Origin of the sequence: Pseudoalteromonas sp. Of7M-16 (assembly GCF_022347805.1) — a bacterium.
In the GTDB taxonomy this organism is placed as follows: domain Bacteria; phylum Pseudomonadota; class Gammaproteobacteria; order Enterobacterales; family Alteromonadaceae; genus Pseudoalteromonas; species Pseudoalteromonas luteoviolacea_F.
In genome coordinates, this window is sequence record NZ_JAKRFY010000029.1 from 1 (window position 1) to 83,423 (window position 83,423).

Here is an 83,423-nt window from a genome sequence, read left to right on the forward strand (position 1 = left end):
GATTATATGGTGCCAGCGCTGATAGTGGTGCTGGATACAATGCCACACAATAGCAATGGTAAAATTGATAGAAAAGCCCTACCTAAACCACAGTGGCAGACGGCCAAAGCATTTGAAATACCCACAACAGAGACTGAGATCAGCCTCGCGAGCATTTGGCAGTCTGTGTTGGATGTAGAGCAAGTAGGTCGTGGTGATAACTTCTTTGCGCTTGGTGGCGATTCAATCAAGGCACTGAGTGTGATCAGTCAAGCACATAAAGCTGGCCTGAATATTGAGATCCCGGCGCTATTTAGGACCGCAAACCTTGGAGAGCTTGCGACGCTGATTGATAGCCATGAAGGCTGTGAAAAATTACCACTGGTACGTCAATCGGATATCTATTCGGGCTTGTCATTTGCTGAGCAGCGTCAATGGTTTTTGTGGAAATTAGCACCGCAAAGCAGCGCCTATCATATTAAAGGCGCGATGATCCTCGAAGGCCAATTGCATCTACATGCCCTGCAGTCTGCACTTGATTACGTGCACAATAATCATGCGGCGCTGCGAACCATTTACAGTGAAGATGCAGATGCACAAGTGACACAGCACATTGCACCTATGGGTCAATGCAAGTACCGTTATTTTGATGCTTCACAGACTTCAGACGACACAACCTGGCGTGATGCATTTGTGGCTGAACCTTTTGTCTTAACACAAGGTGACTTATTCCGTGTCGCCCTTATTAAGCATAGCGAAGGTCGCCATGAATTGGTGGTGGTCATGCATCACATCATTTCCGATGCATGGTCATTGCAGCTGATCATTAATGATTTTGCTAAAGCTTACCAAGGTGCGGTAATGGATCAGCCATTGTCGGTATCCGATCAAGGACTACGTTACAGCGATTATGCAAAGTGGCAACGAGATTGGTTCAGTGAAGATATCAAGGCGCAGCAATTGGCGTATTGGCACAATGCCCTTGGAGATGATTTATCGCCACTGCGCCTGCCCAGTGATTTAGAGTCACAACAAGACACTTATCAGGCAGTTACCGAGCAGGTGCAATTAGATGACACCTTAAAGCAGGCGCTCCTCGCCTATGCTAAAGCCAATAATACCAGCTTATTCAGTATCTTGATGTTGGCACTAAAAGTACTGCTGCACCGTTACAGCGGTCAATCTTCAGTGCGTGTTGGGATGCCAATAGCCAATCGCCATAATGTGGGTACAGAGTCTCTGGTTGGCTTTTTTGTCAATACGCAAGTGATCACCACAGAGCTGGCTGGTGATGTGCCATTAAGTGATGCTTTGAAGCAGGTGAAAACCCAGTTGCAAGGGGCCCAGGCACATCAGGATTTACCATTTGAGCAGCTATTGGATAGTCTAGATTTAGACAGAGATCTTCAGCAGCCGTTGTTCCAAGTCATGATCAATCACCAGCGTATGGATGGCGATGCCTTATTTAATTTACCTCAGCTAGAGATGAGCCCGGTGACCGTCAATGCCAGTGAAGCACAATTTGAGTTGGTATTGAATTGCTATGAAAATAGCGATGGCTTGAGCAATGTTGAGTTTGAATTTGCCAAGGAACGATTCAGCCAAAGCCGCCGCAGTGAATTGGCTTTTGCACTGAGAAGCGTATTGGCAGCGATAGTTAATGACAGCGACATGCAAGTTGCGCAGCTGTCACTGATCCCTGATGAACAACAAGCGCAGTTACATGCATTAGCAAAAGGCCAAGCGCATGCTAGTACGCCATTGGTGATAGAGCAATTGCATGAAATTGCCAAGCAACATAAAGCACTACCTGCGGTGAAGTTCGCCGATACTGCGCTTAACTACCAGCAAGTTGCAGATAAAAGTGATCAATTGTCTCACTACCTTAATGAGGTATTGTCTTCACAGGCACAAAAAGTGGTGGCAGTACGCTTTGCCCGTGGTATTGAGATGGTGATAGCTGCGCTAGCGGTATTTAAAGCTGGTGCAATCTATGTGCCGATAGACCCGAGTTTGCCAGCTGAACGTCAGCAGTACATAGCACAGCAAAGTAACGCGAATTTGATGCTCAGTGACGACACGACAACCTCTTTGGATAACATCAGTATTTATACTATTGACGATGCCAAATTAAGTGCTTATCCGGCAACACCATTACCATGCTGCGTGCAGCCTCAGCAGGTGGCATATATGATCTTCACCTCGGGTTCAACGGGTTTACCAAAGGGGGTGGCTGTCTCTCATCAAGCACTCGCAGATCATTGTTATGCGATGCAGCAATACTATGCTTATCAGCCTCAAGATCACGCCTTGTTATTTGCGTCAATGGGCTTTGATGCCGCACTTGAGCAACTGTTGATGCCGTTACTCTATGGTGCGCAATTAAGTGTGGTAGATGCAAAATCGATGAGTCCAGATACATTGGTTGACTACGTTGCCAAAGAGACTGTCACAGTGGTTGATTTGCCACCTGCGTATTTGCGTCATGTATCGGCACTTCAGTCAGTGCGCTTGTGTATCGTCGGTGGTGAAGGTTGGCATCAAGGTGATTTCAAACTTGCCCAAAACAGCTTGGTGCAGGCACAGTTTGTTAATGCTTATGGCCCAACAGAAGCGGTGGTCACTCCAACGCTTTGGATTGGGGATAGCCAATCTCACGTCGATAGCCGCTATGTGCCAATTGGCCAGCCAGTGGGCAATCGTCAGGTGTATGTGTTAGATAGTGCCTTGAATTTATTGCCAAAAGGCGCTATCGGTGAGCTGTATATTGGCGGTAGTTGTTTGGCGGAAGGTTATATTGACCAGCCAGAATTAACGGCAGAACGTTTTATTGCTGACCCGTTTAGCGAACAGGGCGGACGACTTTATCGCACAGGTGATTTAGTGCGTTGGGATGAAAATAATCAGTTGCAATACTTGGGTCGAGTGGATGATCAGGTGAAAATTCGCGGCCACCGTATTGAACTGGGTGAAATTGAGGCACAACTTAGTGCAGTGGACGGCGTAGAGCAAGCCATAGTGATGGTGCAAAACGCCGCTGAGCAGCCGGTACTGGTTGCTTATGCTGCAACGCAAAGTCGTACAGCGAGTGAGTTGCAAGCGCAGCTTTGCGATACATTACCTGACTATATGATACCGCAAGCCATTGAAATCATGGTGCAGTTCCCCCTTAACCAAAATGGCAAAGTCGATCGTAAGAACTTGCCTCAGATCAGCGTGGAGCAACATCAAGGTGAATTTGTTGCACCACAAAGTGGCCTTGAACAGCATATTGCAAAGGTGTGGCAGACTTTGTTGAAGGTGGAAAAAGTGAGCCGTCACGACAACTTCTTTGCTCTTGGTGGGGATTCGATCACGGCGCTGCGTTTAGTGCCGCGGATCAATGAACTCGGAGACTATGGCATTGAGGTGAAAGATATCTTCAACAGCCAAGATCTAGCGGCCTTGGCACAGTGTGTGTTAGCGTCCAAGCAGCTCGTTAAGCGCATCGCTTTAGCGCCAGCATCGCGTGCTGAGCAGATGCCGGTGTCACCAGCTCAGCAGAGCTTATGGCTGACAGACAGGTTGAGCAGCGAGGCTGACAAGGCTGCATACAATATTGCTGGTGCGGTGGCCTTAAGCGGCGCGCTGGATGTGGGGGCTCTTGAACAGGCGTTCAATGCTTTGGCTGTGCGTCATGAAATATTGCGCTCGCAGTTTGTTGATGTAGACGGAGAGCCGCGTGTAACAGTGTTGGAACGCTTAGACTTTAGATTGGCTGTCGAGCAGGTTGACAGTGAGCTGTCGGCACAACAGTTACGCAGTGAGTTTGAACAGCAAAGCTTTGATTTAAGCACAGCGCCGCTGATGCGTGCCAAAGTATTGCAACTGGCAGAGCAGCGCTACCAGTTGCTGGTGAGCATGCACCATATCATCAGTGATGGGTGGTCGATTGCAAACTTGGTTCAAGAACTCGGGGTGTTTTACGCAGAGCAACTCGGCGACAGTCGCTTAGTTGCCGAGCTAGCCCCACTGGAGGTGCAATATGCTGATTACGCAAGCTGGCAAAATACCCGCTTGGCGACAGAAGAAGGTGCACAGAACAAAGCGTTTTGGCAACAACAGCTCAAAGCCGCGCCACCGGTGAGCAATTTACCTCTGCATTTACCGCGTCCAGACAAACCGAGCAGCCAAGGCGATCAGGTGTTATTCAATATCGCCCCTGAATTGAGCGCGCAATTACAAGCCCTCAGTGAAGTGCACCAGTTGTCACTGTTTGCGTTATTGAAAGCCAGTTATATGACGTTTTTAAGCCAGCAAACGGGCCAACAAGATCTCGTGGTAGGAACTGACTTAGCGGGCCGTGAAGATGCTGCGCTGGAACCACTGATTGGCTTCTTTATTAAGGTTTTACCGGTGCGCATTAGCTTAAAAACTGACGACAGTTTCATCAGTCTAGCTAAGCAAGTGCAGCAACAATTGTTGGCGGTACAAGATCACCAATTACTGACGCTTGAGAATATTGCCCAAGTGGCCGATGTACCTCGTCAAAGCGGTGTATCGCCAATATTCCAGCAGTTATTTGTGATGCAAAATACACCGCAACCGCGCTGGCCTGTTGAGGGGGTTGAGATCAGTGAGATCCCAAGCGAAGGCGTGACCAGTAAGTTTGACTCCGCGATCTTTATTGAGACAACGGATCAGGGTTTAAATGGCAACTTGGTATTTAAACGTGATTTATATCTCAAAGATAAAATGCAAGGGATGATCACTGATTGGTTAGGGTTGTTAGCAACACTGGTATTACAGCCGGAGCAATTGCTGCCAAAGCCAAAACGTAGCGGGGCGATGAAAAAACGCAAAATGGCGAAATTCGGTAAATTGAAAAAATAGCCATTTACCATTTTCCTCCCAGTCAAAAGCCAAGCAGGTTTAATCCGCTTGGCTTTTGTTTTTTAGCGGGCTTTGATTTTGATCAACAAAATACTGCCATTGCTGAGTATTCACAGAAACTTGCGGGTTTTCCTTAAAAAAAATAGGGCTTTGCTCGTCATTAAGACACATCCCTAGGTTGCGGGCAAAATCGCCTCATTTAATGCATTATACAGGACGTCTTGTACGTGATTGTTCATAGCACCAAACCTTCAGGGAAAGGCACATTATTGGTTATTTCATAATGGGCTATTTGGAGACAACCCAGTGTGCCAAATGGCTCTAAATTTACTGCAAGAGACATTTGGCATGATCCAAGAATATATCGATGCGTATCCGCAGGGCCTTGGCCTGAGTGTTCAACAAAAACAACATCTATCAAAGCACGAGAGTGCCGCCGTTGCCGTGCACAGTGTTTTGGTACCAATCGAACAAAACCTGACAGAGGTTGAGCTGAGACAGCGCGCCGAGGCGATTGCTCAGCAGCAGCTCATATTGCAGTTCGCGTTTACTCAAGTTGAAGGTTTTAGAGGTACCCGCCAAGTACCCACGGCACAACATAAGTTGGTTTGTGAAGATGTCACAAGCCAAGCAGATTTGGTGGCAACAGAACAGGCTAAGTTAATCCCTATTAGCTTGGACACAACGCATGGACAAAACATTCAAATTAGTCGTTTTGTCTGTCAGCAGCAGGCCTATATTCTGATCCATGCCAATGCCTTAGCGTTAGATATCGCCAGCGTTTATGACTATATTGGTCAATTACTTAACGGCGAGAATAATGAGGCTGAAGCGATACAATACCCTGATTTTTTAGCTTGGCTTGAAGAGGTGAATGAAGCCCCAGAAGCTGCGCAAGGTGCTGCGTATTGGCAGCAATTCAGTGCCAAACTACAGCCGCTAGACAACCGTTTTCAATTGCCTTATCACAAAGCTCCTTCGACCACAGATTTGCGCACACAACAAAGTCATAGCGTTGAGTTGAGCGACGCAGTATTGCAAAACATTGACAGTCTGGCCGAGCAGCTTGAACTAGATAGTGAAGTTATTTTGCACGCAACTTGGTGGCTGTTGCTTGCTCGGATCAGTAAAAACAGCGGATTTAGTGCGGCACTTGGTTACGACCCAAGGCAGATGAGCGAAGAGCTAGAGGGCGCGCTTGGTGTGTATCAATTACATTTACCAATTGCCGTTGAAGTGGATCCAGCGCAATCACTGAGTGCGTGGTTTAGCCAGTTTGCTTTCCAGTGTGAGCAGCACCTTGAATGGGCTGAGGCATATCAAGGCACTGAAAAATATGAGCTCAACTGGTCTCCAAGTTGTGTGATGCAAGTGTGGCACGGTGAGTCTCATGGACAGTTATTGCGCTTGGATGACAGCAGTGAATTGCACTTAAATTGTGTGCTACAAGACTCAGGTGCACGTTTGACACTGCGTTATGACAGTCAAGCATATAGTGACGCAGCGGCGCAAACATTGCTGGCGCAATACCAACAACTCTTAGCACAGTTAACTACTCAGTTGAACACTGTAGTGGGCGAAATAAACATTGCCACAGAGCAAGAGCAGCAACGCCATCTGGGGTTGAACCGAGCTGTTGCACAAGTACCGCTACTATTTGATAAAATCGCACACTTTGCCGCGACTCAGCCAACGCAGTTGGCGCTGAGTGATGGTCAACAAAGCCTCGATTACAGCTCGTTGGAGGCGCGTTTGCTCAGCATTGCCAACGTCCTGCAAGATAAAGGGGTGGCTAGCAATGATATTGTCACCGTGGCTCTACCACGCAGTTTTGAGCAAGTACTGGTGATATTGGCGATTCAACGTCTTGGTGCAGCTTATTGCCCAGTCGACCCAGTTTGGCCGATAACCCGACAACAGCAGATTATGACTGCGGCGGGAGCAACACGTCACATCGCCATTGAAAACTCTCAAGACACCATTGGATTGGCACAAGTGTTAACCGAAGCGACACAGTCGCAAACATCAAAAGCAATAGCGCTGCCAAATGCACAACAAGCGGCGTATGTGTTATTCACATCCGGGTCTACCGGCACACCAAAAGGGGTGGTGATTGAACATGCACAATTAGCCCACTACTGTTTTGGTTCAAGTGAAGCACTCAAGCTTGGACAGCAGCGCTATGGTTTAACCTCAACGGTAGCCGCAGATATTGGTAACACATGTTTATTTAATGCTTTCTACAATGGAGGCACTCTAGTGGTTGCGCCTGAACAGGCGGTGTTAGAAGGACAAGCGTTTGCTCAGTTTGTCAATGCACAGCAAGTAGAGGTGGTGAAAATCGTCCCTTCACACCTACAAGCACTATTAGAGAGCGAGCCAAAAGTACTACCAAATAAGCTGATCCTAGGTGGTGAAGCCAGTGCGCCAACATTACTGCAAAAAATCCATCGTTTAAGTCCGAATACGGAAGTATTTAATCACTACGGCCCAACTGAAACGACTGTGGGTGTGTTGTCTCATCAATATCATGACCTATCGAGTTTCGCGGGCACAGTTGCCAAATTAAGTCACGTCTTTGCTGGCACGTCTATTTATATTCTCAATGAGTACGGCTCGTTGTGTGCAGTAGGTGAGCAAGGCGAGCTACACATTGCGGGTACACAACTGGCGCGGGGTTATTTAGGCAAAGATGAAAACGATGGGTTTGTGACTAAAAGCCCGTGGGCATCGAGACTTTACCCTACAGGAGATGTCGCGCGCTATATGCCTGACGGCACGATTAGTTTGTCTGGCCGAAAAGACGATCAAGTACAAATTCGCGGCTTCCGTGTAGAGCCAAATGAAGTGGCCGCCAGTGTGAGCCGCTGTCTTGAGTCCGTAGGCTGTTATGTGATGGCACAAAACCTCGGCGGTCAAACGGCATTAGTGGCTTACTTAACTGGTTTTGAATATCAAGGTGCGACTGTATCAGGGCTGTTAGATGGCGATGTGAACCAGTATTTGCAAACACATTTACGAGATCACCTTGCCGAAGCCATGGTGCCACAGTTTTTTGTTGCGCTAGAGCAATTACCACTGCTGGCCAATGGCAAAGTTGATCGCGCCAAGTTGCCAAAAGCCAATGAGTTGCAAAATGTGGCCTATGTCGCGCCGAGCTCACAGCTTGAAAAGTGGCTCGCAGACTCTTTGGCAGACATTTTAGAAGTTGACAAAGTCAGCTGTGATACCAGTTTCTTCGATCTAGGTGGCCACTCATTGGCGGCCATTAAGTGGGTGACCAGAATTAAAAAGCAGCTGCTGATGGATGTTGAACCCGGCATTATTTTTGACAATGCCACCATCATGAAGTTGGCAACAGCACTGAGAGCAAAACATCCAGATGCACAAAAGTTAGAAAAAATTGCCATGACACAGTTAAAACTGGCCACGCTCTCGCCTGAGCAGCGCGAGGCGCTGCAACAAAAGCTGGGTTTAGGTAGCTAATCGCCTAATCAAATCAATCTTTACATTAGGGAGTCAGTGACTCCCTTTTCCCTTTTTTAGAGATACACATGAACAACGACGATATTCTTGACGCACTGGCCGATGAATTAGACTTAGATCTGCTTGGTGAGCTGTTTGCTGAGCAACCAGAAACACACACTGAGATCCCCCGTCATTCAGATAATTTCGGTAGTTTATCTTTTCAGCAGCAGCGACTGTGGTTGCAACAACAGCTGACCCCAGAGTCCATTTCGTATAACGTACCTCGTGCATACTACATTGAAACTGCGTTAGATTTAGCAAAGCTGCAACAGGCATTAAACACCCTGGTAAATACCCATCAGGCACTTGCGACACGCTTTAGTGATGACAATACACCGATACAGCACCTAGTTGATAATGCGCAAGTGCCTTTGTCACAATTGGCCTTACCAGAGTCGCAGCAGGACTGGCCTGCAATTGAAGTATTATCGTCAGAAGTGGTGACTGGCTGGTTTGCCAAACCATTTGATTTATCCGTTGCCCCTTTGTTTCGTGCTGCATGGATTGATTATGGTAAAGGGGGAATTTTACTCCTAGATAACCACCATATTGCCAGTGATGGATGGTCGGCAAATCTTATTTTACGTGATTTAGCGCGTGCTTATTTTGGCGAGCAAATTGTACCGACGAGACTGCGTTATTTGGATTACGCCCAGTGGCAGCGCGATGCGCTTGAGTCTGAAATGGGTCAACAAGCGTGTGATTATTGGCGCAACTATGTCGATTTTGTACCTCAGCAATTAAATGTTCCCAAAGCGCATAGTAGCGAAGCTAGTCGTTATGCGCGTCTGGCAAAAACACATCTATCAGCGCAATTGACCCAAGGGTTGCGCAGTCTGTGCCAGCACTACAATTTAACCCTGTCATCCTTGTCCATGGCGCTTTATCAAGTTGTCTTGTCGCGCTTTAGTGATGCACAGCAATTTTTATTAGGGGTTCCTACAGCAGCGAGGAATCACCCAGATATTAGCGACATAGTCGGGTTTTTTGTTAACACTCAGCTGTATAAAAATGAGGCGCAACCTGCGCGCTCACTGATTGATGTTGCGCGCGCCGTCCAGCAGCATACGCTGGCTGTAATTGAGCATCAATTGATCCCCTACGAGTGGTTGGCGAGAGAGTTAGACTGGCAGCAAACGGGCGAACAAAGTCACTTTCAAGCCATGTATAACTTTTCTGAGTATCAGCCCAGCAATGATGGTCCGATGCCATTGCCACTCACGCCAATTGTTGTCGATCAGTTTGAAGCTAAGTTTCCGCTATCCCTCGAAGTTGTTGAGCTCGCAGACACCTTATTGATCCAATTTGAAGGGGAGCCAAAGCACTATGATGAAGAGGTCTTAACACGCCTGTTAGAGAGTTTCTTAACGTTGACCAAACAGCTGGTTGCTGCCCCAGAGCAAGCCCTTGGTAACGTATCTTTGGCAGTGCAACAACCTCAGGCATCGAAGCAACAGGTTACGCCAATAAGTGGCTATCTATCTGTTCTAACCGAGGCGTTTTCGTCGCATCCTGAGCGCATTGCTGCGACTGATGGACAAGGCCGCGAGCTGAGCTATGGGGCGCTTGACAAGCGCAGTGCTCAGCTGGCCAATTTTCTATTCGCTGAGGGGTTGCAAGCTGAGCAAACTGTGGCATTGATGTTTGAACGTGGCTTAGACATGTTGGTTGCCATGTTGGCGGTGATGCGTGCCGGTGGCACCTATGTCCCAGTGGACCCCAAACTCCCACAATCGCGCATTGATTATATTTTACAGCACAGTGAAACTCAGTGGGTTCTGCACAATACCGAGGTGCTTTTACCTGGCGATATCCGCGGTATTGATATAACCCAGTTATCCCTTGATCGCCAGATGGATAGTGCGCCGAGCAGGGAGATTCACCCGGCCCAGTTAGCCTATGTGATATACACATCGGGTTCAACAGGTAAACCAAAAGGGGTGGCAGTCAGCCATCACAATCTCGATAATTTTTTAGCTGCTATGCAGGAAAAGTTTGCACTACAAAGCGCTGACACTGTCTTGGCACTTACCTCATTGTCATTTGATATTTCAGGTCTTGAATTGCACCTGCCGTTGTACGCTGGTGCACAGGTATGTATTGCACAGCAACAAAGTGAATTGGATGAATCCATTTTAAATGAGGTTTCTGTCATTCAGGCAACCCCTGCTGGGTGGCGCGCGCTGCTGGCCGATAACCTGTTAAAGCGCCCTGTGTTAGGACTGTGCGGTGGAGAAGCCTTGCCTGCCGAGCTTGCCCAAACACTGCTTGAACACCAAGTGACATTGTGGAACATGTACGGGCCAACGGAGACCACCATTTGGTCATCATGCCAACGGGTTGAAAAGGCGAAAATTCATCTCGGTGATACAGTCCGCGCAACGCAGTTTTATGTTTTAGATGATGCGTTAAACCCTGTGCCAAATGAAGTGGCAGGTGAGTTGTATATTGCAGGAGAAGGCTTGGCCCGAGGATATTTAAATCGCCCAGAGCTGAGTGCCGAGCGTTTTGTCGCCAACCCATTTTGCCAGCAAGGCAGCCGACTTTATCGCACAGGTGATTTGGTCAAGTACAATCAATCAGGCCTGCTGGAATATTTAGGGCGTACCGACCATCAGGTGAAAATTCGTGGATTCAGGATCGAGTTGGGTGAAATAGAAGCGCACCTATATCAACAGTCAGGTGTTGAGGAAGCCGTTGTGATAGCCGAGGAGTTACCCACAGGAACTCGCTTGGTGGCATACGTTGCTGGTAATAACTTGGAAGGCGCGGCTTTACAGTCTTTGCTACTGCAAGGCTTACCAAATTATATGGTACCCAGTGTAATTGTGGTGCTCGACACATTACCCCTGAACAATTCCGGAAAGATTGACCGTCACGCGTTACCCAAAGTACAAGACAATCAGCGTGGCGAATTTGTTGCCCCGGCTAGTCAGCTAGAGCAACAGCTCGCGGATATTTGGCAATCTGTGCTTAAGTATTCGCCCATAGGCCGCGGTGATGATTTCTTCACGCTTGGCGGAGATTCTATTGTCGCGTTGCAATTGGCCAGTCGTATCAGTGAAGCACTGCAACTTAATTGCTCCGTTAAAGATATTTTTGATGCGCCTAATGTCGAGGCGCTCGCAGTATTATTGAATACAGCTTCTAAGACGCAGTTACCAGAGCTTATTAAGGTCTCTGCGCAATCAAATTATGATTTGGCCCCAGCGCAGATGAGTTTGTGGCTGTCGGACCAAATGGTGGCAGAGCAGGACAAACATGCTTTTAATATTTCCGGGGCCGTGACATTACGTGGCGCTTTGAATATTGACCTGTTGCAACGTGCATTTGAGTTAGTAATAGCGAGACATGCCTCATTGCGGATGCGTTTTGTTGAGCAATTGGGCGAAGCTAGCATGGTTGTGGACGAGCATGCGGCATTTACGCTTATCAGCCACAACCTCTCGGATCTCTCGCAGCAGCAGCGCATTGTACAAAGCCAGTCGTTGCAACGTGCCTTTGAAAATCAAGCATTTGATTTAGCCTCCGCGCCGCTATTACGTGCCATGCTGGTGCAGCAGCAAGACGGAGAGTATCAGCTTTCGGTCAGTATGCACCACATCATTTCAGATGGTTGGTCGACAGGAGTGTTGATTGATGATCTAGGTAAAGCTTACCAAGCACTGGTTACCCAGCAATCACCACATTGGCAGCCATTGAATATCGATTATGTAGATTATGCTCAGTGGCAACATGCGCTGCAAAGCGGTGAAGCAGGACAGCAGCTGCGCGATTATTGGCGCGAACACTTAGACGATGCCCCGGCAAATAGTGCATTACCGAATCATTACCCGCGCCCAGTACAATTAAACAATGAAGGCGGATTGGTGGTTGGTTCATTTGATGCAGATCAAACCAAACGCTTAAAAGCATTTGCGAGCGAGCAGCGCATATCCCTGAATGCGTTGTTGTTATCTGGTTATTTCTTATTCTTACACGCCATCAATGACAAGCCTGATGTGATTGTCGGCAGTGACTTTGCCGGTCGTGAAAACCCAGCTTTGGAAGCTTTAATTGGCTTTTTTGTACGTGTTTTGCCACAGCGTAGTATGTTGAATGAGGAATCTTTAGTTATTGATTTTATTAAGCAAACTCAGGGCGTTTCGCTTCAGGTTATGGCTCATCAAGCACTGGGCTTGGAGTCTCTGACCGAGCTGATTGACACCCCGAGGGTGAATAATATTCAGCCATTGGTACAACAGTTATTTGTGATGCAAAACACGCCGCAACAACAGTGGCCGATGACTGAGATCAGCCTTGAACCCTTGGATAGTTTAAGTGCGATCAGCAGTAAATTTGACAGTGCGCTCTTCGTCATTGAGGCGGATGAGTTGCAATGCCAGTGGGTATTTAGAAAACAGCTTTATAACCCAGAGATTATGCAGCAATGGTTGGGGCGTTGGCAGCAATGCGTGTTGCAACTCATAGAGATGAGCGAACAGCCTGTTCGCAATGTAATTTCGCCAATGATTCAGGAATTTAAAACTATGCAAAAAGCCGCCCGAGGAAATTCATTTTCAGGATTAAAAAAAGGTCTTAAAAAACGTGCAAAGGCACCTGCTGCACCAATAAAAACGTATTTTTTACCAGAGACCGAACAGTTTCCAATTCTCGTAGAGCCGACGTCCCCCGATCTTGACCCAATTAATTGGGCAAGCAATAACCGTGATGTGATTGACGGCTATTTACAGCAGTACGGTGGGATAATTTTTAGGAACTTTGCTTTGCAATCACCGCAAGAGTTTGAGTCTTTCGCCGACGCAATTCAACCGGGCTTGTATGGTCAATATGGTGATTTGCCGAAAAAAGAAGGCGGTAAAAAGACCTATAAGTCGACGCCGTACCCAGAGCGTCAAATGATCCTTTACCACAACGAAAGTTCTCATTTAGGCAAGTGGCCTCGTAAACAGTGGTTCTATTGTGAACTGCCTTCAAAAGTGGGTGGCGCCACGCCGATTGTAGATTGTCGTCGTATGCTCAAAGAGCTGCCTGAAGCACTGGTAGCCAAAATCAAAGAAAAAGAGCTGTTATACGTACGTAACTTTATTCCAAACCTCGATGTCGCTTGGCAAGACTTCTATAAAACCGATGACAAGGCGGAAGTAGAGGCGCGCTTGACGGCGAGTAATACCGAGTTTCGCTGGTTAGACAATGGCGGTTTGCAAACCCGTACTAAAACACATGGGGTGATCAAACACCATTTGAGCGGCGAGGAGTCGTTCTTCAATCAAGTTCAACTTCACCATGAGTCGTGTTTAGAAGAAAGTGTGCGCAGTGATCTGATTGAGATGGTTGGTCATGAGTATTTGCCGCGCAACGTTTTCTTTGGTGATGGCACGCCGATTAGTTACGAAGAAATGACAATTATTGGTGAAGCTTATGAGCGCTGTGCGGTGAGGTTTGACTGGCAAAAAGGTGACGTAGTGATGCTGGACAACATGCTCGCTGCCCACGCACGTGATCCGTATGAAGAGCCGCGTAAAATCGTGGTTGCAATGGGGGATATGGTATCTCAGCAGCAACTTACTGAAGCCAACGCAGAGCAAGCCAAAGCGGAGCAGGAGTGTTTGGCATGATCGCTGACTATATTGAAGAATATCAGCAAGGAGTTGTACTGACGGCGAATCAGCAGTGTTTCACTGCTGATGCCGCGCAAACAGTCCCACTTGTCCAGTTGCTGGTGCCTTGCTCGGCGAGCTTGCAAAGTATACAAGGCCATTGTGAGGCGTTGATTCAATCACATATTAGTTTGGCGTCTAATTATCAGCAAGTAGCAGGTTTTAAAGGCTTAAGAGCACTGCCCAGCGAAAGTGCAAAAATAGTTGTTGATAGCATTGAATGGCGCCAAGCAGGCGTGCCAAGCCTAGCGCAGTTGGCGCTGTCGTCTCCGGTGGATATAGCACCACAGAGTGGTCGCAATTTACAATTGACTTTGGTGCAAACAAACGAACAGAATTTCATTGCACTTCGTGGCTTTGCTGGGGCGGTGGACTTAGCTTCACTAGAGATCATTGCCGGGATTGTCAACGGTCAACCAGATGATGAAGAAGCGCTTCAATTCCCTGACTTTGTTGCTTGGCAACAAGAAATGCAGAGTGAGGACGAAGGTTTAGCGGGGCAGGCATTTTGGCAAAATTACCTAGCTGGTGATTTACCGTCTGCGCTTCAATTACCTTATACAATGGGCTCTGTCAGTGAAGCACAGCGCAGCTACACGCCAGTGCAGTATGCGGTTAATAGCAGTGTGTGGCAGGGTATCAGTAACTATGCGACGACACTGGGCGTATCAAGTCAGCATATTGCACAATATGCTTGGTGGTGGTTGATGGCGCGTTTGGCAACAACTCCGCGTTTTTTAACGGCTTTGCATTACGATCCACGCCAAGAAGATGAAGCATTTGAAGGGGCGATTGGTCGCTACGCAAAAGCGTTGCCCTTGATTGTTGAGTATCAACCAGAGCAATCTCTTGAAAGTTGGTTGTCCGCGCTAAACGAGCAATGTGAAAATCATCGCCACTATGCATTGAGTATTTCAGAAGCGCAGTTAAAAACGGCGAGACATGCCACTGACTATGTATTTTCACAGCAAGCACATCAACCTGATTGGCAAACAAGCCTGTGCCATGATTTAAACATGGCCATTGCGGCCAATGGTGTGCTGACGCTAAATTACTGCCAAAATAGCTATTCTGCCGCGGCGGTAGCGAGTTTGTTGGCGCAGCTTGAGCATGTTCTCAGTGTTATCGCCTCGGGTGATGTCCATCAAAACTGTGCACAAATCAGCATACTGAGTGAGGCTCACTCAGCACAATTGCTTGCGATCAACGGCTTGGGGGCGCTACCTTCAGTAGAGACGGTTGTGCAGCGTGTACATGATTTTGCTAAGTCTCAACCCCAAGAAATTGCACTGATAGATGACACCGGATCACTTAGCTATGGAGAACTTTGGCAACAGGCTGAGTCAGTAGCAAAAGGTTTATGTCAAAGCCAAACGCAGCTTGAGCAGCCAGTATTGCTACTTTTGCCACGCAGCACCGACCTGATTGTAGCAATGCTTGCGAGCATGCGCGCGGGCTTTGGCTTTGTGCCCCTCGACCCGAGTTGGCCACAAGCACGTATCGATAAAGTACTGGCGCAGTTTGACAATGCTGTGGTGATTAGCGCATCGTCTGAGCAGGGTATACGCTTGGACTCACTTAAGGTGAATAAAGAGGTCGCATTGCCAACCTTGGATGATGTGGCAAATAAACTGGCCTATACCATCTTTACCTCTGGTTCAACAGGGACCCCAAAAGGTGTGTGTATTGGTCAGCAGCAGTTGAGTGCTTATTGTTATGGTTCTAGCGAGGCACTAGGTCTAGCTGAGCAGCAAAACTTTGCACTGACGGCAACTGTGGCCGCTGATTTGGGTTATACCTGCCTATTTAATGCGCTGTATTTAGGTAAAAAGCTGTGTATCGCAAATGAGCAGCAAAGCATGGATAGCGCAGCATTCAGTGCGTTTTTACAACAGCACCAAGTCGACTGTATTAAAATTGTTCCATCGCATTTGCAGGCGCTGTGTGACTTGAAAGCACTGCCTTATTTCCCACAAAAAATCATCTTAGGGGGAGAGGCTTGTCCTAATACCTTCCTGCGTTCGATACAGCAATGGGCTCCTGAGGTGGAAGTATACAACCACTACGGACCAAGCGAAGCGACTATAGGGGTTATGAGTCATCGTTATCAAGCTGGAGACGGTGGTGTGGCAAAACTGAGCAAGGTGTTTGCAGGCACGCAAACCTATGTTTTGAATAGCGCAGGTCAGCTATGTAGTTATGGTGAAGTGGGCGAGCTGTATATTGCCGGTGCACAACTCAGTGAAGGTTACCTTGGTCAGCCAACACATACAGCATTTTCAAGCCATGAGGAATTTAACCAACGTGTTTATGCAACTGGCGATTTAGCACGTTATATGCCCGACAATTCAATCATGATCCTAGGCCGAAAAGACGATCAAGTAAAAGTCCGAGGGTTTAGAATTGAGTTAGGGGAAGTGGCCAATAGCATTGAACAGGTCGATGGTATTGAACATTGCCTAGTGATTGCAGACAAGGTCGATACCCAGGTAACTTTACATGCTTATATCGTTGCCAATCAGTATGCAGAGGGCGCGTTAGACAGTGATGCGACCGCGGCGCTACAAATACAATTGTCGCACAGTTTGCCTGAAGCCATGGTGCCATCGGCGTTTATGGTGCTGGCTCAGTGGCCGCGTCTAGGTAATGGCAAGGTAGATCGCAAAGCACTGCCTTCTTTTGAAACTCAGACAACTGTTTACGAAGCACCGCAGGGCGCGTTAGAAACACGTTTGGCGGCAATGTTTGGCGAAGTGCTCGAGCTTGATAAAGTGAGTCGCAATGTGTCTTTCTTCCAGTTGGGTGGCCATTCAATTTCGGCAATTAAATTGGTAAAGCGCTGGGCTGACAGAGAAGATGCTGAGTTACATTTTGACTTAGGCGCGCTCTTCCAAGCGCCTAGTGTAGCCCAATTGGCAGAGGTGCTAAGCGGTGGTGAAGCGCAAGCGATTGCGGTACTCAATAAGCATAAAGCGGGCAACCGTCAGGTGATCTGTTTCCATGATGGACTGGGCTTAACTTTGGCCTATCGTGAGCTGGCGCAACAGCTAGATGAACAGGTGAATTTGTTTGCATTGGTGCCAAACGAAGCGGATCTTGAAGTGACCGATTTTGATCAACTTGCCAAGCGCTATGCGGATAAAATTACCGCGCAGTTTGGCGCTGAACCTGTTGAATTACTTGGTTGGTCTATGGGTGGTTTGCTTGCGGCCAAGGTGGCTGCCATTCTTGAAAAATCATCGTCACAAGTGAACACGTTGTACTTAGCGGATTCATGGATCCCGACAGCGCAACCACGTACATTGACTCAACTGCAAGCAGTCACCGAGTTTTTAACCTTGGTTGTAGATAATGGGGGCAAAGCTTGGTCTGAGCGTGTTGAGACACACTTTACACCTTTATTGGCCGAGTCTATTGTGGATGCGGATACACTCAAAGGATACCTAAGTGCATTTTGGCAATCGCACAGCGAGCAGCTGCCCATGCCTTACAGTGCGATAGATGCAGCGCAGTTGGCCCAGACATTTACGATGAGTGAAAGGTTAAATAGTCAGCGTGAAAATGGCTGTACATTGCCAAGTTTACCTGCCGGGCTTACTACGCATGTGCTTTGGTCTGAAGTGCGCTCAGATAGCGATATTGATTCTTATCGCGCTCATTTGTCTGCACATGGCGCGACCTTCACGGAGCAAAAACTTGCATGTAGTCATCAGCAAGTGGTGAGTCATGCGCAATTGCTAAAAGCTGTGAAGCTGTAACGTTTGAGTTAGGGCCGCTGTCAGGCCTAAAGCGATCTGTTTAGGGGCGTTGGGAAACTAACGCCCCATTTTCCGTTGTTTGTCGTAATTATTTAAATTTCTCTCAACTTCTTTCGTCGTTGCCAAAGTGGTGCATTTTTGGCGGCTTTTTATTTTGTTTTAGGGCGTGGCCGCAAAATAAACAGGAAGGAGTTTATGGATAAAAAAATCCTGACCAGATTAACCAAACAGCATTCAGTTTTAGGCGCAGTCAGTGCCTGCATTCTTACCATTGTTTTCGTTTGTGGCAGTCTGTTATTTTTTCGCGGTCAATTACTCAATTGGCAGTTTGCATGGCAACAGGATAGTCAATTAGAGCGCTCGATGTCTTGGCAAACTGCGGTAACAGATCTGACAGAAAAAGTTCCTGATTTTGTTAATCAACGTATTACCTTAACGACAGATCCTGATCACAATCACCTGTTTCAAATCTATGTCGGCCACGATGACCGCTTGTTATACAACAATCAGACACAACAATTATTTGGCCAAGATACGGCACAGCAGGCCGCATCTGATTTTCTGTACTTCTGGCACATCAATTTTACCACGCATATTGGCACAGATATCATCGCGATAGCTTGCATTTTATTGATGATGGTGACCATCAGCGGCATTTGGATCCGTTGGAAAGATTTGGTAAAAAAATTCCACCAATATCGTGCCAAAGGCAAGTCTCGTGATGTATTCAAAGACAGCCATGTATTGCTGGGGCTGGGTGTTTTGTTGTTTATGCTGATGTATGGTTGGAGCAGCGCTTACTTTAATGTCGGGTACGAAATCAATGAGCCTGTGTACCACAAATACGCAGATAAAAGTGGCAAGAGCTATTTTGAGGAACTTGGCTTTCCGCGCAAGCCCGAGAATTATGATATGGAAGCGGTGTTAACAGCTGAGCGGCTGAATCAAGTGATCACTGATTTTCAACAAGCCTACCCAATAATGCGTATCGCGCGATTTGATATTTATCCGAGACCTTGGAAACGATTGAGAGTCTCAGGTGAATCTGACCGTAGTTTTGAGTTTGTCACGGCATTTTATGATGTGCATGGCAACTTGTTATATGAGCCAAAACGCAAGCCGATTAATGATGTATACAACATCATGATCCAGCTGCACGAAGGTCATTTACTCGGCAAGTCGTCACATCTACTGTATTTTGTTTTGTCTATGATGGCCATCGCCGCAATGTTAATCGGCAACTTATACTGGCTAGCTATTCGAGAACCAAAGCGTGCAGGGCAGGCTCTGTTTAAACTACAACGCGCATGTTTAGAGGCAAGTACGTGCGGTGCACTGCTGAGTGTTGCATTGCTATTGGTATGTACACGGTTATTCAGTCAAGGTGAGCCTTTGACGATGCTGACCAATCAATTGATAGTGGTTGGCGGTTTACTGTGTTGTGGATTGCTGACTTGTTACTTTAAACAGGTGAAAGATTCAGCCCACGCGATGTTACAAGGGGCCGGTGTGCTGTTTTTATTGCTGCCGTGTATAGATGTGATCCGATTGGTGCTTGGCCATGAGCTCTATAGCTTTGTCGCTCGGGACCTAATCACGGTGCACATTGCTTTTGTCGCTCTTGCAGGTTTGAGCTTTGGCATGGCAACGGTTGTGGTAAGAGTGACCGACAAAGTGAAAAAACGCACAATTGAATTGGAGCCAGTAAATGATCGCCTTGCTTAGTTTTACCCTGATAGGGTTTGCGTTATTTGCCCACTCTAAATATTGGCCGTTTGGCAAAGTAGAGGGTCTAGCCCGATTGTTTAATGTTATCTCGGCAAAACAGATACTGCTGTCGAGTATTCTCGCTTTGAGCGTTCTGTATTACTTTCAGATGGGCCTGATAGCTGCGGTGTTTTTAGTGTTGTTCGCTGTGAGCATTGGTTTGCCCCTAGTGGTGATGATGGGCCATCACCGAGGCACAGCACCCGTATTGATCTTGTTGACTTTGGCTGCGGTTGGAGGGGTATTGTAATGCGGGTTATCAACTTCGGGGTGATCCTTGGCTTTGTGGTGGGATTTTTGTTAGTGCGTGGCGGCATTTGGTTAAGCTTGGATCTGTTTGGCTTTGACTTTCATGGCGTATTAACCGTCTCCGAGTTACTCAGTATCTTGGTAATCGCGGGCGTCGCTTTTCACTTCACCATGCTTGGCGATTATAAATCTCAAATGATTCTAGCAGCAAAGTATTTAGCGCCGATGGCGGCGTTGTTTATTTTGTTATTTGGTATAAATCAACTTTCGTAAACCTGTTAAATATCAGTAATATGAATATAGTCATAAATATTTTTTATGGATAAATCGTTGATATTGTTGTAGTTATTTTTACAGTGGTATTTTTGTCTCTGCAAAAGATACGAAGACGCTAAATTTTTAAAGTATTGCTTCGTCTGCCCTTGAGTAAATCAGAATTTTTATCTCGACTAGGATAAGGGAGTCAAGCGGCGTATGAAGCAATATTCTGCGATTGCAAAAGCGGTGTGTATTGGACTACTTGCAAGTAGTTCTTCAGTAGTTTTAGCGGACGATGCTAAAGTAAATATGGAACATATTGAGGTGGTAGGTAAACACCATAGAGATGTAGGCGCAACAGGGTTGCCGCTTGCGATTGGTGACACGCCACAATCTATTTCTATCGTCGACAGTGAATTCATGGATTTCCATGATGTTAATTCAGCGGGTGAAGCGCTAGTACACAGCGCAGGTGTTTACTCTGAGACATCTCTAGGCAATCGCGAACGTTTTGTTTTTTCTCGCGGCTTTGAAATGAACCGTTTCTTAATTGACGGTATGGGCGCAGCAGGCCGTCCTAGCCAAACCACATTATTAGACACGAGCATGTTTGAAAGTGTTGAAGTGATCCGTGGTTCGACGGGTATGCTGCAAGAGGTTGGTCAGCCTTCAGGAACCGTAAACCTAGTGCAAAAACGTGCATACAATGGCACAGGTGGCGCAGTATCAGCGGAAGTGGGTTCGTGGAACAGACTTCGCGCGGAAGCAGACTTCAATACCACACTCAATGACAGCGGTACGATGCGAGCGCGTTTCGTTACAGCGGTAGAAGATGCGGATTCATTTGTAGACCGTGCAAATACCGATCGCACCATGTTCTATACAACGTTTTCTGCAGATATCACTGATGCACTGCAGGTGTCTTTATTTGCCAGTTACCAAGATGACGGCCAAGGCGCGCTTTCTGACGGCCTACCGTATCAATTTACAACAGGTGAGCGTGTAGACATAGGCATTGAAGCAAATATCTACCCAGATTGGGCAACGCAAGATACCCAACAAGATAGCCTATTGGGTGAAGCTCGTTATCAAATCAATGATGATTGGAATGTGGTGGCAAGGTTCCACACTTCGAACCTAGATGATGATAAAGTCTACGCTGGCCTATGGTGGCATGTGGAACCAAATGGTGATTACGCACTATTTGCCAATGAAAAGCACGTAGAATATCAATCAGATCGTGCAGAAATTGGCGTGAATGGTCAATTTAGCTTCTTAGGTCGTGAGCACAGCATTAACTTTACGCTGGCAAATAGCGAGTTTGACGAGTATCAGACAACTTACCGACCGCTGGCAAGACCTGCTGGTAATTTAATCGCTGAACACACCGGTGAATCACCGCAAGCAAAACCGGCTAACCCGGGATTTAACTATGGTGCTCCAGCTGTGCGCGAAGCGAACATCGAGTCTCAAAGTGCACGCGTTGCCTTCAACTTACAGGTATTAGATAACTTGAATGTGTTGTTGGGTGCCAACCACAAAGACATCACTTCAAGCAGCACAAACCGCAATATTACCAGTGAATTTGATTTTAAAGACACCAGCTTATACTACGGCGGTGTATATAAATTTACTGAACAGTTTTTGATGTACGCAAGTTACACGGATATTTTTGACCAGCGACAAACGTATGATAAATCTGGCAAGTTACTAGATCCGGTATCTGGTGAAAACAAAGAGCTAGGCTTCAGATATTCAAACCAAGAAGATTCGCTCAGTGTTGATATTGCTTACTTCCAGATAGATCAGGAAAACTACCCAGTAGAAGCGGGTAAACATGAAGACACATCTTTGATTTACTATGAAGCGCAAAGTGGTATCGAGTCTGAAGGCTATGAAGTTGAAATTTCTGGCTATGTGACTGAGCAGTGGTATGCCGCGGTATCATTTTCAGACATTGACATGACAAACCCAAATTATATTTCAGGTCGTGTTTCACGTGTTGTACCTGACAAAATTGCGAGTTTTAACACTTTCTATGACTTCGAAGATTTCAGGATCGGTGGTTACCTCACTTATACCGGTGAGCGAGAAGGCTTTATTGGGGAGCGTAATGCTGAATACGTACCAGTAGACTCGCATGTATTAGGTGGTTTCTCGGCGCAGTACGAGATTAATGATGACTTAAGTGTGAAGCTAAACATTCACAACTTATTTGATAAAGAATATGACTCTAAAGTGGCGTTTTACACGGTTCGTCCAGGTACACCAAGAAACTATGCACTAGAGTTAAATTATAACTTCTAATTACATGGCATCTGTGCGCTGACATGGGCACAGAGCAATATGTATATTCGCAGCACAAAGCCTCACCCATGTGGGGCTTTTTTGTGGGCGCTTTGCGGGGATCCAGCGCAATAAAGTCAGTTGTGAAATTAAAGAGGAGACGTGACTCGAGTAAGAGGAGATAAAAGCCACCCGCTAAGGGGAGGTGGCTTTGGTTTGTGTGGTCAAAACGTGGCGCCACCATCAATGGTGAGAACTTGCATTGTGGTGTGCGAAGATAAGTTAGAGGCGAGAAATACGACACTGCTGGCGATCTCTTCTGGAGTGGCAATCTTTCTCAGCGGAATACCCAATTTATACTGCTCTGAAAATCCGTCTATCACGCGCTGTGCACCTTGATCATCTTGCCACATGCCTGTTTGCATCGGGGTCAAAGTAGAGCCGGGCGCGATGACGTTACAGCGGATACCGTAATTTGCCCACTCAATTCCTGCGGTAAGCGTAAGCTGCGTTGCAGCAGCTTTAGAAGCGCAGTAGGCGGCCATTTGTTGACGTGGTGTACTGGCTGCATTGGAGCCGACCGTTACTAGGCTGCCGCGACCAACTTGCTTGAAGTGTGCACCGCACTGCTGAATAAATACAAATAGGCTGGCCGCATTGACGTTGTGGCAATGTTGCCACTGCTGGAGGTCGAGTGTATCTAGTTCCCCCATTTCCAATACGCCGGCGACGTAGATTAGGTTATAGGGTGCAAGCCCATGTTGGATCAGCTCGTTCAGTACTGGCATGAGTTGCTCAGGGTGTGATAAATCACACACGACGTGCTTATAGAGCATGCTGGTATCGGTAAATTGGCGGTCAAAGCCAATCACTTTTGCTCCCAAGGCTGCAAATTGTTCTGCGACTGCCAATCCAATGCCTTGCCCTGCACCGGTTACCCAGACGATTTGCTGATCATATTCACGGGATAATGACTGTTGATAATCCATAAATAGCGCCTTATACCGTGTTCTGACAAAGCTGCTCGCAGAGCGATTTTAGAGATAATTTAGGCTGCGTTGCCCACAATTGTGCGGCACTAAAAATGCGCCCTTGAATTGAGTCCACTGCCGCTTTGTCATAACGCGCGGTATTGCTGTCAAAGTCTATGGTAGCGGGCGCATCGCCGAGGAGGTGAATTTGCAACATAATGTCATCGGTGGTGCCTGCACTTAAAATATGGCTGCACGTTTCAACCCCTGCATATTTCGGGCTGCTGGCGAAAGGCAATAAGTTAATCGTGGGTCCGATGATGGATAGGGACTTACCTTGCTTCTGACGGTCGCGCTTGAGTGATTCAACCCGGTAGCTTTGCACTTGTTTCAATGCTTTGATCTGTTGGTTAATGTGTATAGCCACCGTGCTTAAGTCTGCATCCTCATCCAATTGCAGCGGTAGAGGCAACACATTGCTTTGCACGCAGGGACTGTTTAGTTCAGGCATTGCTTGGCGATTCATCATAACCAATCCGAGCGTCACATGGTATTGCTGATGCTGTGCAACCAAGGTCGCAGCAATGGCGGCGAGTAAAATCTCACTGCTGGTGGTGTGCGTTACTTGGGCGGCAGATTGAATGGTGTGCCATACGGACTGCGAAAAAGTCGTTGTGAGGCGGTGATTTGGCTCAGATACATCGGCTTTGGAAGTGCTGTAGGTGAGGACCTTAGGCATATTGTCAAGCCATTGATTTAATGTGGCTTGAGCTTTTTTCTGCTGTGCAAGGTAGTCGTCGCTCTGGTGCAATTCAAGGAGCTGTTGTTGCTGCGTAAAGCGTAACTTGGGTAAAGCTTTGCCCCTACTTAAAGCGTTGTAACAGCGGTTCAGTGATTGCGAGAACAAACCAAACCCATAACCATCTAATAAAAGGTGATGAGCGACAATGACGAGGTAATCTTGTTCTGGGCCGCGCAGCAGAAACAACTTCATGAGTGCTTCTGTATTGAAATCAAATGGCTTTGCTAAATAGGGTTTGGCAAAGCTTTGTGCAAATGTCAGTACATTTTCAGGATCTTGCTCGAGATCTTGAACAATAATTTTTGCAACAGTGTTGTCGGTATGGAGCTTTGGAGTATAGTTGTCATCGCTGATAAAGCGACAAGCAAGCATATCGCTTGCCTGCCATACGTGCTGCAAAGATTGTTGCAGCCAACTTGCCGAAATTTTACCTTTAAATTCTAGGCACTCGGCAACATTGAATAGCTCACCTCGACCACTGATGGTATGCAGCAACCACATGGCGTGCTGCGAATCAGTTAGTGGCAGAGTCATTAGTCTTCCTTACGCTCTTCAAGTAATTCTACCCACGCTGCAAGCGTCGGGATCTGAGCTAGCTCGATAAAGTTGGTTTCGATCCCTTGCTGTTGCCAGAGGGAGATCAAGTTCATCACTTGGACAGAGTCTAAACCGTAATCGATTAAGCTTTCGTGTTCGTCAAACTCTTCATCTTCACACTCAATCAGTGTCAATATGTGTGCCTTGAGCCCTTCAAAAGAGGTTAAATCTTGAGTTTGTGTGCCGAGGATCTCTGACATTGAAACTACTTTACCACAGCGTTTGGCAACAAAGTTGAGCGCCATCATGTGCTCTTCTTTGCTAAAGTCTGCAATGGCATCAGCGACCAAAAATGGCTCTATGTCACGCATAAAGGCATCGACTGCAGTGGTCATCACACCGATATGGCCATAGATCCCAACTATTACCAGCTGATCTCGCTGTTGATCGCGAAGCTGCTGCTCAAAATCGCACTTTTGAAATGCACTATAGCGCCACTTAGTTAAAACTACATCTTTGTCAGTTGGCGCCAGTGCGTCAACGATTGGCTGTTGCGCTGGATCTTGTAATCCCGGACCCCACATATCAGAGAGCAGACCGCGTTCATGTTTGCCTTGTTTGATTGGCTGTGCGGTGTAATAAACAGGGATGTTATGCTCATAACAGTAAGCTTTAAGCGCTTGGATATTTTGGATCATTGAGTCGATCAACGGATTATCTTCGCCATAAAAACCAACAAAGTAGTGTTGTACATCGTGGATCAACAAAGCGGCGCGGTTTGAATCAAGCTGCCAATCAACTCGGTTTTCTGGCAGTTCAGCGTCGCGTGGTAACGGATAGTGATTTAACTTTGGAATGCTCATGGTTTTCTCTGTTATTCGAACGTGGCACGCAAGGCTTTCTTATCGACTTTGCCTACGGCGGTTAACGGTAGTTGGGTTACAAATTTAAATTTATCGGGCACTTTATAGTCGGCAATACCAAGCTGACGTAGGTATTTTCGTAAGATCAGCGTAGTTAGCTTAATATCCTGATCTGCCACGACAAATGCACAGCTCTTTTCACCTAATGTGTCATCAGGCATAGAGACGATAGCGACTTGTTGAATGTGTTCGTGGCCAAGTAAATGGTTCTCAACTTCTTCAGCAGCGATCTTCTCTCCACCGCGGTTAATTTGATCTTTATCTCGCCCTTCAACGACTAAATGCCCAGAGGGCAATTGCTTAACAATGTCACCTGAGCTGTAAAACCCCGCATCGTCGAATGCAGAGGCGTTGTGAGTTGGTGACTTATAATAACCTCGGAACGTATAGGGACCACGAGTCATTAGGCGGCCTGACTCTCCTTGCGCAACCTCTTGTCCGTGTTCGTCAACAATTTTAATCTCATCAAGTTCGCTGATAGGTCGGCCTTGAGTAGTGAGAATTAGCTCAGGATCATCATTGTAGCGGGTGTAATTTACTAGGCCCTCTGCCATGCCAAAAACTTGCTGTAACTGACAGCCTAAAACTGGTGTTACCTGCTCAGCAACACTGCGGCTGAGCTTCGCACCGCCTACTTGGATCACTTGCAAGCTACTTAGATCATGCTGACTGGCAGGCGCATGTTGTAACCATAATTGCAGTGCTGGCGGCACAAGTGCCGTATGAGTAATGGCATAGTGCTCAATCAGACCAAAACACACCGCAGGGCTGGGGTCACTGGCTAAGATCACACTACCGCCAGCAATAAATACGCCCAGTGCGCCAGGTGAACTCAAAGGGAAGTTATGTGGCGCTGGCAGGGCACACAAGTAGCGTGTATCACCATCGAGTTCACAGATCTCTTTACTTGCAACTACTGAGTAGAGGTAGTCGTTATGCGTACGCGGGATCAGTTTGGGTGTACCTGTGCTGCCGCCTGAAAGTTGAAAAAATGCGACTTCTTCTGGGTTCAGATCTGGCGCTGTGAAAGCGTGTTTATTGAGATAACCCTGTTTTAACTCACTGTTGCCCTTACTGTGATCTGTGATGATATTGTTTAGACAGCCGAAGCGATTAAACAACTCTTGAGTAAACTGTTCGTCGTTAAATAAAGCGTGCGCGGAAGAAACGATCATGGCTTTGGGTTGCAAGATCTCACAGTAACTTTGCAGTTCAGTTCGCTGATGGTTGAATAGTGCACAAACAGGTGCGACGCCCAGCTTTAACAGAGCAAAATAAGTGATATAAAACTCGAGGCAGTTTGGCAATTGCACAATGGCGGTGTCGCCGTGTTGCAGGCCCTGTTGGCTGAGATAACCGGCAAGGTTATCACTATAAGTATTTAGCTCAGCATAGCTCAGCTGACGTTGCCCATCAGCAACGGCAATGCCTTGGCTATTGGTATTGAGTTGCTCAGACAAAATGCTCGTCAGAGGCTTATCTTGCCAATAACCCTTGGCGCGGTATTGTTCGGCCAGCTCAGCTGGCCAAGGAGTATATTCGATACGCATAATGTTACTTATTAAACTGAGTATAAGCTTGCTGGACTGAGAGTGCGTTCAGCATGGTTTTGAGTTTGGCTTCGGTTTCTAACCATTCAGAGCTGGGATCTGAAGCGGCGACGATACCCGCACCGGCAAATAATTTAGCAATGTGTGCTTTGAGTTCTCCACAACGGATCACCACGACCCACTCGCCGTTGCCTTGCTGATCACACCAGCCGATGATCCCAGAAAATAGATCGCGGCCATGGCCTTCGAGATCCAAGATATGTTGATATGCAGGCTTGGTCGGTTTGCCGCATAATGCAGGTGTCGGGTGAAGTTGATTGGCCAATGCCAAAATATGGGTGTTCGGATCTTTCAAGTGGCCTGAGATCACAGTAGACAAATGCCACATGGTGGCAGTATGTAATAGTGATGGCTCAGCAGGAATTGCGAGGTTATCGCATACTGGTTCGAGCAGTTGACGCATATCGTCAATCACTACGGCATGTTCGTATCTGTCTTTTTTTGAACTGAATAATGCCGCACGGTGCTGCGCCTCAACCTTGCTACAGGGATCTCTTGGGATCGACCCTGCTAACGGGTTACTGGTGACTGTTTCACCTTCTTTTCGCAGCAATAATTCGGGGCTAACGCCCATTAACACAGACTCGCTTTCGGTCGGAAATGCGAAGTGATACCCAGACTGACTTTGCGTGAGTAGTTGATTTAGCACATGCTTGCGATTGATTGTGTGTTCAAACTCAAGCTCCACCTGCTTGCTGAGTACGATTTTGTCTAGCAGCGCTTTGTCGAACAGCTCTTTGGCTTGCTGCACTGTATGCTCAAAATGTACTCTGTCTTGTAAGTAGTTAACTGCTTTGAGCGGATTTTCGGTATGGCTTCCCTCTGTGATTTGGGTATTGAGCCACTGACTGAAGACCTTTTTGTCCCACCGAGCGACCTGCTCAGGGATGATAAATTGCGCCATTTCATATTTGCAAAAAGGCAGTACACCAAAGGCGATGGTATTGTCATTTTCTCCTTGGTGATTGCGCAGCTGTGTTTGCAGCTCGCTCACTAGGTAGTCAGTATTGGCAATGGGCAATTTAAACCTGTGTTTGACCCCTTGTCCCAATAAACAGCTGTCACCAGAAACGAAAAGACAATCTTGATCTAATAGAAACTCACCTAAAGACTGAGCCTGAGCTAAGTTAGATATTTCGCCAGCATGCATAATTTAACCTTGTTGCGTTGTCATTTAACTGCTGCCAAATCGTCGGTCAGCCGTGAATGTGTGTTAAAGACGTGTCAATCACGAAAAGATTTAGTGTTCAATGCAGTGATATTTTTTACTTGGTTGCAAAGCTGGATTGTGCGAGATGGCACTTAACCATTCCCGGCTAGACGTCGGTGTTGTGACTCGGCTTAGAAAGAAGCGTACTTCGCATTTTAAATCTCGCTTTTACTGTGAATTTTTTGTGGGCATTCTCGTCCTATAGCTAGTCCTAAATTTGAATTAATAAAAAGAGAAGTAACGTGCTCGCTAATCTAATCCGCGCCACATGGTGGCGATTTCTTGCAACAGCCATCACTAGTACCCTATTTGGCCTAGCCAGTGTGGCGTTAGTTGCACTGATCAATGAAATCATAAACAGCTCGCCAGATGCGCGGTCTGAGCAATTTACTTATTTTGCTGTGTTGGCAGTCTCTGGTGTTATTTTACAGCTCTGTTCAAAAGTTTTTGCTGAACAGCTAACTGAGCAAAGTCAGGCAACCGTGCGTAACCAAGTTGCTGAACATGTGGTTAATGCGGAGTTTGATGATGTCGAAGCTCAGGGGGCTGGCAAAATTAAATCATGTTTAACTGAGCATAGCCTGCGTGTGTCTGAGTTTTTTCAACGTCTGCCGGGGATCTTAACCAATGCAATGATAGTACTTGGCAGCTTTGCATATATGGCTTGGCTGGACTGGCGAGTGTTTATTTTTGCGGTACTGACTTTATTGGTAGGATCTGTAGGGTATAGTTTGGCCAACGCCACGGCATTTAAAAAGGTCACAGAAGCGGCCAAAATTCAAGACTCTTTGTACGATCAATTTGACTCTATATACGATGGTGCTAAAGAACTGAAACTACATAAATCCAAGCGCCGTATTTTTGTTGAGCAAGTCATTGGCGACACGATTACATTGCTGCGTACCCGTCGCGTGCAAGGTGCAACCATTTATCACTATGCCGCCTCTTGGGGTGGTTTTAGTATTTTTGCCTTCATTGGTGGCGCACTGTATTTCCTGTCCGGCCAAGGTACAGACACAACTAAAGTGATGTCGGGTTTTGCACTGTTATTTTTATATATGCTTACACCACTTGAGGTGATGTTAGCTGCTATTCCAAAAGCTGCAGCAGCAAAGGCATCTGCCAACACGATTACTGAGATGACCTCACAAATGCGTTTGATAGCTCAGCAATCACAGACACAAAGAACAAAATTTGACCGCATTGAGCTCAAGGCGCTGAGTCATGGTTATTATCATGAACAAAGTGACGAAGTATTTGCGCTTACCCCCATTGATTTAACCCTTAATCAGGGCGAGATCATTTACCTAGTTGGTGGTAATGGTAGCGGAAAAACCACATTTGCTAAGCTGTTGTGTGGATTATATCCAGCTAAAGAAGGTGACTTATATGTTGATGGTGAACACATTACAGCGGCACATCTAGACAGTTATCGTCAGTTATTCAGCGCTGTGTTCAGTGATTTCCATCTCTTTGATAGGTTGCTCGATTGTCAAGATAAAGTGTTACAGGAAAAAGGCAATGCGTTGATCAAAAAACTCAATTTGCATCACAAAGTGGCGATTAAAGATGGTGCGTTTACTACTCAAAAGCTGTCTCAAGGACAGCGCAAACGCTTGGCATTGGTGGTGACTTATCTAGAGGATAGACCGTTTTACATCTTTGATGAATGGGCTGCAGATCAAGATCCAGTATTTAAAGATGTCTTTTACACTGAGCTGTTGCCGGAGCTGAGTGCGAAGGGCAAAACCGTATTTGTTATCACCCATGATGACAAATACTTCCATCTGGCGGATCGTTTACTACGAATGGAAAATGGCTGTTTAACCGAAAGTCAAAATGGCCTCGCAAACCAACTCGCCATCTAATTATTCTATCTACTTCAACAATATTATCGCAGGTGCCGTTCGCGACTGCGATAATATTGTTGCTATCAAAAACAAATCTCATTTATTGCACAGAATAATGACTTAGTAAGTCAGTATATTTGACTCCCAAAGTCATACTTTTGCTTTTTTATACTAATTATTGTGACATTTATTTCCCAATTACCCATTTATTAGATTAAAAATTAATGATCCGCTAACTTCACTCTTTCTTAATTATACGATTAAAAGGTATAATGATAATGATTATCATTGTTTATGTTTTTTAGGAGGGTGTTTTGTCATCATCATTAGGTCGATTAGTTGGTTTGTCTCCGTTGTATTGCGGTATTGCATTGGCTTTAGGCGCGCACAGTGGCGCGACATTGGCTGATGAACAAGAATTAGAAAAAATCATGGTTACAGGTCAAAAAATAGATCGTAGCTTGCAAGAGACGCCAACTAGTGTTGCGGTACTCACAGCGGCTAAGATGGAAAAGGAAAATATCCAAGACTTTTATGACATTACCATGCGAACTCCTAATGTGAGCGGCGATCCAAGCACAGGTTACCGTATTCGTGGTATTGATTCGTACACAATTACGGGTGGCGGTAACGGTGGCCTTGCGCGTATCTATGTGGATGGTGCGGCATTATCTGAAGATATGACAGCTGCGGGGGCTTTTTCTACTTGGGACTTGCAACAAGTCGAGGTTTTACGAGGGCCGCAGTCGACACTGCAAGGTCGCAGTGCATTGGCAGGTGCCGTTGTAGTTAAAACCCGTGACGCTGAACATACAGCATCAGGAAAAGCGCGTGTTATTTATGGCCAAAACGGTCAACAACAAGCAGCGGTCGCTTTTGGTGGCAGCCTAATTGAAGACGAATTGGCATTTCGTGTTGCCGCTGAACATAAACAACGCGATGGTGATATATACAACCCGTTGTTAAATAAAACCATGGATGACAAAGAAAGTGATATGGTACGTGTTAACCTAGCATATACACCTTCTGCGATGAAAGCGCTCACAGCACGCCTGAGTTATTCTAATTTTAGCAGCGAAAATGGCACCTTGTTTCAATCGAATGTGTCGCCAGATGCAAAATACCCGATCAATGATTTATATGAGCAAAGGTATCTTTTTATTAATACCGACGCATATACGGAAAACGATGCTCAGCGCTGGGTGATGAATCTAGATTATGACCTGTCTGCACAGTGGTTGGTGTCATATACCGGTTCATATAGCGACAGTGATTATATTCGTTTAAATGACAGTGATTTTGGTATTGCTAAGTCTGATGTTTGGCAGCAAACGAATGATGATAAGCGACGTGGACACGAGGTAAAGTTCACCTATTCTGGCGATAAACTAAGTGGTATTTTTGGTGTCTTTGTTGCCAATGATGACCGCAACATGACAACCGATTCGCAAATTAGCTACGGTTTTGCGGAGACTGGCGTAAAAGATCAGCTCGTTGCGCAGTTTACTAAATTGGGCTTACCGGCTGAAGCGCTGGCTAATCAGGTCATTGGTATTTATCAAGCTGTAGGTGCAGATCCTGTGCTGGTCAATGGCGCGACGAACCCAATCGAAGAAGTCGAAAACCGAGCTGTTTTTGCTGATTTCGTATATCAAATCAACGACCAGTGGTCAGTGTTTGGCGGTGCGCGTTGGGACAAAGAAACTCGCGCTAACTCATCGGTTGCGAGCCAAAAAATTGCACCAGAAACCGTGTTGCCTAATCCGCAAAACTTTGCACAAAACCCGCAAATGGCACAGTTGATTGGCGGTGTTAATCAGCTTATCGTTGCCAACGCAGAGCGTGCATCTGGCGAGCAGCCTCGCGCTGAAGAGTCATTCACGAGCTTTTTACCTAAGCTTGGTGCGACACATCATATTGATGAAGCCATGTCTGTGAGTTTAAGCTACCAAAAAGGCTACCGCTCGGGTGGTCTAGGCGTCAATACCACCAAAAATAAAATTTATACCTATGATCCTGAATATACTCACAACTACGAATTAAGCTGGCGCAGCACGTGGTTAGATGACACCTTGGTGCTAAATGCCAATGCGTTTTATATTGACTGGCGAGAGCAACAAGTTCGTGTGCAGTTATCAGGCAATTTATTTGACCTAGAAGTGGTCAATGCGGGTAAATCAGAAGTTAAAGGGTTTGAGACCAGTGCAGAGTACGCTTGGTCAGATACGATTCAGCTATCCGCTGGTGTAGGGTATGCAAAAACTGAAATCACAGAATTTGAATTCAATGATTCGAATGTCGTCACTGGTGACGACTTTGTTGGTCGCGCATTTCCAAAAAGCCCTAACTGGACTGCAAACTTAGCGATTGACTATGATTCAGGAACTGGTTGGCTTGCCAACATGAATATGAACTACCAAAGTAGCGCAAAGCAATTTGCAGCCCCGGTTTATCAAAACCTCGATGCCAATGGTCAGCGAGTATTAGATGATCCAGAGATCCCAAGCCGTACTATTGTAAACGCTCGAGTTGGCTATCAACCTGAAAACTGGGGTGTGTTCTTGAGTGTGAACAACTTATTGGACAAAGACTATCTCAATTCAAAAGGCAGCCGTCGTTGGAACTATGTAGAGCTGGGTCAGGAGCGAGAAGTGGCATTGCAGTTAGAATATAGTTTCTAAAGGACGCAATACCACGCAAATAAAAAACGATGCCCTTGGCATCGTTTTTTGTATTTGGAGTTAAGAAGCTTGCTGGTGCACACACTCAGTAAGTACCATTTCATCATTGTATTGGTAGTAAACACTTACTTTCGAGCTTTTAGGTAAAGTAGGGTGTAAGTCAGTTGTGAGCGTGAAGTGCAGCTGTTGCGAGTCATGTCCAACTAATTTGGCGGCGTCAAAGCCAAAAAACTTTTGCACTTGTCCATAGAGTGCTTTGTATATGCTTTCTTTTGCTGAGAAAACCAGTGTCAGTGGCCTATGGTGAGACTGCCCAAGGGACTCGAATACGTCGGCTTCATCTTCTCTTAAAATTTGGCTACGCAATTCCAGTTCTTGCCTATCTGACATCATATGTTCTATGTCGATACCCAGACCTAATACGTTTGAATTATCAGTAACCACTGCCATCGCAATACCTTTACTGTGTGTGATAGCGCCCCGAATGCCTTGTGGCCAAATTGGCGCGCGGTCGTCGCCAGTTTGCACTACGTGATGGGGTAATCCTAACTGTTGTATAGCCTGTGCGGCGCAAACGCGACCCGCTAGGTATTCGGCTTTTCGCTTCGCCACTGCACGCTGTAGTTTGCTTGGTAGAGGTTGATTAAAATACGCAAAATCGCTGTCTTGGTATACTTCTGGACTGAATGCCATACTGCGATAGATGTAAGGTAGTTGCGGCTGAAATGGTGACACGGGGGTGATGTGCATATATGACTCCTTGGCTGAACCGCCCTAGTGTGTCCTATCCCTTTTATGGATGCAAGTTAGGTAATTATGTGGCATCCCTAAATTGATTCTTATTTACTGGTATCTTCAAAGGGTGTACAGGTGGCGTAGTGCAGCGGCACAAATTTATTGGCTTTTGGATAATAGAGTACACAGGTATTTGCGCGCAGCTGTAGTTCAAAGGTACTAATGGGCAGTGCTGATAAGGCAGTATTTGCCATACCGCCACTTGACTGGCCATGCGTTAAAATTAACTGAGGTGATTGAGTAAATACGTTATGTGCAAGGGTCGGGGTTTCCCCCCCTTTTAATGCCACGATAGCTGAACTAATCTCAGCAACAATTGAGGGCGTCACAGTTTGTAGCACAGCGGGTTGGCTCTGCGGTTGACTGTGGCTTTGGCAGGCACTCACAAGGAGTGCCGCTAGGGTGCAAAAGCTTTGCTTAAAGGTCATTTATTTGCCTTGTTTGATTGTGGTATATACAGCACCATGTTTCAAAGGTTGGAAAGGCAAATCGAATGGCGCGGCATTGTTAGTATTCATAAAGGTCTGAGTAGTGCGCGCTTGTCGTGATGCTTCATTGGTTGGGCAGGCGCCAGTAGATATATGGTGCAATGCGCCAGCGAATAGCCCTTCTGTTTTGTCACCTAGCTCCTTAGTGAAATCATCGCTGAGCACACAGCCTGGCACTTTGGCGTCAAGGCCAATCTCGCCAATGATGTTTGCTTGAGGGGTGACGATAAAGCCGTCCTCATAGTCACCAAACCCCTTTTCATTGGCTGATTTGGTTTGAATTGTATAGTACACAGTGCCACAGTTTTGCTCAGGTAAAAAGCCGTACGGTTTCCCGCGTGTATTGCCACCAATCAAGATGACTTCTACGTCTATGCCACGCAATGCATTGATGACGCTTTCACTGGCCGAAGCGGTATCATTGGTGGTCAACATATAGACCCGATTCATTTGTGCAGAGGGCAGTTGATCATTATTGTATTCAAGTGTGGTCCAGTTTATCGACTGATCTACAAATCCGAGCGGCTCGTTTTTACTGCTCTGCTTGTCATTATGTGTTTTAACTGAGTAGGTACGATTGTTAGATTGGCTTCCGGCAATCATATAACTTAGCTGAGATGCTTGGAATACAAGACCACCTCCGTTGTAACGCATATCGAGTACTAGCTCGTCGACGTTGTTCTGGCTAAATTGATTAAATGCCGCAATCAGATCGGCCTGTCCACTGGCGACAAATTGATTAAACTGTACGTAGCCGATCTGCTTGCCTTCAAACTCGAAGACTTGACTATTTTTGACAGGAACAAGGGCCAAGTCTTTTGCGGTCAATGATACGGTCTTTTCTTGTCCATCACGACCCAACAAAGTCAATGTGACGGTTTGATCTTTTTGCGGTATAAAGGCTGCTAGAACTTGGTTGTATTGCGCGATGTCTCGACTATTAAAGGTAGCAAAGTCAATATCACCGACTTTGAGCAATCTGTCGCCTCTTTGCACTCCAGCATCGGCGGCTGGTGTATTGTCATCGATATATCCGACATAGGCCATACGTGTTTGCGGTATAGTCCAGTTGATACCAAAGCTAGCAGACACGCCGTCTTGTGATTCTTTTTTGAAGTCTTCGTAGCTTTCACTGAAGTGAAATTCGTCTTTATCTCGACCACTGGCGGTTGTTTCAAATGTTTTTAACTGGTCAAAATAAGCGGCGACAGTCGCAAACCCATTGGGATCATTGTCGATGATTTCATCGTACCAAAGGTAGGTTTCGTGGCTGAATGAGCGCAACCACATTTTCTCATGCATGGCGGTACCGGCAACATCGGGGTACGCTTCGTTCTCGAATGGATCGATACCACTGCGTGGTGCAGCACAGCGGTTAGCAAACTGAGTCGAAGAATCAAATCTACCGGCTTGCCAGGTTGGCGGTGTTGTATCTGGCACCGCTGGCGTAGTGGGTGTCGGTGTTACATTATTTGCCCCGCCACTGGAGCCACCGCAACCAGCGAGTAAGGTAGTTGTAAATGCCATACCTAGTGCTAGGTATAATTTGTTATTCAATCTCATATTCCATTCCTAAGCATTGCCAGATGATCTTCTTTGAGTAGACCTGTATCAGCGGGTGATGCTTTCAATTGTGCGTCCAAAATCAATACTAGAGTCAAATTATCAATTGCTGATGTAGATTACAATCAAATTAGCGGCTGTTACCATTTTTAATACAGGACATGAAAAAATTAATGGATTAGGCCGTCTTATTGATTTAAATTTGCCCAAACTTGGAACAGCTTTTGCTGTTTTTCAGCGATTTTTAAGCCATATGTTTTTTGCATGTAAAAGTATGCCTCGGCGATTTGTTTCCGTGCGTATACTGGAGGCTCAATAACCCGTTGTTTAAAATCGATTTTGACTGCACATGCACCATGTTTGTATGGCGTGTTTGGCAGCATGCCGAAACGATAGTTACTGCGATCTCCATTTATTTCGCCAATCGCAGGTGCTAGGTTTCGAACATCCGCTTCCATGCGCCTAAATTGGGCACTGACTTTACGGCAATGCGCTCTGCCGCCAGATTGCCAGCATTGTAACTGATGGCCAAACTCCCATGCTGGTACTATGTGCTCCCACTCTATCCGGGTCGCTCGACTATTTGGTTTGCCACTTCGAGTGATGGGTTTTCGCGGTTGATAGCCACATTTAGACGGATCAGGCACTAGCTTTTTCCCCTGCCGAGTGATGTCGCAACCGCAGTAAAGTGTTTTAGCGGATCCGCTGAGTTGTTGAGATAAGTGCTTTTTTGCCTGATAAAAACTCGTAAATGGCTGCGCGTTTGCGAACCAGCTAAAAAACACGGAAAACAATAAAATGACAACAGGGACAAAGGGCATGTCTCTCACCTAGGGTGAACATCGAAACTGTCCTCAGATTATCCCATTAATGTGATTAATAACAGCTTATTTAAACTGGGTACGTCGGCGTCGCCACGGCGGAGACTGAAATAAAAGTATGATGCCTGATATACAGAATAGAACGCTGGTGGCTGAAAAAGATATCAACAGCGGATTGTTAAAGTCATCTCTTTCATCATAATCCATAATATGTAACATCCAGAAAAAATCAAAAATGCGCCATAGCGTGCTGCGTACTGTGATCACATGACCACTGTCATTAGCTAAATAAACCGTGGTACTCAGGGTATCAGCAAATACGACGCGCCAAATATTTTTTCTATACTGTACTTCTCTGGGTCCCGTTGCCATGAATGTGACGCGGGCAATCTCGCTGTCGCCAAGGTAATGTGCTTTGGCTTGGCGCTCTATTGCAGCTTGAGTTGGCGCTTGAAACCGCTCACCAGTGACGCCGTGAAAATAGGCATCGGTATCACCACTTAATTTGATCAGGGGTGTATTGAGAAAATGTTTGAACTCAATGCTGCGTAGCCCACTCACTTGGTGGGTCAATTGATCCAAACTTGCCGTGTAATGATTTGAATTAAATGGGTTTTCTATTTGTCGGTTAGCAAGGTGTTTACCGTGGACCATTTCTAATGGAATGGCACTCATTACAAGTCCACCGAGCAGCCATGCAAAGAGTTGCAATGCCAGTAAATAACCAAGGTATTTATGTATTTTTCTGGCTGGTTTTAATGCGGTTTTAATCATTGCTCTGTTTTTTAGTCAAAATTGCTGATAGCTTATTGAAATTGGCGTAAAATCCACAGTGACAAATTGTCGCACCCAAAAGTATGACTTTAATTGCGTAAGCTAGTTACGCGGCGTTTTGGTGGTGAACAGTGTATAAACAATTGAGACCTTCGGTCCTATCATAAAGCAAGGTAACGCATTCACAATGTCAGAAATCCAATTTTTAAATGTCGACCTAGAGTTAGAATCCAAACATGATATCTCCGCTTTGGTTGAGGACCTGAGGCGTAATGCGGTTGTACTTCACTATGATAAAGATGATTATCGTGAGCTGGCGCGCATTGAATCGAGTACTGAAGTCAACAGCCCTAACAAAGCCATCAACCACCTATGTGAATTGATTGAGTCCTGCTCTAAGGCTGCACTTAAGCAGTGGTTAGGATGTAAAAAACGTACGTTTGACATTGGTTTTGTCTCAGGTGAAGCACCAAAGTGTTATTCTCAAGCCATTGATGTCGATACTTTATTACGTATATCTGCGATTGGTGCAGGTATAGAGATAACCTTGTATCCAGTGGAAAAATAGGGTTGTAAGAAAAGGGTTATGGTACGTGTAGCCCTTTATCGCCAAGACACGATCTGTTAATACTTTCATGTTTTTTCTGCCTTTTGCTTCCCCTTTGTGCAAGTGACTTTGCCAACTGACCATTTTTGCTTATTTTATAGGCCAATTATTTACATACGTCGTTTTATGCTGTCTATGTTGCAAGCTGGTTAATTATTCAAGAAGAAGAGATTGTTGCGCAAATAGTGATTGTTTTGCAATCTAGAAAACCTCAATATTATTTATATATTTCATTGTGATAGTGAAAATCTGAAATTTTTTATGTTAATTCATTATTAATATCTTGATAAATTTAGTGTGCTGTTTTATCTTGGCTATGCGAATGAACACCGGTTTTATGGTTTTCATGCGTAAACACACGGATTATTTCAAGGATATGTTATGAACAAGTTACTAAAATTGGCGACGCTGACAGCCGCCATTTCACTCTTTAGCGGTCAAGCGAATGCGCAACCGGCAGAAGTAGACGGTAGTTTCAATACTTCACTGCAATCAATAGACAGGTTTAACCCTGCAAGTTTTCAAGTAACAGATATTAAACGCGTGGTTGCAAAAGCAGTTGCGCGTGATATTGCAGTTAATGAGCAAAGTTGGATTAAGCAACTAAACAGTTTTAATAAACTTAATTTAGCGCAAGCTACCTTGTCTTCAGATGCATCCACGCTGGGTGCGCAAGCGAGCCGATTGACACGTCAATTAAAAGGGCTAACAGAGCACAGCCAACAAGTCTATCAATTGCGTTTGGCCGACAGCTCAATGCTGGCCGCGTGGCAGCAAGGAGAGTCTCCATTGGTCGCATTTGCGCCAAAAGGGGAAGATACAGAATGGTTACATGTTGAGGCATTTGATCAATATGGTGAAGTGCACTTACTTGATGCACAGCAGATGCCCAAGCGCCCGGTATTAATCGTTGAATTAGATAAACAGATAGTGCATCGCGAAGGAATTGCCGTGATGCAAAAAACTTTTCGACAGCACAGCGCATTGGCTTTGACGAAGACTGATAACACATGGTCTACCATAGCTGAAACTCCTGCGAGTGCGGCTATTTCGACATCGGTGATTAATCGGATCCGGTTGAGTGATGACAAAGAGCCTTGGATCTCTGGGGCAGCTGAAGTCTATGCGGTTGTAAATGGGGTTAATCCGAGTCGAGATGAGCCAGCACTCGATGTGGTTGACCTGCCTTATTTAGATCATGATGGGCAAGACTATACACCTAACCAAATCCTAATTCATTGGGAGCGCTATCGCTGGCAAGCGGCCGATGTTTTATTTATGGAACATGATGACAATACTAACTATCAAGAGCTTGCATCAACCTTTTTAAGCATCGTCACACAGGCAATGAGATTAATTCCAGATCCCAACGTTCAGGGTTATGCCATCATTCCTCAGTTGACCAATGAATTGATAAAAGCGATGCCAAGCCATTGGTTTAGCAATGATGATGACTATGTAGATGTGTTTTATACACTGTTTGAAAATCGCAGGTACACAGACTTAATGGGTGCCAGTAACAACGCCAAAATGACTTTATCTCCCTTAACGATAGAGCCTAGGTAAGTGCACTTTTAAATCGCTGCGGTGGTGGAAGATCGAATCGATTTATCAGTTAGGAACACAGTTACCTTACCTACTTTAACACTCACGTAGACTCTGCGCTGAGTATGTTATGCGGCCCAATGGATTGGGCCGCTTTTTTCTATTTAACGACTCTTTAACTACCAAATTTGCTCGACAAACTCAGGGTGATCGACAAACGGGTTGCGATTACCTTGATATTCATAGGCAGCTTGGTTGCGAGCACGTTCAATGGCATCAACAGGGTCTTGTTGATGCCAGCGCTTAAGCATGGCTATTACCCAAGGCTCAAATACCAACCCTGAGGTGCCATTGAGCACATCGCTACCGTAGCTTGATTTGTTGTGCCACCCGGCAATGACATTTTCATACCGTGTTGCCATGTAGAAGTAAATGCGAGCAAAGTCACCTTTAAAGGCATCGATGGGTTCGAATACGGTACCGTTATAGTTAATCCCGGATGCACTGCCTAACTTACTGCCATTTGAAGAAGTGTAACTGGCGCTGCCAACTTCACCAAAGGGGAAGCTATTGCGTTTAGCATTAACAAAACCATCTGAGGCAACAATATGGTGTACATCTGAGTTCATTGGCTCGACCTTGCCGCCAAACCAGCTTTTAGGAAATGAATGTTCGCGATTGTAACAATCTCCCTCAGCTCGGTAGCTACCGCATTGACCACTGACTGCAACAAAGTTAATGGTATCTGCGCCACTTGGTTTCTCAGAATAACGATCCAGCACCGAGTTATCTTGCTCGAAATAGCGGTCGCGTTCATGTTGATCAATAAAAGACCACAGCGCCCCATAGCCTTGGTTGTTGTGGTTCTTTATGATTGCATGGAGTTCGGATTTAAGAGCAAGCCCCGTAAGCCCAGCTGCGGTGGCATAGTATCCTGTGGGGTCTTGGCCATTGCCACCATCGTTACCTAAAGTAAATTGTTTTTGCTCTCGAGCGGTGAATTGTCCACCTGAAGTTAATATTTGACCATTGTGGCTAAACTCATAGTGTCCATTGCCGTGTGAACAACAAATACCATCGCCGTAGCTATCTGAAATGGTAAAAGTGTAGGTATCGTCTGTTAAGCACAAGGTGTCCGAAACTGTCTGGTTATTACTGTATCCGCTGCCACTTTTGATGACTTGTCCTGCTTTGTTCTCCAACTGCCAGCTGGTTTCACTGCCATAATTGTCTGTCAGTAAACTAAAGGCGACTGTGTTGTGCTGACAACCTGTTGGTGGCGGGGGAGGCGGTGGGGGCGGATTGACGTCTGTGCCGGTAGAAAAGTTATCAACGTATACAACTTCGCTGCCATCAAATCCGGTAACATCATAAAATCGTAAACCGATTTCAATGTTTTTAGAGGTACTGGCCTTGTATTGGTAAGTCAGCTGTTGCCATTGCCCTGTTTGCTGTGCATTGGAATAGCTGTGATAACCATCAACATATATCCGTGACTTAACGCCCCCTTCGGTATGGTAAACCCAAGTGCTAAAGTCATAGGTTTGTCCTGCAACCACGGCAATACTTTGGCGTATATCCGTATTGCCCTGCGTTGGTGTGTTCACGGTAATAGCGGCGGCGCTTTGGCCGTGCTGTACTGGGGTGTTAACAGGTGATGTCGTGATCCCTGAATCAATGGTAGTCCAACTACTTGGGGTGTTTTGTTGCCATTGTTCAAAGCTACCATTGTCAACTTGTGTGTGGCCTGATGAGCTGTAAATACCTGCTAAAATCGCAATTTGTATATACGCCCGGTTTTTTATGTTTCGTTTCATTTTGTTCTCTTGTTATTTTGATCTAATAAATCACGGGCGCTAAAACTCCACACCCGTTATTAAAATGCTAATAAAAATTAGATCAAAAAATAAACATTTCTTTTAATCTGTTTTCGTTGGTGTTTTTTTCTTTTCATAACTAAAAGGAATAACAAAGCAGATACTGTTCTTTTTGTTAAGAGATAGGAACAGTATCCTGCATGCTATTAAATGACCTGCACACTAAAGTGCCAGAGCAAGTAAAACGAAATGGGTTACGGGGAATAGACAATGTTGTTAAGTCAACTGAGTGCTGCGGCAAGTCCGCTTTCACAAGAACAACTGCAAAAGTTACAGGGGTTAGTGGCAGAACTAAACCCAATTCAACAAGCTTGGGTGAGTGGTTACTTGGCTGCAAATGCCAATACTGCGGCGCTTGGTGGCGTGCTTGGTCAAGCAGCTGCGCCAGCGCAAGATGCTGCTCCATTGACTATTTTATATGGTTCGCAAACGGGCAATGCCAAAGGTGTTGCAGCGCAGCTTGAAGCACAAGCTAAGTCACGAGGCTTAGATGTCAAGCTAGTTAACATGGCGGACTATAAGTCTGGCAACTTAAAGAAAGAAAAATTTATTGCCGTTGCGGTATCGACATACGGTGAGGGTGAGCCGCCAGAAGATGCTGAAAATTTACATGAATTCTTAGTTGGTAAAAAAGCACCTAAGCTAGACGGTGTTAAAATTGCGGTATTAGGTTTAGGTGATTCAAGTTACGAGTTCTTCTGTCAAACAGCGATTGACTTTGAAGAGCGCTTACAGAAGCTCGGTGCCGAAAGTGTCGTTGCTCGCGCTGATTTAGATGTCGATTACGAAGAGCAGGCTGAAGCGTGGATCGCGTCAGCGCTAGATGCATTTGAGCCAGAGCTCAAAGCACAGCAAGCTGCAGGTGGTGCCACGAATGTTGTGAGTGCCCCTTTTGGCGCACCGCAAGCTGCACATAGCCAGTATACAAAGCAAAATCCATTCACTGCTGAAATTGCGACCGCTGTGAAGATCACAGGTCGTGATTCGACTAAAGATGTGCGCCATATCGAAATTGATCTAGAAGGTTCTGATATCAGCTATCAACCAGGTGATGCACTCGGGGTGTATTTCCTAAACGATGAAGTGCTGGTTGATGAAGTATTAAAAGCATTAAATATTGCACCAGAAAGTGAAGTTACGCTGGGCAATGACACCTTGAGTGTTCGCGATGCACTGATTGAAAAGCTCGAATTAACCCAGTCATACCCTGGGTTTGTAGAGAAGTATGCAACAGCCACTGGGAATGAGGACTTGGCGAAGCTAGTTGCAGACAAGGCGGCACTGCGTGAGTATTTGGAAGCGCGTCAGATATTTGATGTGATCAAACAAAATCCGAGCGAGATTGCAGCACAATCACTTGTAGAGTGTTGCCGTAAACAACAAGCGCGTTTGTACTCTATTGCATCGAGCCAATCAGAGGTAGAAGAAGAAGTTCACCTCACAGTGGGTTTGGTTGAATTTGACGCGTTTGGTGAGCAGCATTTTGGTGGTTGCTCTGGGTTCTTAGCGCATCGCGTTGAGGAAGGCACTAAGGTCAAAGTGTTCAGTGAGCACAATGACAACTTCCGTTTGCCAAGTGATGATAATACGCCTGTGATCATGGTTGGTCCAGGTACTGGTATCGCGCCATTCAGAGCGTTTTTACAAGAGCGTGATGCCCGTGAAGCTGAAGGGGATAACTGGTTATTCTTCGGTAACCCTCACTTTACACAAGACTTCTTATACCAAGTAGAAATTCAAGGGTATGTGAAGTCAGGATTGCTAAACCGAGTGGATTTAGCATTTAGCCGGGATCAGGCAGAAAAAATTTACGTTCAAGACCGCTTACGTGAAAAGGGCGAAGAAGTTTTTGCTTGGTTAGAAAAAGGTGCGCATTTCTATGTGTGTGGTGATGCTACACGCATGGCCAAAGATGTGCATCAGGCGCTGCTAGACATCGTTAAGACCTATGGTGGTAAAGATGATGAGCAGGCCGAGCAGTATTTGAAAGAGTTGCGTAGTGCTAACCGTTATCAAAAAGACGTCTATTAATAGGCGTCATCACGCACTTTTACCGTCACTGTATAGAATTTAGGAAAAACCATGAGCAATCAAGATTACAAGCCCAATAGTAAGCACGATCCTGCGGCTAAATTTGCTGACAACGAGCGTTTAAAAACAGAGAGTCAGCACCTGCGCGGTACCATTGAAACCGATTTAGGCGACCAGTTAACCGGTGGCTTTACCAAGGACAACTTCCAACTGATCCGTTTCCATGGCATGTACCAGCAGGATGACCGAGATATTCGTGCTGAGCGTACTAAGCAAAAGCTAGAGCCGCTGCACAACGTGATGTTACGTGCACGTATGCCAGGTGGTATCATTCAGCCAGATCAGTGGTTAGCCATTGATAAGTTTGCTGAGGAGAAAACCTCTTATGGCAGTATTCGTCTGACAACACGTCAAACATTCCAGTTCCATGGTGTATTAAAGCCGCATATCAAAGAAATGCACTTAACCTTGCATGATGTGGGTATCGATTCAATTGCAACAGCGGGTGACGTTAACCGAAATGTACTCTGTACAACAAACCCTGTTGAGTCAGAACTTCACCAAGAAGCGTATGAGTGGGCTGCGAAGATCTCTGAGCACTTACTACCAAAAACACGTGCCTATTTAGAAATTTGGCTAAATGGCGAACGTAAAGATTCAACGGAGTTAGAGCCTATTCTAGGTTCTACTTATCTACCGCGTAAGTTTAAAACCACAGTGACTATTCCACCGAATAACGAAGTGGACGTGCACGCCAATGACTTGAACTTTGTGGCTATTGCTGAAGAAGGCAAATTGGTCGGTTTCAATGTCCTTGTGGGTGGTGGTCTTGCAATGACTCACGGCGATGTAAATACTTATCCGCGCCGTGCTGATGATTTTGGTTTTATTCCTCTTGAGCATACATTGGCAGTAGCAGAACATGTGGTCAGTGTACAGCGTGATTGGGGTAACCGTGTAAATCGTAAAAACGCAAAAACTAAATATACATTAGATGCATTCGGTATTGATGCGTTTAAAGAAGAAGTTGAAAAGCGCGCAGGTGTGAAGTTTGAACAAAGTCGCCCATACGAATTTACTCACCGTGGCGATCGCTTCGGTTGGGTTGAAGGCATTGATGGTAAACATCACCTGACTTTATTTTTACAAAGTGGCCGCATTTTAGATTATCCGGGTAAACCTCTGAAAACGGGTTGCCGCAAAATTGCAGAGATCCACAAAGGCGATTTCCGCATGACTGCGAACCAAAACCTGATCATTGCTGGTGTTGCAGAAGAAGACAAAGCTGAGATTGAAAAAATTGCCCGTGAGCACGGCTTAATCGATGACTCACATACCGAGCAGCGCAAGAGTTCAATGGCATGTGTGGCACTGCCTACTTGTCCATTGGCGATGGCAGAAGCTGAGCGTTATTTACCTGAATTGGTAGAGAAAACGGAAGCGCTATTGGTAAAACACAGCATTCCAAATGATGACATCATCATGCGTGTTGTGGGTTGTCCAAACGGCTGTGGCCGTGCGATGTTGGCGGAAGTGGGCTTTGTTGGTAAAGGTCCTAGTAAATACAATGTATATCTTGGCGGTAACCGTGAAGGCACGCGTGTTCCTAAACTTTATCTAGAAAACGTCAGTGAAGATGTCTATCTACCTGCACTAGATGAGTTGATCGGTCAATGGGCTGGCGAGCGTCAAGAGCAAGAGTGCTTTGGTGATTTTGTGATCCGCAAAGGCATTGTTGCGGAAGTAAAAGTTTCAAAAACGGATTTCCACGCTTAATAACAAGGGCCCGATAGGGCCCCATAATAGGACAAGCTATGAGCGAATTTAAGCAAATATTAACCCTAGATAAAGCGACACAGCAGGCACTTCTTGCCGATGCGAATGGCGTGTTGGCACAAAAAAGTGTTGAAGAACGTGTTGCTTGGGCGCTTGAGAATCTGCCTGACACCCATATGCTGTCGTCAAGTTTTGGTATTCAAGCAGCGGTGATGCTGCACCTCGTATCACAGCAGAAAAATGATATTCCTGTGGTCTTAACTGACACCGGTTACCTATTTCCAGAAACTTACCAGTTTGTGGATGAACTAACTGAAAGGCTGAAGTTAAACCTTAAAATTTACCGCAGCGAATACAGCCCAGCCTGGCAAGAGGCTAAATTTGGCAAGCTTTGGGAGCAAGGCGAAGCGGGTATTAAACAGTACAATACTCTGAATAAAGTCGAGCCAATGACTAGAGCATTGAAAGAGCTGAATGTTGGTACTTGGTTTAGTGGCTTGCGTCGTCAACAGTCTTCATCACGCTCTGATAAGCAAATCTTGGAAATTAGCCGAGGCAGTGTAAAGGTTTATCCTATTATTGATTGGCACAACCGAGATGTTTATCAGTATTTGACGAAACATGACTTACCTTATCACCCGCTTTGGGAGCAAGGATATGTGTCTATGGGTGATGTGCATACGACACGTAAATTAGAGCCTGGCATGACAGAAGAAGAAACCCGCTTCTTTGGTCTTAACCGCGAATGTGGCTTGCATATTGACGGTGATGGCATCTAATTTTTGACTTGAGTCGCACACTTAGGTGGCGACTCAAAATCTTCCCTTTTTATCTATTTCCACCCTCTGTGTTTCTCTGTCATTTCATATCCTTTTTGTATTGATAATTTTCTGCCCAATTGTCAAACTGTACGCAATACCAAGCTATACTATAAGAGTGTGGCCTCAAGCAAAAAGGAGTGCCGAAATGAAATCTGCAAGTTATCTATTAATCATGATGATGCTGGTTGGATTGGCATCGCTTTTTATTATTAAACGCCCAGATGGTAAACCTTATCTTAGCGTCGATATGATCTTTGGCGAAGCTCAGCAGCAAGCAAATTCATTATTAGACAAATCAAAGCGTGAACTCAACAATGTTGTTGATTCTGCAAAAAGTGCCCTAGGTGATGAGACACAAAGTAAATCACAAGCGACCATATATAAATGGCAAGATGCCAAAGGTAATTGGCATTATTCAGACAGACCGAATAGTCGAGTAAATAGCCAAGTACACACCTTGGATCCGACTAAAATTACCATCATGGCTGCTGAAAATACAGACATACTCAAGGAAAAAGCTGAGCAAGGGGATCAGTTAGATGACAAAGGTAGTATGAATAGCATGAAGCCAAGCGAAGTGAAAAAGCTGGTCAAAGATGCGCAAAATGTCCAAAAACTGATGGATCAAAGAGCTAAACAACTTGATGATACATAACAGTGACAAATCAGCATAAAAAAGGCGACCTCGTGTCGCCTTTTTTATTCCGTAGGATCGAGCTGTTCTCTCACTAACTTAGCAATTGACAAGCTAGCAGTTAACCCAGGAGATTCTATGCCAAACAAATTGATCAGCCCTTTGATACCATGTTGTACTTCGCTATCGATGACAAAATCTTGTGGACCAACTGTTTGCAGCTTAGGACGTATCCCCGCGTAGTCGATATGTAGCTTGCTTTTGTCAACGCTTGGCCAATATCGCTGTATCGCTTGATAGAATGTTTCTAATGCACTGGAGTCTGTCGTGTAGTCTAGTGACTCGATAAACTGAGTATCTGGGCCAAAGCGCAGTTGACCCGCAAGATCGAGTGTGGCATGAATACCCAGCCCATGCTGTTGAGGCACAGGATAGATCAAATGTTTAAATGGATGTTTGCCTTGATAGCTAAAATATTGGCCACGGCAATAGTGAAGTGGTGGGATATGTGTATGGTTCAATCCGGAAATTTTAGCTGCATTGTGCTGAGCAAATAAGCCGCCTGCATTGATCAAGTTTGTACAACTTAGTTGAAAAATCTCGCCTTCACAGTTGAGATCGACAGTAAACCCTAGTGGTGTAGGGTGAGCGGCAACAAATTCAGTATTCGGCACATATTGGCCCTGACTGCGCTCAAGTTGCGCAATCAAAGAGAGCATCAATTGGTGACTATCTACTATGCCTGTGGAAGGCGAAAACAGGCCTTCTTGAGCGCGGACCTGTGGCGCTTTAGCCTGTAACTCTGCTTTACTGAGCCAATATAAGTCAGTGACTCCATTGTGTTTGGCTTGTTGAAATAGCGTCTCAAGTACCTGTGCTTCTTCAGCAGTTTGTGCCGTGATCACTTTACCTAATTGTGCAAAAGGCACACCGTACTCTTTACAGTGTTGATAAAGCATGGCTTTACCCTCAACGCAGTGCTGTGCTTTACCACTGTTACTCGGGTAGTAAATGCCGGCATGGATCACTTCACTATTACGGCTGCTGGTATGTTCGCCAAAGTGTGAGCCTTGCTCAATCACAATGACATCTCGGTTTTGGCTGAGTCTGGCCGCTGTCGCTAAACCGACAACACCTGCGCCAATCACGAGCGTATCGATATGTTCCATGGTATTTATTGACTCGACTTTTTATCTGGGCGCTCAATTACGGCCGCAGTCATTCTTGATATGCAACACAGCTCGCCTTTGGCATTGGTTATTTTAATCTCCCAAACCGAGGTGCGCTTGCCAAGGTGAAGTGGTTTGGCTGTTGCACTCAAAATACCGTTGCGCGATGCCTTGAGATGATTGGCATTGATCTCCTGACCAACACAGTAAAAGCGTTCAAAGTCGACGACAAAATTTGCCGCATAACTGGCAACGGTTTCCGCTAGCGCGACATTGGCACCTCCGTGAACCATACCGATCGGGTTGTGATGGTGTGGTGTTGCGGGCATAGTGGCAACGAGGTAATCATCGCCAATTTCGCTTATTTCTATGCCAAGTGTGGCCATCAATGAACCTTTGCCATGCATGCCTTTATCTAAGGATTGACAAAGTTCTTTGGTAACAGGCTTAAACCAAATGCTCATACACTATCTGCTCCTTGCCTAACCAAATGAAATTGGTCTACGGCCAGTTTTACTATCTACCGATGGTTGTTTTTTACGTTTTTTATTGGACGTTTTACTTTTTGTCGGTTTATTGGCCGTCGCCTTGGGTGCCGATGGGCGAGGTGCTTCTGGTGCTGGGCGCGGGTTGGGTTGTGCGTCCTCTGAAAGGGTTAATTTAAATACCTCACCGTCAAATTGCAGGGTATCACCAGAATATATTTTTTTACGCTTTTGTGTGCAAAGCTCGTCATTCACAGCCACATACCCTAGTGTAATTAGCTGCTTAGCTTGTCCGCCCGTTTCTGCGAAATCGAGCACTTTAAGCAGGTTACACAGCTCTATCGGCTCTTCTTCCAGTTCAATTTCAATGTATTCTTGATTCATATCACAACTCTCAATGCGACTTTGCGACAGTATACCGCGCAGTTAAGATGAATGACGAAACTTTTTCGTGATTGTGGTGGTCTTTAATGTAAATGCAGCATTTGGTGTGTATTTTGCTTGCAGTTTGATTGATTCCATTATGACAACACAGGGAGATCGACTATGGGTATTCGCTCTGCTTTAAAAAAAGAGCTAATGAACTTAGACGCACTAGGTTTGATGACCGCAGATGATGTGCGCGCTTACCTGAACGTCCACCTTAAAATTGCGCGCGATAAACTTTCGCTGATCTCGCGTTTTAACACGCATCACAGCCAAGTTCAGGCGGGTTTACCCAGCACTGAAAAAGCATTGAAATTTGAGCGGCATAGACTATTTAAGGACGTCGTTTATCCCAAAGCTGCTGTGCAAAAGTGGCTCTCTCAAGCCAGTTAACACAGTTCTAGCCTGTTCTAATAAGTGCACTATAGTAGGACGCTAGGTGCACCACTTTTGTAAATTATCGCAATAATTTTAGTTACAAAGACAAAATGTCATGGGCTTTTTGCGTGTACTCCAAGCTTAAATTGATGTTTTCTAGCGCTGGTTTAAAAGGCAGTTGATAGCCATCAATAGCCACTACTGGAAATTCGTTGAGTAATTGTGCATACATTTTTTGTGTTTGTGGCTGCAATAGAAAATCAATGAAAGCGAGGGCATTCTTTTTGTTTGGTGCATGTTTAGCGATAGCGGCTGTGGTGGTTGAAACAGGCGTCTGCCCGTTGGCCATTTGCAAAAAGTGCATTGCAAGTTGCGAAGCGAGTTTGACATCTTGTTTGTTGTTTGACTGTTTCATCATGTGCCAGTAGTAGTGATTGGCTAAAGCATAATGACACTGGCCTTTAGCGAGTGCACGCAACTGATCTCTGTCGCCACCTGAAGGACGTTTAGCCAAGAGTTGATTGGCGGTTGTCATCCATTGAGTATCTTGTAGGTTTTTGCCTGATAACAGACTTGCGAAGAGCGTTTTATTGTAGCTATGGCGCCAGTCTCTGACACAAAATTTGCCTTGCACTTGATGCGCACTAAATTGAGCGAATTGAGTTGGCACAAATGTGGTTTTATGACTTTGACTATCTTCACGAGTAAATAATGCTCGAGTGCGCATAGACAGGCTTATCCAACGTTGATTGGGATCCTTAAATACACTGGGTAATACCGACCAGCCCTTTAATTCTGTCATGGGTTGTAACAGATCTCGATGGGCACTCAGTTGGGCTAAATCAGAGCTTAATATGACATCTGCTCGAGAGTCAGTTCCATCAGCTTTGAGCCGTGACAGCAGGAAAGTTGATTTACCGTTGACGAGGTTGACCTTTACACCACTGTGTTGCTCAAAAGCTTGTAGCATAGGTTTGATAAGTTCATATTTGCGAAATGAATAGACGTTTAATTCATCGTCACTGGCTAAAACTTGGGTACTTAGTAGCAGAATCGGGTAAAAACAACAAAGTTTACTTTTAATCATCGCAAATAAGAATTATTATCAAGTAGTGCAATGGTACAGTGTTATGAGCGGATGTCTAGAGTAAAAAAGTGGGAAAAATTCTTTCAGTCATCGATTAAGTTCGGTGGTTGGATATACAGCGTATACTTGTGTGCTATCTGTTATATGGCCGTGGTTTTTCACGATCATTACACACAGCGTGGCCATCATCAACTCGAACAACAAGTTGCGCAATACCAATCTAGAATGAGTGAGCAGTTGCAGCGTTTCGCCCATTTACTCTATTCGATAGAGGCGTATTTGCGGGCAACGCCTGAAATCACCCCAGAGCAATTTTATCACCTTGCACAATCTCAATTGGCGGGATTAGACCTTGAACTGAGTTTGGAGTCCTATGTCATCATTGATGGCTCTCAGGTAAAGGCGTTGGAACGCCAGTATCGCGATTTGGGCTTTTTTGATTTTACTGTGCATTTACCCGAGACTGAAAGTAAACAGTATTTGACAACAGTTAAGGCGGCACCAGTATCGGAGTTTGGTCATTTGCTCGGCAGCTCGGTTGCGATTTCAGCGGCTTCTTCTGGGCGATTGCAAAAAAGCGAACTACAAGCCATTAACTGGCCGCATTCTCATCGTTGGAGTGTGGTAATTGAGCAATTTCAAAGAGATGGCGTTGTAAAGGCATTGGGTATTGGTTTCCAGTTACAACATTTGTTAGAAGGGCTGTTTAGTCAATTCTATCAAGATAATGCTCATCAAGTACGGGTGCTATCTGAACGTCAGCTGTTATTTACTTCGGATTGGCAAAGTAGCTATGGGCTAGCTGAAATACAGCCCGGAATTGTTGAAACCATGGACTTCTTTGGGCAACCAATTGCCATCCATCTGTATACACAAGAGCAACTGACACCTTCGTTACTGAATAATTACACCTTGATCATTATGATGGTGGTAGTGATTGCAGCGGCACTTGGGTTAATGGTGCTATTTCAAGTACGGTATCTATCTAGACAACATCAAACTATCAACACCATAGTGGAAGAGCGAACCGCCAGTTTGGCACAGGCCAATCAACAGCTGCAGCATGCTTCAAATAAGCGTTTGTCATCACTACAGCAGCAAATTGTTGCAGAAAGAAAATATAAAAGCCTGTTTGTGAATAGCAGTGAAGGCTTATTTGTGTTGGACAAACAAGGTGTACTGGTTGATGCAAACCCGGCATTTAAAACCCTACTGATTGGTGAAGGCCAACGACTTAATTCTTTGAAGCTCAGTGATCTTATGCTGGAGGGAGAGTTTGCTGCCAAGTGGCGCAACATGGTGATGACATTCGAACAACATGAGGAATTAGAGTGGTTGGCGGGATCAGAGCGATGCAACGGTGTTTGGCTGCGACAAACCGGCTCTTGGATCTGTCATAGTCACGACACCATTTATGAAGGAAGAGTAACGGATATTACGCAGATCAAGCTATTCAATGAACAACTTAAATACAAAGCACAGCATGATAGTTTAACAGATCTGCTCAATAGACAAACATTCTTGCAGCTAGTTGAAACGAGCCGGCAGGGTGATTCAGGCCATTATATTCTGCTGTACATCGATTTAGACCGTTTTAAGCTGATCAATGACACATTAGGTCATCTTGCTGGTGATACGTTACTGGTCGAATTTGCCATGCGCATGCGAGAACTGGTGGGCAGCTTTGCAGATATAGCGCGGTTAGGTGGCGATGAGTTTGCCATACTTTTTGAACAGGCATCGCTTAGCGGGCCATTGGAGCTATTACTAGAAGATATTTTAGTTGCGATCCGTGAGCCATTTAACTATCAAGGGGCCAAACATTCAGTGAGTGGCAGTGTTGGAGTCAGACGTTTTACAGCACCCTGTCACAACTATGAGGCGGAAAGGTTGTTACATGATGCTGATGTGGCCATGTATGAAGCAAAAAAACGCGGAAAAAATGACTATCACATTTTTACCTCTGCAATAGCAAGTGAGGCTTCACGCCGGCTATTAATAGAGAGAGAGCTGCAAACGCTCGATATGGATAAGGAGCTATCACTGCGCTTTCAACCGATATATTGCCAGCTAGGCGAGACCATTATTGGTTTTGAGGCGCTGCTGAGGTGGCATAGTCCGAAGTTGGGTATTGTGAGTCCGGCTGAATTCATCCCTATCGCGGAAGAGTGTGCGCAAATAGTCAAACTAGGTCGCTGGGTTTTCCAGCACGCGATGCAATGTGCGCAACGTTTTCCAAACCGGCATATTTTTATGAGTGTTAATGTGTCGCCTTTGCAATTGCAGCACAAGGGATTTATGCATTGGTTGGTCGGGCAGTTTGAAGCAACGGGGTTGAATGCATCGCAGTTTAAGATTGAATTGACTGAATCGGCGATGATGACGCAAGAAAACAGCTTAATCGCACCGCTACAAAAATTGGATAGTATGGGGTTTGGTATTTATATCGACGACTTCGGGACGGGCTATAGTAGCCTATCTCGACTGAATATACTGCCAGTTGATGGCTTAAAAATTGATCGTGCGTTTATTGATGGCATCGAAAAAGCGGGTAACCCTAGGCAATTGATTGAAGCCATCTGTGCGATTGCAAAAAGCTTCAATTTAACTGTGACCGCAGAGGGTATAGAGCAACCAGCGCAGCTAGCTGTTCTATCTACACTGTATTGTCAGCAAACTCAGGGGTACTTGATGAGCAGACCATTGCTCGAAGACGATGCACTGTATTTGTTACATCAAAATATGCAAAAGCATATTACAGAGCATGCCAGCTGAAACTCAGCCGTCAGTGTTTCAGCGTGCTTTGAGTACCGCACTAAATATGCTTAGTGCGGATACAAAAACTAGCCTTTGTTCATTTGCTCAATAAAGTTGGTTGAGTCAGCTATCGAGCGATTCATATCGGTGATTAAACTCTGTATGTCACGTTTTAAGCTGCTAAATTCGCCTTTGATGGCTGCGATAGCCTGTGCATTTAGGTTGTGCTTAAGATATAAGACGTTGTCTTTCATAGAGTCTAAGACCGGTTGCATCTTTGCCTCGCTTTTACGCATTGAACGTAGCAGCCTATTATATTGCTGTTGGGTCTGGATCAGTGTTTTTTCACTGCTGCGTTTAAGCTTTGGATTAGTAAATTGGTCTAGCTCTGTTTGCCACTCTTCGAAGAGTGCATCGGCAACGGATTCTACTTTGTTGATGTTATCACTCACAGATTCGGCTGCTTTGAGACTTGCTTCATAATCGCTATTCAATTGCTCGTAAACGTTTTTCAGCTCGCCCCCGTCGAAATCGATAAGCACAGACAAGCGCTCTAACGCATTTTGAAACTCTTGTTGAGAAGCTTGTTGAGATGCTTGGGTATCCTCGACGCGATCTACCAAGATATCACGTTTGTGTACGCCGACTTGCTCCCATGCAGAATAGTAAGCATTTTGTGCGCTTTTACAGCCACCAAGGATGACACAAGCGACAATTAAAACATAAACTTTTAGGTATTTTAGAGGCATACTTTATCCTTTTACTTTAAATGGCTACTTTAAATTATGAAGTGGATTGGTAAGATGTGCAAAGCAATCATTATGTATGAATTATTATGAAACAGCATTGGCCACAATTAAAAGTTCGCGCGAAAGCGGTGTTAGATGCACAGCCAAGTTGGTGGCGGCGCTTTTTTGAGCGCTGTAAAGAGGACCAGTTAACCATCAATGCAGGGTATCTAGCCTATGTAACTTTACTATCTTTAGTCCCGCTCATTGCTGTTGGCGTTGCTATATTCACGGCCTTTCCCGGGTTTGAAAATACGCGTTTGGCGATAGAAAACTTCATCTTTAATAATTTTGTTCCCACTTCAACAGACACGATTAAAGCACATATCAGTGCTTTTGCTGGCAATGCCAACCAAATGACCGCAGTGGGGATCAGTTTTTTAGCGGCGGTTGCGTTACTGCTGATCCGCAATGTAGATAGCGCCTTGAATCGAATTTGGCGAGTCGAAAGCAAACGACCCTTGATGATTTCCTTCGCAATTTACTGGATGGTTTTAACTTTAGGTCCGGTGCTGCTGGGCGCAAGTATCGGTGTGACCTCCTATATTGTGTCTTTGGTATCATTTGCCGATCAGGGGATCCCTGGGTTTAGCGGTTTGTTGTTGAAGTTACTTCCCTATGTAATTTCTATGGCAGGCTTCATTATGCTCTATACTTTAGTTCCAAATACACGTGTGTCGTTCAAAGCCGCGATACCGGGCGCGTTGTTTGCTGCTTTTTTATTTGAGCTGACGAAAAGAGGGTTTGCGATGTATATCAGCCACTTTCCGTCCTATGAGGTCATATACGGTGCGTTGGCAACTATCCCAATTTTATTTGTTTGGGTGTATTTATCATGGATGGTAGTGTTATTAGGCGCTGAGTTTACAGCTTGTTTAGCCGAACACCATAAAGAGGAGAATGACACACCTCAACAATGAGGTAAGTCCATGACCTTACTGTATCAGCCTACGGATCCGCTGCGCAGTTTTCACCTACCAGTTTCCCATGGCCATCAATTGCATATTGAGGAGTATGGAAACCCAGCTGGTATACCTGTGTTGATATTGCATGGTGGCCCCGGTATGGGGCTGCAAAAGATGGCACAGAGCTATTTTAACCCCCAGCGCTATCGCATTATTTTGTATAGCCAAAGGGGCTGTGGCAACTCCTCTCCGCAATCGCTTGAATACAATCACACGGCGTTACTCATCGAAGACATTATTGCGCTGTTGAATTATTTGGATATTCCTCGTTGTGTAATAGCGGGAGGCTCTTGGGGAGCGACGTTGGCGGTTTTGTTTGCGCAGCAATACAAAGAGCGTGTCTCTGGGCTGATCATTTGGGCGAGCTTTTTTGCGACGAATTCAGATCTCGCTTGGTTATATGGCGCTACGGGGGCTGGAGCACAGTTCTACCCAGAGCGTTTTGTCCAGTTTTCACAACATTTGACGGCGCATCAGCAAATTTTATCTTTATATCATGAACAGCTATTTGGCGAAGATGAGTTACAGCAGCATAAAGCGGCACAATTGTGGCACGACTGGGAAACTCAGTTAAGTGTTGATACTCAGTTGCATAGATATCAACTACCTTGTAGCGCACATTTGGTTTCGCAGGCGAAACTGATGGTGCACTACATGTCGAACCATTGCTTTTTGGAAGAGGAAACACTGTTTAACAATGCGGGTATTTTGCAGTCGCTACCAATATGGATGATTCACAGCAGGCACGATTTAGTTTGTCGGTTTGCACCTGCGCAAAGGTTCGCGGAGTTAGTGCAAGCTAGGCTACTTATTTTAGAAGGCGTTGGGCACTGTACGTCAAATCAAGTATATTCGGAGGCTATTCGCAGAGCGGCAGATTTACTGCTGTGCAAAATAGATAAAAACAGAGGTTAAAGTGCAAGGATTAATTCAAAGAGTCAAGTTTGCCAAAGTGGAAGTCGGTGGCGAAGTGGTAGGTGAAATTCAGCAAGGTATTTTGGTATTGCTCGGAGTTGAAAAACTTGATGATGAGCAAAAGGCCGATAAGTTACTGCACAAAGTGAGTAATTATCGCATTTTTACCGATGAAGCGGGGAAAATGAATTTGAGTTTGAGAGACATAGGGGGTGAGCTACTGGTGGTTTCTCAATTTACATTGGCGGCGGATACCAAAAAAGGGATGCGTCCTAGTTTCTCTTCTGCGGGCACACCAGAGCAGGCACAGCAGCTTTACGAATACTTTGTTTCTCAAGCACGAGAGTCAGGTATTACAGTCGCGACAGGTCAATTCGGCGCCGATATGCAGGTCAGTTTATGTAACGATGGCCCAGTGACTTTTAACCTGTCTGTTTAGCGCTCTATTGCAATAATATGATTTGCATAGCCGGGTACTTGATGTATATACGGCTTTTTGCCAAAATTAATGATCAGCAGATGCTCTAGCTGTTTCAATTGTGACTCATGCTCTGCAATAAAGTTGATAAATAGCACGCCCTGTTCCGTTAATGCATTGCGTAGCAGGGTGTAAAATTTGTGCTGATACAAAAAGCGTGGCGCATCTAGCTCGCTAAATAAGTCCAAGATTATCCAATCAAATGGCTGAGCATTATCCAGCTCTAATACCTTGTACGCGTCATTGCAGTTGACTTCACTGATATGATCTCCACCGAAATAACGTTTGTAGCAGTGGATGATATCAGGGTTATTTTCTACAGAGATCACTTGGCAATCTTGATGGACGCTATGCAAATAATCACGGATCGCACCGCCTCCGAGTCCTAATTCAAGTACTCGTTGTGGGGCAGGGTATTTTTGCCATAGGTCATCCAACACTTGCAAATGAGGAAAAAGCAAGTGCTCTGGGTGATTCAGTTCAACGATTGACTGTAACGTATTATTTATCAATAGCCAACGGAGCGATTTTTCTTGTCTAACTTGTATGCTCGTCTTACCGTGCTTATGCCAATATAACAAGTGACCAAGCTGGTGGCTTTGGGCTACAAAATCGTTGCTGACGGTTCCTGATTCAGTCAAAAAATCTTGCATAGTTCCATCAGCATAGACAAGGATTGAGGTAATTCCACTGTGTTTAGATGATTTTACACAATTAGTCGATGATTTTACCTTGAACATTTCCTGTTCATTATTTTTCTTGTAAGGTAGAACACAAAAATAGCACACACATGAGTGTGCATGAAAAGGAGTAAATATGTTTCCAGTCATTTCGCCACAAAGTAGCCAAGATTGGCAAGATTATTATCAATTACGCTGGCAAGTACTCAGAGCACCGTGGGATCAACCGAGGGGATCAGAGCAAGATGATTTAGAACAAGATGCAGAGCACCGATACATTAAAAATAATGAAGGTGAAGTCCTGGCGGTAGCGCGTTTGCACTTTAACAATCATCTTCAAGCTCAGGTGCGTTATATGGCCGTTGCTGAAGGGCACCGAGGGCAGCATTTAGGTAGCCGACTGCTTCATGAACTGGAAAAAATCGCCTGGACACAGGACGCACAAGAGTTGGTACTCTTTGCGCGAGAACGCGCACTGGCATTTTACGAGCGCCACGGTTATGAGGTGGTAGAAAAAGCCCATCTAGCGTACGGAGATGTACAACATTGGAAAATGGTTAAGCAAAAACCTTCAGAACCGGGTTGGTTTAGACATCCAGATTGGACGCAAGTTCTGCAAGACACATGGCGCGAGTCAATTCCGATCAGTGATGCTATGGGTATCAAGGTTGAAAGTTATACCGATTGGCAGTTTTCTACTAAGGCGGATTTAAAAGCCAACTTGAATTTACACAATTCAATGTTTGCAGGCTCTGTGTATAGCATGGCAACTTTGACAGGGTGGGGGGCGACTTATTTAGCACTTAAAGAGCTCAATTTAGAAGGGGATATTGTACTGGCGGATGCCGAGATTAAATATCTCAAGCCATTAACGACAGCGCCTGGTGCAACGGTAACTCTGTCAGAGTGTAGCGGTGAGCTAAGCGAACTCGAAACACAAGGCAAAGCGAAATACACGGTCCCAGTCAACGTCTACGATGGTGATGTCTTGGTGGCTAAGTTCTGCGGTATCTTTTTCGTTAAACGTTAACTCGTTGTATGCCAATTATCCGGCCAAATATAATTCGGCCGGATAGCAAACTTTACAGTAAATCAGTGATGGCAATACCGAGCCCAAGTCGCTGAATATGGGCATTGTAATCTATTAAGCTCTCACCGTAGCCGTTAAAGTACTGCGCGTAGCCGCGCACTCTTCCGGTAATTGGAAATGACCAGTCTAGTTGTACGGCACCGCGGTTATCGCCGCCCGCATTGTTGCGTAACATCATGCCTACCTCGTGGTCGTTGTTGAAACGGTATGCGCCACTGAGCTCAAAATACCCCATGTATTTGTGAATATCTGGGTTATCATCACCTTTTGCCGCATTGGTATCTGGTTTTTCATCTTCAGGCAGGCGATACCAAGGTTTAAAGCTAAATACAAAGCCATTGTATTCCCAAATAAAATTGGCATAAATACGATTCCAAGAGCGGGAGTTTGGTTGACTTCTGCCGTTGGACTGATGGGAGATACCCAATACAAAGGCCATTTCATCGCCCCAAAGCACATTTTCATCATCTAAAAAGTTGACCCAAAAAATTTCGGGTTCATAGTTTGTTTCTCTAAAGGGTGATGAAATATCTTTGTTATACACCTGCCAATAAGACTGCAAAGTCACGCCCATGTATATCGCTTGGTCTTTGTCTTCAAAATCATGATAGATGGGAAGCTTCAATGAGATTTGATATTTTGCTTCCACATTGTCTAGTGGTTCACCATCTTTCTCAGTTTTATCCATAAAGCCATCAAACGGACGATTGTTTGGGTTCTTGATATAAGAAACTGGCAAGATGTAATTGCGGTGATGCGGTGTCAAAACATTGCGATTTTCTTCTGTGACGCGCTCCCTTGCCATACGTTTATCTAGTTGGCTTAAAGCTCCTATTTGCTGCTCACAATATTGGCGCACTTGTTTCACGGTTCGAGTGTCATCGCCTGAAATTGATTGATTCAAAATACATTGATTGAGCGCTGAAATTTCGTCTTTAGAGGGACTTTTCGCAACTGCATGTTGTGCAGGTAAAGCAAAGAGCAGTGCCAAAGTAAGCTTGTTAAAATCCATATTTAATTCCAAACAGGTAAGAAAATGTCCAAACAATGGGTGACAGGTAGCAAAGCTGCGATTACCAAGTCATCAGGGCGCTATAGTATAAGTAAGTGATGAAAAAGCCCAGCAGAATCAAGTGAAAGGTGGATTGGGTTTTGACAGTGCCCAAGCTGGACACTGTCGATATATTAGGATTTGAGCCTAGAAACCACAAAATATGGGTTGAGGTAAGACTCTTTTTGATTATATGTCAGTGGTGAACCATCAATCTGAGTGACGGTGGCACCTGCAATTTTGGCTACTGCATGACCGGCACCTGTATCCCATTCGCTTGTTGGGCCAAGGCGCGGATATACGTCAGCTTCCCCTTCAGCGACTAAGCAGAGTTTTAATGAGCTGCCTTTTGGTACCATTTCAACATCATCGAATTGCGCTAAATAATCAGCAAGCTCAGCGGAGGGGTGAGATCGAGAACCAACCACTTTAATTGTTCCCTGCTGTGCTTTTTGGGTTACTTTTAGTTCAATACGGGCTTCATCACACTCTCTGAATGCGCCAATGCTCTGTGCTGCTAAGTAGCAAATATTAAGCGCAGGAGCGTACACCACACCCATAGTCGGAGTGCCTTGTTCAATCAACGCAATATTGACGGTGAACTCGCCATTTTTTTTGATGAACTCTTTGGTGCCATCAATTGGGTCTACAAGCCAGTATCGCTGCCAAGTTTGGCGTTCCTGCCAGCTGATATCTGCACTTTCTTCACTTAAAATCGGGATTTCAGGTGTTAAACGCTGTAGACCTGCGGTGATAACTCTATTTGCGGCAAGATCAGCTTCTGTCACTGGGCTGTCATCATTCTTAAATTCTATGGCAAAGTCTTTGGCATAGATCTGCATTATTTCGTCGCCTGCGAGACGAGCAAGTTCGACAAGTTCTTCGAGCAGGTCTGTATCATTCATAGGTAATCCTTGCTACTGGATGATGTTTTTATCTTTCAAATAATCAATTAATTGTTGTACGGACTGCTCAAGAGAGTTTTCACCTGTATTAAGTCTTATTTCTGGCGCAACAGGGGGTTGATAGTCAGAATCAATTCCCGTGAAATTCTTAATTTCGCCAGCGCGTGCCTTTTTGTATAAGCCTTTAGGATCGCGTTGCTCACATACTTCAAGAGGCGTATCTAAAAACACTTCTACAAACTCGCCTTCGCCTACTAGGTTTCTAACCATGTCTCTTTCTGCTTGGAAAGGAGAAATAAATGCAGTTAAAACCACAAGTCCTGCATCCACCATGAGCTTGCTTAATTCACCAACTCGACGAATATTCTCAACGCGATCGGTATCACTGAAACCGAGATCTTTACACAGTCCATGTCTAACATTATCACCATCGAGCAAATAAGTATGCACACCACTTTGATGTAGCGCACTTTCTAGTGCATTGGCCACGGTACTTTTCCCTGAGCCAGAAAAGCCCGTAAACCAGAGGATCACAGGCTTATGGCCTTTGAGCTCACTACGATGTGTTTTTTCCACGGCATAATTATGCCAAACAATATTTTTATCCATGAAGCTATCCATTAAAAGGGAAAGACCAATGGGATCAAGGTCAGGACGGTAATAGAGTAAATAATTGAAAGAGGAACGCCTACCGTGACGTAATCTTTGATCCGGTAGTTTCCTGCACTATAGACCATCAAGTTTGTTTGATAACCAAAGGGTGAAATAAAGCTTGCTGACGCACCAAAAGCAACAGCCATAATAAAGGGGAGTGGATCGACACCAAACCCGACAGCCAAAGCATATGCAACTGGAAATGACAATGCAGCAGCGGCGTTATTAGTGATAAGTTCGGTAAATACCACGGTCATTACAAAGATGGCAATAAAAGCGCCATAAGGCCCAAAATCACCGAGTAACAGAAACAGCGCATCGGACAGTTGTGTTGCCAAACCAGTTTCAATCATTAATTTGGCAAGACCAATGGCACTGCCGACAATGGCCAGCAACTCAATAGGAAAACGACGTTTCATTTCGTTGACTTTAATTGTACCGAGGGCTACTAATCCAAGTAGCAGAACCATGAGGCCTTTGACTAGGGGCACAATATCAAAGATACCCAAGCCAATCACAGCGGCAAAGCCCAATAAAACATGACCAGATTGCTGTTTTGTTAAGTGAGTTTGTAAATCCAATCCTGAAATATAAACAAATTCACGTTTTAGATCAGGCAAATTATAAAAGTCGCTGCCAGGTGCCAGAATTAATGAGTCACCCGCTTGCAGTTTCACTTTGCCAAGGCCGCCTTGCAGGCGGTCATGCCCGCGTCGAATGGCGATAACTGCAGCGTGAAACTGTTCACGAAAACGGATCTCTTTGATGGTTTTTCCGATGTATTTCGAAGACTGACTTACAACCACTTCAACTAGGTGCTCAACGTCTTTTTCGTGTTTATCATGCACAACCTGCAAGCCATCAAAGCGGCGTAACAAAGGGACTGATTTGATATCACCAACGAACAATAAAACATCGCCTTGGCAAATTTCCTGCTGCGGAGTTACGGCACAGATACGGCGCTCCCCACGAATAATTTCTGCTAAGAATAAGTCTTTTAGGTCTCTAAGACCGTTTTCTTCAACGGTGCGACCAATTAACTTTGAATCGGCTGAGACCTTGCCCTCTAAGTAAAAAGGCACAACTTCTTGGTCTTCGGTTCCGTGGTCTGGCAAGAATTTCAAGAGTAATAAAATTGTCAGCAAGCCAACAATAAGAGCGCCCGCACCAACCAAAGTAAAATCAAAAAAGCCCAGAGGGGCCATACCTGCATCAACGGCAAAGCCATTGACGATTAAATTCGTAGACGTGCCAATTAAGGTTAAGGTGCCTCCCAATATGGCTGTGTAGGATAAAGGCAGCAATAACTTGGAGGGCGAATGTGTTTGGCTCTCTTTAATGGTGCTGATCAGAGAAGCGACAACCGCGGTGTTATTAGTAAACGATGATAAGAAGGCCGTAGAGAGGCCAAGTTTCATTACGGACTTAGACAAACTGCCACTGGCAAGTGTACTGGCAAGCTTTTGTACAAGTGTAGTTTTTTCTATTGCAATAGAGACTAAGATCAACAGTACAAGGGTGATCAAAGAAGGGTTGGCATAATTTACCAACATAGATTCCAGCTCGATTAAACCAGTTAAATAGCTCACGCCAATGGCGCTGACAAATAACCAAGCCGGATTAAGTCGTGTGCCAAATAAGCACACGACTAAAGCGAGCATAATGCCTGTTAAGATGATTTGATCAACTAGCACGTTTTTCTCCCAATAACAGGCATAAATCCACTTACTTCAACTTGCTGATATCAAGCGCTTGCCAATGTGGGAAGTGCTTACGTACCAGGGCGTTGAATTCAAGTTCAAAGGCACTGAACTCAGAGCTTGTCGCAGACTCTTCAGCAAGCAGTGCTTCGATCATACCAGCACCAATGGTGAGGTTGCTGATGCGATCAATCAGGATAAATGAACCTGTTTCATGGTTGCTGCGATAGATATCAGCCACGATGCTCTCGGTCAACTCTAAGGTGACAATGGCAATTTCATTCAATTGCAATTGCTCTGCTTGACCTTGCTCTAACGTATTTACATCGATGGTGTGATCAATCTTACGTACAATGGCTGATGTACTCTTACTGCCCAACTTGAAGTTGTAGTTCTTGCCCAATACAAGAGGCTCTTCGTGCATCCACACAAGCTTTGCTTGAATAAGGTTGGTAACTGCCGCAGTAGAGTCAGCTGGAACGATAACATCACCACGGCTGACATCAATTTCATCTGCTAAGGTGATCGTAAATGCTTGACCTGTTTGCGCTTGCTCAAGGTTACCATCAAAAGTCACTAGCTCTTTAATAGTTGAAGATTTGCCTGAAGGCAGTACTTTAACCGCTTGACCTGCACTCAATGAGCCTGAAGTGAGCGTACCTTGAAAACCGCGAAAATCTAAATTTGGACGCACTACATACTGTACAGGGAAACGTGCTTCAAACCCGTGGTTTGCTTCAGCGGCAGGTGAGTCTTCTAGTAGCTCAAGCAGTGGCTTATCTGTGTAGTAAGGAGTCTTTTCAGAACGTGTTACTACGTTATCACCTTTAAGCGCTGACATAGGGATAAACTTGATGTCTGATACATTAAGCTGCTCTGCAAACTGCAAGTAATCCGCTTTGATCTTCTCAAACACGGCTTCGTCAAAGTCAACGATGTCCATTTTGTTGATAGCAACAACAAACTGTTTAATACCTAAAGAATCACAAATAAAGCTGTGACGCTTCGTCTGTACCTGTACACCGTAGCGCGCATCAACCAAGATGATAGCGAGGTCACTCGTCGAAGCACCTGTTACCATATTACGGGTATACTGCTCGTGACCTGGCGTGTCGGCAATGATGAATTTACGCTTTGCTGTTGAAAAATAACGATATGCAACGTCAATCGTAATGCCCTGCTCACGTTCAGCTTGTAGACCGTCAACAAGTAGTGCTAAATCTAGTTCTTCACCGGCGTTACCGACTTTCTCGTTATCTTTATGTAGTGCAGCAAGCTGATCTTCATAAATTTGGTGGCTGTCATGTAGTAGACGACCGATCAGTGTCGACTTACCATCATCAACGCTACCGCAAGTCATCATGCGTAATAAGCTTTTATCTTGTTGGCGAGACAGATAGGCCTCAATGCCCAGTTCTCTTACTTCATTTGCTGTAGACATTTAGAAATACCCCTCGCGTTTTTTCTTCTCCATAGAGCCCGCTGAATCGTGGTCAATGACACGGCCTTCGCGCTCCGATGATGTGGATAGCAGCATTTCTTCGATGATGCCGGTTAAAGTATTGGCTTCAGATTCAACAGCACCTGTTAGTGGGTAACAACCTAGCGTACGGAAGCGCACAGACTTCATTTCTGGTACTTCACCTTCTTCTAAAGGCATACGCTCGTCATCAACCATGATAAGGGTACCGTCACGCTCAACGACAGGGCGTTTCTCTGATAAGTACAGAGGTACAATTTCGATGTTTTCTTGGTAGATATATTGCCAAATATCGAGTTCTGTCCAGTTAGACAATGGGAATACACGAATACTTTCACCAGGGTTTACTTGGCTGTTGTAGGTATTCCAAAGCTCTGGGCGCTGGTTCTTTGGATCCCAGCGATGGTGTTTGTCGCGGAAAGAATATACACGCTCTTTAGCTCGTGACTTCTCTTCATCGCGACGTGCGCCACCGAATGCTGCGTCAAAACCATACTTATCTAGCGCTTGTTTCAAGCCCTGTGTTTTCATCACATCAGTGTGTTTTGCTGAACCATGTGTAAACGGGCCGACGCCCATGGCAATGCCTTCAGGGTTCTTATGAACAATCAGGTCAAAGTTATATTCTTGTGCCAAGCGATCACGAAACTCAATCATTTCGCGGAATTTCCAATCTGTGTCTACATGTAGTAGCGGGAAAGGAATTTTTGCTGGGTAAAATGCTTTACGAGCCAAATGCAGTAACACTGAAGAGTCTTTACCAATTGAGTAAAGCATCACTGGGTTATCGAACTCTGCAGCGACTTCGCGAATAATCTTTATACTTTCAGCTTCAAGTTGCTGAAGGTGGGTTAAAGCCATTGTTCGTCGTCCTACTGTTAATTAAATTAATACGGTTAAGCTACTTGGGTAATGGGTTGTGCAAAGCTACTTACTTGCTCTGATTGCCCAAACCACGCTAATTCTTCATGTAATGCAGCCACTTCACCAATGATCAAAAGTGCTGGCGATTGAATATCGTGCTGCTCTATTTTTTCTGCCAATTCGCTTAGTGTGCCTCTAACAACACGCTGCGATTGACGTGTACCATTTTCAACAATGGCAATAGGGGTTTCAGGCGCTCTACCATGCTCTAGAAGTTTGGCTTGGATATGAGGGGATTTAATTACCCCCATGTATACAGCCAAAGTCTGATTTGGTTGAGCTAAACCGCGCCAATCAAGCTCTTGGCCATCTTTTTTGCAATGACCCGTTACAAACTGAATTGCCTGCGCATGATCTCTGTGCGTAAGCGGTATCCCTGAATAAGCGCTGCACCCTGCGGCTGCTGTGATACCTGGTACTATTTGATACTTAACGCCATGTTGCGCTAATACCTGAACTTCTTCACCACCGCGGCCATAAATAAATGGGTCACCGCCTTTGATACGGCAAACTTTTTTACCTTGCTTGGCAAAGTTGACCAGCATTTGATTGGTATCTTCTTGTTTTACGCTGTGGTTACCAGCTCTTTTACCAACACAGACGAGGTCAGCATCACGTCTCACTAAATCCATGATTTCGTCTGATACAAGGTAATCATAAACGACAACGTCTGCTTGCTGCATTAGTTGTAAAGCCTTGATTGTTAGAAGCTCTGGATCGCCAGGGCCCGCGCCGACTACATAAACTTCGCCTTCGAGTTTACTCGGTTGAGTAAGCATCTCAGTTAGTTGCTGTTGTGCGCCTTGTTCATCACCAGTCTGCACTTTACTAACGACACTCGAATCGAACACGCGCTCCCAAAATTGACGACGGTCTGAGAAGCTTTTAAATCTCGCTTTAACTTGATCTCTAAAGTCACCAGCAAGACGTGCTAACTTGCCTGTATGATGTGGAATAACTGTTTCGAGCTTTTCTCTAATTCTACGTGCTAATACAGGTGCTGTACCTGCACTTGAAATCGCAATGGTAATTGGATCTCTGTCGACAATCGATGGAAAGATAAACCCGCATTTAGGCTGGTCATCTACCACGTTCACAAAGATATTCTGTGCGTTAGCTGCGTCGAACACTGCTTGATTGACAGCTTCATTGTCAGTTGCAGCAATGACCAGCATCATACCTAGTACGTGGTGAGTGTCGAAGTACTCTTTTACTAAGGTTAACTGCTCTTGTGCAGCTAATTCAGTAAGCTCAGTACAAAATTCAGGAGCGACAACCGTCACCTGTGCGCGGGCTTTCAAAAATGCCTGACATTTTCGTAAAGCTACATCTCCACCGCCGACAACTAGCACTGGCCTATCGTCTAACTTGGTAAATATCGGTAAATATTGCACTGTACTCGCCCCTAAATGCATAACCTTGATTTAAGCCAACTAAAATGACTTAGTAGGAGGGCAGAATATATCGGCCTTTAAATACAAAAAAATAATATTAACCCAAAATATATAACTAAAAGTTATATACAGACTTTGATTTTGGTTTAAGGCTTATATTTCAAGGTCTAGAGAGCAAAATGTATCCATATTAGCAACTTATAGCGATTGGTTATGAGATATAATGGAACATGAAAATAACACAGTGCTGAGTGTGAAGATGTCAAAGCTGTACTGGGGCGGACAAATGTCCTGTAGGGTGGCCAAATAATCCATTTAACTTGAACACACTGTAAATGGATAAGATTGATAGTGACAAACCTATTCGATGGTTTGCGCCCTAAGGAGATCTCATGAGTACAAATAATCAAGTCACTGCCGCAGTTGCAAAGCACGTGCTTGAACTAATGGATTTAACTTCGCTCAATGAAGATGATACTGAAAAAAGCATCTTAGAGATGCTTGATAGTATAGACGAAGATGTCGCATTGCCCGCTGCTGTATGTGTTTATCCTCAATTTGTGGCGCTGTGTAAAATGCACCTGTCATCACGGGGCTGGCATAGCGTTAAAGTGGCAACAGTGACAAACTTTCCTTGTGGTGAACAACCTCTTTCGCAAGTGTTAGCACAGACTCAGCAAGCCATTGATGACGGCGCTGACGAAATTGACTTAGTAATGCCATATAACCAAGTTATCGCGGGAGATCCCGATACACCATGGCAATATGTGCGCTCAAGTAAAGAACTATGTGGCAAGTCCGTGCAGTTAAAAGTGATCATTGAAAGTGGTGTGCTAGACACGCCAGAATTGATCGCGCAAGCCAGTGATATCGCAATACTAGCCGGGGCCGATTTTATAAAAACCAGTACCGGGAAAGTAGCTGTTAACGCAACTCTAACAGCGACTAAGGTGATGTTAGAGCGTATTAAAGTTAACGGCAAACCTGTTGGCTTTAAAGCCGCAGGTGGGGTTAAAACGGTTGCACAGGCCTGCCCTTACCTTGACGTTGCTTGCCAGATTATGGGAAAAGGGTGGGTAGAAAAAGCCAATTTCAGGTTTGGCGCATCTAGTTTGCTCGCCGATGTAAAAGGGGTTGTTGCTCGAGGCGAGTGTCTTTAAACAGATAAACGTTAACAAAAAACGAGACTCTTGCTCCATTTCATCGCTCACTTTGAACCGAGACCTTGATATTTTCTGCTACGTACCCAATATAGGTTGTGCTGTATTTAATCAAAGCGGCTGAATTATTCAGTTTTGGGCTTTAAAATAACAAAAAGTGATGCCGTGACGCACTTGTGAATAACTGATTGAAAAACAAAAGTTGTGAAAATCACACGATGTATAACTTTTACACTTGTTTTCAGATTGTTCGTCAGTATAATGGGCATCCACTTTGCAGGGGCGTAGTTCCAATTGGTAGAACAGCGGTCTCCAAAACCGATGGTTGCGGGTTCGAGTCCTGCCGCCCCTGCCACTCAATACTTTTTAGTCCCAATTTAAAATAATGTGCAGTTTAAGTCGCTTATTTATAAATTTGGATTTAATGGATTAACCCTGTCTTAGACAGGGTTGTTGTGTCTGTATTTAAGGTAAAACAATTATGAGCACTAATGTTGAAAACCCGTCTAGCTCGATGGACACGGTAAAATGGCTAGTTGCAGTTGTACTACTCACTGGCGCAGTAGTTGGTAACTATATGTATGCAGACATGTCTGCGTTGGTTCGCGCCGTCGGTGTTGTAGTTGCAGTGGGTGCCGCTTTAGGTATCGCAGCGACAACTGAAAAAGGTCGTACTTTTATTGCATTTGCAAAAGAGTCTCGTATTGAGGTTCGTAAAGTTGTATGGCCTACGCGTCAAGAAGCAACACATACTACAATTATCGTGATGGCAGCAACAGTAGTGATGGCACTTATCCTTTGGGGATTAGATGGCTTGCTATTCCGTGCTGTTGGCTTTTTAACTGGATTGGAGATCTGATCCCATGTCGGATGAGAACAAAGAAAAGAAATTACGTTGGTACGTAATTCAGGCGTTTTCTGGTTTTGAAAAGCGCGTTGCTCAAACAATTATCGAGCACATTAAAATTGAAGGCTTAGAAGAAGACTTCGGTGAAGTACTAGTACCTACAGAAGAAGTTGTAGAGATGCGTGCTGGTCAAAAGCGCAAGTCTGAGCGTAAATTCTTCCCAGGTTACGTCCTTGTTCAAATGGTGATGAACGACGCAACTTGGCACTTGGTGAATAGCACACCACGTGTAATGGGCTTTGTTGGCGGTACATCTGATCGTCCTGCACCAATTAGTCAGCGTGAAGCTGATCGTATTCTTAACCGTCTTCAAGAGAACGCAGAAGCACCTAAGCCTGCGACGCTATTTGAACCGGGTGAAGTGGTTCGTGTTATCGATGGTCCATTTGCAGATTTCAACGGTGTAGTTGAAGAAGTGGACTACGAAAAGAGCCGCTTAAAAGTATCAGTACTTATCTTTGGTCGTTCAACGCCTGTTGACTTAGAATTTGGCCAAGTAGAGCAAGATACCTAATTTGCATTATTTTTGTACTATTGCAAAAAGTAATTGAAAAAGGCCGCTGATTAAACTATAATCAGCGGCCTTTTTGTAGCTAGCTCTATGCTAACTGCAAAAAGTACGAATTTTTTAATCGGGAAGCCGTTTGAGTACGCGTCCTCGCGCGCACAAGGCTAAGACCCATTTAACGAGGTTATTAACATGGCTAAAAAAGTTGAAGCTTTAATCAAGCTACAAGTTGCTGCTGGTATGGCTAACCCTAGTCCTCCAGTAGGTCCTGCACTAGGTCAACACGGTGTAAACATCATGGAATTCTGTAAAGCGTTCAACGCACGTACAGAGTCTATCGAGAAAGGCGCACCGGTTCCTGTAATCATTTCTGTTTACAACGACCGTTCATTCACTTTTGATATGAAAACTCCACCTGCATCTTACCTTCTTAAGAAGGCTGCAGGTATCAAGTCTGGTTCTGGCCGTCCAAACACTGAGAAAGTTGGTACTGTAACACGTGCACAACTAGAAGAGATTGTTGAGACTAAACGTCCTGACCTTACTGCTGCTGATATGGACGCAGCTGTACGCACGATTGCAGGTTCTGCACGTGCAATGGGCTTGAATGTAGAAGGGTAATTGAGAATGGCTAAATTAACTAAGCGTATGCGCGTAATCCGCGAAAAAGTTGACGTAACTAAAGAATACGAAATCAACGAAGCTGTTGCTCTTCTTAAAGAACTAGCTACTGCTAAATTCACAGAAAGTGTTGACGTTGCTGTAAACCTTGGCATCGATGCTCGTAAATCAGACCAAAACGTACGTGGTGCAACTGTACTACCACACGGTACTGGTCGTGAAGTACGCGTTGCTGTATTCACTCAAGGCGCTAACGCAGACGCTGCTAAAGAAGCTGGTGCTGATTTAGTAGGTATGGAAGACCTTGCTGAGCAGGTTAAGAAAGGCGAAATGAACTTTGACGTTGTTGTTGCTTCTCCAGATGCAATGCGCGTTGTTGGTCAACTAGGTCAAATCCTAGGTCCACGTGGTCTTATGCCTAACCCTAAAACTGGTACTGTAACACCTAACGTTGCAGAAGCAGTTAAAAACGCAAAAGCTGGTCAGGTTCGTTACCGTAACGACAAGAACGGTATCATCCACACAACAATCGGTAAGGTTGACTTTGACGCTAACCAGCTTCAAGAAAACCTTGAAGCACTTATCGTTGCTCTTAAGAAGGCTAAGCCTTCTCAAGCGAAAGGTACTTACTTGAAGAAAGTAAGCATCTCAACGACTATGGGCGCGGGTGTTGCTGTAGACCAAGCTACTCTAAACACGCAACTAGCGTAATTTAGATTTTAGCGTTTACATGGCGTAAAAATTAGACTATAATTTTGCGCCATTTCGTTGAGAAGTCACTTCCAACGAAGCAAAGAATTCGGGTTGAAGCGCATAATTTCGAACTGTTGTTTATCAAATTTGGTCTACAATAAAATCGATAAATTGCGTTTCCGTCCAAGACCGTAGGTGTAACTTTGTTACTTAATCTCCCTACGTAGACGGTGTGAATCCCAGCTAGATTTTTCCTAATCTTCTGGTTCTCGCCGTAAAAAGCAGCTCATGGCCAGTTGGCTGTGAGTAAAGTAGAACTGGGGACTTGTTCCCATATTAACCAGGAGTAACACCCATGGCTTTAAATCTTCAAGACAAAAAAGCAATTGTTGCTGAAGTCAACGAAGCTGCCAAAGGTGCTCTATCTGCAGTAGTTGCAGATTCTCGTGGTGTAACAGTAGATGCTATCACTGCGCTTCGTAAAGAAGCTCGTGAAGCAGGCGTATGGATGAAAGTTGTCCGTAACACGCTTGCAAAACGCGCTGTTGAAGGTACTGATTATGAGTGCCTTAACGAATCGCTAGTAGGCCCAAGCCTAATCGCTTTCTCTTCAGAGCACCCAGGTGCTGCTGCTCGTATCTTTGCTGATTTCGCAAAGAAAAACGAGTTGTTCGAACTGAAAGCGGCTGCATTTGAAGGCAATGTTGTTGACGTAGATATGCTTGCTAAGCTACCTACTTACGACGAAGCTGTTGCACGCTTAATGAGCGCTATGAAAGAAGCGTCAGCTGGTAAATTGGTTAAAACAATTGAAGCTGTACGTGTTCAGAAAGCTGAAGAAGCTGCTTAATCGCACCTTTTACACTTTCATCAATAAATTTTTTTGAACCTCATGGGTTCGTGATTAATTAGGAAACTTAAAATGTCTGTAACTAAAGACCAAATCCTTGACGCGATTGCTGAAATGTCAGTAATGGAAGTTGTTGAACTAGTTGAAGCAATGGAAGAAAAATTCGGCGTAACTGCAGCTGCTGCTGTTGTTGCTGCTGGTCCTGCTGAAGCTGCTGAAGAGAAGACTGAGTTCGACGTAATCCTAGCTGGCGCTGGCGGTAACAAAGTTGCTGCTATCAAAGCTGTACGTGGTGCAACTGGTCTTGGCCTTAAAGAAGCAAAAGCTCTTGTTGAGTCTGCTCCTGCGCCAATCAAAGAAGCTGTTTCTAAAGAAGAAGCTGAAGCACTTAAGAAAGATCTTGAAGAAGCTGGTGCTGAAGTTGAGATCAAGTAATCTAGCATACGCTAGGTTCGCTGCCTGAGAAATCAGGCAAGGGCTGGTGATTTTTTAATCACCGGCCCTTTTGCGCTCTAGAGCGAAAGTATTACTATTGCGCAATAAAAACCTAAATTCTTCAAGTTTTTCAACAATTTAAACCTTTTGGGAAACTGTTGGGTTTAGGTAGACAATTTAGATGTTGTTATCATGGCTTAGATGCCAATGAATGCTGTTCTGCATGAACAGGTTGGGTCAAAGATCAGCAAGCTGAGGAACCCCATGGCTTACTCTTATTCTGAAAAGAAACGTATCCGTAAGGATTTTGGTAAACGTCCACAAGTTTTGGATATACCTTTCCTTTTGCAAACGCAGTTGGAATCGTTTAAAAAATTCATTACGCCGGACGCGGATGGCGATACTGGATTGGAAGCTGCATTCCGTTCTGTATTCCCTATCAAAAGCTACTCGGGCAATTCTGAACTTCAATACGTGAGTTACCGTATCGGAGAACCAGTATTCGATGTAAAAGAATGTCAAATTCGCGGCGTGACTTATTCTGCTCCACTACGCGTTAAATTACGTCTTGTACTTATGGACAAAGAAGCTCCAGGTACAGTCAAAGACATTAAAGAGCAAGAAGTTTACATGGGCGAGATCCCGCTCATGACAGACACAGGTACTTTCGTAATCAACGGTACCGAGCGTGTTATCGTTTCTCAGCTACACCGTTCACCGGGTGTATTCTTTGATAACGACCGCGGTAAATCTCATTCATCGGGTAAAGTGCTTTATAATGCACGTGTTATCCCTTACCGTGGTTCATGGTTAGATTTTGAATTTGATGTAAAAGATAACCTTTTCGTTCGTATTGACCGTCGTCGTAAGTTACCGGCTTCAATCATTTTACGCGCACTAGAATTCACAACTGAAGAAATTCTAGCGCTGTTCTTTGAAACAACTGGTTTTGAAGTTGTAAACGGTAAAGTGATGATGGAACTAGTACCATCTCGCCTACGTGGTGAGACGGCTGCATTTGATTTCAAAGATGCAGACGGTGAAGTATTGGTTGAACAGGGCCGTCGTATCACAGCTCGTCATATCAAAAACATCGAGAAAAAAGGCATTACGCAACTTGAAGTACCGCATGAGTACATCATTGGTCGCGTAGTTGCTAAAAACTACATCGATGAGTCAACAGGTGAGATCATCGCTGAAGCGAACGCTGAATTGTCGCTTGAGTTGATGGCTGAGCTTGTGAAAGCGGGTCACACTAAGATCGATACGCTTTACATCAATGAAGTAGACAGCGGTGCGTACATGTCAGAGACAGTTCGTATTGATTCTTCTTCTAATCGTCTTGAAGCATTGGTAGAAATCTACCGTATGATGCGCCCAGGCGAGCCACCAACGAAAGAAGCTGCTGAAGCTTTATTCGACAACCTATTCTTCTCTGATGAACGTTATGATCTATCAACAGTAGGTCGTATGAAGTTCAATAGCCGTGTTGGTTATGATTCAGATACAGGCCCAGGCACACTGAGCAAAGAAGACATCGTTTCTGTTATGAAAGTTCTTATCGACATTCGTAATGGTAAAGGTGAAGTGGATGATATCGACCACTTAGGTAACCGTCGTATTCGTTCTGTTGGTGAAATGGCTGAAAACCAATTCCGTGTTGGTCTAGTACGTGTTGAACGTGCTGTACGTGAGCGTTTAAGTCTAGGTGACCTAGATAACGTGATGCCACAAGATTTGATCAACGCTAAGCCGATTTCTGCAGCTGTTAAAGAATTCTTTGGTTCTTCTCAGTTGTCACAGTTCATGGACCAAAACAACCCGCTTTCAGAAGTTACGCACAAACGTCGTATTTCTGCGTTAGGTCCGGGTGGTTTGACACGTGAACGTGCAGGCTTCGAAGTTCGAGACGTACACGTAACGCACTACGGTCGTGTTTGTCCAATCGAAACGCCTGAAGGTCCAAACATCGGTCTAATCAACTCATTGTCGACGTACGCACGCACAAATGACTACGGTTTCTTGGAAACTCCTTACCGTAAAGTTGTTGATGGCGTAGTGACTGACGAAGTTGATTACTTATCTGCAATCGAAGAAGGTCAATTCGTAATCGCACAGGCGAATACAAACTTGACTGAAGCGAACCAGTTTGCAGAAGAGTTAATTCCATGTCGTCATAAAGGTGAATCAACCTTTATGCCTAGCGACAGCATCCAGTATATGGATGTATCTCCACAGCAGGTTATCTCTGTGGCTGCGGCACTAATCCCATTCCTTGAACACGATGATGCGAACCGTGCATTGATGGGATCGAACATGCAACGTCAAGCAGTACCAACACTACGCGCTGATAAGCCGTTAGTAGGTACCGGTATCGAGCGTACACTTGCAAAAGATTCAGGTGTAACAATCGTTGCTAAACGTGGTGGTGTCGTAAAATATGCTGACGCGAGCCGTATCGTTGTTAACGTAAATGAAGATGAGCGCGTTCCTGGTGAAGCGGGTATCGACATTTACAACCTAACTAAATACACGCGTTCGAACCAAAACACATGTATTAACCAAAAACCAACTTGTATGGTTGGTGAGCCAGTTGTACGCGGTGACGTACTTGCTGATGGTCCTTCTACGGACTTAGGTGACTTGGCACTTGGTCAAAACCTACGTGTTGCGTTCATGCCTTGGAATGGTTACAACTTCGAGGATTCAATCCTACTTTCAGAGCGAGTTGTACAAGAAGATCGTCTAACCACGATCCATATCCAAGAGCTTCAGTGTATTGCACGTGATACTAAGCTAGGTCCAGAAGAAATCACTGCTGATATCCCTAATGTAGGTGAGTCTGCACTTGGTAAACTGGATGAGTCAGGTGTTGTATACATCGGTGCCGAAGTGAAAGGCGGCGATATCCTAGTAGGTAAAGTAACGCCTAAAGGTGAAACACAGCTTACGCCTGAAGAAAAGCTACTACGTGCAATCTTCGGTGAGAAAGCTTCTGACGTTAAAGATAGCTCTCTACGAGTGCCTAACTCGGTTTCTGGTACAGTTATTGACGTTCAAGTGTTTACTCGCGATGGTGTTGAAAAAGACAAGCGCGCACTTGAAGTTGAAGAAATGCAGCTTCGCGAAGCGAAGAAAGACTTCAATGAAGAATTCAAGATCCTTGAAGGTGGCATTTTAACTCGTGCTCGTAAACTACTAGTTGAATCTGGTCAAAACGAAGATGCAATTGCACTTCTAAATGCTGAGAAGCTACTGACTCAGAGCCTAGCAGACGAAGCACAACAAGCTGAACTTGAACAGTTAGCTGCACAGTACGATGAACTGAAAGCGGAATACGACAAGAAGTTTGAGAACAAACGTCGCAAGATCACACAAGGTGATGACTTAGCGCCGGGCGTACTTAAGATTGTTAAAGTGTACTTAGCTGTTAAACGTCGTATCCAACCGGGTGATAAGATGGCTGGTCGTCACGGTAACAAAGGTGTTATCTCGACAATCGTACCAGTAGAAGATATGCCATATGACGAAAGAGGTCGTACGGTAGACATCGTTCTTAACCCACTAGGTGTACCATCACGTATGAACATCGGTCAGATCCTTGAAACACACATGGGTCTTGCTGCACGCGGTATCGGTGAGCGCATCGAAGATATGATGAAAGAGCAAGCAGAGCTACATGAGCTGCGTGACTTCATCAAGAAAGCGTACGACCTTGGCGACTGTCGTCAAGAAGTAGACATTGCTACATTCTCAGATGACGAAGTTCGTCGCCTAGCAAATAACCTTAAGGGTGGTCTACCAATCGCAACGCCGGCATTCGATGGTGCTAAAGAAAGCGAAATCAAAGAGCTACTAGAGCTTGGTGGTTACCCATCAAGTGGTCAGGTAACGCTTTATGATGGCCGTACGGGTGATGCGTTTGAGCGTAAAGTAACTGTTGGTTACATGTACATGCTGAAACTAAACCACTTAGTAGACGACAAGATGCACGCACGTTCAACGGGTTCTTACAGCCTAGTTACTCAGCAGCCGCTGGGTGGTAAAGCACAGTTCGGTGGACAGCGTTTCGGTGAGATGGAGGTATGGGCATTAGAAGCATACGGTGCTGCCTATACACTACAGGAAATGTTGACAGTTAAGTCGGATGACGTAAATGGTCGTACTAAGATGTATAAGAACATCGTAGACGGTAACCACAAGATGGAACCGGGTATGCCAGAGTCATTCAACGTATTGTTGAAAGAAATCCGCTCGCTAGGTATCAACATCGAGTTGGAAGAAAGTTAATCCGACCGGCAGCTCAGTTGAGCTGCCAACCCGGACTGTAACTGTAAAGAATGAAGGGGTGAGCGCAGCTTGCCCTCAAGATTAACTCCGACAGGAGAGCTAAGGTGAAAGACTTACTTAAGTTTCTGAAGCAACAAAATAAGACCGAAGAATTCGATGCAATTCGCATTGGTCTTTCTTCTCCAGACATGGTTCGTTCATGGTCATACGGTGAAGTAAAGAAACCTGAGACAATCAACTACCGTACTTTCAAGCCTGAGCGTGATGGCTTATTCTGTGCCCGTATTTTCGGCCCAGTAAAAGATTACGAATGTTTGTGTGGTAAATACAAGCGACTAAAACACCGCGGTGTTATCTGTGAAAAGTGTGGCGTAGAAGTTACACTTACTAAAGTGCGTCGTGACCGCATGGGTCACATTGAGCTTGCGAGCCCAGTAGCGCACATTTGGTTCCTTAAATCATTACCGTCTCGTATCGGCTTAATGCTTGATATGACACTTCGTGACATCGAGCGTGTACTTTACTTCGAATCATTCGTAGTAACAGAGCCTGGTATGACAACGCTTGAGCGTGGCCAGCTATTAGGTGAAGAAGAGTACCTAGATGCACTAGAAGAGCACGGTGATGAGTTTGAAGCGAAGATGGGTGCAGAAGCTGTACTTGATCTACTTCGCGAACTAGACCTTGGTCAGTTAATCGCAGAAATGCGTGAAGAGTTACCAACAATTAACTCTGAGACTAAGCGTAAGAAAATTACTAAGCGTCTTAAGCTTATGGAATCGTTCCACCAATCAGGTAACAACCCTGAGTGGATGATCATGAGCGTACTACCTGTACTTCCACCAGATCTTCGTCCACTAGTACCACTAGATGGCGGTCGTTTCGCGACTTCAGATCTGAACGACTTATACCGTCGTGTTATCAACCGTAACAACCGTCTGAAGCGTCTACTAGACCTAGCTGCACCAGACATCATCGTACGCAACGAAAAGCGTATGTTACAAGAAGCGGTAGATGCACTACTTGATAACGGTCGTCGTGGTCGTGCGATCACAGGTTCTAACAAGCGTCCTCTTAAGTCGCTTGCAGACATGATCAAAGGTAAACAAGGTCGTTTCCGTCAAAACCTTCTAGGTAAGCGTGTTGACTACTCAGGCCGTTCTGTAATCACAGTTGGTCCAACGCTTAAACTTCACCAGTGTGGTCTTCCGAAGAAGATGGCACTAGAGCTATTCAAGCCATTTATCTACGGTAAGCTAGAGCGCCGTGGCATGGCTACTACCATCAAAGCTGCGAAGAAGATGGTAGAGCGTGAAGTACCAGAGGTTTGGGACGTACTTGATGAAGTGATCCGTGAACACCCAGTTCTATTGAACCGTGCTCCTACACTTCACAGACTTGGTATCCAAGCATTTGAACCGGTTCTAATCGAAGGTAAAGCAATCCACCTACACCCGTTGGTGTGTGCGGCGTATAACGCTGACTTCGATGGTGACCAAATGGCGGTACACGTACCGTTAACATTAGAAGCACAGCTAGAAGCTCGTGCACTAATGATGTCTACAAACAACATCCTTTCACCTGCAAGTGGTGAGCCTATCATCGTACCTTCACAGGACGTTGTATTAGGTCTTTACTACATGACGCGCGATCGCATCAATGCAAAAGGTGAAGGCATTGCGTTTAAAGACCCGAAAGAAGCTGAAAAAGCATACCGTACAGGTACAGCAGAGCTTCACGCACGTGTTAAAGTTCGTCTAACAGAAACTATTGTTGACGAAGAAACTGGCGAGCGTTCGGAAAAAACTCACATTGTTGATACAACAGTAGGTCGTGCGATCCTTTCATTGATCATGCCAAAAGGCCTTCCGTTTGAGCTAATCAACAGAGCGCTAGGTAAGAAGCAGATCTCTGGTCTTCTTAACGAGTGTTACCGTCGCCTAGGTCTAAAAGACACGGTTGTGTTTGCTGACCAAGTGATGTACACAGGTTTCCACTATGCGATGAAGTCAGGTGTATCTATCGGTATTAACGATATGGTTATTCCACCTACGAAGACTGAAATCATCGAGCGTGCAGAAGCTGAAGTTGCAGAGATTAACCAACAGTTCCAATCAGGTCTTGTAACTGCGGGTGAAAAGTACAACAAAGTAATCGATATCTGGTCACGTGTTAACGAAAACCTATCACGTGAAATGATGGCGAACTTATCGAAAGATACAGTTGTGAATGCACAGGGTGAAGAAGAGCAACAAGACTCTTTCAACTCAGTATTCATGATGGCCGACTCAGGTGCTCGTGGTAGTGCCGCTCAGATCCGTCAGCTAGCAGGTATGCGTGGTCTAATGGCACGTCCAGATGGTTCAATCATCGAGACGCCAATCACGGCAAACTTCCGTGAAGGTCTAAACGTACTTCAGTACTTCATCTCGACGCACGGTGCACGTAAAGGTCTTGCCGATACCGCACTTAAGACAGCAAACTCGGGTTACCTAACACGTCGTCTAGTAGACGTTGCGCAAGATTTGGTTATCAACGAATCAGATTGTGGCACGTTAGAAGGCCTAGTAATGAAGCCACTTATCGAAGGTGGTGACGTTGTAGAGCCGCTTCGCGAGCGAGTTCTAGGTCGTGTTGTTGCAGAAGACGTATGTAAGCCAGGTACTGATGAAGTACTGGTTGAACGTAACGTGATGCTTGACGAAAAACTGTGTGACCTTTTAGAAGAGCACTCAGTAGATGAAGTTAAAGTTCGCTCTGTAATCACGTGTGACAATGACTTTGGTGTATGTGCTAACTGTTACGGTCGTGACCTTGCACGTGGCCATATCATTAACCCAGGTGAGGCAGTCGGTGTAATTGCAGCTCAGTCAATCGGTGAGCCAGGTACACAGCTTACGATGCGTACGTTCCACATCGGTGGTGCGGCATCAAGAGCATCTGCAGAAAACAGCGTACAAGTTAAAAACAACGGTAGCATGAAGCTACATAACGCTAAATTTGTAATTAATACAGATGGCAAGATCGTTGTAACTTCACGTTCTACAGAAATTACGGTTATTGATGAGCAAGGCCGTGAGAAAGAGCGTTATAAGGTACCTTACGGTGCAGTACTGACTGTTCAAGATGGTGCAGAAGTTAAAGGTAGCGACATTGTTGCTAACTGGGACCCGCATAGTCACCCAATCGTTATCGAACACCAGTCAAAAGTATCGTTCAGCGATATTGATGACTCAAATACAGAAGCTCAGACTGATGAACTAACTGGTCTAACGCGTGTTGTAGTTAAAGATCTAGCTAAGGTAAATGCAAAAGAGCCTAAGCTAATCATCGAAAACGAAGAGCGTGGCCTACAGGAAATCCGTCTACCTTCATTCACCACGATTGAAATTACAGACGGTGCAACTGTTCAGCCGGGTGACGTATTAGCACGTATTCCGCAAGAAGGTTCGAAGACTCGTGATATCACCGGTGGTCTACCTCGAGTTGCTGACTTATTTGAAGCGCGTAAGCCAAAAGATCCTGCTATCCTTGCAGAGATCACAGGTACTGTGAGCTTCGGTAAAGAGACTAAAGGTAAGAAACGTCTAGTTATCACACCAGATCAAGGCGATGCATATGAAGAGATGATCCCGAAATGGCGTCAGCTTAACGTGTTCGAAGGTGAGCAAGTTGCTAAAGGTGAAGTCATTGCTGATGGTCCTGAGTCTCCGCATGACATCCTACGTCTACGTGGTGTGACAGATGTATCTAACTACATCACCAACGAAGTTCAGGAAGTTTACCGTCTTCAGGGTGTAAAGATTAACGATAAGCACATCGAAACAATTGTTCGCCAAATGCTACGTAAGTGTATCATTCTTGACGGTGGTGACACTGAGTTCCTAGCAGGTGAGCAAGCGGAGGTTGCACGCGTTAACATTGCAAACCGTGAGCTTGAGAAGCAAGGTAAGATCCCAGCTAAATTCGAAATTCAGCTAATGGGTATTACTAAAGCATCACTAGCAACTGAATCGTTCATCTCAGCGGCATCGTTCCAGGAGACAACTCGTGTCCTAACTGAAGCAGCTGTAAACGGTAAGAGCGATGAGCTTCGCGGCCTGAAAGAAAATGTTATCGTAGGTCGTTTGATCCCAGCAGGTACTGGTTTTGCGTATCACCAAGAGCGTATTAACCGTCGCAAAGAAAGCGAGCTACCAGTTGAAGAGCAAACAGTAAGTGCAGAAGAGGCGTCTCAGGCGCTTACAGACGCACTTAACGCTGACCTATTAGGCGGCAACGAGTAAGCTTTAGAGACTAAATAGTCTGACTAAAAGGGCCGCCTCTAAGGCGGCCTTTTTGATCTATACAATTTGAGCGAGATTGGAGAAAAAGCAACTTGTCATGGCGGTGTCTTAATCACATGTCAGTATCTGTCGTTTTGGTAAATCTCTGATAAAGGTACGAGGAGCACGATGTGTAATCTATATTGGGTGAGAGATATATCACTATTTAGCAAAATAGGATAAGCCGTAAATCACCTTAGAGTTAAAAGCACAGCCTCAAAATGCACAAATTCGACGAAAAATACCGCTGTAAAATGGATTTTTATTGACAGGTTAATCTTTGCTCATTAAAATTCGGCCACCCATTTATTCGTTCCATTAAAATGGAAGGAAAATTTGGGTCGATTTTATTTTTTCAGTAGTAATTTTAACTAATCAGGAGCTATTTAATGGCAACTATTAACCAGCTAGTACGTAAGCCACGTCGCAGCAAGGTTACAAAGAGCAACTCTGCTGCTCTTAAAGCTTGTCCACAAAAGCGTGGTGTATGTACTCGTGTATATACAACTACACCAAAGAAACCAAACTCTGCACTACGTAAAGTAGCGCGTGTTCGTCTTACGAACGGTTTCGAAGTAACTTCTTACATTGGCGGTGAAGGCCACAACCTTCAAGAGCACAGTGTAATCCTTATCCGTGGTGGTCGTGTTAAAGACTTACCAGGTGTGCGTTTCCACACAGTTCGTGGTGCGCTTGACTGTGCGGGTGTTAACGATCGTAAACAAGGTCGTTCTAAGTACGGTGCAAAACGTCCTAAGGGCTAATGGTTCTCCGTTAGTAAGGCCAAGCACTTAAGTTTTAATATTGAATAATTTGTTTTGGGTATTCGTTTAAAAAAACGAACCTGAAGATATCGGAGAGATAAAATGCCTAGAAGACGCGTAATAGGTCAACGTAAAATTCTTCCAGATCCGAAGTTCGGATCAGAACTTCTTGCTAAATTCGTTAACGTAGTAATGTTAGACGGCAAGAAATCTACTGCTGAAAAAATCGTATACGGTGCGCTAGACGTGGCTGCTGATAAATCAGGCAAGTCGCACCTAGAAATCTTTGAAGCTGCACTTGAAAATGTACGCCCTGCGGTTGAGGTTAAATCTCGCCGTGTTGGTGGTTCTACATACCAAGTACCAGTTGAAGTACGTCCAGTTCGTCGCAACGCATTAGGTATGCGTTGGTTAGTTGACTCTGCACGTAAGCGTGGCGAGAAGTCAATGGGTCTTCGTCTTGCACAAGAGATCCTTGACGCTGCGGAAAACAAAGGCACTGCGGTTAAGAAACGTGAAGACGTTCACCGTATGGCTGAAGCGAACAAAGCATTCGCTCACTACCGTTGGTAATCTGCCCAAGACCTTTAAGAGGATATTATGGCACGTACTACTCCAATTGAGCGCTATCGTAACATCGGTATTTGTGCTCACGTAGATGCAGGTAAAACCACCACCACAGAGCGTGTACTTTATTACACGGGTCTGTCTCACAAAATTGGTGAGGTACATGATGGTGCTGCAACTATGGACTGGATGGAGCAGGAGCAGGAGCGTGGTATTACCATCACTTCTGCTGCGACAACGTGTTTCTGGAAAGGTATGGATGCTCAGTTCCCTGAGCATCGCATCAATATCATTGATACTCCAGGACACGTAGACTTTACTATCGAAGTAGAACGCTCATTGCGTGTACTTGATGGTGCAGTTGTTGTTCTTTGTGCTTCATCAGGCGTACAACCACAAACAGAAACTGTTTGGCGTCAAGCCAATAAATACGAAGTTCCTCGTATGATCTTCGTTAACAAGATGGACCGTACTGGTGCAGATTTCTTGGCAGTTGTGGATCAGGTGAAAGACCGTCTTGGTGCGACACCTGTGCCTATTCAGTTACCAATTGGTGCTGAAGATGAATTTAAAGGTGTTATCGATCTCATCAAAATGAAAGCCATTAACTGGAACGAAGATGACCAGGGCATGACTTTCACATACGAAGAGATCCCGGCAGACCTTCAGGATTTAGCTGAAGAGTGGCACTCTCACTTAGTTGAAAGTGCAGCGGAAGCGACTGAAGAGCTAATGGACAAATATTTAGAAGAAGGTGAGTTGAGCGAAGAGGAGATTAAATCTGCGATTCGTCAACTGACATTGAACAACGAAATTGTGCCAATGTCTTGTGGTAGTGCATTCAAAAACAAAGGTGTTCAAGCTGTGCTTGATGCTGTTATTGAATTCATGCCTTCACCAACTGAGGTTAAAGAGATTCAGGGTATCCTTGAGGATGATTCTGAAGCTACTCGTCCAGCTAGCGACGACGCGCCGTTTTCGGCGTTGGCGTTTAAAATTGCGACGGACCCATTTGTTGGTACACTGACTTTCTTCCGAGTTTATTCTGGTACTGTAGGTCAAGGTGACTCTGTTTATAACCCTGTAAAGGGTAAAAAAGAGCGTTTTGGTCGTATTGTTCAGATGCACTCAAATTCGCGCGAAGAAATTAAAGAAGTTCGCGCTGGTGATATTGCTGCTGCGATTGGACTTAAAGACGTTACCACTGGTGACACGCTTTGTTCTCAAGATTCAGTGATCACATTAGAGCGCATGGAATTTCCAGAGCCTGTGATCTCAGTAGCGGTAGAGCCAAAAACAGTCGCTGATCAGGAAAAAATGGGTATTGCACTAGGTAAACTAGCAGCAGAAGATCCGTCTTTCCGTGTTGAAACTGACGAAGAGTCAGGTCAAACGATCATCTCTGGTATGGGTGAACTGCACCTAGATATCATTGTTGACCGTATGAAACGTGAATTCAACGTTGTTTGTAACGTTGGTAAGCCGCAAGTGGCATACAGAGAAACCATTCGTGGCTCTGTAGAAGCTGAAGGTAAGTTCGTACGTCAATCTGGTGGTCGTGGTCAATATGGTCACGTATGGCTGAAATTGGAACCAATGGACTTTTCTGATGAAGACGCACCTACTTACGAATTCGTTAATGAAATCGTAGGCGGTACGGTTCCTAAGGAATACATCCCAGCGGTTGATAAAGGTATTCAAGAGCAAATGAAACAAGGTGTGCTTGCGGGCTACCCTCTGTTAGGTGTGAAAGCTACGTTATTTGACGGTTCTTTCCACGATGTTGACTCAAATGAAATGGCCTTTAAGATCGCCGGTTCAATGGGCTTCAGAAATGGTGCTTTAGAAGCGCAACCAGTGCTTTTAGAACCTGTTATGAAAGTTGAAGTCACTACCCCTGAAGAAAACATGGGTGACGTAGTAGGCGACTTAAACCGTCGTCGCGGCATGATCGAAGGTATGGAAGACGCTTTTGGTGGTCTTAAGCTTGTAAATGCACAAGTCCCACTGTCTGAAATGTTTGGTTATGCAACCGATTTACGTTCTGCAACGCAAGGTCGTGCCTCGTACTCAATGGAATTTTCCAAGTACGCAGAAGCGGCGAAAAACGTTGCCGACGCAATAATTGCAGCTCGCGCTGTTAAGTAATTTTAGTTCGGTCCGGTCTTAGGACTGGACTTTAATTTCTTTATAGGAAATTTTAAAATGGCAAAAGAAAAGTTTGAACGTTCGAAACCGCACGTAAACGTAGGTACAATCGGCCACGTTGACCACGGTAAAACAACTCTAACTGCAGCAATCACT

At 45.1% G+C, this 83,423-nt stretch carries 59 protein-coding genes and 1 tRNA gene; 36 read left to right on the plus strand and 24 right to left on the minus strand.

The window, feature by feature from the left end:
- Positions 1–39: 39 nt before the first annotated feature.
- From MHN81_RS22895 to MHN81_RS22930, 8 genes are all read left to right on the plus strand, one after another.
- Positions 40–4,851, plus strand: coding sequence for a non-ribosomal peptide synthetase (locus tag MHN81_RS22895; RefSeq protein WP_239426802.1), 4,812 nt, complete (start codon positions 40–42; stop codon positions 4,849–4,851).
- A gap of 315 nt (positions 4,852–5,166) precedes the next feature.
- Positions 5,167–8,337, plus strand: coding sequence for a non-ribosomal peptide synthetase (locus MHN81_RS22900; protein WP_239426803.1), 3,171 nt, complete (start codon positions 5,167–5,169; stop codon positions 8,335–8,337).
- A gap of 68 nt (positions 8,338–8,405) precedes the next feature.
- Complete coding sequence (locus MHN81_RS22905; protein ID WP_239426804.1) at positions 8,406–13,997, plus strand: non-ribosomal peptide synthetase; 5,592 nt, start codon at positions 8,406–8,408, stop codon at positions 13,995–13,997.
- Positions 13,994–17,797: a non-ribosomal peptide synthetase gene (locus MHN81_RS22910; RefSeq protein WP_239426805.1), complete on the plus strand. Its 3,804-nt coding sequence runs from the start codon at positions 13,994–13,996 to the stop codon at positions 17,795–17,797. The genes MHN81_RS22905 and MHN81_RS22910 overlap by 4 nt, the downstream gene beginning before the upstream one ends.
- 195 nt (positions 17,798–17,992) lie before the next feature.
- Positions 17,993–19,522 (plus strand): PepSY-associated TM helix domain-containing protein, encoded by a 1,530-nt coding sequence (locus tag MHN81_RS22915; protein WP_239426806.1) that lies wholly within the window; start codon positions 17,993–17,995, stop codon positions 19,520–19,522.
- Positions 19,506–19,814 carry a hypothetical protein gene (locus MHN81_RS22920; protein ID WP_023400631.1) on the plus strand — a complete coding sequence of 103 codons (309 nt, stop codon included), beginning with the start codon at positions 19,506–19,508 and terminating at the stop codon, positions 19,812–19,814. Before MHN81_RS22915 ends, MHN81_RS22920 begins: the two co-directional genes overlap by 17 nt.
- A complete protein-coding gene (locus MHN81_RS22925) occupies positions 19,814–20,086 on the plus strand; it encodes a hypothetical protein (protein ID WP_023400630.1) in 273 nt (90 codons plus the stop codon). The genes MHN81_RS22920 and MHN81_RS22925 overlap by 1 nt, the downstream gene beginning before the upstream one ends.
- 201 nt (positions 20,087–20,287) lie before the next feature.
- Complete coding sequence (locus MHN81_RS22930; protein ID WP_239426807.1) at positions 20,288–22,378, plus strand: TonB-dependent siderophore receptor; 2,091 nt, start codon at positions 20,288–20,290, stop codon at positions 22,376–22,378.
- 203 nt (positions 22,379–22,581) lie between these two features.
- Here the strand turns inward: MHN81_RS22930 and dhbA are convergent, their stop codons facing one another.
- The 5 genes from dhbA to MHN81_RS22955 are packed head-to-tail and all read right to left on the minus strand — an operon-like array spanning position 22,582 to position 28,350.
- Positions 22,582–23,346, minus strand: a complete 765-nt coding sequence (gene dhbA / locus MHN81_RS22935; RefSeq protein WP_023400628.1) for a 2,3-dihydro-2,3-dihydroxybenzoate dehydrogenase — start codon at positions 23,344–23,346, stop codon at positions 22,582–22,584.
- A gap of 10 nt (positions 23,347–23,356) precedes the next feature.
- Positions 23,357–24,664 (minus strand): condensation domain-containing protein, encoded by a 1,308-nt coding sequence (locus MHN81_RS22940; RefSeq protein ID WP_239426808.1) that lies wholly within the window; start codon positions 24,662–24,664, stop codon positions 23,357–23,359.
- Positions 24,664–25,530 (minus strand): isochorismatase family protein, encoded by an 867-nt coding sequence (locus tag MHN81_RS22945; protein WP_023400626.1) that lies wholly within the window; start codon positions 25,528–25,530, stop codon positions 24,664–24,666. Before MHN81_RS22945 ends, MHN81_RS22940 begins: the two co-directional genes overlap by 1 nt.
- 11 nt (positions 25,531–25,541) lie before the next feature.
- Positions 25,542–27,140 (minus strand): (2,3-dihydroxybenzoyl)adenylate synthase, encoded by a 1,599-nt coding sequence (locus MHN81_RS22950; RefSeq protein WP_239426809.1) that lies wholly within the window; start codon positions 27,138–27,140, stop codon positions 25,542–25,544.
- Positions 27,141–27,144: 4 nt separating this feature from the next.
- Complete coding sequence (locus MHN81_RS22955) at positions 27,145–28,350, minus strand: isochorismate synthase (protein WP_023400624.1); 1,206 nt, start codon at positions 28,348–28,350, stop codon at positions 27,145–27,147.
- A 302-nt stretch (positions 28,351–28,652) separates the two neighbouring features.
- Here MHN81_RS22955 and MHN81_RS22960 point away from each other — a divergent pair, with 302 nt between their 5' ends.
- Together MHN81_RS22960 and MHN81_RS22965 are read left to right on the plus strand one after the other, a co-directional pair.
- Positions 28,653–30,278, plus strand: a complete 1,626-nt coding sequence (locus MHN81_RS22960) for a cyclic peptide export ABC transporter (protein ID WP_023400623.1) — start codon at positions 28,653–28,655, stop codon at positions 30,276–30,278.
- A gap of 296 nt (positions 30,279–30,574) precedes the next feature.
- A complete protein-coding gene (locus MHN81_RS22965; protein WP_239426810.1) occupies positions 30,575–32,941 on the plus strand; it encodes a TonB-dependent receptor in 2,367 nt (788 codons plus the stop codon).
- 60 nt (positions 32,942–33,001) lie between these two features.
- On the opposite strand, the gene MHN81_RS22970 is transcribed toward MHN81_RS22965, so the two are convergent.
- The 5 genes from MHN81_RS22970 to MHN81_RS22990 form a co-directional block, all read right to left on the minus strand.
- A complete protein-coding gene (locus MHN81_RS22970; protein ID WP_239426811.1) occupies positions 33,002–33,691 on the minus strand; it encodes a 4'-phosphopantetheinyl transferase superfamily protein in 690 nt (229 codons plus the stop codon).
- 89 nt (positions 33,692–33,780) lie between these two features.
- Positions 33,781–34,164 (minus strand): hypothetical protein, encoded by a 384-nt coding sequence (locus MHN81_RS22975; protein WP_023400620.1) that lies wholly within the window; start codon positions 34,162–34,164, stop codon positions 33,781–33,783.
- Complete coding sequence (locus MHN81_RS22980) at positions 34,165–35,787, minus strand: S41 family peptidase (protein ID WP_239426812.1); 1,623 nt, start codon at positions 35,785–35,787, stop codon at positions 34,165–34,167.
- A 188-nt stretch (positions 35,788–35,975) separates the two neighbouring features.
- Positions 35,976–36,608, minus strand: a complete 633-nt coding sequence (locus MHN81_RS22985; RefSeq protein WP_023400618.1) for an endonuclease — start codon at positions 36,606–36,608, stop codon at positions 35,976–35,978.
- 66 nt (positions 36,609–36,674) lie between these two features.
- Positions 36,675–37,382, minus strand: a complete 708-nt coding sequence (locus tag MHN81_RS22990) for a hypothetical protein (protein ID WP_239426813.1) — start codon at positions 37,380–37,382, stop codon at positions 36,675–36,677.
- A gap of 187 nt (positions 37,383–37,569) precedes the next feature.
- Here MHN81_RS22990 and MHN81_RS22995 point away from each other — a divergent pair, with 187 nt between their 5' ends.
- Positions 37,570–37,950 (plus strand): hypothetical protein, encoded by a 381-nt coding sequence (locus tag MHN81_RS22995; protein ID WP_023400616.1) that lies wholly within the window; start codon positions 37,570–37,572, stop codon positions 37,948–37,950.
- A gap of 420 nt (positions 37,951–38,370) precedes the next feature.
- Entirely contained in the window at positions 38,371–39,555 is a 1,185-nt protein-coding gene (locus tag MHN81_RS23000; RefSeq protein WP_023400615.1) for a DUF3103 family protein, read from the plus strand.
- A 158-nt stretch (positions 39,556–39,713) separates the two neighbouring features.
- Here MHN81_RS23000 and MHN81_RS23005 read toward each other — a convergent pair whose 3' ends face one another.
- A complete protein-coding gene (locus MHN81_RS23005) occupies positions 39,714–41,351 on the minus strand; it encodes an endonuclease (protein WP_239426814.1) in 1,638 nt (545 codons plus the stop codon).
- Between the two features lie 270 nt (positions 41,352–41,621).
- Here MHN81_RS23005 and MHN81_RS23010 point away from each other — a divergent pair, with 270 nt between their 5' ends.
- The 4 genes from MHN81_RS23010 to MHN81_RS23025 all read left to right on the plus strand — a co-directional run bounded on the left by MHN81_RS23010 (position 41,622) and on the right by MHN81_RS23025 (position 46,694).
- Positions 41,622–43,442: an assimilatory sulfite reductase (NADPH) flavoprotein subunit gene (locus tag MHN81_RS23010; RefSeq protein WP_239426815.1), complete on the plus strand. Its 1,821-nt coding sequence runs from the start codon at positions 41,622–41,624 to the stop codon at positions 43,440–43,442.
- Positions 43,443–43,493: 51 nt separating this feature from the next.
- Positions 43,494–45,218 carry an assimilatory sulfite reductase (NADPH) hemoprotein subunit gene (gene cysI / locus MHN81_RS23015; RefSeq protein ID WP_239426816.1) on the plus strand — a complete coding sequence of 575 codons (1,725 nt, stop codon included), beginning with the start codon at positions 43,494–43,496 and terminating at the stop codon, positions 45,216–45,218.
- 38 nt (positions 45,219–45,256) lie between these two features.
- The gene (locus MHN81_RS23020; RefSeq protein WP_239426817.1) at positions 45,257–45,997 is read left to right on the plus strand and encodes a phosphoadenylyl-sulfate reductase; all 741 of its coding nucleotides are present in this window, start codon (positions 45,257–45,259) and stop codon (positions 45,995–45,997) included.
- 187 nt (positions 45,998–46,184) lie between these two features.
- Positions 46,185–46,694: a DUF4124 domain-containing protein gene (locus MHN81_RS23025; protein WP_023400610.1), complete on the plus strand. Its 510-nt coding sequence runs from the start codon at positions 46,185–46,187 to the stop codon at positions 46,692–46,694.
- Positions 46,695–46,738: 44 nt separating this feature from the next.
- Here MHN81_RS23025 and MHN81_RS23030 read toward each other — a convergent pair whose 3' ends face one another.
- Genes MHN81_RS23030 through MHN81_RS23040 form a run of 3 tightly spaced genes read right to left on the minus strand, consistent with a single transcriptional unit; the run spans position 46,739 to position 48,711 of the window.
- Complete coding sequence (locus tag MHN81_RS23030) at positions 46,739–47,842, minus strand: NAD(P)/FAD-dependent oxidoreductase (RefSeq protein WP_239426818.1); 1,104 nt, start codon at positions 47,840–47,842, stop codon at positions 46,739–46,741.
- A 5-nt stretch (positions 47,843–47,847) separates the two neighbouring features.
- Entirely contained in the window at positions 47,848–48,306 is a 459-nt protein-coding gene (locus MHN81_RS23035; protein WP_239426819.1) for a PaaI family thioesterase, read from the minus strand.
- 18 nt (positions 48,307–48,324) lie between these two features.
- Entirely contained in the window at positions 48,325–48,711 is a 387-nt protein-coding gene (locus tag MHN81_RS23040) for an RNA-binding S4 domain-containing protein (RefSeq protein ID WP_023400607.1), read from the minus strand.
- Between the two features lie 162 nt (positions 48,712–48,873).
- Here MHN81_RS23040 and MHN81_RS23045 point away from each other — a divergent pair, with 162 nt between their 5' ends.
- Positions 48,874–49,146 (plus strand): hypothetical protein, encoded by a 273-nt coding sequence (locus tag MHN81_RS23045; protein WP_023400606.1) that lies wholly within the window; start codon positions 48,874–48,876, stop codon positions 49,144–49,146.
- An 82-nt stretch (positions 49,147–49,228) separates the two neighbouring features.
- Here MHN81_RS23045 and MHN81_RS23050 read toward each other — a convergent pair whose 3' ends face one another.
- Complete coding sequence (locus tag MHN81_RS23050) at positions 49,229–50,218, minus strand: extracellular solute-binding protein (RefSeq protein WP_023400605.1); 990 nt, start codon at positions 50,216–50,218, stop codon at positions 49,229–49,231.
- Between the two features lie 51 nt (positions 50,219–50,269).
- Here MHN81_RS23050 and MHN81_RS23055 point away from each other — a divergent pair, with 51 nt between their 5' ends.
- A complete protein-coding gene (locus tag MHN81_RS23055; protein ID WP_239426820.1) occupies positions 50,270–52,993 on the plus strand; it encodes an EAL domain-containing protein in 2,724 nt (907 codons plus the stop codon).
- A gap of 68 nt (positions 52,994–53,061) precedes the next feature.
- Here MHN81_RS23055 and MHN81_RS23060 read toward each other — a convergent pair whose 3' ends face one another.
- The gene (locus tag MHN81_RS23060) at positions 53,062–53,724 is read right to left on the minus strand and encodes a DUF2959 domain-containing protein (protein ID WP_023400603.1); all 663 of its coding nucleotides are present in this window, start codon (positions 53,722–53,724) and stop codon (positions 53,062–53,064) included.
- Between the two features lie 86 nt (positions 53,725–53,810).
- On the opposite strand from MHN81_RS23060, the gene MHN81_RS23065 reads away from it, so the two are divergent.
- The 3 genes from MHN81_RS23065 to dtd are packed head-to-tail and all read left to right on the plus strand — an operon-like array spanning position 53,811 to position 56,082.
- Positions 53,811–54,683: a virulence factor BrkB family protein gene (locus MHN81_RS23065; protein ID WP_023400602.1), complete on the plus strand. Its 873-nt coding sequence runs from the start codon at positions 53,811–53,813 to the stop codon at positions 54,681–54,683.
- Positions 54,684–54,692: 9 nt separating this feature from the next.
- Entirely contained in the window at positions 54,693–55,643 is a 951-nt protein-coding gene (locus tag MHN81_RS23070) for an alpha/beta fold hydrolase (RefSeq protein ID WP_239426821.1), read from the plus strand.
- A gap of 1 nt (position 55,644) precedes the next feature.
- Positions 55,645–56,082 (plus strand): D-aminoacyl-tRNA deacylase, encoded by a 438-nt coding sequence (gene dtd / locus MHN81_RS23075; RefSeq protein WP_023400600.1) that lies wholly within the window; start codon positions 55,645–55,647, stop codon positions 56,080–56,082.
- Here the strand turns inward: dtd and MHN81_RS23080 are convergent.
- On the minus strand, positions 56,079–56,774 hold the full coding sequence (locus MHN81_RS23080) for a fused MFS/spermidine synthase (RefSeq protein WP_036976791.1): 696 nt from the start codon (positions 56,772–56,774) through the stop codon (positions 56,079–56,081). The two genes, dtd and MHN81_RS23080, sit on opposite strands and share 4 nt — an antisense overlap.
- Positions 56,775–56,937: 163 nt before the next feature.
- On the opposite strand from MHN81_RS23080, the gene MHN81_RS23085 reads away from it, so the two are divergent.
- Complete coding sequence (locus MHN81_RS23085; RefSeq protein WP_023400598.1) at positions 56,938–57,831, plus strand: bifunctional GNAT family N-acetyltransferase/hotdog fold thioesterase; 894 nt, start codon at positions 56,938–56,940, stop codon at positions 57,829–57,831.
- A gap of 52 nt (positions 57,832–57,883) precedes the next feature.
- On the opposite strand, the gene MHN81_RS23090 is transcribed toward MHN81_RS23085, so the two are convergent.
- From MHN81_RS23090 to cysG, 7 genes are all read right to left on the minus strand, one after another.
- Positions 57,884–58,903 (minus strand): phospholipase A, encoded by a 1,020-nt coding sequence (locus MHN81_RS23090; RefSeq protein ID WP_023400597.1) that lies wholly within the window; start codon positions 58,901–58,903, stop codon positions 57,884–57,886.
- A 173-nt stretch (positions 58,904–59,076) separates the two neighbouring features.
- On the minus strand, positions 59,077–59,847 hold the full coding sequence (gene cysQ / locus MHN81_RS23095) for a 3'(2'),5'-bisphosphate nucleotidase CysQ (RefSeq protein WP_239426822.1): 771 nt from the start codon (positions 59,845–59,847) through the stop codon (positions 59,077–59,079).
- A gap of 12 nt (positions 59,848–59,859) precedes the next feature.
- On the minus strand, positions 59,860–60,456 hold the full coding sequence (gene cysC, locus MHN81_RS23100; protein WP_023400595.1) for an adenylyl-sulfate kinase: 597 nt from the start codon (positions 60,454–60,456) through the stop codon (positions 59,860–59,862).
- 11 nt (positions 60,457–60,467) lie between these two features.
- Positions 60,468–62,162 carry an SLC13 family permease gene (locus MHN81_RS23105; RefSeq protein WP_036976795.1) on the minus strand — a complete coding sequence of 565 codons (1,695 nt, stop codon included), beginning with the start codon at positions 62,160–62,162 and terminating at the stop codon, positions 60,468–60,470.
- 64 nt (positions 62,163–62,226) lie between these two features.
- The gene (cysN, locus tag MHN81_RS23110) at positions 62,227–63,642 is read right to left on the minus strand and encodes a sulfate adenylyltransferase subunit CysN (RefSeq protein ID WP_023400593.1); all 1,416 of its coding nucleotides are present in this window, start codon (positions 63,640–63,642) and stop codon (positions 62,227–62,229) included.
- On the minus strand, positions 63,643–64,542 hold the full coding sequence (gene cysD, locus MHN81_RS23115; protein WP_023400592.1) for a sulfate adenylyltransferase subunit CysD: 900 nt from the start codon (positions 64,540–64,542) through the stop codon (positions 63,643–63,645).
- A 35-nt stretch (positions 64,543–64,577) separates the two neighbouring features.
- A complete protein-coding gene (gene cysG / locus MHN81_RS23120) occupies positions 64,578–65,999 on the minus strand; it encodes a siroheme synthase CysG (protein WP_036976789.1) in 1,422 nt (473 codons plus the stop codon).
- A gap of 392 nt (positions 66,000–66,391) precedes the next feature.
- Here cysG and deoC point away from each other — a divergent pair, with 392 nt between their 5' ends.
- The 14 genes from deoC to MHN81_RS23190 all read left to right on the plus strand — a co-directional run.
- Entirely contained in the window at positions 66,392–67,159 is a 768-nt protein-coding gene (gene deoC / locus MHN81_RS23125; RefSeq protein ID WP_023400590.1) for a deoxyribose-phosphate aldolase, read from the plus strand.
- Between the two features lie 278 nt (positions 67,160–67,437).
- Positions 67,438–67,514: transfer RNA gene (locus MHN81_RS23130), tRNA-Trp, on the plus strand.
- Positions 67,515–67,640: 126 nt separating this feature from the next.
- A complete protein-coding gene (gene secE, locus MHN81_RS23135) occupies positions 67,641–68,018 on the plus strand; it encodes a preprotein translocase subunit SecE (RefSeq protein WP_023400589.1) in 378 nt (125 codons plus the stop codon).
- 4 nt (positions 68,019–68,022) lie between these two features.
- Positions 68,023–68,580: a transcription termination/antitermination protein NusG gene (nusG, locus tag MHN81_RS23140; protein ID WP_023400588.1), complete on the plus strand. Its 558-nt coding sequence runs from the start codon at positions 68,023–68,025 to the stop codon at positions 68,578–68,580.
- 186 nt (positions 68,581–68,766) lie between these two features.
- On the plus strand, positions 68,767–69,195 hold the full coding sequence (gene rplK, locus MHN81_RS23145; protein ID WP_010387320.1) for a 50S ribosomal protein L11: 429 nt from the start codon (positions 68,767–68,769) through the stop codon (positions 69,193–69,195).
- Between the two features lie 6 nt (positions 69,196–69,201).
- Positions 69,202–69,906, plus strand: coding sequence for a 50S ribosomal protein L1 (gene rplA, locus MHN81_RS23150; protein WP_023400587.1), 705 nt, complete (start codon positions 69,202–69,204; stop codon positions 69,904–69,906).
- A gap of 337 nt (positions 69,907–70,243) precedes the next feature.
- Positions 70,244–70,738 (plus strand): 50S ribosomal protein L10, encoded by a 495-nt coding sequence (gene rplJ / locus MHN81_RS23155; RefSeq protein ID WP_023400586.1) that lies wholly within the window; start codon positions 70,244–70,246, stop codon positions 70,736–70,738.
- A gap of 72 nt (positions 70,739–70,810) precedes the next feature.
- On the plus strand, positions 70,811–71,173 hold the full coding sequence (gene rplL, locus MHN81_RS23160) for a 50S ribosomal protein L7/L12 (protein ID WP_023400585.1): 363 nt from the start codon (positions 70,811–70,813) through the stop codon (positions 71,171–71,173).
- Between the two features lie 264 nt (positions 71,174–71,437).
- Positions 71,438–75,463, plus strand: coding sequence for a DNA-directed RNA polymerase subunit beta (gene rpoB / locus MHN81_RS23165; RefSeq protein ID WP_023400584.1), 4,026 nt, complete (start codon positions 71,438–71,440; stop codon positions 75,461–75,463).
- Positions 75,464–75,567: 104 nt separating this feature from the next.
- Positions 75,568–79,749: a DNA-directed RNA polymerase subunit beta' gene (rpoC, locus tag MHN81_RS23170; RefSeq protein WP_023400583.1), complete on the plus strand. Its 4,182-nt coding sequence runs from the start codon at positions 75,568–75,570 to the stop codon at positions 79,747–79,749.
- A gap of 428 nt (positions 79,750–80,177) precedes the next feature.
- Positions 80,178–80,552, plus strand: a complete 375-nt coding sequence (gene rpsL / locus MHN81_RS23175; RefSeq protein ID WP_010387308.1) for a 30S ribosomal protein S12 — start codon at positions 80,178–80,180, stop codon at positions 80,550–80,552.
- A 102-nt stretch (positions 80,553–80,654) separates the two neighbouring features.
- On the plus strand, positions 80,655–81,125 hold the full coding sequence (rpsG, locus tag MHN81_RS23180) for a 30S ribosomal protein S7 (protein ID WP_023400582.1): 471 nt from the start codon (positions 80,655–80,657) through the stop codon (positions 81,123–81,125).
- A gap of 27 nt (positions 81,126–81,152) precedes the next feature.
- The gene (fusA, locus tag MHN81_RS23185) at positions 81,153–83,267 is read left to right on the plus strand and encodes an elongation factor G (protein ID WP_023400581.1); all 2,115 of its coding nucleotides are present in this window, start codon (positions 81,153–81,155) and stop codon (positions 83,265–83,267) included.
- Positions 83,268–83,324: 57 nt separating this feature from the next.
- A partial coding sequence (locus MHN81_RS23190; protein ID WP_235408380.1) for a GTP-binding protein occupies positions 83,325–83,423 on the plus strand: 99 nt, incomplete at its 3' end.

Coding starts and splice junctions, on each gene's coding strand:
- cysC (WP_023400595.1), bottom strand. CDS start 60,456: ATGGATAAAAATATTGTTTGGCATAATTATGCCGTGGAAAAAACACAT.
- dhbA (WP_023400628.1), bottom strand. CDS start 23,346: ATGGATTATCAACAGTCATTATCCCGTGAATATGATCAGCAAATCGTC.
- MHN81_RS23055 (WP_239426820.1), top strand. CDS start 50,270: ATGTCTAGAGTAAAAAAGTGGGAAAAATTCTTTCAGTCATCGATTAAG.
- MHN81_RS22970 (WP_239426811.1), bottom strand. CDS start 33,691: ATGCACATCACCCCCGTGTCACCATTTCAGCCGCAACTACCTTACATC.
- secE (WP_023400589.1), top strand. CDS start 67,641: ATGAGCACTAATGTTGAAAACCCGTCTAGCTCGATGGACACGGTAAAA.
- deoC (WP_023400590.1), top strand. CDS start 66,392: ATGAGTACAAATAATCAAGTCACTGCCGCAGTTGCAAAGCACGTGCTT.
- MHN81_RS23005 (WP_239426814.1), bottom strand. CDS start 41,351: ATGAAACGAAACATAAAAAACCGGGCGTATATACAAATTGCGATTTTA.
- MHN81_RS22925 (WP_023400630.1), top strand. CDS start 19,814: ATGCGGGTTATCAACTTCGGGGTGATCCTTGGCTTTGTGGTGGGATTT.
- MHN81_RS22990 (WP_239426813.1), bottom strand. CDS start 37,382: ATGATTAAAACCGCATTAAAACCAGCCAGAAAAATACATAAATACCTT.
- MHN81_RS23040 (WP_023400607.1), bottom strand. CDS start 48,711: ATGAATCAAGAATACATTGAAATTGAACTGGAAGAAGAGCCGATAGAG.
- MHN81_RS23090 (WP_023400597.1), bottom strand. CDS start 58,903: ATGGATTTTAACAAGCTTACTTTGGCACTGCTCTTTGCTTTACCTGCA.
- MHN81_RS22895 (WP_239426802.1), top strand. CDS start 40: ATGCCACACAATAGCAATGGTAAAATTGATAGAAAAGCCCTACCTAAA.
- MHN81_RS23045 (WP_023400606.1), top strand. CDS start 48,874: ATGGGTATTCGCTCTGCTTTAAAAAAAGAGCTAATGAACTTAGACGCA.
- MHN81_RS22910 (WP_239426805.1), top strand. CDS start 13,994: ATGATCGCTGACTATATTGAAGAATATCAGCAAGGAGTTGTACTGACG.
- MHN81_RS22980 (WP_239426812.1), bottom strand. CDS start 35,787: ATGAGATTGAATAACAAATTATACCTAGCACTAGGTATGGCATTTACA.
- fusA (WP_023400581.1), top strand. CDS start 81,153: ATGGCACGTACTACTCCAATTGAGCGCTATCGTAACATCGGTATTTGT.
- MHN81_RS23085 (WP_023400598.1), top strand. CDS start 56,938: ATGTTTCCAGTCATTTCGCCACAAAGTAGCCAAGATTGGCAAGATTAT.
- MHN81_RS23035 (WP_239426819.1), bottom strand. CDS start 48,306: ATGAGCATTTGGTTTAAGCCTGTTACCAAAGAACTTTGTCAATCCTTA.
- MHN81_RS23065 (WP_023400602.1), top strand. CDS start 53,811: ATGAAACAGCATTGGCCACAATTAAAAGTTCGCGCGAAAGCGGTGTTA.
- MHN81_RS23060 (WP_023400603.1), bottom strand. CDS start 53,724: ATGCCTCTAAAATACCTAAAAGTTTATGTTTTAATTGTCGCTTGTGTC.
- rpsG (WP_023400582.1), top strand. CDS start 80,655: ATGCCTAGAAGACGCGTAATAGGTCAACGTAAAATTCTTCCAGATCCG.
- rplL (WP_023400585.1), top strand. CDS start 70,811: ATGTCTGTAACTAAAGACCAAATCCTTGACGCGATTGCTGAAATGTCA.
- cysI (WP_239426816.1), top strand. CDS start 43,494: ATGAGCAATCAAGATTACAAGCCCAATAGTAAGCACGATCCTGCGGCT.
- MHN81_RS22995 (WP_023400616.1), top strand. CDS start 37,570: ATGTCAGAAATCCAATTTTTAAATGTCGACCTAGAGTTAGAATCCAAA.
- MHN81_RS23025 (WP_023400610.1), top strand. CDS start 46,185: ATGAAATCTGCAAGTTATCTATTAATCATGATGATGCTGGTTGGATTG.
- MHN81_RS23000 (WP_023400615.1), top strand. CDS start 38,371: ATGAACAAGTTACTAAAATTGGCGACGCTGACAGCCGCCATTTCACTC.
- MHN81_RS22945 (WP_023400626.1), bottom strand. CDS start 25,530: ATGAGCATTCCAAAGTTAAATCACTATCCGTTACCACGCGACGCTGAA.
- MHN81_RS22915 (WP_239426806.1), top strand. CDS start 17,993: ATGGATAAAAAAATCCTGACCAGATTAACCAAACAGCATTCAGTTTTA.
- MHN81_RS22955 (WP_023400624.1), bottom strand. CDS start 28,350: ATGCATGCTGGCGAAATATCTAACTTAGCTCAGGCTCAGTCTTTAGGT.
- rpoB (WP_023400584.1), top strand. CDS start 71,438: ATGGCTTACTCTTATTCTGAAAAGAAACGTATCCGTAAGGATTTTGGT.
- rplK (WP_010387320.1), top strand. CDS start 68,767: ATGGCTAAAAAAGTTGAAGCTTTAATCAAGCTACAAGTTGCTGCTGGT.
- cysD (WP_023400592.1), bottom strand. CDS start 64,542: ATGGCTTTAACCCACCTTCAGCAACTTGAAGCTGAAAGTATAAAGATT.
- MHN81_RS22975 (WP_023400620.1), bottom strand. CDS start 34,164: ATGACCTTTAAGCAAAGCTTTTGCACCCTAGCGGCACTCCTTGTGAGT.
- MHN81_RS23020 (WP_239426817.1), top strand. CDS start 45,257: ATGAGCGAATTTAAGCAAATATTAACCCTAGATAAAGCGACACAGCAG.
- MHN81_RS22940 (WP_239426808.1), bottom strand. CDS start 24,664: ATGACTCTGCCACTAACTGATTCGCAGCACGCCATGTGGTTGCTGCAT.
- MHN81_RS22920 (WP_023400631.1), top strand. CDS start 19,506: ATGATCGCCTTGCTTAGTTTTACCCTGATAGGGTTTGCGTTATTTGCC.
- rplA (WP_023400587.1), top strand. CDS start 69,202: ATGGCTAAATTAACTAAGCGTATGCGCGTAATCCGCGAAAAAGTTGAC.
- MHN81_RS22985 (WP_023400618.1), bottom strand. CDS start 36,608: ATGCCCTTTGTCCCTGTTGTCATTTTATTGTTTTCCGTGTTTTTTAGC.
- nusG (WP_023400588.1), top strand. CDS start 68,023: ATGTCGGATGAGAACAAAGAAAAGAAATTACGTTGGTACGTAATTCAG.
- rplJ (WP_023400586.1), top strand. CDS start 70,244: ATGGCTTTAAATCTTCAAGACAAAAAAGCAATTGTTGCTGAAGTCAAC.
- cysQ (WP_239426822.1), bottom strand. CDS start 59,847: ATGAATGATACAGACCTGCTCGAAGAACTTGTCGAACTTGCTCGTCTC.
- MHN81_RS23050 (WP_023400605.1), bottom strand. CDS start 50,218: ATGATTAAAAGTAAACTTTGTTGTTTTTACCCGATTCTGCTACTAAGT.
- MHN81_RS22950 (WP_239426809.1), bottom strand. CDS start 27,140: ATGCGTATCGAATATACTCCTTGGCCAGCTGAGCTGGCCGAACAATAC.
- cysN (WP_023400593.1), bottom strand. CDS start 63,642: ATGTCTACAGCAAATGAAGTAAGAGAACTGGGCATTGAGGCCTATCTG.
- MHN81_RS22900 (WP_239426803.1), top strand. CDS start 5,167: ATGGCTCTAAATTTACTGCAAGAGACATTTGGCATGATCCAAGAATAT.
- MHN81_RS22905 (WP_239426804.1), top strand. CDS start 8,406: ATGAACAACGACGATATTCTTGACGCACTGGCCGATGAATTAGACTTA.
- MHN81_RS23010 (WP_239426815.1), top strand. CDS start 41,622: ATGTTGTTAAGTCAACTGAGTGCTGCGGCAAGTCCGCTTTCACAAGAA.
- MHN81_RS23070 (WP_239426821.1), top strand. CDS start 54,693: ATGACCTTACTGTATCAGCCTACGGATCCGCTGCGCAGTTTTCACCTA.
- MHN81_RS23030 (WP_239426818.1), bottom strand. CDS start 47,842: ATGGAACATATCGATACGCTCGTGATTGGCGCAGGTGTTGTCGGTTTA.
- MHN81_RS23080 (WP_036976791.1), bottom strand. CDS start 56,774: ATGCAAGATTTTTTGACTGAATCAGGAACCGTCAGCAACGATTTTGTA.
- MHN81_RS23105 (WP_036976795.1), bottom strand. CDS start 62,162: ATGCTCGCTTTAGTCGTGTGCTTATTTGGCACACGACTTAATCCGGCT.
- MHN81_RS22930 (WP_239426807.1), top strand. CDS start 20,288: ATGAAGCAATATTCTGCGATTGCAAAAGCGGTGTGTATTGGACTACTT.
- rpsL (WP_010387308.1), top strand. CDS start 80,178: ATGGCAACTATTAACCAGCTAGTACGTAAGCCACGTCGCAGCAAGGTT.